Below are 115,343 nucleotides of genomic sequence, written 5' to 3' on the forward strand. Positions count from 1 at the left end.
AGGCGGCAACGATTTCGATCGAGCCGGAAATCACCCGTATGGTCGCCATGCTGGTCACGAATTTGTCGAGCATAGCCGGATAACAACCTCCTTCTTGTCCATGTCTCTCTTACCATATGCCCGTTCATCTCTTTTTATTTGCAAAAAATAGAAGAAGACCTCCAAAATATATGGAGGCCTTACGGATAAGAGATGCTATTTTTTTCGCTGGAGCATCAAGGGCTCAATCTGCCAAATGCCAGTAGCGTACTGCTTAATCGTATGATCGCTGGAAAACTTGCCCGAATGGGCGATATTAAGCGCAGATTTCTTCAGCCAGTCGCGTGCATTGCGGTAAGCCAGATCGATTCGCAGATGAGCCTCCACATAGCTGGCGAAATCCTTCAATACGAAAAATTCGTCCTGATGGTGCAGCACCGATTGGTAAATGGACTCGAAATCTTGGCCTTCTGGACAAAAACGGCCCGGTTGGATCAGCTGGTCCATTACTTCTTTTACACGCAAATCTACGTCGTAAATATGCCACGGCGAGTATTCGCCGCTCTGGTTGTATTCCATAACCTGCTCTGCCCGCAAGCCGAACAGAAACATATTGTCATCGCCTAGCATTTCATGCATCTCCACGTTGGCTCCATCCAATGTTCCGACCGTCAAGGCTCCGTTCATCATAAATTTCATGTTCCCGGTTCCCGAAGCCTCTTTGCCTGCGGTCGAAATTTGTTCGCTGACATCAGCTGCCGGAATCAGCTTCTCGGCCAAGGACACCGAGTAATTCTCCAGGAAAACGACCTTCATTTTATCGCGGACCGTGCGGTCCCGGTTCACCGTGTCAGCCACCGTATTGATCAATTTAATGATGTTTTTCGCCAAATAATATCCAGGCGCAGCCTTGGCGCTGAACAGAAACGTCCGCGGGGTAATGTCGGCTGAGGGATTATCCTTCAGCTGGTTATACAGATGCATCATATGCAGCACATTGAGCAGCTGCCGCTTATAGGCATGCAGTCGTTTCGCCTGAACGTCAAAAATTGAATCGGGGTCGATGCTGATGTGAAGCTTTTCCCGCACGTATTTCGCTAATCGCAGCTTGTTTCCCCGCTTGATCTCGTGCAGATTGTCCTGAAAACCGCGATCTTCAGCATATTTGATTAGCCCGATCATTTCCCTAGGCTGCCTATACCAGCGCGAGCCGATAGCTTCGGTAATGAGCTTCGCTAATTCCGGGTTGGCGTGCATAAGCCAGCGCCGATGAGAAATCCCGTTCGTCTTGTTGTTGAACCTCTCGGGATACAGCTCGTAGAATGCTTTCATTTCGCGTTTTTTCAATATTTCAGTATGAAGGGCAGCTACGCCGTTTACACTGTAGCTGCCAGCGATGGCTAAATTGGCCATCCGGATTTGATCCCCAAACACGATGGCCAGCTGTGAAATCCGGTTCTGATCCCCCGGATAACGCTCCAGGAGCTCCGCGCAAAAGCGTTTGTTCATTTCCTCAATGATCATATAAATGCGCGGCAGCAATTGTTTTACCATGACTGCGGGCCATTTCTCCAGCGCTTCGTTTAATGTAGTATGGTTGGTGTAGGAGACCGCCCGGCGCGTAATTTGCCACGCCTGTTCCCAGGAGCAGCCCCTTTCGTCCAGCAGAATCCGCATGAGCTCCGGTATCACCAGCGTAGGATGCGTATCGTTGATATGTATCGCCGCTTTGTCCGGCAGGCATTCGATTGAAAGCTCCAGCTTGTCGAACGTCCTTAGGATGCTCTGCAGGCCTGCAGAGCATAAAAAATACTGCTGCTTCAGCCTTAGCAGCTTGCCTTCAAATTCGGAATCATCGGGATAAAGAAATTCGGATACGGACTCGACCGAGCGATAGTAGTTCAAATAATTATAGTAGCTGCCGTTATTGGGTTTAATGGGTGTTTTTGCCGGCCGGGCGCTCCAGAGGCGAAGCGTATTGACATGGCTTGAGCCGCTGCCGATGACCGGGATGTCATACGGAATGGCCCAAATGCTCTCGTAGCCTGCCAGCTCAAAATGCAGACGGCCGTCTTTCTCCATCATTTGCACCTCGCCGCCGAAGCGCACCTCCACCTTTTTGTCTTCCCGGCACACCTCCCACACATTCCCTCGCTGCAGCCAGTAGTCCGGCAGTTCTACCTGATGTCCGTCCACGATTTTTTGCTCGAATAGGCCGTATCGATACCGAATCCCGCATCCATGCCCGGGCAGCTGCTGCGCTGCCAACGAGTCGAGGAAACAAGCCGCCAGCCGCCCAAGCCCCCCATTGCCCAGCCCCGGATCGCTCTCCTCCTCCTCGGCTGAGTCCAAATCGAAGCCCAGCTCTTGGAGCCCGTCACGCACAAGCTCCAGCACACCCAGGCTCAGCAAATTGTTCCCCAGCTGCCTTCCGATTAGGAACTCCATAGAAAAGTAATACACCTGCTTGGCTTTGGCCGCTTTCAGCTTCTGGTTCGTATTCGCCCAATCCTCGCCAATTCTTTCTCGGATCATCATGCCCAAAATACGATATACATCCGCGTCGGTCGCCTGAGAGACAGGCTTCCCCAACTGCATCACCAGCTCTTTCTTAAACGCTTCCTTGAAGTTCTCTTTAGTATCGAACACGCTTATGGTCCTCCCTATTCAGCTTTTCCTTGGTAGACATGAAAAAACTATACCTTAATACCTTATGTTTAAACTTGCGGGAGCGATAAAATAACAAAAATCAATAATTTAAACCCAAAAAAAACTAAAGACCGTCTTCTCTGCAATGAATTTACTGCAGAGAAACGGTCTTCTTATTTGGTAGCTCAATATGAATCAAACCGGGTTAGCGGCGTTCCTGCGGTCCACCGACGAACACTTGGCTTTCGGTATCCAAGCCATAAGCGGTGTGCAATGCTGTGACCACCTCGTTGAGTTTTGTTCCCTCGATAACGCAGGATACTTTGATTTCCGAGGTGCTCACCATCTTGATGTTAACGTCCTGCTTGGAAATGACATCGAACATTTTCGCCGCTACGCCTGGATGGCTAACCATGCCGGCCCCAACGATCGACACTTTGACCAATCCCTCTTCCGAAGTAACCTCATCGAATGGAAGGCTGCCGCGAATTCCGTTAATGACCTGCAGCGCCTTCTCCAAATCTGTCAAAGATACGGTGAAGGAGAAATCCGCCTTGCCGTTCTGCACGCCGCTTTGTACGATGATGTCTACATCGATTTTTGCTTCTGCCAAAGAACCGAACACCTGGGCTAAAACTCCAGGAATATGGGATACTCCCAAAATGCTGATTCTTGCTACATTTTTATCGTAAGCTATTCCGCTGACTACTACGCCTTGCTCCATTTTCACTTCCTCCTTAACAACCGTACCCTCATTATGATTAAAGCTTGAACGAACGACGAGACGAACATGATTATGCTTCGCATACTCTACTGCGCGCGGGTGAAGCACGGCGGCCCCCAGGTTGGCCAGCTCAAGCATTTCGTCATAGGATATTTCCTTCAGCTTGCGGGCGTTCTTGACGATCCGCGGATCCGTAGAGTAGATTCCGTCTACGTCTGTATAAATTTCACAGTAATCGGCGGAAATGGCCGCTGCCAAGGCGACCGCCGTCGTATCCGAACCGCCGCGCCCGAACGTCGTAATTTCCCCGTCCTCGCTAATCCCCTGGAATCCTGCAACGACGACGACATTTCCTTTATCCAGCGCCGCTTGCACTCGCTGCGGCTGAATATCGGTAATACGGGCTCTAGAATGCTCTTTATCCGTACGGAAACCAGCCTGCCAGCCGGTAAATGACACAGCCTTACGGCCCAGCGCATGAATCGCGATCGATAGCAGCGAAATCGAAATCTGCTCACCGGTCGTCATCAGCATATCCATTTCACGCAAAGGCGGCTCTTTGCTGAGCTGCTTCGCCTGATCAATTAAATCATCCGTCGTATCTCCCATGGCGGACACCACCACAACGACCTGATGTCCTTCATCCTGCTTCTCGGCGATGCGCCGGGCTACGCGCTGCATCCGTTCCGTATCGCCGACAGAACTTCCCCCAAACTTCATCACAAATAAAGCCAAATCAGACCCTCCCAAAAAAGTAAACTCTCCTATCCAAAAGCACAGTACGGCTATGAATACACGATAAATCCGAATAAAATCGCTATCGCCGCAAATTCAAGCAGTAACGCTTTAAACCAGTATAATACGAAAGAGCTGAATTAATCCATTGCTTTTCGCGGCAATATGCGAAGTTTTCGTCATATTCCCCGATCCAAATGAATCCATAAAAATTCCTCCACCCGAAAATGGAGTGGAGGACGACGCTGCCTTCTGCGAGGCATGCATGTAGCGTGAACTTACGCGCGGGAAATGTACTTGCCTTCACGAGTGTCAATCAGAAGGACATCATCCTGATTAATGAACAGGGGAACCTGTACGTTAAGTCCAGTTTCCAGCTTGGCGTTCTTCGTAGCGCCAGTGGCCGTGTTACCTTTAATGCCTGGCTCGGATTCCACTACGCGCAGCTCTACGCTGTTCGGCAAATTGATTCCGAGAATTTCGCCCTGGTAGCTAACGATTTTTACGTTCATATTTTCCTTCAGGAAATTCAGTTCCCATTCCAATTGTTCCGAGGACAATGTAAATTGGTCGTAGGTCTCATTATCCATGAAAGTATGGTCTTGTCCACTAGCGTACAAATATTGAACATCGCGATTCTCAATCATCGCTCTGCTCACGTTCTCACCGGCACGGAAAGTCTTTTCGACCGTATTCCCGTTACGGAGATTTTTCAGTTTAGAGCGGACGAATGCAGCCCCTTTACCCGGCTTTACGTGCTGGAACTCCAGTACCGTATAAATGTCACCTTCGAATTCGATGGTCAGGCCTGTTTTAAAATCGTTAACTGAAATCACAAATAGAACCTCCTATAGGATCAAATGAGTTGCATAACTACTATATGATAATATAAATTACCCCATATTAAAGCCGTTCATTAACAATCAATGACGGTAAATTCCTTGCTCGATTCAGTCAGTCTGCGGCAGCCGTCTTCCGTTATGACGACATCGTCTTCAATCCGGACCCCGCCGAAGCCCGGTATATAAATCCCCGGTTCGACAGTAACGACCATTCCCGGCTGAAGGATATCGTCGCTCAGCTTGGACAGGCGCGGGGCTTCATGCACTTCCATCCCCAGACCATGGCCGGTGCTATGGCCGAACTGCTCTCCGTAGCCGTAGCGTACAATAATGTCACGCGCCAAGGCATCCGCTTCACGCCCGGTCATGCCAGGACGAAGATGCGCCAGCGTATGCAGCTGCGCTTCCAGTACGATATCGTAAATCTCGCGATGCTTGGGAGCAGGCTTGCCGAGCATAACCGTCCTTGTAATGTCCGAGCAATAGCTGTTCAGCAGCGCTCCAAAATCCATTTTGACGAATTCATCACTGCGCAATACGCGGTCGCTGGCTACCCCATGCGGCAGAGCCGAACGCTCGCCCGAAGCCACAATCGTATCGAAGCAGCTTGAAGTCGCACCGTTCCTGCGCATGAAAATTTCGATCTCCAGCGCCATTTCCCGCTCTGTTACGCCCGGACGCAGCACCTTCAGCATATGCATATACGTCTGATCAGCCAATTCCGCAGCCTGTTTCATTAGCGCCAGCTCATGATCATCCTTGTAAATGCGCAGACCTTCAACCAGGCCAGCGGAAGGAATCAGCTTGACCGGCCGCAGTTCCTGCTCATATGCCCGGTATGTAGAAAAAACGACGTTCTCTTCTTCAAACCCGAGCTCGCTGATCTTCTGTTCGGCCAGCAGCTCCTTTAGCGTCTTTGCCACGGACGAGCCATGCTCCACAATTTCGAAGCCTGCGGCTTGATCGGCTGCCTGCGTCATGTAACGAAAATCCGTTAACAAATAAGACTTGTCCAGCGTAATCAGCACGAAGCCGGACGAGCCGGTAAATCCCGTCAAGTATTGCCGATTGACGTCTCCGGAAATCCATATCGCACCCAAGCCCTTCAGCCCCATGGCTTCCCGAAGGCGGCTTACTCTAGAATTCGCCATTATATGCTCTCCTTATTTCCGACTTTCCAGATACCGCACGAGCGCCATTAATCCCAGCTCATAGCTGTATGAGCCAAAGCCGGCGATTTGCCCAATCGCCAAGGCGGCGGTAACCGATGTATGACGGAATGATTCACGGGCATGAATATTCGACATATGCACTTCCACAAAAGGGATATTCACCGATGCAAACGCATCGCGCAGCGCATAGCTATAGTGCGTCCACGCCCCTGGATTGATCAAAATACCATCGATGCTGCCGAACGCCGCATGAATTTTATCAATCAGATATCCCTCGTGGTTGGTTTGATAACATTCAATCGCCAAACCCTGCTGCTCGCCCAGCTTCAAGAGCTTGTCCTCAATGTCGTGAAGCCCTTCGGAACCGTAAACGCCAGGCTCGCGTATGCCGAGCATGTTTAAATTCGGTCCGTTCAATACCAGGATACGGTACATCATGCCACACCCTTCCTGCAAAATAACCAAAAGTAATTTTAACATAGGTGTGAGGGAAAAGAGAAGCCTTTTATACTTATTGCAGCGCTTTTTGCGGTTCTCTGCGGCGTTCGTCTGTATATTCCATCGCGGCCGTATATCCGATGAACAGTCCCCATAGCAAATACAAGCAAAATTCGCTGATCAGCGTATCGACCGGGAGCGCAGTGACCTTCTTGGTCATGCCAAACATCGGCCCCAGAACAAGAAAGATCACCAGCCACCAGACAATACCGTAAATGATCCCGGGGTAAGGCCCCTTCAATCGTCGCATGAATATTGTATACAGCATTGCGGCAACGATCGAGAACAAAATGAAGAACAGCCACCCGACATAATAGCCTGTCTGCGTTTTTAGAAACGAGGTCTTGAAAAAGGGCTCCGCCAAATACCCAGGCACAACATCGGTAAGTCTGAAAAAATACATCAGCCCCCTCGCTCCCCCCCAGATTAGCCCGGCAAATAAACCAAGCTGCAAGCCGAACGTCCATATATTCGTTCTGTTGTTGCTTTGATTTCCTTGCTGCCGTTGATTCGACATTCGCGCATCCCTTCCTTTCCTGCTCTATCCAAGGCTTCCATTCGTCGTTTTAGTATGCGCATTTCCAAAAAGACTAAACAAACTAGAATTTGATTCCCATATTCGATACAATGGAATTATTCTTAGCGACAACGATATTAATTAGGGAAGGTGAAATATTTGCCGAAGGATTCCAAACCGAATATATATGGCGGCCAAGCCGTAATAGAAGGAGTCATGTTTGGCGGAAAGCATGTCAATGTCACTGCGGTCCGCCGCAAGAGCGGAGAAATTACTTTTTTGGAGGTCCCTAAAGAGGACAAGTCTTGGGTCAAGCGGCTGCGCAAAATCCCGCTGATCCGCGGCATAGTCAGTATTATTGATTCCAGCGCCAAAGGCTCAAAGCATTTGAACTATTCCGCCGAAGCCATGGCCGATGACGAGACGGAGCCAGAAGAACGGGCCAAGCAGAAGGAGAAGGAATCATCCGGCTTCTCTTTGACGATGATTGTAGGCGTGGCCATCGCCGGCGTTCTATCCTTCCTGTTCGGCAAAGTCGTGTTTACCCTGGTTCCGGCCGTCGTAGAGCAGTATTTGTTCGAAAACGCCTTCGACAACCGGGTGCTGCATACGCTGGTCGAAGGGGTCATTAAGATCATACTCCTCTTGGTTTATTTATGGGCTATCTCGCAAACCCCGGTAATCAAGAGACTGTTCCAATATCACGGCGCCGAGCATAAAGTAATAACAGCATACGAACACGGGGAAGAACTGACGGTTCAGAACGTGCAGAAATACAGCCGGCTCCATTATCGCTGCGGCAGCAGCTTCATTATTCTGACCGTCATCGTTGGCGTAATCATTTACTCTTTGTTCCACTGGGACAATGTCTGGGAGCGCATGTACATCAGATTGCTGCTTCTGCCGCTGGTTATCGGTGTATCCTTTGAGCTTCTGCGCCTGACCAATGCCGTTCGCGATATTCCCGTACTGCGGTTTCTGGGTTATCCGGGTCTGTGGCTTCAACTGCTGACGACAAAAGAACCAAAGGACGACCAAGTAGAAGTATCGATCGCCTCCTTTAACCGGATGCGAGAGCTTGACGCACAATATGAGCGGGAGGGCGTCCTTGAACAGCCTGCCCCTAATACTGCCTTTGATCCCGTGAAAGGATGATAAGCGATGAAGAAGCAGGCCATCTTATTTTGGAGCATGATTGGACTTGCTGCATTTGGCGTAATTAACGCAATATTCGGAAATGGTCGAATGAATTGGAGCAGCTTGCTGATTCCTGCCATCCTGGTGGGGGTCGTAGTCTGGCTCTACAAATTCCCGCCCCGCAAGTACAGGGCGAAGCATCCCAAAGTGAAACCTTCAGCCCGTACGATGGCCAAACTGGCTGCCGAGCAGCGCCAGTCCAGCGGGCAAAAGCGCAAGCATTATCCGTTCCAGGTCATCGAGGGGAACAAAGGGAAAAACGACGAGGATATACCGAGATACCACTAAGTCTTTAAATTTGCCTGCTGATACTTTATGAACTGTTCTTCGTAGTATTGGGTGTTCCATTCATCGAAGAAAAGGTTGCCGGATTGGAGACCAGATTCATAAAGCAGCAGGCTTTCTTCTTTACTGATATCGAATTGGGTTGTACCGATGCCAAGCGTCGGTATTTTTATTGTCCGGTAACGGTTTGACTGCTCAATGTATCTCTCGTCATGCGCGGAGAGCATCGTCTCTACGAGCGCTTGCAGCATCGTGAATGGGCCTCTGATCATATGAGGCTGGTTGGAGTTCTTCCCGACCATTTGGAAGCCTACCGTCGGGATCATCTTTTCGCGGGGTTTGCAGCTGTCATCATCGAACAGCCATAACGGAAAATTGCTCAGCAGCCCACCGTCAACGATATGCAGAAACTGATCGGCAAAAGGCTTGCCCGTGGACAGGCGCGGCGGCAGCCGCAGCAGCACCGGATCAAAAAAGTAAGGGATGCTGCAGCTCATCCGCACCGCCCGGGCAACTTCGAACTTGTGCGGTGTAATCCCCAGCTTCTGAAGATCATCGGGCAAAATTAAAATTCTGCCGCTTGTGATGTCGGAGGCGATGATCGTTAATTTACCCTTCGGCAAGTCTCCAAACGTTCGGATGCCTTTATCCTTCAAGAGCATCCGTATCCAATTCTCCAAAGATTCCCCCGAGTAAAGCCCTTTCTTCAACAAAACCCGCAGCGCCGGCCCTACGAGCCGCACATTAAAAATCCGCGACCTCTTCAGAAATTCCAGAAATGAAGTGCCCATGATGACATCCTTCATTTCCTCCGCAGAGTAGCCGGCGGAAATTAAAGCCGCTACGATAGAGCCGGATGAAGTACCCGCAACCCGGTGAAATACCGCTCCGTACCGTTCAGCCGCCCTGACGGCTCCCGCCAGGGATATCCCCTTGACGCCTCCGCCCTCGAATACGCCGTTTATCAGCATAAACAACAGCCCCCATTCCATACACGTCTACTGCTTATGTATGTCATGGGGGCTATTCCTATGTCATCCTAGGAGCCGAAATATGATTTCAATAATGGAACTAGTCCAAGGGGATTTTTCCTTAAATCTTTGGCGCTAAAAAAGATGCTGCCCTTCACTTCAGGAATTCGCTCATTGTACTCCAGCTGGTGGATAATTTCGTCCGCCGAATGCCAGCCGATTTCCGGCGTGCCAATCTTGTAAGGAGAATGGCCTATATACAGCTTCACCTGCGTTCCCCGAACCTCCTGTGCCCACCAGTCTGTCAAAATATCGTAACGCACCTCGGGGCGCGTCAGACTCCAATACAATTGCGGCGTAACGTAGTCAATCCATTCATTGCGAATCCAGGTCCTAACGTCGGCATAAGTGCTGTCATACGCGGTTATCCCTGCCTTCGTGTCTGAACCGGTAATATCCGAAGCCTTGTTGCGCCATACCCCAAACGGGCTGATTCCGTAAGAAACTGCCGGCTTGACGGCGCGGATGCTTTGACCAAGGTCGCGCACGAACTGGTTGATATTATCACGGCGCCAGTCCCCTTTGTTCAACTGATTCGCGTTGTACCGCTTCATCGTTGCATCGTCATTAAATTTGCTGGAAGCCGTCTCGCCAGACGGGTAGAAATAATCATCCAGATGCACCCCGTCGATATCGTAGCCATTTACGACTTCCATAATGGCATCAATAATATGCTGGCGCGCTTCAGGAATACCGGGATTAATATAGAGCTTGTCGGCAAATTTGACGATCCAGTCCGGATGCTGATGTACGACATGGCTGCTTGGCAGCTTGCTCGTATCGGCATTCATGCTAGCCCGGAACGGATTGAACCAAGCGTGAAACTGCATGCCCCGGCGATGCGTCTCCTCGATCAGGAATGCCAGCGGATCATATCCCGGATCCTTGCCCGCTGTTCCGGTCAGATAAACCGACCATGGCACAAGCTGGGATGGATAGAGCGCATCCGCGGTAGGCCTGACTTGAACGAATACCGCATTTAACCCCATGGCCTGAATCTCGTTCAGCAGCTTGGTGTATTCCTGCTTCTGCTGCTCGGCGTTTCCGTAAGATGCCTTCGTGGGCCAATCGAGATTGAGTACTGAGGATACCCAGACTCCCCGCAGCTCGGACGCTGCTCCGCCGCTTTCAGGCTGCTGAACCGCTGGTGGTGGCGTAGATGGCTGTTCGGTCGGAGGAATGACAGGCGTTGTTGGCCCGGTAATTGGCGGAATGCTCGTCCCCTGCGTAGATAGCGCAATCGTTCGCGTTGCGGAATTCCAGTCTACCTGTAAACCAAGCTGTTCCCCAACGAAACGAAGCGGAAGCATTGTTCGTCCGGACTGGATCTCAGCCGAGACATCGAGCTTCACCGCGGCATTATTCACTTGAGCCGATGTACTCCCCACCCGCAATACAATGATATTGCTGTCTTTCGCAATCGTGACGGACTTAGCGCTGGCCAGCCAGTCGACCTGAGCTCCCAGGCCTTCGCTGATCACCCGAAGCGGTACCATCGTGACATTGTTTTTCGGTTTGATATACGGAGGCGAATCGCTGGATAAGATCCGCCCATCCAGAACAATTTCGATCGGACGCGCCGCCGCAGCATCCGCGTGACCGGAGAAAGGCCAAATCAACAGCAGAATGATAAAAGAAAAGAACCAAGTGCGAAATTTCATGAGTAACCTCCAGATCATAGTAAATAATTGCCGGCGTCCAAAATAAGTCCCCTCTATCTCTAACGCCTTCCATGTCCCAAGAGTTGCGTTTAGCTTGCAATAAATGACTTGTGCCGGGCGATAAGACAAAAGAAAAAGCATCTGTCCGGGCAAGACAGATGCTCTAGCTAGGATTCGTTCATAATCTCCTTATCGACATCCCGAAGATCCTGAATTCTGGTTTCATCGCGCTTGAAATAATCCACCAGAGCAGCGATGCGGGTAATCGAATCCCAGCTCAGATGATGCTCGATTCCCTCCACATCTTTATAGATGTTCTCCTCATCGACGCCGATCATTTCCAAAAATTCCTCCAGCAGATGATGCCGGTCAACGAGACGCTTGCCGATCTTCTTGCCTTTGCTCGTAAGCACCAGGCCCCGATATTTCTCATAAATGACGTATTCGTCTTTATCCAGCTTCTGGATCATCTTCGTGACGGAAGAAGGATGTACCTCCAGTCCTTCGGCAATATCGGAAACACGCGCATAGCCCTTCTCATCAATGAGCTTGTATATGCGCTCCAAATAATCCTCCATACTAGGTGTTGGCATCTTACGAACCTCTTTTCCTCTATTGGCGTCGCGGAAACTGACCGCATTACCAAATGCTACTATATTAATGATACATGTTGTGCTCGTCCGTTGGCAAGTGCGCCCCAAATTTAGAATTTAAGCCATTCAGGCGTAATCTGCTGCAGCCAAATCGTAATTTTGGCCATTTGATTCGTAAACAGCAGCACCCCCATCAACAGCATCAGCGCACCGCCGATTTTCATGATCGCCGCAGAATAGCGGGTAATCCATTTCGTGCTGCCGATGAAAAAAGCCAGGATGAAAAACGGCAAAGCAAAGCCCAGCGTATATGCCGTAATCAGGTTTAGCCATGTTCCCGGCTCACTGACCGCAAGCGAAATAATTGCAGCCAAAATTGGCCCTACGCAGGGGGACCAGCCAGCGGAAAAACCGATACCAAAAATAAAAGAAGCCACATATCCGCTCTTCTTCATCTTAATATCCATTTTCCGTTCCTTCAGCAAAAATTGCGGCTGGAATATGCCGAGCAAAAACAAGCCCATAAGTATAATTAAAATAGCAGAAATCTGGCGGATCAAATCCCGATAATGGATGAAAAACTCGCCAAAAAGCCCGGCCCCGAAGCCAAGAGTATAGAAAACAACAGAGAATCCCAGAATAAAAGCGAGCGTGTGTGCCATCGTCTTCATACGGACTTCCCGCTTGTTTTGCTCCTTCTGCAGCGTTTGCACAGACATCCCCGTAATATAAGACAAATAGGACGGGTAGAGCGGCAAGGCGCAAGGCGAAATGAAGGAAGCAACACCTGCCCCGAAAGCTATCACTACATTAATATCAGCCATTACAGCCTCCGATCCTCAGATGAGATAGAAAGTATTGTAATGTTCTAAGCATTCAGCCCTTTTTTGCCTATAAGCGTAACGATCAGCATGCCGATGAGCAGCAGCACAATCGTAGCGCCCGGTGCCAGATTCCATATGCCGGCCATAATCAGCCCGATCACAACGGCAATTTCCGCGATAATGACCGAGAAGATCACCGAGGACTTGAAGCTGCGCGCAATAAGCAGACTGCATGCCGCTGGAATCGTAATTAAAGCGGATACGAGCAGGGCGCCAACGATCTTGATAGCGGTACTAATGACCAGCGCCGTCAGCACAGTAATCAGCAGGTTGAACAGCTTAACGGGCAGCCCGCTGACCGCAGCGGCATCCTCCTCAAACGTAAGGAGGAAAAATTCCTTGAAGAACAGGGCCACGACGGCGATAACGACGAGCGTAACCGCGCCGACGATGTATAAATCTTCCCTGCTCAAAGTGTAAATGCTGCCGAACAATACATCCGTATTGTACCCTATCCCGAGCGTAAAGAACAGCGAGGCCAGCGCCACGCCACCAGACATGATGATGGCTATCGACAGTTCCGCGTAGGCTTTATAAGCTTTGCGCAGCTTCTCGATCGCGAAGGAGGCCAATACTGCAAAGGCCAGTCCCACCCATATCGGATTGGCATGGATCAGGAAACCGAGGGCCACGCCCGCAATCGTTACATGGGCCAGCGTGTCCCCGATCATCGACAAGCGGCGCAGCACTAAAAAAATACCGATCAGGGGGGCTGTGATGCCAATGAGCAGCCCGCCTATCAGCGCTCTTTGAAAAAATTCTGCCGTAAGTATTTCCAAGTTTCACATCTCCTCAAAGTTTTGCCTAAGCAAAACTTACATCGAAAGCATAAGCCTAGTTTTGCGGAGCAAAACTTACTTCGTAAGCATAAGCTGGCCAATCTATTGGATTGAATGCTGAAGGTCGGGAATCGAACAATCCTGATCATGGGAATGCTTCACATAGAACTTGATCGCTCCGCAGCGATCCAGCGGCTCATTGCCCAAATTATCCTCAATCATTTCCACATCATGCGAGACCATCAGAAAGGTCATATGATGATGCGCATGCATATGGAAAATCAGCTCGAAGAAATCTTCCTGGGTCTGCGCATCGATTCCGACTGTAGGCTCGTCTAAAATTAGCAGATCCGGCTTATTGATCAAGGCTCTGGCCAAAAAGACGCGCTGCTGCTGCCCGCCGGACAGCTCCCCGATCCGTTTGTCGGCAATATCTCCGATGCGCATTACCTCAAGCGCATCGTCGCATTTCACCTGCTCCGCCTTGCCGATGCGGCGAAACAGCTTCTTATTGTTATACAATCCCGACATGACGACTTCTCTTACAGTCGCCGGAAACAAAGGGTTGAACGAATTTTTCTGCGGCACATATCCAATCCTGTCCCAATCACGAAAACGACGAATCGGCTGTCCAAACAGGCGAATTTCCCCATCGGTCGGCGACAGCAGCCCGACCATCATCCGCAGCAGGGTCGTCTTGCCGGCCCCGTTCGAGCCGATGACCCCGACGAAATCGCGTTCTTTTACCGTAAAACTGAAGTTCGAAATCACGTTCTTGTCCTTATAGGAAAAGGAGACATCGGCAAGCTCGATAATATTGTCATGGCAGGCCAACGCCGATGCCGCTAAATTGTCCGGTTTCATCTTGACCGTCCTTCCGCTGGTATGTCTCTCCTTATTGTAAGGCGAGAACAAGATTTTGCAAATTTTTCTCCATCAATGTAAAGTAATTCTCTCCAGCCTGCTCCTGCTGCTTCGTCAGCCCCTCAACCGGATTAAGCACCAGCGTCTTCACGCCCGCTTCCGAGGCCAGCGTGTTCACAAGCTTATCAGACACAAGCTCCTCAAAAAAGATATACTGAATACCTTCTTCCTTCACCAGCTTGGATAGATTAATCAAATCCTGGGCTTTCGGTTCCGCTTCCGGCGTCAGGCCCATAATCGAATGCTGGGTCAGCCCGTAATCCCGGCACAGATAGCCAAACGATTGGTGGGATACGACGATCTCTTTCCGGCTCGTCTTCGCCAGTTCCTCCGTAAACTTCGCATCAAGCTGCTGCAGGCGGGCATGCAGCTGTTCATAGCGGTCCTCGTATTGCTCCCGGTGAGCGGGATCAACCTCGATAAAGCTGTTTTTGATATTCTCAGCCATGATTATCGCCGATTTCGGACTTACCCAAGTGTGCGGGTCGATATGGCCGTGGTCATGATCATGATCATCCTCAGCATGGCCGTGTCCATCTTCATCATGATGATCCTCGTTGCCCGCGCCGTGCTGGTGTCCACCCTCTTCATCGCTTGCAATCAGAGGAATCCCCTCGCTTACTTCGACAGTCTTCACCTTGGAGTCGCTGCCCAGGCCTTTAAGGAAGCTGTCCAGCCAACCTTCAAGCCCCGCTCCGTTGTATAAGAAGAGCTGTGCTTTGGACGTGTTGAGGATTTCCTGGCTGCGCGGCGTCCAGTCATGCGGCTCGACGCCTACAGGCAGCAAATTGATAACATGCGCCTCCTCTCCTCCTATCTCTTTTGCAAATTCATAGAGAGGGTAAAAACTCGTAACGACGTTGACCTTGCCCGCAACAACCTTGTTTTCATTATTGTTGCTTCCGCAGCCGGCCAACAGCAGAGCTACCGCAAGAAGCAGCAGAACCGCTTTCCAACCTTTATATATGTTCATGTATGACGCCATTATGATCTTCCTTCCTAGCCATCCTTAATCGTAATTATTACTAGAAGGATTATAGGGTCTAAATAAAACGATTGTCAACCGCCTAAATCTGTCTTTGGTGTATTGTCACATTCTAGTGTTGGCGCATAGATAGCAAAATAAACGGAATCATGGCGTAACGCCGCTAGTTTAAAGAACCGTAATATGGTGCTAATAAAATTACATGTTCTTATCCGAATTTTTAGTTATTGACCTAGCAAAGAGCTTGCTTCGCCTAAGAAACATAACAATCTTGCAGGTTGTGCATTGAAAAGTGCATGTTCCCCTTCTGACGTGTGTGGTATAACAGCTTATGAGTTTGAAAAGCGCTTTTAAGAAAGCGCAATATCAGCGATGAAAGGAGGCGTACATTCATAGAGAAAATCGAAATGGATACGAGCGATCCGCCTGGAAGTCGAATACTGACTTCATGACGAGTATTCTGACAGCGGTTTCATATCCATGTCTCGCTGCTACCGGCGTCTGGAAGTTAATCAAAAGGAGGATGTATGAATGAGCAAAAAGCGCACCGCCAGAAACAGGTTATGCTCCATTGCTATGACCGCGATGCTGTTGTTTGGTTTGTATCCCCCATTCGGTCTTTCCGACGTATCCGCTAATAGCGTGTATACCGTCCACGCTGCCGCTTACATGGGTGCCAGGACAACCGCAGAAACTACTTTGCCTGACAGCATGGAAGTGGAAGGCCAGAGCGCGCCTGTCACTTGGCATATCGGCGAGGATACCTTCGCCGTACCTTACGATACGGTGACGGTTACCGGTACGGCGGGAGGCAGAGCGGTCTTGGCTAATGTGGAAGTTATTCCGCCCTCTAGCCATCCCTTGGTTTATTTCGTAGATAGCGGCCGAGGCGGCGATTCCCTTGGCAACGATCCTAGTACCTCGCCATTTTACGAGGCGGTTAAAGAACTGACCGGCGCATTATTGCTCAATCAGCTGCCCGATCAGAAGTTTGACGGAACGAGCGGCTGGGGGTTCGACGATTCGGTACACAAGGTAAAAAACTCCAAAGACGGAGGGCATACGGACCCCGCTGCAGATCCGTCGATATGGGTTGTCGGGCTGCGGGCTGCGGGCGATCATATCATATATCAGCTCAAAGCCCTTGAAGCAGGAACCTATACGCTCAGCAGCGGTTTTCACGACTGGTACGGTAGCCGCTCCCGCGTGATACGTCCCCATATCGAGTATCAGGATATCAGCGGCGATAGAAAGACGATCTATCTTGATCAGTTCAATACTAATGCAACTAGGCTCATTTCCAGCGAATTTACGATTCCCGGAGACATTGACACCAGCGTTCCCATGAAACTGACCTTCGCGTATGTGTCCGGCGAAAAACCAATCTTGAGCTGGTTCGCCATAGCCAAGGGCGGGATCAAAGGCATGATCGAAGACGCTCGGAAAAATGCAGCATCTGCGGTCAAAGTATTGCTGGACGGCAACGATATCAAAGCCGGCAATGTCAACGGCCTCACATTCAAGGGATTTGGCGTACTGAGCGCAAACAGCACTAGTGCGCTGCTAATGGATTATAAGGCCGAGCATCCTGAGTCTTATGCAGAATTGCTGCAGATTCTGTTTGGTGGAGACAACCCTATCATGACACATGTAAAAATTGAGATGGGCAACGACCGCAATAACTCCACCGGTCCGGACCCGGCCACGATGCGTACGGCCAATGAAGAAGCCAACGTTGCCCGTCACCCCGGTTTCCAGCTTGCGGCCGACGCGAAGGCTGTGAACCCTGATCTCAGAGTAAGCATCCTGCGTTGGAGTGCTCCCGCTTGGGCGGACAACAACGACAAAATTTATGCTTGGTATAAAAACACCATTCTGGCCGCTTATCGCGAGTACGGCTATATGGTCGATTACGTCAATCCCCATATTAACGAGCATGCTCCGGACCTGACTTGGACAAAACAATACGCCGAACGGGTTAAAACGGATCATGCCGGCTTTGCGAGCGAAGAAGAGAAAGCGCTTTATCAACGGATTAAGGTTGTCATTTCAGATGAAGTCGGAATTGGCTCCTTCGGAGGCAGCATGGTGAGCGACGTTTCTCTGCGGGACGCGGTATCAGTCGCCGCCTACCACTACAACACCGACGATGACAGTGCGGGCAATTTCAAACGGCTCGCGGAGCAATTCGACGTCGAAGTCTGGAACAGCGAGGCGCAGGCCACCTTCAGCAACTCGTCCTTCCGTCCCAACAACAATATGAAGGATCCTGCAGCTGCAGGCACCGGCATCGGCGGTACAGGCAGCGCGCTGGAGATGGGCAATACCATTATCAAGGGATTCGTCAATTCCCGGCGGACGCATTTTGTTTATCAGCCAGCCATCGGCTCCTTCTACGAAGGCGGTCAATATTCCTTCAAGGAATTGGTCAGCGCTCGCGACCCTTGGTCGGGCTGGATTCATTATGACGCGGGTCTTCACGTCCTTCAGCATTTTAGTTGGTTCGCGAAGGCCGGCTGGGAGAACGGCAATAATGACGAAGGAATTTGGAGAGCGGTCCCCCAGGCCAGCTACACCGGCGCGACAGGCACTAATCCGGTCAGCGGACGCAACGGCACGCCAAGCTATATGACGCTCGCAGCCCCCGACAAGAGCGATTTTTCAACCGTTATTGTCAATGACAGCGAGTATGAGAGAACCTACAAGCTCCAGACAGTCAATATGGCGTTTACGGGCACACCTTCCCTGGAAATATGGGAAACTCGCGCCGCCGGCAAAGGCGAAGCCTTCAACAGCAGCTACATGCAATATCGCGGGAAGGTATCTGCTGACGGAGGCGGAATTTACACCGTGCGCGTCAAACCTTATTCGGTCGTGACCGTTACGACATTGGAGAACAATGGGAACAATGCCTACCATACACCGTTCCCCGTTGAGGGCGAGCGCACCGTGCTCGACACCGATGCAACAGGATCGATACAAAATAGCGGGGACGGTATCCTTTACGCCGACGATTTTGACTATTCCGGCAAGACGGTTCCTGTCATCGGAGCAGGCGGTCAAATTACGGGAACCCAGAGCTATATCGAATCCCGCGGCGGTTCTAAAGGCGCAATCCCCCGCTACACCCATGATCGCAACGGCGCGTTCGAGGCATATCTGGACGAGCAAACCGGAAATTACGTTCTGCGCCAGCAATTGGACCGGGGGCTTATGGGGCTTGGCGGCACGTGGAACAACGGCGAGCCCGTCACAGCCATCGGCGACTACCGGTGGACCAACTATAAGGCCAGCGTCGACGTTTCGTTCGAAACGAACAATGCGCAAGGCGGCGCAAATTACGCTGCGATAGGCGCGCGATATCAGGGCGGCGGCAGCTCTCATACGATCAACGGCACGCCTTATGTACTGAAGTTTTGGTTTGACGGCGGCTGGCAGCTGCAGGTCGATGGCCGTTCCGTGGCCAACGGCAATGTCGTGAGCGGTTCCGGCGGCGTGAAGATCAATGACTTTGACGACGCTTATAACGCATGGCATAACATTGCGATTCAAGTTGCGGGCAGTCAGGTGACAACCTTCCTGGACGGCGTGGAGCTTGCCTCCTACACCGATCCGCACCCCAAACTGTCCGGCCGGGTAGATCTGGGCAGCGGATACTATCACGTTCGTTTTGACAATTTGCTGGTAGAAACAGTGGGGGGCTACGCACCGTATTATTCCGAAGCGCTTGACGATCTGGAGATGCACGACCTGGCTCCCGTTCCCCAGCCCAAACTCGTTTACAGCGGTTCGTGGGCCCATAACAACGGCCAGGGCATGTTCCATTATCAACGCTCCCTTTCCACCAGCCAGGGCGCTGATGCTGCGCTGGAATATACGTTTGTAGGCACCGGACTGGATATTCTGGGCCCCAACGATGGTTCGGCGAAGCTGGAGGTGGTGGTGGACGGGCAAATCGTAGCGCCTTCAGCCGCCGCGACAGCTTCCAAGGAATTGTACCAAACCTTTACGCTTCGCGGTCTTGCATTTGGCGAGCATACCGTCCGGATCAAGGTGTTAAGCGGCACCTTGGTTGTGGACGCCGTGGCGGTTGTTTCCGGCGAAGTGCAAGGTACGCCCGATATAGCTGCTCTCCAAGAGACGGCAGCAGAGGCGCAAGGCATCAACAAGCTGGACGAATTCCGCGACAGCGATTGGCAGCTCTTTGAAGCCGCGCGGAATGCAGCCGAGGAAGCTCTCAATAACCCTGCTTCCTACCGATTGGATCAAGAGGGGGCCGAACAGCTCACAGCGCGCCTTGTTTTTGCCCAGAAACAGTTATTTACGGGCGATATACGGGAGCTTAGTTCGCCTCATTATGCTGCCGCCTACGTCGGTGGAGCGCCAAATCTCCCCGAGAAAGTGGAGGCGACACATGAAGACGGATCGAAATCGTTCGTGACTGTGAATTGGAATTTGGACGGCGTCCGTTTCGATACTCCCTATGAAACGGTAACCATACACGGCACCTATGGAAGCCTTACTACCGTTTGTTACGTAGAAGTAGTCCCTGAGGACATTTTGTATTTCGCAGATCTTAACGCTACCGAGACCGGACTGACAGCAGGACATACATCTTCCAATACGCTTGGCTATGATTCGCCGGCATACAGTGCTGTCGCCGCCCTTGCGGACGCCGACGGCAAACCGCTTCTCAACGATGCCCCGGACCGGATTCACGACTCCGCCAAAGCCTGGGGGCACAGCGGCTACAATGCCAGCGGCTCGCCGTCCGTCTCTTACAAAGGGATCGTTAGCGGCCCGTACAGCAAGCAAAGCACAACCGGCATCTATACCGCCAATCAGGCCGGAGCGGCCCTTACCTATACGTTTGATCATCTGCCTGCTGGCGAACATACGATAACGCTTGGCACATACAGTTGGTGGCCCGAATACTCCCGCACCGAAGAAGTCTACCTTGAATATGGCGACAAAAACGAACTTGTGGATACTATAACGCTTGACAGCAATTCATTTGACATAGTACAAGGGTACAACTTCTCCATGGCGGAAGCCGGAGCATTGACTCTCAAACTGGTGGCGAAAAGCAACCAGTCGCCGATGCTGTCTTTTGTCGGCATTGCACCGGTCAAAACCCCGGAGGCTGATGTCACGAAGCCCGTCATTACCTTGTTGGGCGAACCGGTAGTTCGTCTGGACGTTGGGGATGATTACGCGGATGCAGGCGCGGCGGCGATCGATGATCGGGATGGCGACATTACAGATCGGATCGTGACCACAGTGACCAGCAGCGTATATGGACTGACGGCAATTGACACATCGATTCCAGACATTTACAAGGTTCATTACAATGTGAGCGATGACGCAGGCAATGCGGCTGACGAGGTGACAAGAACGGTCATCGTAACGGAAGACATCGAAGCCGATATAACCAAGCCGGTCATTACCTTGTTAGGCAAACCGGTGGTTCGTCTGCCCGTCGGCGCTGACTTCACAGATGCAGGCGCAACGGCGATCGATGATCGGGACGGCGACATTACGGATCGGATTATGACCACGGTAACCAGCAGTGTATATGGACTGAAGACCATCGATACATCAAAAGCCGGAACGTATACGATCCACTACAATGTAAGCGATGCGGCGGGCAATGCGGCTGACGAAGTAACAAGAACCGTGACTGTCTATAGAAAGGATCACGGCGGCACGACAACGACTCCGCCGTCGAACACTTCGGCTCCCCCTTCGGGGCCTAAGCGTCCAACGAAACCCGAAATCCCCTCGACTACTCTGGTTCTTGGTGCGGACGATTTACGTGACGCCATCAATGGCACAGTAATCGTCCGTATATCGGAGAACCAAGATACCGTCATTCTTCCGGGGAATATTGCAGAAATTTTAGGAGATAACCGTCTCCGTTTCGCCGGTCCGAATATGGCCGTCGAATTCCCTGCTGCATCTCTGAAGAGCATTCAAGCCGTTGTACCTGGAGATGAGGCCAATGAAGCGCGGATTCATTTCTCAATGCGGCTCGTTTCGAAGGATGAAGCCGCCCGGCTTGTTCGCAGCTCTGCGGCCAACCGAACTGTTCAGTTGACAGCAGCAAGCGATATGTACGATCTCAACATGCGGGTTGTTGGCGCGGACGGAACTTCCAAACCGGCACCAGCCTTTGCCGAGCCAATAACGATCACGCTGCAAGTCGATCCGAATGCCGATCCCGATTTATTGGGCATTTACTTTATTGCAGCAGACGGAACTCTTGAGTATATGGGCGGAACGTTAGCGGACGGCATGATCACCGCGAAAATTCATCATTTAGGGAAATATGCCGTTCTCGAATACAACAAAACGTTCGCCGATGTAGGTGAGAGCCATTGGGCGATTCAAGCTATTAAAAAAATGGCGGCAAAGCACATCATTGCAGGGATTGATGATACGCGTTTCGATCCGCAAGGCAACGTAACACGGGCCGAATTCGCAGCGATGCTGGCACGCGCATTAGGGCTAACGGCTGCTGATACCCTGACATTCACGGATGTGAGTCCAGATGCTTGGTATGCCGAAGCAATCGCCAAGGCAAGCAGCGCTGGAATCGTGCATGGGCGCGATTCGAACACATTTGCGCCAAATGCCGTCATCACCCGGGAAGAAATGGCCGTTATGATCGTGCGTGCGTATAAGTATTTGCATGTTGCAGAGACAACCACGTCATACCTGGAGTCGTTTAGCGATAACGGACAAATTGAAGCTTGGGCGAGGGAGGCCGTGGGAGCCGCACAAGCATGGGATCTCATCCGGGGACGAGGGAATAACCAGTTTGCTCCGAAAGCACCGATGACACGAGCGGAAAGTGTTCAAGTGGTTTCTAAATTTCTAAATTAAACAGAGTTCATGAAAAAAAATAGGCGAGTCCGCGCCATGCATGCGCGGACTCGCCTTTTAATCTTTTCGATGCTTGCCTTACCTATCTGCTTACTTGACGATCGCGCCGTTTGGCATCGAATCTGGAACGGTCGCCAGCGTCAGCTTATCTCCCTGCGAGGCGGCCAGAATCATGCCCTGCGACAGCTCGCCGCGAAGCTTGACCGGCTTGAGGTTGGTCACGCAGATCACTTTGCGGCCTACCAATTCCTCTGGCTTATAGAACTTCGCGATCCCGGAAACAACCTGGCGCTGCTCATAGCCGAGGTCGAGCTGAAGCTTAAGCAGCTTATCCGCTTTCGGCACCGGCTCGCAGGCTGTAACCTCGGCCACGCGCAGTTCTACCTTCGCAAAGTCGTCGATACCGATTTCCGGCTTCGACTCCTCCTTGACGACTTCCGTCTCCTGCGCTTTGGCAGGCTCTTCTGGAGCACGCTCCGCTCCCGCGGACATCGAATCGACGATGTACTGGATTTCCTGATCGGCATCAAGTCTTGGGAAGATCGGCTCCCCTTTGCCCAGCTTCGTTCCAGCCGGAATCAAGCCGAACGATTTCGCGCTCTCCCAGGAGGTGAGCTCTCCTGGTTCAATGCCCAGCTGTGCCCAGATTTTTGCCGGAGCCTGGGTCAGAAACGGCTGCAGCAAGATGGAAGCGATGCGCAAGGATTCCGCCAAATGCACCATGACCGAAGCAAGTTCCTCCCGCTTCGCTTCTTCCTTGGCCAGTACCCAAGGCTGCGTCTCATCGATATATTTATTCGTCCGCCCGATGAAAGCACTGATCGCTGTCAAGGCTACGGAGAACTCCAGATTCTCCATCACTTCCTCAACCTTGCGGATCGTTTGCTGCGCGAGCTCGGACAGCTCGGCATCGTACGGCGTTACATTTGGACGGTACGCCGGCAGCTCCCCGTCGAAATATTTGCCGATCATCGCCACCGTGCGGTTCAGCAGGTTGCCGAGATCATTGGCCAAATCTGAGTTGACACGCTGCACGAAGCTCTCCGGCGTAAAGGAGCCGTCAGAGCCGAACGGAACCTCGCGAAGCAAGTAATAGCGCGTTGCATCCAGGCCATAACGGTCGATCAGCATGTTCGGATCAACGACGTTTCCTTTGGACTTGGACATTTTACCGCCCTTGGTCAGCAGCCAGCCGTGTCCGAAAACCTTTTTCGGCAGCGGCAGATCCAGCGCCATGAGCATAATCGGCCAGTAGATCGTATGGAAACGGACAATCTCCTTTCCGACGAGGTGGACATCCGCCGGCCAATAGCGGTCATACAGCTCCGGATTGTCCGTGCCGTAGCCAAGCGCCGTAATATAATTGGACAAGGCGTCGATCCACACGTAGATGACGTGCTTCGGATCTCCCTTGACCCGGATCCCCCAATCGAATGTCGTACGGGATACCGCCAGATCCTCGAGACCTGGCTTGATAAAGTTGTTGATCATCTCATTCTTGCGGGATTCCGGCTGAATGAAGTCGGGATTCTCCTCATAGTACTGCAGCAGGCGATCCGCATAGTGGCTCATGCGGAAGAAATAGCTCTCCTCCTTGACCAGCTCGACCGGACGTCCGCAATCTGGACAATTGCCGTCTACGAGCTGACGCTCGGTAAAGAACGATTCGCATGGCGTGCAGTACCAGCCCTCGTATTCGCCTTTATAAATATCACCCTTCTTCACCAGACGGTCGAAGATTTCCTCAACGACAGCTTTATGGCGCGGCTCCGTCGTACGAATGAAGTCATCGTTGGAAATGTCCAGCTTCCGCCACAAGTCCTTAATGCCGACTACGATGTCGTCGACGAATTGCTGCGGAGTCTTGCCGCTCTCCTGGGCTTTACGTTCGATCTTCTGCCCATGCTCATCCGTACCTGTCAAATAGCGCACATCATAGCCCCGCAGGCGCTTGTAGCGCGCAATCGCGTCTCCGGCTACCGTCGTGTATGCGTGCCCGATATGCAGCTTGTCGCTCGGATAATAAATCGGCGTCGTAATGTAGAATGTTTTTTTCTCAGCCATCTTCCTCGTCCTCCTTCATCTTCAACAGCAGCAGCGGCAGCGCAACAAAAAAACTCCCGCCCCGTATGGGGCGAGAGATCACTCACGCGTTACCACCCAAATTCCCTGCGTCTTCGCAGACTGCAGGCTCTGTCGGTCTTAACGACCCTCCATTAACGCCGGATTTCGCGCCGCTCCCTCACCGCTGGCCGTGGAAAAATCCCGCCAAGGCGGCTCGAAAGCAGTTCCTCCCGGACCATCTTCCAAAGCCGATTCAGACCGGTTTGCAGCTCCCCCGGCTCTCTGTCACAGAATCCCTCTTCGTACTCATCCGTTCGTCGGAATGATATCATGCTTGATCAAGCAGCTCATGTGTTTACCTTCTATCTTAGAAAAAGACCATCCCTCTGTCAAGCGGTCCAGGGCCGCTGATACCAGCAATAGCCTCCGGGTGCCACTTCCACTAGCTAGGCCTCTGACGAGCTCCCGTCGCTAAGCTTGCCTCCCTGCTCCGGCCCCCGTGATTTCCTTGGAGGAACGGGATCGATCCCGCCAGGGTGAAACGGATGGCAGCGGGCAATTCGCTTGGCTGCAAGCCAGGATCCTTTCACCGGGCCGTGCACTTCAATTGCCTCCAGAGCGTAGGCGGAGCAGGTCGGGTAAAACCTGCAGGTCGGCGGCTTCAGCGGAGAAATAAACTTCCGGTAGAAAATGATCGGGCCTTTAACCGCTTTGCGAACGATGCCCATCTTCAGGACGTCCCGCTCTTCTGCGGCAGCCGCTCGCCGTTCAGCTCGCGGCGGCAGTCTTTGCAGTAGCCGAACACTTCGAACTTATGCTTCACGACCTGGAATTGCTCAGGCGCGTCCGTCAAAGGCATGGGGCAGAAATGGATCGGATACGTCCGCTCGCATTGCAGGCAGATCATATGGTGATGATGATGCCCCTCGCTGCAGCTGGCCCGGAACTTGAGGCCGTCCTCAAACATGATCTGCTCCAGTACCCCCAGTTCCTCCATCACCCGCAAATTGCGGTACACCGTATCAAAGCTGAGGCCGCTATATATTTTTTCCATATATTCATAAACGTCTTTCGGCGTTAAATATCCGTCACGCTCTGCAAACAGCTTGGCCAGCGTTCTGCGCTGATCCGTAATCCGCAGCCCTCGGGCGGACATGACCCCGATGATTTGTTCACTCGACAGCATGTGCATACCTCCCGTCTGAACTTGCGTTATGCATGCGTCTCTTCTAATAATGCCCGAAAAAAACAGCAGCGTCAATGAAGGCCCGCCCAGCTCTCCACTCCTCATCTCTCAGCCAGGCACAAAAAAGGCAGGCCCGACCTTTCTTGGTCTCGGCCTGCCCTGAGCGGTACAGAATGCAAAATGGCTAATGCTTGATTTCAGGCAACGGCTGGAACAACAAATTAACGGACAAGCTGCTGCCCGGCGCGGCAGTGAACAGCATTTCCACCGTCTCCTCGTGATCTCCAGTCCGGTACAGCACGGCCGCCTCGTGGGGTGCCTTCAAACCGCTCGTATCGGGAAGCTGGACGATCCGGCCATTCACCATAATCACACCATCGTATTGCCCGCCCCGTGGATTAAACGTAATCAGCGTCCGCGGAGCGACCCGGTAGAGCTTGATCCGGTACAGCACGCCGAAGTTGCCCGCGTTCATTTGATACGTCCCTGTCGCGCCGTCCCTGCCGACGAGATAAGGGTCCTGCGAGTTGTCACCGATCATCAGACGGGCAGGCGTAAGGCCCAGAAGATCGCCATACCGGATGTTTCTTGTCGCATCGAAGTATGTTCCCCGGTTGTGGTTATCCATAGGCAGCACGGATAAATTTTGCAGGGCATTAATAGGATCTCTAGTCGTCGAAAGCATGATGACGTGATACTGAATCGTCTGATCGCTGTATAAGTCCGCAAACAGGGATACAACGTCTCCCTGTCTCATTACGCTGGAGCTGAGTTCTGTAAAAATAACTTTGCTTTGTCCAGGGGACAGCCAGACGTCCTTAAACTTATTGCCGTACTGCATCGATTCAAAATAGCGCTGAACCGACATTTTGCCGGAAGCAGTCGCGTACTTCGTAGGTCCGCCCATCCCTAAGCTCGTCTGAGTTAAGCGCGCGGTTTCCGAGCCACGATTTGTGGCTACGACGTACATCTTGACGTTTTTCCTCGTTGCATTTACATGATGCAGCATGAATCTCGTATTTCCGATCGCCGATTCCCGGTAGAGGATACCTTCGGAATAGACCGTCTCCGGGCTGTTGCTACGAATCAGTGTTACGGGCTCTGTATCGTATTGGTAAGGAACCTTAGCCCAAGTGGGAATTTTGGTACCGTCAAACGAGTATTTGCTGCCGACTGGGGTATAAATCTTGTAGAATTCGTCCCTCGTATACAATATCTCGTCCGTAATCGTAATCGTCTTCTCGACCGTCGAGGACAGCCCGTATTTATTCCTTACAGTCAAGCGGATCGTCTTCGGCCCTGGTGTGAAGAATGCCATTTCATTGTTGAGCCATTCCCGCGATACGATCGCATTATCCTCGTCCGTACTATAATCCGTGTAGGAAATGAATTCCCCGATCTTATAGGTATCCTTATTCGTAGTAAAATCAGCGACTGGAGGCGTATGCGGCTTGTTCACCGTCACGGTTAGCCAAAACGTATCGCTCCATTGTCCGCTGGAGTCCTGGACACGGTAACTGACCACGTATCTGCCCGGATACATAAAGACTTCCTCGCGCCCCTCCCACTGCTCCTCCACAATCGGCAGGCCTTTCGGGGAATATGCGCTAGGGATATACTGTACCAAAGTCTCGCCTGCGAAAATTTCCGGGTTGCTGATGCTGAATGAGGCGACCGGCTTCGTTGACAGGTTGAGAATGACCTTCTTCTCCTGCTGGTTGACCGTGTAGGGGATGCCAAGAGCTTGCGTAATAGAGGTTAACGGAACCAAGAATACGCCGTTAGAAGAATATGAGGGCCCTTTCATTGGCTTGACGGCACCGTTCACTTTATAGGTCTTGCTGTTCAGCTTGAAGCGCAGCTCGTCGCCGCCCCGCCGGATAATCGTCTCTTTGGTTTTATTGTCGAAAGATAATTTCAAGCCCGTCCGCTCTACGATCGCCCGGATAGAGATGTAGGAAACTCCGTCCTTGACGGTCATCGGATGCGGGGCCAAGTATTGCTTGCCGTTCTGATACATCTTGTTGCTATTCATCAACAAAACCAGCTGGCTGACATCGGGATCTGCTGCCGCATTCGCCGTCCCCGCGGCGACAAGGCTGGTCTGCTGGCTATCCGCTGTAGACTTGGTTTCCGGCGGCTGCGCCGTACCATTTGCCGCAGGCAATTCTTCCTTGCTGCCTGAGCCGGTTCCCTCAGCTCCCGGGTTTTCCTGATCGGTTATGCTCGTCTGAGCATCCTGCCAGTCGGTTGTGATGCTGGTTTGTTCTGCCTTGATATCCTCCGTGCTTAGAATACTTCCACGTACGGTCTCTGCCGCACCAGCAGGTAGAACCATGGTCACAAATGAAGCTATGGATACGGTGGTGAGGACCATTTTTTTCAAATTCATTGCTTGACTCCTTCTACTCCCATTTGAATAATACTGTCACTTCTACACTTATTATTTAACGCGGTTTTATAGGAAAAGTTGCTGCTCCTATCGTACGACACGCAAAAACCGGTAAAATCCGTCATGTAATACGGACTTATACCGGTTCAGTAGGTAATTAGTGCCATATTAAAATGATGCCGCTCTCCAGGGTCACAGGCCGTGTCCTATCGGGAACTGAGGGTTGAGCCCTACCGGAAGCTTACCCTGCGGGCGAAGCTGCCCGAACAGCACTTTGGCAAGCGCGTCAAGCGAATATTGCCGGTTCTCGTATAGGCACAAATAGGTTCTAATTTCAGGAAAAAAATTGATATCATATGGATTCCGCGTAGATACAACTATAATACTAGAACCATGAATTTCATTCAATCCCTGAATTAAGGAAATCTGCCCTTCGGAGACCTCTCCTTCCGCGGTGTAAGTAAGCACGATAATCTGCTTGAAGTTCCTGCTCTGTTCTATCGCACCCCGAATTTCGCCGCTGTCGGGAAAAGTGCCTATGGTAACGAGTGTCACTTGCTCCGCATAAGGAGCGATCGCATCGGCCAGTGTGTAACGATGCACAGCTGGCTCATCCACCTCAGTCCGGCGGCGCAGCTCAGGCCAGATGACGAGTACAGGCTCCGCTCCGTCTAAAGGCAAATTGCGGCTTGCATCGCATACGAGCGTCACACTTCGCTCTGCGATCTGCCGAAGCAGCGGTTCGCTCTCCTCATTGGGCGTCAGCGGAGGGCTGCAGGGTTCCGGCGGCAAGCTCTCTTGTACAACGCCGATGCGCTTCTGCTTCAAGGACAGAATACGCCTCACGGATTCATCGATTTGTTCCTCGCTTAATCGTCCGCTTTGCACAGCGGCGAGCACCGTTTGCATAGCTCGCACCTGCTCCTCCAGCGTATGGCTGACCAGGACGATATCCGCTCCGGCCTCGATGGCCCTTACGGCGCCCTCGGCGATGCCGCAGCTTTTGGATATCGCATGCATCTCGAGGCAATCCGTGATGATGACGCCCTCGAATCCAAGCTCGGTGCGCAGCAAGCCGGTAAGTACGCGGCGGGACAGCGTTGCCGGGATCCCGTCCGGCTCGAACGCCGGAAATATGACATGCGCTGTCATAATCATGTCCACGCCGCTCTCTATCGCTTTGCGAAACGGCGGCAGCTCAATGCGGTATAACCGCTCCTTACTGTGCGGCACGCTGGCCAAACCATGATGCGAATCAACGGCTGTATCGCCATGCCCCGGAAAATGCTTGGCCGTAGCGCTGACCCCCTGATTTTGGTATCCCCGGATTGCTGCCGCGCCATGTTCGGCTACCTGCAGCGGATCCTCGCCGAATGAGCGGACGCCGATAACCGGATTAGCCGGATTGTTATTAACATCAACGCACGGCGCAAAGTTCAGGTTGATGCCAAGGGCAGTTAATTCCTTGGCTGCCAGCGTAGCGGCCTCTTCCGTCAGCGCCGGATCGTTTACAGCTCCAAGCGCCATATTGCCCTGAATTCGGCTTACGCCGTCATGATCCAGCCTCGCCACCATCCCGCCCTCCTGATCCATGGAGATAAACAGGGGGATTTCCGGTGTGCTGCGGGGCAGCTGCTGCAACTCCCGGGACAGCCTGGACAGCTGTTCCACGCTTTCGATGTTCCGGCGGAAATAAATGACACCGCCCAAGTGATGCTCCGCGATCAGCCCCTTGATTCCTTCATCTGCCGCAGTGCCGGGAAAACCGCAAATAAACATTTGCCCGATTTTTTGCTCTAACGTTAGATTTGACAATTTCAATCTTCTACACCTGCTTTCATATAATCGATTATTAAATAAAACCATGTTTGGGAATGACGCATTGAATCACCGTGCCTTGTCCGGGAGCTGAGCAAATGAACAATCCGAATCTGCGGCCATACTGCAAGCGCAGCCGGTCATGAACGCTGCGCAGTCCCAGGCCCTGTCTCTCCGGACTTGGATAAGGCTTCAACGCATCGTACTGGACTTGCCCTAGCTCTGCATACTGGATGGAGGATAGCTGCTCCCCTGTCATGCCGATTCCGTTGTCTTCGATCCGCAGAATCATCCGGTCTTCCTCCAGGAAACCTGTAATCATGATACGCCCCGGATATTCAATGCCGTCGAAGCCGTGCTGAATGCTGTTCTCCACGAGCGGCTGCAGCGTTAATTTGAGCAGCCGGTACGACATCATTTCCTCCGGGATATCGATGGTATAATCGAACAAGTCGTCGAACCTGATCTTTTGGATTTCCAAATAGCTGTACAGATGCTCGATTTCAAGACTAAGCTTGATCTCTTCCTTCTCCTGAATGCTGATCCGCAATATGCTGGCCAGGCGCAGTACCATTTCGCTTACCTTCCGCCCTTCGTTCTGAATTGCCAGAACGTTGATTGATTCCAGTGTGTTAAAGAGAAAATGAGGCTTGATTTGCGCTTGCAGCACCCGCAGCTCTGCGTTGGCCTTCTGCTCCTGCTCCGTCTTGACCTGTTCGAATAGCTCGTTGATCTTGTTCATTTGATTGTTAAAGCCCTTTTGCAGCAAAAAGAGCTCGTCATCGCCCTTCTCTTCTACTCTGGCCTGTAAATCCCCCGCCTCGACCTTGCGCATAAACCGGACGATTTTGCCGATATGGCCGGTAATCCGGTTCATGAACAGCACGTTGAACAGCGTTGCTGTGATCAAGCATGTCAGCAGGATGGCGATAAACCATTTGGCAAAGGTCGTCACCTCCTGCGACAAATAGCTCCAGGAAGTTACAGATACCAGGCTCCAGGGATAACCTCCTTGCAAATTGTAAATAGAAATGATACTTTCCTGCCCGTTGAACTTTCCCTTGAAGCTCTGATAGGTATCATTCGGAAGAAACGCCTTGTTAATATGCTCCTGGATGTACTCGCCGTCAAACTCGGACTGGTGATCATATAAGACAAGACCGCCGTCATTAACGAGCATAAAACGGGTATCCTTCATTTCGCTGCCCAGCTTCAAATTCTGAAAAATCCGCTCAAACTCCCAGTTCTTGATCTGCACCGCCAGAATGCCGAGCGGCTTCATCGTATTTTTATCCTTGATCAGCCGGATTTGCGTGAATACGTTTTCAGAACCCGTCAGCTCGGGATACTCATAAGGTGCAATCCACTTCGACTGGCCCTTGAGCGCCTTCACTTCTTCATATAGGGGATGCAGCTTAAACTTCTCATACGGCAGAGTCTGGAAGCTCTCCTTGTTGAACAAAGTCACCACGTTAGAGGTTTCGCCGTATCCCCGCTCACTGTACAAAAAAGCGTAATCGATGGCAGGGTGGTTATATAGCAGGGAGCGAAAGTTTTTCTGGTTCTCGTTCAATTGAATTTGGCTCACCAGGTTTTGGGATTCGGGATCCTCAGCCATGAGCGCCATTTTGAATATTTCGTTGGAGATCCCGCTATCCGTCACATTGTCCATTTCTTGAAACACTTTTTTGATGCTGTAGCTGATCGCCTTGAGCGAATATTCAGCCTGCTGGCTGTGCTTTGTCTCGATCGATTGAAAGGTGACGAAAAACGTGACGACGCCAAGAATGAATAACGGTACGATCACGAGGCCGAGAAAAGCCGTCAACAATTTGATCCTCAAGTTCATAGGTTGTCTCCTAGTAGAAAATAGTCCTTACGGAAGCTCCGTGTTCGCTGCCTGCTGCGTCCGCTGCAGCGCTTCGAGCATCACTCCCGGCTCCGCCGCCCCGCTGAGCATTTGCTGGATTCCAAGCCCCAATGCCTCATTGACCGGCGTCTGGACAAGCGCGTCATAGGCAGGATATGAAATATCAATTTGCTCTACGCCGTTAAAAATGTCCTGCAGCAAGGGATCGCTCACCGTATCCGCAAGACGTTGGGCATCGATGACTAGAGCAGGAAGCACGCCGTCCTCCTTCAGCCCCCGCAGCTGCATTTCCTCCGTCCAAAAATTCACGATGAACCGCTTAACCGTCTGCAATTTACGGGGATCGTCCGCCATCGAGCTTGAAAAACCATATCCGTTGTTAAAGTCGTTCATGACGATGTAAGGGTCACCCTCCGCTTCCGGCGGCATGTTGAAGTAACCGATTTTGCCGATTAAATCACCCGCCTGATCAGGATCTCTGAATACAGAGTTCGCCCAAGATCCGTCCATCATCATGATCGCTTCGCCGCTAATGATTTGATTTCTCATATCGGTATATTCCGCGGCCAGCTCGCCAGGCACGTAATATCCTTTGTCGACCCATTCCTTATGTTTCTTGAAGGCCCGTACGACATCCGGGTCGGTCCACTTGGCAGTGCCTGACCTGAAGCCGTATGTTATCTCGGATCCGGCGAAATAAGACCATAAATTGTTCGTTGTCATTAGCGGAACCCAGGCTTCCTTGGAGGATTGAGCAAATGGAATTTTGCCGTCTGCCTTAATGAATTCCGCCAGCTGTTCCAGCTCGTCAAGCGTCCTTGGCACATGAAGCCCCTTCTCTTCGAAATAAGCCTTATTATAAAAAAAACCTTCGATTGACGCTCCGGCCGGCAAACCGTATACTTTTCCGTCATGCGTATACGGCTCAAGACCCCTGATTTTATGTTTGAGCCCCAGCTCATCCAAAATCGGGGTCAAATCGAGCATCAGCCCTTCCCGCGCATAGATCCCGGAATCCGGGCTGCCAAATACGTCGAAGATGTCCGGCGGCTTGCCGGCAGCCATCTCGCCGCGCAGCTTCTCCTTGCGGTTCACCTCGGAATCGACCGCGTCCAGCCGGATTTTCAAACCGGGAATATCCGCTTCGGTCTGCCGAACGACGTCTTTCAGAATCGCCAGCCGAAATTTCTTGGATTCTCCCACCTGCGTATGTCGAATCGTCACTTCAAAAGGCTCGTCATTAACTTCTTCCTGCCCTCGTAGGGAGGATCCATTCACCCCTGCCGGGCTGGTGTCCTCGTTCCCCTTCTCGCATCCGGATACAAGCATAGCCGCTGCGATGAAAAGCAGAAGAAGACATAACATGGAACGATTTCTCATTGAATGCAAAGCCCCCTATTTTATATGAAGCTATCTCTATTATAGTCCGGGCAGCTGCCTTTCGTAAGGGAATAATTCTCTGCATAAGGGGGAGGATTAAACGAAAAAAGAGCCGTACCGATTAGCAATCTGCCAATCGGTACGACTCGTTTCTAGCTATTATGATGTTATGAAATCGCGGATAGCGTCTGCTTTTTTCCTTCTTCAATCAACTCGTATGCCCGCTGAACCTCTGCCTCCGTCGGTGAAGGCACGCCTTCCAATGGATAACTCCAGCCTAGCTCCTGCCACTTGTATATGCCCATCTGATGATACGGAAGTATTTCAAATTTCTCTACGGCGTTCAGTTCACCGATAAATCGTCCGAGATCCAGCAAATCCTGTTCATCATCGGTCAGGCCTGGAACAAGCACGTATCTGATCCACATGCTGCGGCCTTCCTTAGACAGCCATTTCGCCATGTTCAGCATGCGTTCGTTCGGCTTGCCGGTCAGCTTGATATGCTTCTCGTTGTCGATATGCTTCAAGTCAAGCATGACCAGATCGGTGACATCCAATAGATCGATGATTTTCGGGCCTTCATTATAACCGTTCGTATCGAGCGTCGTATGCAGATCCCAGCGCTTCTTCACTTCACGGAATAGTTCCGTCACGAATGGCGCTTGCAGCGTAGCTTCTCCACCGGAGACCGTCAACCCGCCGCCTGACGTCCGATAGTAGTTGAGGTACGGCTCAATTTCAGCAAGCACCTCTTCCAGGGTCATTTCTTTACCGTCCGTCAGGCTCCATGTATCAGGATTGTGGCAATATTGACATTTCAGCAAGCAGCCCTGCATGAAGAGGACGAAGCGAATGCCCGGGCCATCGACCGTTCCAAATGTCTCCAATGAATGTATGCGACCTTTAAGCATGTTTCGTCACCCTTTCTGTAATTGGCTGCATGTATTGCATTCATACCCTATCCTTATTACATCGAACCATGGAAGGTGCGGTTGATGACATCAAGCTGTTGTTCGCGAGTCAGCTTGATGAAATTAACGGCATAACCGGATACGCGAATCGTCAGCTGCGGATAATTCTCAGGGTGCTCCATCGCATCCATCAATTGTTCGCGGTCAAAGACGTTGACGTTCAGGTGATGGGCTTTGCTGCCGAAGTAGCCGTCCATCATGGCTACCAGGTTGTTCTTGCGGATTTCCGGTTCTTTGCCGAGCGCTTTTGGCACAATCGAGAATGTGTTGGAAATACCGTCAAGGCTGTGCTCGTAAGGCAGCTTGGCGACAGAGCTCAGGGATGCCAGCGCACCTTTCTTGTCGCGGCCGTGCATCGGGTTAGCCCCTGGCGCGAACGGTTCGCCTGCTTTACGTCCATCTGGCGTTGTACCCGTCTTCTTACCATATACCACGTTGGAGGTAATCGTCAAAACGGATTGTGTCGGCATTGCATTACGATATGTTTTGTGCTTGCGAATCATCTCCATAAAGCTCTCTACGAGTTCAACGGCAATTTGGTCAACCTTGTCGTCGTTGTTGCCGTAGCAAGGGAAGTCTCCTTCAATTTCAAAATCTACGGCGATGCCGTTTTCGTTGCGGATCGGTTTGACTTTCGCGTATTTAATAGCACTAAGCGAATCGGCCGCTACGGACAGGCCGGCGATGCCGCAAGCCATTGTGCGTAGAATGTCGCGGTCATGCAGGGCCATTTCAATCCGCTCGTAGCAGTATTTATCGTGCATATAGTGAATGACATTCAATGTATTTACATACAATTTAGCAAGCCATTCCATCATCGGCTTGAAGCGTTTCATCACTTCATCGTAATCGAGATACTCGGACGTGATGGCCGGGAATTCAGGAGCAACCTGAGCACCGGATTTCTCGTCCTTACCGCCGTTGATCGCATACAGCAGCGCTTTGGCCAGATTCGCGCGAGCGCCGAAGAATTGCATTTGTTTCCCGATTTCCATTGCGGATACACAGCAAGCGATACCGTAGTCGTCGCCATAGATCGGACGCATCAAATCGTCGTTTTCATATTGAATCGAGCTCGTCTCGATAGATACTTTGGCGCAGTATTTCTTAAACGCCTCCGGCAATTGCTCAGACCAGAGCACTGTCAGGTTAGGCTCAGGCGCAGGTCCCAGGTTATACAGCGTGTGCAGAAAACGGAAGCTGTTCTTGGTTACGCGGGTAGCACCTTGTACCGTCATCCCGCCGATCGATTCGGTTACCCAAGTAGGGTCTCCGCTGAACAGGTCGTTGTATTCCGGCGTACGGAGGAATTTCACAATACGCAGCTTCATGACGAAATGGTCTACCAGCTCTTGCGCTTCAACTTCTGTAATCGTGCCTTCGGCCAGGTCACGCTCGATGTAGGCATCGAGGAAGGATGATACGCGTCCAAGGGACATCGCCGCGCCGTCCTGCTCCTTAACAGCAGCCAGATATGCGAAATAGAGCCATTGGAATGCTTCTTTTGCGGTCGTCGCAGGTCTGGAAATATCGAAGCCGTGCATTTCACCCAGCTGTTTCAATTCGCCAAGTGCGCGGATTTGCTCGGACAGCTCTTCACGCAGGCGGATCACGTCCTCGTCGATCACATCGACTTCAAGACTTTTCAGTTCATTTTGTTTTTGTTTGATCAGGAAGTCTACCCCATAAAGGGCCACCCGGCGATAGTCGCCAATGATCCGGCCGCGTCCGTAAGCATCTGGCAGGCCTGTAATAATACCAGCTTTGCGGGCCGCTCTCATCTCCGTAGTATATGCATCGAAAACGCCTTGGTTATGCGTCTTGCGAATCGTCGTAAACATTTCAATAATGCTTTCCGGCAAATCAAATCCATAGGCTTTGCAGGAATTGAAAACCATGTTAATGCCGCCGAATGGATGGATCGTACGTTGGAACGGAGCGCTGCCCTGCACGCCGACGATTTGTTCCTTCTCCTTATCCAAGTAGCCTGGAGCATGAGATACAATCGTAGATGGCGTGTTCACGTCAACATCGAGTACCCCTCCAGCTTCCCGCTCTTTCTTGGTTAGATCGGAAACGATGTCCCACAGGGCAACCGTGTTGTCCGTAGGTCCCGCCAAGAAAGCTTCGTCACCGTGATAGGGGGCAATGTTATGGTCGATAAAATCGCGAACATTGACTTCCTTCATCCATTTCCCTTTTTTAAAACCTCTCCATGCGGACTGTACTTCTTGTACTTCTCTTTCAATCACCGACATCTGTATTCCCTCCATTTATATAGTGTATGCGGGGTTGAAGGCTGCATCCCGCACCCTTGGATCCCTAAAATTTGTGATAATTTTCACAATTCAGACACTGATAAGCCCATTTTTACCATTTATACGAATCCATTCAACTCATCAACGTATGAGGGATCTTTATACTGCTATGATATACCAGATCGGACAAAAGGATTGTGACAAATATCACATTTCGAGTGATATTTGTCACTATTTATTGAACAGCTTATATTCTAATTATTTAAATTTTAGGCAGCCCGGATTTTACTCCTCAAAGCGTCCGTAGAATGCGTCGCGGTATACTTCCGCAAGCTCGCTCACTAGCGGCAGCTTCGGATTCGCCGTCGTACACTGATCCTCGAAAGCACGGTCAGCCAAGTAATCCACACGCGCTTCGAAATCCTTCGCATCGAAGCCGAGTTCCTGGAAGCTCGCCGGAATGCCAAGCTTCTTGTTCAGCTCGCGGATCGCGTTGATGAGGCTCTTGACGCCTTCTTCCGTCGTACGGGCAGGCAGTCCTAGGATGCGGGCGATTTCCGCATAGCGCTCGTCAGCCACGAAGTGTTTGTATTTAGGCCATGCTGCGAATTTCGTAGGCTTTTTCGCGTTGTAGCGAATCACGTGCGGCATCAGAATCGCGTTGGTACGGCCATGTGCGGTATGGTATTGACCGCCCCATTTATGCGCCAGGCTGTGGTTGATTCCCAGGAACGCATTGGCAAAGGCCATACCTGCCAGCGTCGAAGCATTATGCATTTTCTCGCGGGCCAGCTTGTCGCCAGTTAGCGCCGATTGCTCCAGGTACTGGAATACGAGCTGGATGGCTTTGATAGCAAGACCGTCCGTATAATCATTCGCCATGACCGATACGTAAGCTTCAATCGCATGCGTCAGAACGTCCATGCCCGTGTCGGCTACAGCCACTTTCGGCAAGCTGTATACGAATTCAGGGTCGATAATTGCCACGTCTGGGGTCAGTTCGTAATCGGCAAGCGGATATTTCGTATTGCCGTTGATTTTATCCGTAATAACTGCGAACGAAGTCACTTCCGAACCTGTACCCGAAGTTGTAGGAATCGCTACGAATTTAGCTTTTTGGCCGAGACGCGGGTATTTGTAGATCCGTTTGCGGATATCCATGAATTTTTGCTTCAGGTTATGGAAGTCGGTATCCGGATATTCATAGAACAACCACATTCCTTTTGCAGCGTCCATCGGCGAACCGCCGCCTAGTGCGATGATGCAGTCCGGCTGGAATTTAGCCATCAGCTCGGTTCCCCGTTCCACCGTCGTTGTCGAAGGATCCGGCTCAACATCCGAGAACACTTCGATGGCAACTGGAGTTTGGCGCTGGCGCAAATAATGCTCGACTCTTTCTACATATCCGAGTTTGACCATCATCGGGTCGGTTACGATCAGCACACGGCTGATGTCCGGCATTTTGGCCAGATATTGCGTCGAATTTTTCTCGAAATAGATTTTGCTTGGAACCTTGAACCACTGCATATTCACGGTACGACGATTCACCCTTTTCACATTGATCAAATTGACAGCCGTAACGTTCGACGAAGTCGAGTTGCGTCCGTAAGATCCGCAGCCCAGTGTAAGCGACGGCAGGTTCGTATTATAGATGTCCCCGATCCCGCCCTGCGAAGACGGCTGGTTGACCAGAATCCGGCAGGTTGGCATGCGGTCCGAAAATTTTTGTATGATGTCTTCATTGTTCGAATGGATAACCGACGAGTGCCCCATTCCTCCAAATTGCACAACTTCCAGCGCACGATCGATGCCTTGCTCCGCTGTTTTGACTTTGTAGCAGGCGAGCACAGGGCTCAATTTCTCGGCAGACAACGGGAATTTAGGGCCTACGCCTTCGATTTCAGCGACCAGGATTTTTGTTCCCGCAGGCACTTCAATGCCGCACAGTTCGGCGATCTTCGTAGCAGGCTGACCCACAATCGTCGGGTTCACTGCGCATTTATCTGCAATGATCGCGCCGGCCGTTAATTTGGCAGCTTCCTCTTTGTTAACGAAATAGCAGCCGTTCGCAATCATTTTTTTCTTCACTTGGTCAAAGATCGGTTCTTCGATAATGACCGCTTGCTCGGAAGCACAGATCATGCCGTTGTCAAAGGTCTTGGATAAAATAAGGTCGTTGACCGCTTGATCCAGATCAGCGCTTTTCTCAATGAAGCAAGGTACGTTGCCAGGACCGACGCCCAGCGCCGGTTTGCCGCAGCTGTACGCCGCTTTAACCATCGCGGATCCGCCGGTAGCCAGAATGCAAGCTACGTCAGGGTGATTCATCAACGCATTCGTACGGTCCATGGACGGATCTTCGATCCATTGGATACAGTCCGCTGGCGCGCCATGTTTGACCGCAGCTTCCAGTAAAATTTTCGCGGCTTCTGCGCTGCAGCGCTGTGCGGATGGATGGAATCCGAAAATGATCGGGTTGCGGGTCTTGATCGCGATCATGGCTTTGAAAATCGTCGTGGATGTCGGGTTGGTCACAGGGGTAATCCCCATAATAATGCCAACGGGCTCGGCGATTTTCTGGAAGCTGTCATAAGGGTTATCTTCGATGACGCCAACTGTCTTGTCGTACTTGATGCTGTTGTGGATGTACTCTGTCGCGAACATATTCTTGATGATCTTGTCTTCATATACCCCGCGGCCAGTTTCCTCCACAGCCATCTTCGCTAAATACATGTGCTTGTCGAGGCCGGCAAGCGCCATCGCCTGAACGATCTTGTCAATTTGCTCTTGATCCAATTCCATAAACGCTTCGGTCGCCTTTTTCGCTTTGTCGATCAGGGATTGGATGTAATCCTCTGCGGTAGGCTGCTGCTTCGTGGTCACATTGTTCTTTACGGCCATTTCTCTCATCCTCCTAATTTCATATGGACCAACCAGGGAAGTCTCTCTAGGGTGCGCTGCATATTGTGAATATTTTCACTTTCTGGCTTATCCATCGGAAGCTTTAGCTTCTCTTTTGTTACCTTGATCATAACACAGGATTTTTAGTTTGTATAGTGAATATTTTCACAAACTTTAAAGAAATGAAAACTTTCATCTTTATAGCTTGTTTTTCATGCCGTACTTTCAACGATGGATTATGAATTTAATTTCATAGACCGCCCTGTTCTGCAATGAGTTTTTAGACGCTTAGATAGTGAAAATAGTCACAATGTTAGAATTTAGACACTTTTGAGGCCTTGCAAGCCGCCCCAAAGCTTGAAGTTCGGTATATAATTAATTTAAATTAATTTAAAATTTTCAGAAAAATTTGGAGCATGAGGGGGATTTAAAAATGACTCAATTCGCAACGGCAACCCCGCCCCGTGGGAATACGAGCTGCTTTACGGAGCAAAACTTCAACCGGCTTCTCGTAACCATGAAAGACAAGACGTATCCAGAAGGAACGCATCTGTTCTGGGAAGGAGACTTCTCCGACAAGCTGTTCTTCGTTAAGCGAGGGCGCATTAAATTGACCAAATCCACGGACGAAGGCAAGGAGCTTATTCTATATATGTACGGGCGCGGAGACATGGTTGGCCAGGCCGATCCCTTCTTCAGCTCGAAGCACAGCTTTACCGCCGAAGTCATCGAGGACAGTGAAATCGGCATTATTGAACAAAAAGATCTCGAAATTATGATCTGCCAGCATTGCGACTTTGCCATTGACTTCATGAAATGGATGGGCATCCATCACCGTCTGACGCAGACCAAGTTCCGTGATTTGATGATGTACGGCAAGCCGGGAGCGCTTTGCTCGACCCTGATCCGTCTCAGCAATACCTATGGCGAGAAGCAAGGCGACAATATTCTAATTAACAAGAAAATTACGCATACAGATCTGTCCAACATGATCGGTGCGACCCGCGAAAGCGTCAACCGGATGCTCAGCGACTTGCGCAAGAAGGATGCGCTGGAATATGTGAACGGCATGATTCTTATTAAAGACCTTGTCATGCTGCAGGACATTTGCCACTGTGAGCTATGCCCCAACGAAATATGCCGGATTTAATGATGCTAAGACGCAAGGAAGCAACCTCATCTCGGGCCGGGAGGAGGTTGCTTTTCATTTTGCCGCAAGCTGTTCCTGCGAAACTTATATTTGCTGCTTGTTGGAATCCGCACCCGCCTTCTCCGGCTCAATGCCGCTTCCTCGCTCCTCTTCCTGTTCCCGGTACTCCGTCGGAGTTACGCCGGTATAGCGCTGGAATACCTTGGAGAAATAACGCCTGTCGCTATAGCCGACAAGGACGCCGATTTCGGTTACGCTGCGGGAAGTCAACCTTAGCATCGTCTTGGCAAGCTCCATGCGCTGTTTTCGCAAATGTTCAACGAACGTCTCCCCGTAATGGTTCTTAAACAGATGACTGAAATAGCTAGAACTGATATTCAGGTGACTCGCAATATCGTCGACCCCAATGTCCGTACTCAAATTGCGCTGAATATATTCTCCGGCCGAAATCATCAGCAGCTCGCTGGATTTCTTATTGATCTCAAGCTCCCTGATGTGGTTCTCCAGCTCCGAGATCACGTTCAGTAAATCCTTCACGTTCTGACTGTGCTGCAAATGCTGCCACATCTTCCCCTCTTCCCGGGAGTTCATAAAATCAAGCTCGCGCATTTCCCGGAGCAGATGAATAATGCTATATTGCAAAAATTTCTCGATTCCCAGCGCCGAACGCTCGGAAATATGCGGCAAATTGGCCTTCAACTGCCCAAGCCCCTGCTCGACCTTCGATTTGTCGTACATTTTCAGACCTGAAGTGATTTCCTCAACAATCTGCCACTCTGACACCGCAGCCGCATCGCGCGCCAGCGCGTCCTCCGTCATAGGGAGCAGCTGTTCATGGCCCGCTTGCAGCATCAAGCCGCGCTGCAGCTTCATATACGTCTGGGATAGTCCCCCGATCTCCAGGGGCCCCTGCTCCCAAGCCAGACTGACCGTTAGCTTGATATGGTCCTTGACCGCCCGCTGGATTTCCCGGGCCCACTCCTGCATCTGCGGTGAGCTAGCGGCATTACCCGAACGCTCGAACTCCAGCAGAACGCACCACTCCCCCTGGCGCATTTGGACCACTATATAATGAGGCTTCTGGCCCGGAATCGCCTCCTGCAGCACATTGCGCACCGCAAAGTTCCACAGCTTACGCTCCTGCTCCGTCCATGACACGGTACGCTGCGCATAATCGTCCAAGTCTACCAGGAACAGAGCGTATTGAAGCTCCCTGCCCTGCTCCTCCTCCAAACCCCATCGGGGCACGTCAGCCGCAAAGCCCATCAGCACGTCGAACATCATTTTCTCGTTCGCGAGTCCGATCATCCTTTGCAGCTGCCGTTCCGCACAGCGCTTCTCCGACCGGCGCGAGCGGACTTCATCCGCAAGCTTGCCAATCGCCGCTTCCAGCTCCGTATAATTGATCGGCTTCAAAATATAGTCCTTTACTCCGTGCTGCAGCGCAAGCCGGGCATATTCGAACTCCTGATACCCGGTCAGCATAATAACCTCAGTCTCATAGCCGAGTCTGCGGATCTCCCGGAGAAATTCCAGGCCGTCCATCAGCGGCATCCGGATATCGCACAGAATGATGTCCGGCTCGAATTCCATGACCAGCTCCAGCCCCTTGACGCCGTTGCGGGCCGTCCCGACAAGCTCGATCTGCATTTCCTTCCAAGGAATCGCATTCTTTAAATGATTGAGTATAAGAGGCTCGTCATCAATGAGCAGCGCCTTGATATCCACAGAGCATTACCCCATTTCGTCGTTACCGTTCTACTGTTAATCTATCCTTTTACCCCTCCAGCCGTCAAACCTTCAATGATCTTCTCTTGCAGAATGGCATAGATCACCATGACGGGTACGACGCTGTAGACAATTCCGGCCGACATTTGCGCATAGTTAATGCTGAATGCGTCACGGAAGCCTACCATCCCCACTGGGAGCGTCTTAAGCGAGTCCTCGGAAAGAAAGTAATTGGCAAGCAAAAATTCATTCCAGTTGCCGAGAAAATTAACGATAAAGACCGTCACAAGCGCCGGAACCGTTAGCGGCATCACCACTCGGGCAAAAATGCCGGGAGATCTAAGCCCGTCCACGACGGCAGCTTCCTCGATCTCACTGGGCAGCGATTTCATAAAAGCCGTTAAAATGACGACCGAAAACGGGATAGAATTCGCCGCATAGGGGATGAGCAGCGCCCAGTGCGTATCCAGCAGGTTCGTCGAGCGCATCAAATTATATATTGGCAGCAGCAAAGCATTGCCCGGTATGAGTATGCCTAGAATAATGATCTGATACAGCATCGGGCTAAGCTTCGTGAACCGCATCCGGGTAAGCGCGAAGGAGGCCATGGAAGCCATAATGATCGTAGCTACCGCGGCAATGACAGCAATGTACAAGCTATTCAGAAAATAAGTGCTGATTTTCGCATTCACCCAGGCTTCCACGTAGTTCGACCACTGGAACTCTTTCGGAAAGCCGAACGGATTTTGGGCGATCGCCAGATTGTCGGTCTTCACCGATGAGAACAGCACAAACAAGAATGGATACAATATGACCAGCAAATAAATCATCAACAGGATATGAGCCAGGCTGCCCTTGAGTTTTTTTGTCATCAATATTCGATCCTTTCCGTTCTTCTCACTACAAGGACTTGATAAAGCGCAGTAATGATAAGCGTAAAAATAAAAATCAAAACCGCGATACTGTTCCCGTATCCGTATTTAAAGCTGGTGATGGAGTGCTTCAGCATATAAGTGGCCATCACCTCGGTAGAGCCGGCCGGTCCGCCCTTGGTCATAACGATAATGATATCCGCCGCTTTCATGGCTCCGGCGATCGAGAGCATGATGACGACCGACACGATCGGCATGATAAGCGGCATCGTGATCCTCATAGCCCGCTGGAAGCCTGTCGCTCCGTCAATCATCGCCGCTTCGTCCAGCTCCTTCGGAATGGATATGATTGCAGCCAGCACCATGACGATATAGAACCCTGTCCACTGCCAGGCGTTCGTGATCAGAATGGAGATCATGGCCCAGTTCCGGTCCGACAGCCAATAAACTTTGTCGATGCCGAATAGTCCCAGCACATTGTTGAACAGCCCGATATCCGGTTCATAAATAAATCCCCACAAAATACCGATCACTGCCGTCGACATGACGGAAGGCATAAACACGGCCGTTTTATACAGCCCCTTCAGCTTCTTGACGTTTGCGATCAAAAGCGAGAATAAGATAATCAGCGGAACTTGAATAAAAACAGAAAACAAAATAAAGAAACCGTTATTTCTAACCGACACCCAAAAAGCGTTTTGGCTCATGGACTTCGTATAATTTGCTAACCCGGTGAAGTTATACGTCTTGGCAATCCCGTTCCAATCAGTGAAGCTGTAAAATGCGGCATTAATTACGGGATAAACAAAAAATAATACGATACCGACAAAGGTCGGGATCAGGAACAACGCATACATCAGCGGACTTCTCATCGCCTTATTCATAGAAAACCCTCCAGCTTCTTACTTGGTTGTAACATGGCTGTGCTGTGAAAAGGAGCACCACCTGGATTAGCTGGGGTGCTCCACATGTCAATATAGGCTGTTATTGTCCGGCTGCATTCGCTTCGTCTTGTACTTTTTGCAGGGCGTCAAGCATAGCTTGTGGATCTTGAACGCCTTCAATGACGCGATGGATACCGCTGCTAAGCTCGGTGTTGACCTCAGCCTGCACCAAGGCATCGAACGCTGGCCATTTGTACTCTAGTTCATTCATGCGCAGAATGATTTCCTTAACCAGATCATTAGCCGCATTGGCCTCCAGATCTTCCTCATTCAAAATCATGGAAGGAAGCAAGCCGTCCTCCTTCAGACTTTGCAATTGAACTTCATCACTGTAAAAGACCTTAATGAATGTTTTGACCGCTTCCAGCTTCTGCGGATCTTCCGCTACCTTTGCGGAGAAGCCATAGCCGTTGTTCGAGTCAACCATCGAGCTGAAGCCGTCTCCTTCATTCAGCGGTGGCATGACGAAGAAGCCAAACTTGCTCTTGCCGTCAGCGCCCACCTCATCGTTGAACACGGAGGAAGCCCAGGAACCGTCGTACATCATTACGGCTTCATCCGTCAGCAGCTGGTTGCGCTGGCTATTGTAGTCGATGCCAAGCTCACCTTTCTTGAAATAACCCTTCTTCACCCATTCCTGATGCTTGCTCACGGCCTCGACCATTTTCGGATCATTCCACTTCGATTCACCGGTCTTGAATCCGGCCGTGAAATCTGCTCCGGCATAGTACGCCCACAGGTTATTCGTCGTCATGAGCGGTACCCAAGCATCCTTGGAGCCTTGGGCGAAAGGAACCTTGCCGTCAGCCTTCACCTTCTCGGCAAGCGCTTCCAATTCGGCTAGCGTTTTCGGGACTTCCAGCCCTTTTGCAGCAAAGTACTCTTTATTATAGAAATACCCTTCGATCGATCCGCCTTTTGGCAGGCCGTATATTTTGCCATCGTATGTCCAAGGATCCAAGTTGATGAAACGCTCTCTCAAGTTCAACTCATCCAGAATTGGACCGATGTCAAGGACTAAGCCTTCTTTCGCGTATACGCCGATATCCGGGCTGCCGAAGGCATCGAAAATATCCGGAGGATTGCCTGCAGCCATTTCGCTTCTCAGCTTGTCTTTCCGGTTAACCTCGCTGTCCACACCGTCAAGCTTGATCGTCAAACCAGGAACCTGCTCTTCGATCCTCTGCTTCACGGCCTCCAAGCGAGCCAAGCGGTTTTTGTTCGGTTCCCCGATTTCGATATGGCGCATTTTCAGCTCAAACGGCTCCGCTTTGCTGTTTTGCTGCGCATTTCCGCCATTGGCGCCCGTATTTACCGGCTCCACGGAATTGCTGCTTTTTCCGCAGCCCGCCACCAGAGCGCCGGCTACAAAAATCAGACTTAACATCATGATCAGACTTTTTCTCACTGTTTGACCTCCCTAAATAATTGAGTAGTATTGCTATGCACCCTCATTATAAAATAAGGCTTCCGGCCTGTAAGGATGACAAATCCACTATTAGAGGAGATATTTCTATGGACTTCATGAACCAGCGGCTTCGTCCGTCTTCATGCAAGCAAAAAGACGCCCTCCCAGCCAGTATCGGCTGACAGGACGCCTTATTCTGCTAACTGCTTTCTCATCTCGAAACATCGTTTTTCTTGCGCACTGGGGAGATAAACCAATAAGCCATGCCTACAAATACAATGCCGCCTACCATATTCCCTAGCGTCACTGGAATCATATTGTGCAGCCAGCCGGCGAGCGAAATCGTATCCGGATGGTTCGGGAGCAGCAGCGAGAGGCTGAGCAGCGTCATATTAGCAACGCTGTGCTCATAGCCGCTGGCAATGAAGGCAAAGAGGCACCACCAGATCAGCACCAGCTTGGAGATGTCATCCTTGGCGCGGTTCGCCATCCACAGGGCCAGACAGACAAGCCAGTTGCACAATATCCCGCGAAAAAACAGCTCTGATATCGGGGCAGCCATCTTCTTCGCTGAAGCAGCGAAAATCAAATGTTCCGGTCCGGCAGTCTTGAATAAGCCCGAACCGACGATGAGCAGGCATAGCGCCACTGCGCCCGCCAAGTTGCCGAGGAACACAATCGCCCAATTCTTCAGCGTGTCGCCTGGCGAAGTCCGCTTAGCAAGCGTACTGATCGTAAAAAACATGTTGTTTCCCGTAAACAGCTCCGAGCCGGCAAAGACGACCAAGGTGAGGGCTATCCCGAAGGATGCCCCCATGACGAGCGATTGAATGGGAGATTCCGCTTTGGCCAGCGGAGCGCCGAGACTAAAGATAAGTATGATCCCGAGCCCCACATAGGCACCGGCGAGCAAAGCGGATACAATGTATCGCGGCAGGCTCTCCCGCATCGCGTCCCTTTTCTTGACTGCCGCTTCAATAATGGCCTCAATATTTTGCGTATACATATCAGTTCTCTCCCTTTGCTCCCGTCATTCATTCAAGCTTGAAAACCCGGCTAATTTCCTATGCGCCAATCCAGACGCCGCCGTCCTCTACCTTCACCTCATATACCTTCACCTGTCCGGTATCCGGAGCTTGTACCAGCCCCGTCGTTAAATCGATCTTCCAATCGTACAGCGGATCATATAAATAGTGGCCCGACACGATACCCTCGGCCAGCGGCCCGCCCTTTGGGTGGGGATTCTTGTTCTCAACGGCATAGATCCGGTCGGAGGAATCGCGGAATACGGCAATTTGCTCGCCGTTTAATTCCACGATCCGCCCGATCTGCTTCATAAACATATCCAGCGTGCCTACATGGTGCATGGTCTCCTGCGTTGCTCCCATCTCCATTCTCCTCTCTGATCGTTATCCCTTCATTTCTACGCTATGGAACATTTTGCTGCGGCTGTCATGGTCATTCAGCATTTTTCTCCAAGGCTCTTCCGCCTGTTTTAAGGCGAACTCGACGCGCTCTACCAGCTCCCGGCGATGATTCAGATCGTCGACGGCAGCAGCCTTGATTTGCTCCAGGCCAACGCGCTCAACCCATTCCGAGGTGCGTTCCAGATAATTTCCGGTCTCCCGGTAATATTGGATGACGGCGCCGCATACCTCGATGAGTTCCTCATCCGTCTTCACCTTGCAAAGCGAATCCGCCAGACGGGCTTTAATGCCGCCGTTGCCGCCGATGAAGATCTCCCAGCCCCCGTCGTTGCCGACGATGCCGATGTCCTTCGTGCAGGCTTCCGCGCAATTCCGCGGGCAGCCGTTGACAGCCATTTTGAATTTGGCCGGATAGTCTATCCGCTCAAACTTGCGTTCCAGCAGCGCTCCCATGCTCATCGAATCCTGGGTGCCGAAACGGCAGAACTGCGAGCCTACGCAGGTCTTGACGGTACGCAGCGATTTTGCGTAAGCATACCCCGACGGCATGCCGAGCTCTTCCCATACCTTCGGCAGGTCCTCTTTTTTCACGCCAATCAAATCGAGGCGCTGGCCGCCGGTCACTTTCACTACCTTAACATCGTATTTCAGCGAGACATCGGCGATCTTCTTCAGATCCTCCGGTGTCGTTACGCCCCCGTACATCCGCGGAACGACCGTATACGTTCCATCCTTCTGAATGTTGGCGTTCAACCGTTCATTGACGAAGCGCGATTCTTTCTCGTCCTCATGGGTGTCCGGATAAATCATACCTAGGTAATAATTGAGCGCAGGGCGGCACTTCGAACATCCTTCCGGCTCATTCCAGCCGAGAACATGCATGACCTCTTTGGTCGTCTGCAGCCCCTTGGCTTTAATCTCGGCGACGATTTCGTCGCGGCTGAGCGTGGTGCAGCCGCAGATGCCCTGCTTCGCTGCGGTTTTGAACCCGTCTCCCAGCACATACTGCAGAATTTGCTCAACGACCGGCTTGCAGCCTCCGCACGAACGGGTTGCCCCGGTGCAGGCCTTGATTTCGTCCACCGTCGTCAGGCCCTGGTTCGTAACTGCGTCGATGATACTTCCTTTGGTCACCCCGTTGCAGCCGCAGACGATTTCATCGTCGGACATCGTCTCGACCGTAGCCGTTTTCTTCGCCCCGCTGCCGCAGCAGCCTGTGCCCATCAGCGTATTGTACAGCTCGTCGGTCATGGCCGTTTTTTGTTTGATCAGCTTTTGCAGCTCCGCCGAATCCGTGATGTCCCCATACAGGACGGCGCCAACCATAATGCCATCCTTAAGCAATATTTTCTTATACGTGCGCTTCCAATCATCCTTGCTCGCGATGACCGTATGCTCGGGTCCGTCAATAAATTCGCCGGTCGAGAATACGTCCACGCCGGAAATTTTCAATTTCGTAGATACGACCGATCCCTCATAAGCAGCGGTTTCTACTCCGCAAATATGCTTCGCCAGCACCATTCCCTGCTCGAAGAGCGGAGCCACGAGGCCGTAGCATACGCCGCGATGTTCATTGCACTCGCCTACCGAATATACGTCCTTCATCGACGTCTGCATGTAATCGTTGACGACAATGCCCCGGTTTACTTCGATGCCGCTGTTCTTGGCTACCTCAACGTTTGGTTTGATGCCTACGGCCATTACGACGAACTCCGCGTCCAGCACAGTATCGTCGGCAAAGCGAAGGCCGCTCACTCTCTCTCCGCCAAGCAGCTCGACCGTCTGTGCCTGCATTTTGAACTTAATGCCCTGGCGCTCCAGCTCCGCGCGCAGCATAAGCGCGGCCTGATGATCCAGCTGCCGCTCCATTAGATCCTCCATCAAATGGACAACCGTAACGTCCATGCCCAGTTGCACAAGACCTTTGGCAGCCTCGAGCCCCAGCAGTCCCCCGCCGATGACAGCCGCTTTCTTATACGTTTTGGCAGCCTCCAGCATCTGATTGCAGTCTGCAATATCGCGGAAGCCGATCACGCCTTGCTTGTCGCTGCCCGGAATAGGCAGAATAAATGAGTTTGATCCTGTGGCGATAATCACCTTGTCGTAAGGAACCCTCATTCCCTCTTCGGTCACTACTTCTTTATGCGTTTCGTCAATTTTTACGACCTTGGTTCCTGTGTGCAGCGTAATACCGTTGTCAGCGTACCATTGCCAGTCATTAAGAACGATATCGTCGATCGTCTTGCTTCCCTCAAGCACATAGGAGAGCATAATGCGATTATAGTTCGGATGCGGCTCGCTGCCGAATACCGTAATTTCAAATTGTGTTGTCAACTTCAGAATTTGTTCGACTGTACTGATTCCGGCCATTCCGTTCCCGATCACGACCAGTTTAGGCTTATGAGTATTCATATCGAGGAATGCCTCCTTCTTAACTTTGATCCTTTGTTTCCATTTCATGGTGTTATTATATAATTAAAATTTAAATGAGATTGTGATTACATTCACATTAATTGTGAATATTATCACAAGAACTGTCACATTTTTCTTTTCTTCCCGCTTGCATCCTGCATTTCGCGAAGTTCGGCCTTGCGCAATATTTTAGTCCAATCTTCGCGAAATGCAATCCCTTAGAGCAGAGGATCACCAAATTACATTCTGATCAGCTCCAGCTGCACGTTATCATGTGGTTTAAGGCGCATTTCCAGCCCGTTCTCCTTAAGCTCTTTATGATTTACCTTTAAAATCCACATTTCATGCATGCCTGGCTGTTGTCCATTAACAGCAATAATTTGCTTGTTGTTCAAATTGAATGTGACGATTCCGCTCATTCTCAGCAGATCCCTTACCGTAATGTTATCTTCATACCGCTTCACAAACTGCAGCCGTTCCCCGCCGCTAGCGACGCCATGATTTACGGTTAATATGATCGCTTCCTGCCCCGTCAAATCCCCTTCGCTGTTCACCGTCTTGACATAGACGAGGATAACGTCGCCCTTCTTCAGCTTTGTGCTCCAGTCCTCCGGCTTCAAGTCCTGCTTATTTAATTTCACGCCCCATTCCAGGGTCGTATCCAGCGATACATCCCCAACGGACAAGATGCCTTTGCCATCACTCGTAAGCTGGATCAGCTGGCTCTCCAGCGCCTGCCGCACGGTAAGTCCCTCCATATAATCAAAATGAATACTGCTGGTTACATCAGGAATCAAGGTGCTTCCATCGATTTTCAAAGTAATGTCATGTTCCTCTTGCTTATGTTCGACCGGAGCCGGAGGCTCTTTTACAGTCTGCGACGTACAGCCTGTCCCGAGCAGAGCGAGCATTGCGGTCAACATCGATATAAAAGCCATTTTATAGTTCATATCTGCACCTGCTTTCCATATAGGCCTCACCCGAGTTCTCTCTTTCTAGCATAACGGACTCGAATCCAGTTCTCAAACATGGATGCTAAGCAAAGTGTTTTAAATTGCATATACTATAGTACACCACCGACCATTTCTGCCAACAAAAAAAGGCCCCCTCTTCAGGGCAGCCCGCATAGAACAATAAAATGATAACTTAAACTTCGTTATTCGCTTTTAAGTATATCGTGGTCAACGTAGCGTTCGCCATTAAGCTCGCTGATTAATTCGATGGCTACCTTTGCTCCATCGCCTGCGGTAATGATCGTATGGACGCTGACGCCGGCAGCCGTGCCCGCTGCCCAGATCCGCGGCTTGCTCGTTCTTCCGGCTCCGTCCGTCTGGATCACCGTCTTGATCCGCGGCTCCGTGCCTTCCTTCAGTTCGAGCCCGATGGAGCTGGCCAAGTCGGTCAGGACACCCGTAGCCAGAATAATATGGGATGCTTCAAAGCTGCGGCCTGAATCCGTCTTCACGGTCACTTTCGAACCGCCATTCGTATCAATGGCCGTTACCTTCTCTTCGATGAATTTGGCCCCGAACTTCTCTGCCTGTTCACGTCCAATTTGCAGTAACTCCGGACCGGATATTCCCTTTGCTCCATAATGGTTCTCGATCCATGCCCGTTTCGTCATGCTCGTATTGCTATCAAGCACAAGGGTCTCCTTCCCTGCCTTTGCCAGGAACAAAGCTGCGCTAGCCCCCGCTGGCCCTGCTCCGATCACAATGACCTCAGCCACAAGTACACCCACTTTCGTTATTATTCGTGCCGCTCCGTCTCAGGTAACGGCACGAAGCTTAGTCGATCCATTTCTCGGCCCAGCATTGAACCTCGCCCATGACCGGCCCCAATGCCAGCCCTTTTTCCGTCAGTTCATATTCGATCCTCACCGGCGTCTCTGGATATACGTGACGGACGAGAATGCCTTCATTCTCCAGATCCTTCATCCGTTCAGACAGCATTTTATCGCTCATCGACGGAATCAAGTTGGAGATGTCCTTAAATCGCTTAGGCCCGGTCATCAACGAATGAATGATCAGTCCGTTCCAGCGCTTGCCCAAGATCGAGAATGCCGACTCGAACCGCGGACACAGCGTATGATGCGCATCTTCCATTGCTCTTCACCTCTCTACCCGAGTGAACTCGGAAAACCTAAAACTTACGTTTAGTTAGTATATATCAACCTTAACATATTTTTTACACCGTGAACACTGGGATAATATTTGATTATACCGCAAAAAGAGCGCAGAGTGAATCCGCTTTAAGTTCCATTTCTTCCTTGCCTTTCGTCTTGTTAGATACCATCTAACAAAAAACGGCTACCAAGGCGGTAGCCGCTATTTCTAGTATACTGCTTCCTTAACCAATTATACCCACCACATATCAGCGGCGGAATCCTCGATCATGATTCCCTGTAAATTGCGTACCGCCTTCGTGAAGCCTTCCTCAATCGACATCAATCCGTCTTCATGCTCGATGCTGATCACATAGTCGTAGCCGACCAGGCGGAGAGCGCTGATGATATCGCTCCAAGTCTTAAGATCATGGCCGTAGCCGACCGTACGGAACTGCCAAGCCCGGTCCATCATCGCTGTATACGGCTGCATGTCCGTGATGCCGTGCATATTGACGTTAACAGGATCTACGGAAGTATCCTTTGCATGGAAATGGTGAATTGCTCCGGCACGGCCCAGAATGGAAATCGCCTGTACCGGATCGATGCCCTGCCACCACATATGGCTTGGGTCCAGGTTAGCTCCGATGACTTCGCCCGCAGCCTCGCGCAGCCGCAGCAACGTGCCCGGCGTATGAACGGAAAATCCGCCATGAAGCTCCAAACCGATTTTCACATTCCGGTCAGCGGCATATTTTCCCCATTCCGTCCAATAAGGGATCACCTTGTTCTCCCACTGCCAGGCCAGTATTTCCTGATAGTCGTTCGGCCAAGGAGCTACCGGCCAGTTCGGATACTTGGCATCCTCATGATCGCCCGGACAGCCCGAGAACGTATTAACGACCGGAACCTCCAGCCGCTCCGCTAGCTGTACCGTCTTGACGAACGCATCGTGGAATTCCTTGGCAATCGCCTTCTGTGGATGCAGCGGATTGCCGTGGCAGCTTAGTGCGCTGATGATCATGCCCCGTGATTCCACCGCTTTCTTGAAGCGTTCCAGCGCCGCCTTGTCCTCAAGCAGCACGTCCGGGTTGCAGTGAGCATTGCCGGGATAACCCCCGGTGCCGATTTCCACGGCCTTTAGGCCCTGCCCTGCCGCCATATCCAGCGCCTTTTCCAATGAACGTCCGCCAAACAAAACGAGAAATACCCCTAGTTTCATGGTTGAACCTCCTTAGATCTATGGATTAGTCAAAATATACGGTCTTGCCAGTTCTCGCGGAAGTATAGATCGCCTCCAGAATTTCGGTGACTACAAGCGCTTGCTCCGGTTTAACGAGCGGCTCTTTATCCTCCAGAATCGCCTCAACCCAAGCTCTCGCCTCGCGAACGGCATCGGTCTCCTGCTCGCCGTCAAAGAAAGCTACGCCACCGGCGCCAAAGTCGACCTTCGTCTCGTACAGCCGGCTCAGCTTCTCGCCGTTGATCCGCAGGCCGTCCTTCATGTCCGCTCCGCCTTCCGTACCGCAGAGCAGCGTCTTCGCTTCGCCCGTCTCCACCACGTTCAAGGCCCAGCTGGATTCCAGCATAATGGTGGCGCCGTTCTTCATCGTAATGAAGCCAAACGCTGAATCTTCGACCTTGAACTCCTCCGGATTCCAAGGACCGAACGCGTTGGCGGCATTTTCGCGGCTGCCGAGCTTATGGAATACCGAGCCCGTAACGCTTTTCGGCTCATAGTTGTCCATCAGCCACAATGTCAGGTCAAGCGCATGCGTGCCGATGTCGATCAATGGTCCTCCGCCCTGCTTCTCCTCGTCCAGGAACACGCCCCATGTCGGTACGGCACGACGGCGAATAGCAAGCGCTTTCCCAAAATAGATGTCGCCCAGCTCCCCATCCTCACATAGCTGCTTCAAATACAAGCTGTCGCTGCGGAAGCGGTTCTGGTAAGCAATGCTGAGCTTCTTCCCGGTGCGCTTGGCTGCATCGAGCATTTGACGCGCCTGCTCTGCGGTTTTGGCCATCGGCTTCTCGCACATCACATGCTTGCCGGATTCCAGAGATGAAATCGTGATCTCGGCATGCGAATCGTTCGGCGTGCAGACGTGAACGACATCCACATCTTCCTTCAACAGCTCGCGGTAGTCCGTGAACACTTTAGCGCCTTCCACACCATATTCCGCAGCGGCCTTTTGAGCCCGCTCTTCTATAATATCGCAAAATGCGACCATTTGAACCTCAGACAGCTTAGCCAAGCTCGGCAGATGTTTGCCGTTCGCGATTCCACCGCACCCAACGATGGCTACTTTTAACGTTTTAGACATTGATTTTTCCTCCCTCTTGAACATAACCTTTAATCCATTCCATGCTTACTGCAATGCTATCCAGCGAATCTCCAGCGCAGTAATCCTGCTCTACGATGATCCACTTCACTCCGTCTGCAACAGCGGCATCCGCAATTGCCTTGATGTCGACGATTCCCCGGCCTAGCTCAACCGTTTCAGCAGATCCGTCCTCTTTCTTGACAATATCCTTCAAGTGCAATAATGGAATTCTTCCGCTGTATTTCGCTATGTACGCCAGCGGATCGAAGCCTGCATAGGTTACCCAGCAGGAGTCCAGTTCAACCTGAAGCAATTCCGGAGCGACGCGCTCATAGATTGCGTCAAGCACTGGCTGGCCGTCCAGCGTCTCGGTCAGCTCGAACTCATGATTGTGATATAGAAGCCCCAGACCGGCAGCAGCGCAGCGTTTGCCAATCGCCTTCAAATCCTCAATGACTTCAGGCCAGCGGTCGCGTTCGTCCTCCGCCAAGAAAGGGAAAATAAGATATTGGTTGCCGATCGCTTTGTTGAACGCAATCTCTTCTTCCAGCGCATTGCGCAGGCGGTCGTACGAAGTATGAGCCCCGATGACGGATAATCCCGTCTCCTTCAAGATTTCGGATACCTGTCCAGGGGTACGCCCGTAATAACCGGCAAATTCAACACCCTTATAGCCAAGTTCGGCTACTTTGCGCAGCGTGCCTTCAAAGTCCTTCTCCAAATGATCTCTAACCGTATACAGCTGCAATCCTAAATTCGCCATGTTCTCACCTCATATAATTAATTGGATGGAATAACCATTGTCTAAGAAGCTTCAAACTAGCCAGGCCTATACAAGCACTGCCTTGTCAGCTGGACGATAACCCCCGATCGACGGCAATGATGAGGCGCTTTCCAGATGAATATGTCTTTCTTCCTTAGATGAAGACAGGAAAGCATGCATCGCTTCGAGCACATGGTAGGCGAGCTTGCCGCTGGCCCGGTGCTCCCGGTTCTCGAGAATCGCTCTAGCCATGTCTTCGATCCCCTTGCCTCTCTCGTTGGCGCCTCCGGTGAAAGCAGGCTCAACGACGCTCCATTCTTCGGAGCCGTATTTGCGAATCTTCACTTCACCGTCAAAGCAGTTCGGGTCGGGAACAAGCAGCGAGCCTTCCGTTCCATATATTTCAATGCGGGGAAGCGTGCTGCCACCAGGAATGTCGAAGCTCGTAATCAGGGTACCGATCGCTCCGCCTGCAAAATCAAGCGTTCCGCTGTAATGCGTCGGCGTATGCACGGGAATGCGCGTGCCTGCCCGCGGACCGGACTTCACGATACGCTCTGGGAGCAAGCTTTGCGCTGAACTGCTAATGCGAGTGATCGGCCCGAGCAAATTGACCAGTGCCGTCAAATAGTACGGCCCCATGTCGAACATCGGTCCGCCGCCCTCCTGGTAGAAGAAATCCGGGTTCGGGTGCCATCCTTCCGGCCCTGCTCCCATCATAAACGCCGAAGCCGCAACCGGCCGACCGATCCGTCCTTCCTGAATCGCCATGCGGCTAGTCTCCAGCCCCGCTCCGAGGAACGTGTCAGGCGCACAGCCCACGCGCAGCTGCCTTGCCTCTGCGAGCTCTAGCGTCCGTTTAGCGTCTTCAAGCGATATCGACAACGGCTTCTCCGCGTACACGTGCTTGCCATGCTCCAGAGCCGCAATGTTGATCGCCGCATGAGAAGCCGGAATCGTGAGGTTGAGAATGATGTCGATGTCCGGGGACTGCAGCATCTCTTCCACGGAGTATACTTGCTCAATACCGTATTCCTTGGCCCGTTCCGCCGCCTTCTCCGGCAGCAGATCGGCCAATGCCGTTACTTTGGCAACGGTGCTGTCCTTCAAATAATTCAAATAGGCTGGGCTGATGTTTCCACATCCGATGATTCCAATTCTCATGGCTGTCATTAGAGTTACCCCCAGAAGCGTTATTGTTGTTTTGCCGTCACTCTATTAACATAGTAATTAAATCGGTTGCAATTTAAAATGAATAATATGATTGAGACATGAACAATCTGCTTATTATTTTTTACGAAGCAATGGAGGACAACGTATGCGACTTCATGATGACTTGCAAATACTGACAGCAGGCTACTCCGTTCACCGCAAGCCGTTCCATATGTCCAATGATGACGGATTGGGCCACTTTCTGATTCGTCTCCAGACGGCAGGCCGGTGCCGAAGCCGCATCAACGGCCAGCTTGAGCTGCTGGAGCCGGGCGATCTTCTGCTGTTTGCCCCCGAGGAGCCTTACGAGCTGAAAATCGAAGCCGAGCAAAATCAATCCGGCGAATTTACGGTGGACAGTGCGGATTATCATATCTTCCTGTCCGGCGCCTGGGTCGAGCGATGGTGGCAGGAGACCAAGCGGCCGCAAAAGTTTAAGGTTACCTTGTCCGAGGGCCTCGTCGGCGCCTTCCGGCAGATTATGATGGAGCAGCGCAGAATTTCCAATCCATCACCGGAGATCGCCGGATATTACCTGAAAATTTTATGCCTGGATATCGACCGCAACCTGCAAGAGCATCAGGTTCTGTCGCCCCAGTCATATCTTGCCCACCGCATCAAGAACTATATCGAGGAGAACGCTTCCTCCCCGTTTAAGCTGGAGGATGTTGCTTCCCATGTCGGCATCAGCGTCTCCCGGGCGGTATTCCTGTTTAAACAGGCATTCGGCACGAGCATCATTCAGTACACGCTGGAAGTCCGGATTAACATGGCGCGCGAGCGCATCATCTACAGCCCTTTATCCCTGGAGCATGTCGCGGAAAGCTCAGGTTTTCCCAACTACAACTATTTTCACCGCCTCTTTCGCAAGCGGTACGGCATGTCGCCCAAGGAGTTTCGCCAACGCGCCCGCAGCAGCGGCTGAACGAAATCATTATAGCGAAACGCCGCCCTGTCCTATGACAAAGCGGCGTTTCCATGTTTTTTATATCGGAGAATTTCCTTGATTCAAGGCTTGTTCGATTTGGCGCTTCTTCTCCTGGTTTTTCTTCACATAAGATCCAAGCGCTACGATAATGATGATACAAATGATTTCAAATCCGTATTTGACCCAGCCTGCTGCGAACCAGCCTTCAATGAGCGGCTCTTGGACAAGCATTTTGGCTGCGGTCCATGCCAGCACGGCCGCGCCGATCGTAATCACGAACGGGAAGCGATCCGTAAGCTTCAGTATCAGCGTACTTCCCCAGACCATAATTGGAATGGAAATCGCCAGCCCGATAACAACCAGGACGAAATCCCCATGAGCTGCACCTGCCACGGCCAACACATTGTCCAGACCCATCATCGTATCGGCGATGATGATCGTCCGGATCGCTGCCCACATTTGGCTGCCTGCATCGATTTCATGATCCTTCTCATCCACCAGCAATTTGTATGCAATATACAGCAGCATCAGGCCGCCGGCGAGCCGAAGCCCTGGAATAGTCAACAGCTGCAGCACAAGCAGGGTCATGATGACGCGAACGAGAATCGCTCCGACCGTTCCCCAGAGGATTACTTTCTTCTGGTCCTCTTTCTGTACGTTGCGTGCCGCAAGCCCGATCACAATGGCGTTGTCGCCTGCAAGAACAAGATCAATCAGCACGATCGACATCAGCGCGGTCCAAAAGTCCAACGAAGTAAAGTCCATTTTCTCTCTCCCTTTCTTTATTCCTGCGATGAACTTGTCCCAACAAAAAACGCCGTGCCGGTATTGGGCACGACGCTTAAGCATCCAAAGAGACCTTCACCCAATACACGTGCGGGCAAAGGTCTCGCCAACAACATCCAATGTTGTCAATAAAGCCGGGGACAATCCATCCCGTAATGACGACTTTACTGTTACAGCTACTCCCCTTTGGGAACCATACATCCATATAATGTGATTATTATAACACGGTCTTAGCCCAAGCGCCAGATATCTTGAAAAAAATATGAAACTCGCACAACCTTTCTAGCAAGCCCGCTTCTTTGGTATGATACAGAAAGAAAGAGAGGGCCTTGTCCGATGAAAAAATGGTCTGTGGCAATACTGTATGCTGCGTTATTCCTGCTAACCTACATCTATCGTCATGAGCTTGCGGGATGGATTCAAGGATCGCCTCCAGTCTGGCTGCTGCTGGCGCTCTCCACTCTGCTGGCTCTGTTCCCCGTCATGCCTTATAAGGTCGTGGTCGCCGCTGCGGGTTATGTGATGGGCACATGGAGCGGCGGAACCATTATCTTGATCGGCTCTACGCTGGCCGGTGCCATCGTATATGGGGCGGCAGCGCTGTTCCGGGAGTCCGCGGCTAGCTGGCTGGCCCGTTACGACAAATTGGAGCGGCTGACGCAGTTCTCGTCCAGCAGGCCTTTTCGCACCATCGCGATTTGCCGCTTGATCCCGATCCTGCCCCAGACGGCAGTTAACATTTATGCAGGCGCCACAGGGATGTCCTTCCTCCACTTCATCCTTGGTTCTCTTGTCGGCAAATTGCCTGCCGTTTACGTTTATGCTTACGTGGGCTCAACCCTGACAGAGCGTCCGCTTGCCGCGGGGGTTATAGCCGTGTCCTATTTCGTGGTCCTGCTGCTTCTGCTGTGGGTTTGGGGATTTCGTCAAAAAAAGATATAATAAAATTTAAAATGAAACGGAGGAGTGCATGATGAGTACAACGCCAACGTCGAATAGGGAGCTGGCTACGTTTGCCGGCGGCTGCTTCTGGTGCATGGTTTCGCCCTTTGAGGAGCTGCCTGGCATCTACGGCATCGTCTCCGGCTATACAGGCGGCCATACGGCAAACCCTACCTATGAAGAGGTCTGCTCTAATCGCACCGGACATTATGAAGCGGTGCAAATTGCTTTTGACCCCTCTGTGTTCCCGTACCGGAAGCTGCTGGAGCTGTTCTGGCAGCAGATTGACCCGACCGATGAGGGCGGTCAATTCCATGACCGTGGGGATTCGTATCGAACGGCGATTTTCTATCATACGGAGGAGCAGCGCCAGGAGGCCGAGGCGTCCAAACTGGCCCTGGAGCAAAGCGGAAGGTTTGCAAAACCGATCGTAACAGCCATTCTCCCGGCTGCGCCATTCTACCCTGCAGAAGAATACCATCAGCAATACCATAAGAAAAATCCTGCCCATTACCGGAGATACCGCAAGGGCTCGGGGCGGGAGGATTTTATCGAGCGGCACTGGTCGGGCCCGGCCGACAAAGTGGAGCTGCAGCAGCGCCTGACCCCGATTCAATATGAAGTGACCCAGAACAACGGAACGGAAAGACCGTTCACCGGCGAATATTGGGATAACGAGGCTGATGGCATCTATGTCGACATCGTGTCCGGCGAGCCGCTGTTCAGCTCCAGGGATAAATATGACGCCGGCTGCGGCTGGCCGAGCTTCACGCGACCTTTGCGATCATACAGTATCAAGGAAAAACTGGATACAAGCCACTTCATGATCCGTACCGAAGTCCGCAGCCGTGAGGGCGATTCCCATTTGGGTCATGTATTCGATGACGGCCCGGAACCAACCGGTCTGCGCTACTGCATCAATTCGGCGGCACTCCGTTTCATCCCTAAGGAGGAGCTTGTACAAGAGGGATACGGGGAGTATCTCTACCTGTTCGAAGAGTCCGGGCAGTCCGGCAGCGATGAATAATAAACCGTGTTAGCGCGTTTCTGAATCAGGGTAATGAGTATAGGAATACTACCCTCACAAGGAGGAGATAATCCATGCCCTGGAACCAACAGGATTACCCGGTATCCATGAAAAACCTGGATGCGCGCGTCCGCAACAAAGCGATCGAAATCGCGAATGCCCTGCTTGAGGAAGGCTATGAGGAAGGCAGAGCCATCGCGATCGGCACGGCAAAGGCACATGAATGGGACGACAACCACCCCAAGCATCATGACGACAAAAAATAATGCCGCCGCAACGGCAAAAAAACAGCTCAGGCTATCAGGCCCGGGCTGTTTTTTCTTTGATTGCATATGGCACACGGAGAACCGGGGTATCTTGCTTCCCGCAGTTTACGGTCCAGGTGATCGTCTTGCCAGCGATCAGCACGGCCAGGATCGTGAATACCGTTTCCGTAAATGGTAAATATATTAAAGATATGCCTAGAACCAAGGCATCCATCAGGATGAAAACCGTACCGATCTTCAGGCCGGATCGTTCACTGATGATGAGGGACAGCATATCGTCCCCGCCTGTAGCCCCGCCTACCCGCAGCACAACGCCTGCGCCGATTCCCGTGAACACACCCGACAGCAGCGCAGCAATCGGCAAATTATCCTGCAGATTTAAGATAAACGGCGAGAACCGCTCGCATAGCTCATAAAATGCCGAGAATGCCAGTGATGCAAATAACGTATTTGCAATAAACTTGCGTCCTTTTAAGAACACAGCGGCGATCAGTACCGGAATATCCAGCATGATCATGCTCAGAGCCGGCGGCAAATCGAACAAATACTTGCCCAGCAGCGCCAGGCCCACGAATCCGCCTTCGGCTAAACCGTTCTGAAAATTAATATGATAATACGTGAAAGCCAATAAAAACGTACCCAGCAACAGCATTGTTACCTGCAAGCTCAAGGCTTGCCAGTCTACTTTTTTCCCCATTTCCAATCCCTCTTATCGTAGTTTGGTCAACCTTGCGGCCGCACCCTACAAAGAAGGTTGGTGAGGAGTTCATCCTTCGCATCATTCCACGCTTCCTTCGTAGGGTGGTTAGTCTAAATTACCGACGACACTACGAAAAGAAGCTAAGTGTAAGAGAGATCACAACGTTTCCAAATCGTCCTTAGGGATTTCGTCCTTCGGGAACCCATGGTATCCTGATCCTTTCTTTTTTGGTTTGTATCTATCTTTATTATAACACAGCGGCAATGATGACTAAACAGCTTGCCTCAGAAATAATTATTTCGTTCCTCCTTGATGTGATTAAATTCATTGCAATCTCTGAGTTGTTCACATTTTAGGAATTTTTCCTGTGACGAAAATCACCTTTTCGGCCTGAAGGCGGTTCTATACTGGTGAAGAAATGCGAAACCACAATTTAAATTAGAAAGAGGGTACTGTTATGCTTGATTCACGAACAATCGAAATCATTAAATCCACAGTTCCTGTGCTGGAAGTGCACGGAGAAACAATAACCCGCACATTTTATGAAACGATGTTCAGAAACCACCCCGAGCTGCTGAATGTATTCAACCACGCCAACCAGCGCCAGGGCAAGCAGCCGACAGCGCTGGCCAATGCGGTCTACGCCGCCGCCGCGAACATTGACGCCCTGGAGCGTATCCTTCCTGTCGTCCACGGCATCGCCCAGAAGCATCGTGCGCTGGGAATTCTTCCCGAGCATTATCCGATCGTAGGTGAGAACCTGCTAGCTGCGATCAAAACCGTGCTGGGCGAAGCGGCTACCGATGAAATTATCGAGGCATGGAGCAAAGCTTACGGGGTCATTGCGGATGTCTTTATCAGCGTGGAGGCGGGCATGTACGAGCAAACCGAGCAGCAGCCCGGAGGATGGAGAGGCTTCCGCCGCTTTATCGTCGACCGCAAGGTACAGGAAACGGCGGAGGTAACCTCTTTCTATCTCTTGCCAGAGGATGGCAACGCAACTGCTTCATACGAGCCGGGACAGTACATTACGGTAAGAGTTAAGCCGGAAGGCCAGGAGTTCACGCACCTTCGCCATTACAGCTTGTCCACTGCCCCAGGAGCCGGCTACTACCGGATTACCGTCAAGCGGGAGGACGCTGGCGACGATCGGCCGGCTGGCATCGTGTCTACCTATCTTCATGAGCAAATTCAGGAGGGCGGCATTCTCGAGCTTAGCGCGCCTGCGGGCGATTTCACGCTGAATCAGAACCTAGGTACGCCCGTCACACTAATCGGCGGGGGCGTAGGTCTGACGCCACTGGTCAGTATGCTGGAGACGCTGCTGCAGCATTCCGATCGCGATATCGTCTATATTCACGCCGCCCGGAGCAAGGGGCACCATATCCTAAAGGAACATGTGGCCAAGCTGGCCGCCAATAATTCTACCCGCTTGAAATGCTACACGGTCTATGAATCGGCTGCGGACAGTGAAAGATGCGACAAAAGCGGCTATATCGACGCTTCGTGGCTCTCGCAGGTTGCGCCCCTGGAATCCGACTTCTATTTCTGCGGACCGGTGCCGTTCATGCGGGCGATCAATCAAGCCCTGCACAGCCTGAACGTGCCTGAAGCGAATATCCATTACGAATTTTTCGGACCGGCCGGCAGCCTGGGCAGCCCAAGCGGCTCCAGCCCAAGCTCTAATTCTGAGGAATAGGCTGCAGCCGTCCGGCCGCCTATGCGTGCTGCCCGCGCAGCAGACGGTTGACCGTTTCCCTCCGGATCCCGATCAATTGGCCGATCTCTTCCTGAGTCAAATAGTCCGTAAGAGGAACGCCGTTGGCGTGGTGGCTGAGCCACTTTTGCAGCAACTCCAACCGTTCGCCGGGGGTGCCTACCGTAAGATGATCGAGGCGCTCCTGCATAAAGCGGACCTTCTCCTGAAGCAGTCGGGCGACTTCCAGCGGCTTCTGCGGGTTCTCTTCGAGCTCACGGTACCATTCCTGGGCCGAAATGACCTCTACTTCGCTGCGAATGAGAGCTATTGCCGTGCCATGCGTCTCCTTCGGGGAGATTAGGGAGTGGTGCGGCACCGTCTCGCCGGGATACAAGATGTTGAACAGGACCATATTGCCGTTCTCATGCAGCCGCGTTACCTTGAACAGGCCGCTTTTAATATGGTAGAGATATTTTCCTTCATCGCCCTGGCGAAATAAAATCTCTCCTTTATGCAGAATCATCGATATCGCTCCATTCGTTGGTTTAAACTCTCGTAGCAATTATTATAGCAAAAAAACACATCCAAGCGTTTATTCCTGATCCATGCAGCAAGCCCAGCGCCTATACAGGCGCTGGGCTTGTTGTACTTCCTTGATGATTATGGGGAGGCATCGTCTGCGGACGTACCGTCCGTTTTTTGCGCCACCTTTGTCTCCTGCTTGTCCCGCCAGGATTCATAGCTATGCACGGCAACGCCTTTAAACGAGGAATGCTTGCCGACCAGGGACACCAATTTGTCCAGCTCCTGCGTCACGGATTCCAATGGCTGTTCGTAGAATGACACGCCTGGTCCCTCCTGGCTTTTGGTAAGCTCGACGCCTACCCAGACCTGCTTATTCCGCTCGTCGGCTTCCTCCAGCGTCGCCCGCGACACCTCATAGATGGCTTCCGCTGCATCCCGGTAGGCCATAATTGCCACATAATCGAACTTATCGACCATCCACTGCCGCAGATCGCGGCCTTTTCCGAGCTCCTCATGCTCGATGCCATTGAGCCAGAAGGGAACCGCTGCTCCAATTTTGAGCTGATCGCGCTGTGCACGCTCCACCCATATTCGGGCGCTCTCCATCCATTGCTCGACCATGGCATCCTGCTTCGTTCCCCAACTCTTCAGCAGGTAAGGCTCTACGTCGAATTGCACGCCTGCAAAGCGCTCTTCAGGCCTGGATTGGTCATTGTATTGCTTGACCCAATCGAGAAAGCGGACCGCTTCCTTGCGCTGCTCCCGCAAAGCCCATTCCGGATGCCCGTTCAGGGCATGAACCTCCAGCTCGGCTTTGGTTGCAGCAGCCACAAACCGCCGGTACGAGGCATCGCTTACCTCATTTCCGATTTGCAAAAACACGGTCGTTACGCCGTTCTCTTTAGCGAATTCAATAATATCCTGCGTATGGCTCTCCACAAGCCGGGCGTCCCAAAGCCAGGTCGCCTTCGCTTCCGGGACGGAAGGACGGAGTAGAACAACAAACAATCCAGCAAGTAGGACGATTGATCCTGATGCCAATACCATGATGAGCCCTCTATACCGTTTAAATAACGATTTGATATTCATCTCCGCCTCCACTCCTGTTTTATCCGGGCCAAGCCCGTTTTTCTGTTCTGTTTAAGCCAATCTCTTCTCTTAACCTACGATCAGCGCTTCGGCCTGCTCGTCCACATGCTGAACGGAATGGCCGAGCTTGTACACGTGAGGCAGCTTGAACTCCTTGAATGCATTGCGCGTATCCAGAATCGGAACGCCTAGCGAGGCGATGGCGCTGTAGTCGAGATCCGAGTGATTTGTCACCAGGACCATGCAATCATAGGATTTGAACTTTTCAAGGTCATACTTCACGCTATGAACGGTGACACCGGCTTTGTCCTTGAAGCTTGTAGCAAACGGATCATAATACTCCACGGCTGCACCGCTGTCTTTATACAACTCATATACTTCAAGACCCGGCGACTCCCGGAGATCGCTGATATCCGGTTTATAAGCCATGCCGAGAATAAGGATGTTCGACTTTTTAATAGATTTCGCATACTCATTCAAAATTTTCGAGGTTTTGTTTACTACGTAATAAGGCATATTGTCATTTGTCGATTGAGCAAGCTCAATGAACTGACTGTAGAAACGGAATCCTTTTGCCTTCCACGACAGGTACATCGGATCAAGCGGAATGCAATGTCCGCCGATTCCCGGCCCCGGGTAGAATGGCATGAAGCCGAATGGCTTCGTCTTCGCAGCATCGATGACCTCCCAGACATCGATGCCCATCCGGTCGCACATCATTGCCATTTCGTTAACGAAGGCAATGTTCACACTGCGGAATGTATTTTCAAGGAGCTTAGACATTTCTGCCACCTTTGGCGACGATACGGGAACGACCGTCTCGACATACCGGCTGTATACGGCTACGCCAAGCGCCAGGCATGCCTCCGTCGTTCCGCCAATGACTTTCGGCGTATTGAATGTATTGAATTTCGTATTGGACGGGTCTACCCGCTCCGGTGAGAAGCAGAGGAAGAAATCCTCTCCGACTACATACCCGAGGCTTTCCAGCTCGCGCTGGATCAGCTCCTCCGTCGTACCCGGGTACGTCGTGCTTTCCAGCGTAATCAGGACGCCTTTTTTCATATAACGTTTAATGTTCTCCACTACGGTCACGATGTAGGATGTGTCTGGATCTTGATTTTCGCTAAGCGGAGTCGGCACGCAAATGCTGATCGCATCGACGTCCCGCAGGGCTGCATAATCGGAAGTTGGCTGGAACCGTCCCGTTTGCACGACTTCGCTGAGTGTCGTGGAGGAGATATCGTGAATATAAGATTCCCCGCGGTAAATCTGGTCGATCTTTCTGGAATCCAGATCAATACCTACGACCTTGAATCCTTGCTTGACCATTTCTACGGCCAGCGGAAGGCCGACATATCCGAGGCCCACGACGCACAGCACGGCATCTTTTGACTCAATAGCTTCCAATAAATCACGGTATTGTTTATTCACAGGTTTCAACCTCCATATTGTCTAGTAGTTGTTTTTTTCTATATTTAATATTTAGTGAATGCAGCGCCGAATCCGCGCATCCAGTTCAACTGGCGAGAAGGGCTTGGTGATGTAATCATCTACACCGCTTTGGAAGCATAGACTGATCGTTTGCTCTACGCGCTGCTCGGTCAGAACAACAATTTTCGGCGTGTTTTTAACGTTGAGCTGCTGGATATGGTGAATATAAGGCAGGCCGTCGATGCCATACAGATTCAACTCCGTCAGCACCAGATCCGGATTCCAGCTCTCGATAAGCTCCAGCGCGGAAATTCCATTATCCGTTACGGTTGTGTCATAGCCCTGCATCTGCAGCCTGATTTGCAGAAACTCGCGAACCGCAGGATCGCCTTCGACGATCAGGATACGGCTTTGCGATGAGTGAAACTCTTGTCTCGTAAAAATATGGATATCCCCGGAAGGGCTCAGCTTCGCGGACTCCTCCATTTGCTTCAAAACCTGCTCGCTCAGCTCGCCTTGCTCGGGAAAGCTCGACAAGGTCATGTGCAGATCCAAGTCTCCGACGATTTCCTGAATCCGCTGCTTCAACAGCAAGCCCTGAAAATGAACGGAATCAAGCGGCTGCCCGGGCAGCAGAACGGCATAGCTGCCAGGTTCGTTACCGCTCCAGAGCTCAAAGGTTACGCCGGGCTGAGATTCTAAAATTCCGCGAATTTGCGTCTCCAAATAGGATGGAGCACTTGCGGAATAGATGAACAGAACCCCATTGGCCTCCTGGACAGATTCCCTCACATGCCGCTCGATCGTTGAATATAAACTGGATTGCTTGATTTCGGTTTGCAATGCTGCCGTATTCGGCATCTGAATTCCCGCCTTTCTTTGAATTAGGATGGTTTAGCCCTTTGCGGGCTGTTACTGCCTTGGCTATCAACTCCCTTCCCGGACTCCTCGTCCAAACAAGCCCTTAAGCCTTAAGCGGTCTTGGCCGCTTTGCTTTCTTCTTTCCAGCTTGTCCGGGTCATCGTTCCCCAGGAATTGTTATTGCGCATAAATTGAATATGGCCTTGAATCCGCCAAAGTCCGCCAAGCTGGGCATAACCGAAGAACTTCAAAGCAGAGAACAGCAGCAGGCGGGCCAGGTCGGACAGCTTCGTAAATCGCTTGAAAGCAAGCTCCTCCAGGAACAAGGCGCCGATGCTAAGCAAATAACCGCTCAAAATATTGATGAGCCCGAACACGACGAGAATTTTCCAATTCGTCATATCCATGATCGTATAACCGACCAGCGCAAGCAGCCCTGTAATTTTGAAATATGGATTAAGTGCTTCGAAAATAATATTGTAGGGCATTGTCAGCAGCCCCATGACCTTATATTTCGGGTTAAAGGCCATATCGTAATTCTCGATCATGTTCTTCAGATTACCGCGTCCCCAACGCTTCCGCTGATTGGACAAAATGCGGTAAGTATCCGGCGCCTGCGTCCAGCATACCGCTTCCGGACAAAAGGCGACGCGGTATTTCAGCTTGTTCTCCAGCATATAGCGATGCAGCTTGATAATGATGTTCATGTCCTCGCCGGGATATCCTCCACGGTATCCCCCTACGGCGATGACATAGTCCTTGCGGAACATCCCGAACGCCCCGGACACGATAATCAGCCCGTTAATGGAGCTCCAGCCGATGCGTCCGCCGAGGAACGCCTTCAAATATTCGACAGCCTGGAACATCGGCCACATTTTGCGCGGCAGCGATACATGCTTGACCGCCCCGTTCTCGATCACACAGCCGTTGGCGATCCGGACGTCCCCGCCAATCGCTACGGTCTCTTCCGGATTCTCCATGTACATCCGGGCCATGCGGATCAAGGCGTCCTTCTCCAGCAGAGAGTCGGCATCGATGGAGGAAATAAGCGGATAGTGGGACAGATTGATGCCCGCATTCAGAGAATCCGCCTTCCCGCCGTTCGGCTTATCTATTACATAGAGATGCGGATACTGAGGATTGTAATAGACAGCTGTAATCGGCTGGCAATCGATCGAGTTCCGCATTTCCGGATTTGGCAGCGGCTCGAGGCCAAATTCCTCCCGTAATACTCCCAGCGTGTTATCGCTGGAGCCGTCGTTGATGACGATTACCTCATAGGTCGGATAATTCAAGGTCAGCAAGCATTTCACATTCTCGATGACCGTGAGCTCCTCGTTAAAGGCCGGTACAAGCAAAGAAACGGACGGCACCAGCTCCGAGCCCGAGAGCGTGTTGTATTTCGAATAAGCCGACCTGCGGAAAATCGTCATGATGTTCCGGAATGAAAAAGCCATAATCGTAAAATAAATCGTATTTACCGTCATTACATAGTAAATAGCAAACAAACCGTAAATCAGCAAAATGTCTCTAAGCAGTGTAATCGCCTCCGACCGCCGCGACCTGACGAACCGGTCTTCGCTCGGCAACGCCGAAATACCGCTCGTACAGCAGCTTTTTTTTGTTATAGGCGACCATTTGGTCGAGTTTTTGATGCTCATTATCCTGCAGCATCGCTCTTTCGATGTGATACATCGCTGTCTCCCGCTCCACTCCGGAGCCGTTCATCGCGATTTGGCAGAGCACCTCGAAGCCTGTTTCTCCCAGCTTCGCCAGACTTTCAGCGCTGTTGTTCCGTACCCACCAATTCGCATCCTTGAGCGCATTGCGGAGAAGCGGAATGCTGCCGGCAGCGTGCAGAGAGCCGAGGGATTTCGCCACGGCCGCCCGCACCTCCCAATCCTTGTCGGCCATCAGCTTCTTAATGGTGTCGTCCTTAAGCACCGGGTTGGAGCTTAAATAGAGCTTGACGGCCTCGGCACGGACATCCGTCTGTTCGGCGCCAACCAAGCGATCCAGGGAAGGAACGACCTCTGGAATCGCCTGCCCCCACATCGCGACGAGAGCGACCTTCACGAGGTCCGGATTCTCATCGTCCAGCAGCTTCAGCAGCAGACGGCTGGCATCAAGCTGGGTCTCCATTACGATATCGGCAGCCATATTGTGGATCGGCTTGCCGTGGCGAAGCAGGTGCTGCAGCATTTCCTTCAGCTGCTCCTCATTCTCCGCGCTTTTGGCTACCGCCCGGGCCACGACGATCGTAAGCGGGGTATAGCGCTCGTTCTTCATCATCGTCAGCAGCCGGGGGACGGCCTCGGCTGCGCGCATTCCGCCAAGCCGGTAAGCGGAGGCAATCCGCCGGCCGTAGAACAAGCTGTCCAGCAGCTTGATATCTTTCTGAACGAATCCGGCGTCGTGGCAGAGCTTGACGAGTTTCTCCCGATACTCGCCCTTGAACTGCTCGATCCAGCCGATCAATTTCTCCTGGATAACCCGGCCTTCGAGCTCCTTAAGCTTGCCCGGCGGAAGCGGAAGCTCCGATGGGCCGTTCAGATGGGTTTGAATGAATTTGAAATAATCCTGATGTTTCTGCAAGTACTGCTGATTTTTTTTCACTTTATGCAAATGATTGAACTTCAATACGAATAGAGATACGATTCCAATCCCGATCAGTCCCAGGCAGAAATAAATGAAATAGATAGCCAAGGTTAGATGCGTATACATAAAGAACATTCCTCCTTCTATATACCAAGCACCGGACTATTCAGGCTGATGTTCCGGCAAGCTTTCGTAAAACTTCTTCAGCGCATAGTAGCCGGACTTTAAATTCTCGGTGTAATTCACGGTTTCCCAAGGCGACCAAGTATATTTCGGCTGCTCCGCAAGATCGGCGGGTCCGCCTTTGCCCGGGCCAAATATTTCCTGGTTCTTGCGGTCTTTAATCCAGGGCACAAAAGTGATTCCGTCCGTCTGGGCCGTCGTAAACGAGCGGTCCTTCTTGAGCGGCCCATAATCAATGACCTGAAGGGAGCTGGGGTCTGCGAAGCCAAGCAGCATCCAGGGAATGCGGAGCTCTACTTCGCGGCCGCTATATTGCCACGAAGTCAGCGAATTGAAGTTCTCATCCTTCCGATCCGAGGTTCCCCGCACCAGACTGCCGACTGTCATATCCTGAAACGGCTGGCTGAGCCTCGTATCCGGCGGAGACATCGTCAAGCTGACGGCAAGCTTCCAGGGTTGGAACTGCACCTTCTCTTCCTCGGTCGGATCCTCGAGCATCCAGTGGCCGTACCGTCCATAGAGACGGCGGTGGAAATCATAGCTCGGCGCAGTCTTCACCTCTGTCTCGTCATCCTGGCCGATGACGACCAAATTTTCCAGCCCGTCGCTCAGCTTGATGCCGGGCAGCTCGGTAACCGGCTCGTTTCCGCCTGGCTGCGTACTCGTTCCCAGATAGATTTGCCGGGCTTTCGGATCAAAATTCTCGCTTAATGTGAGCCCTACGTATACGTAAGCCTCGTCATGCGTCACGCGGAACCGTTCAATGCCGGGAGCAGGCTTGTCCCACGACTTCACCTCTCCTTCCGGCAGCGCGTCCCAGTCGCTCAGCTTGCCGTCGATGATAATGTCCTCCTCTTTCCCCGGACCCATGGCGACGATGCCAAACAGCTTCTCGTTCGTCAGGACATTCAGCCAATAGGAGCGCCGATCCTCAGGAATTTCAAAGCGCATCGTATTCCACGTCTTCTTAAACCACTCATCCTGCCACATGAACAATATGGCGCCAGAGTAGCCTTCGTCATAAATGTCTTTCGTCAGGGATACGTCGATTTCGGCCTTTTCGTCATCGCTGTGCCCGCCTTGATTCCGTCCGCCGGGACCGATATGCGATACGCCCAAAGACGCAGGTACGCCGTACTCCGTAACCATGATCGGAATATCTTTGTAATGTGCCTTTAACTGTCGCAGGTAAGCCTTATACGTATTGAATCCGCCGTTACCGTCCGGAATCGTCTCCAGCGTCTTGTCGAGATGGAAAAAATCCGGATAGTACGGATAAACGTGATAGGCCGCGAAGTATCCGGCCTCCCAATCGACCGGCTCTATATGCGTCGCATCCACGCTGGCCAAGTCCTCCTCGAACAAAGGCTCTCCGGGATGCTCAAGCACGTCCGTTGTGACCCAGTTCGTAAAGGTCATCGGATGCTGCCAGCCGTAACCGGCTTCCAGTTCAGCCGTCTGGTCGATCAGCTCGGCGAGCCAGCTCTCGAACGGGCTGGCCTCTTCCAGCGCCGAGAACCGTTTGCCCCGGTAAGGCTCTATAGAGGCATACTGCGTGTTTGTGTTGTCGACCATTTCGGGATCCCACTCCGTACCGATATGCCAGGCCATCAAATAACGCCCCGCATTCGCTCTGTACTTTCCTCCCGAAGCTCCCGGCTGTACCGGTATTTTTAAATCTCCATATACCGCTTTAACCGCTTTTTCGATTTCTTTATGGAATGCTTCCTTGATTCCAGGGTTATACGCATCCTTAAGCTCAATCAATTGTTCTTCAGGCGACCAAATGCCTTGAATGAAGTACAGCGGATCGTCTCCTTTTTCTTTGTTGTATTTGACTAAGGACGTATAGAACACCGGATTATGCACGGTATAGATACGAATCACGTTGGCGCCCATATCATCGATTTGCTTGAACCAACGCAGATAATCCTCTTCAGTGATCGGGAATTCCCCAGGAAAATGACCAGGAACCGTAGCTCCCAAGTTGACGCCTTTCACGAAAATCTCCTGCCACTTTCCCTCGCCCTTGTACTCCATGAACCGGTCTCCCGAAGTTTGGAATTTGATTTTTGCACCGTCCGCGGTTTGGAACGTCGCAAGAGATGGAGGCAGATTTTGAATGATAAGGTAGATCCCACCGGCGATCAGAATACCGCCGAGTACGAGTAAAATAAATAACCTTTTTCGCGCTAACGTTGTCATCGGGTTTGCTCTTGTCACCTCGCTATTTTTTTGTATGCAGGCGATTTTACCAGTACGGTCCCCTCACACCTCCACTCCTCTCGTATTACCTCTATCATTAACCAAGTACTCTAATAAAGTAACTAGGCTAATAGAAGTGTTTTCCATTTGGGCCCTATCCTGCATAATAGAAGCCTTTTAGCTCTTGCTTCCCGGTTTTCTTGCATGATCGCCTTTTAACAACTGCACCTCTCGTCCTTATGAAAAAGACTTGAAAAACGAAGCATTCCTATGCTGCATTTCCAAGTCGCTGTTTTCAGAGAAGTACAGTGCTCCTGCTGTTCGCTCATATTAGACGCGCAACTTTTTTCGAAGTTTCGATCTATTTTTACACCCGTTTCCATAAAGGTTACAAAATTGATACCAAAGTCTCGTGCAAAAATCGCTTAATAACGCGGTTTTATAGCATTTTGTTAAATTCTGTTATCCCCTAAAAAAACGTGCGCTGGTCCTATACTAGTTTCTATCCCTTTTCGATAATTTTGTTCCGGATTTTTCCATAGGACTAGGTGATCCCGCCGATGACTTCTTGCCCATTTCTCTCCCTGCAATAGGAACCATAAAATTACATTTATTATAATATAAAGGGACTATATCGAAGTATCCATTTTCCATAAAATTCACTTGCATAACGAACTTACGTTCGGTGTATAATATATAAAACGAATATACGTTCGCATTATGGTGGTGAAATATCATGATTAACTCAACAATCGAGACAGAAGAAGATATTCAAATCATCAAAGAGTACACCTTGCTGCCTATTTTGCTGGATATGCTGGCAAGGGATATCGAGGAGCTTAGCCTACAGCAGAATAAATTGATCTACAATCTCGTGATCTTTTATCTTAAGGGAATTGAAAGCAGCATCCATCTCGAGCTGAAAACCCTCAGAAGCAAAATGCGGCAGCAGCGCATTCAAGTGCTGAACACGACGATGAACGCGCTGGGCGTCGAAGTAGAGTACAAGGTTCGGGGCTATATCCACCGCTTCAAAATGCTCAGAAGCCTGGTGAAGGCCGAACTGATGATTCTTCTTATGAGACTGTGGGAGGCGCCCAAATGATAAGCGCGCGCGAAAGGACGATTTTTTTGGCGGATTGCCAAAGCTTCTACGCCAGCATCGAGAAAGCGGATCATCCGGGATGCCAGAACAAACCGGTAGCCGTAGCGGGAGACCCCGCCCGCCGTTCAGGAATTATTCTGGCGGCCTGCCCCATCGCCAAAAGCTTCGGGGTAACTACGGCGGAGCGTCTGGGAGAAGCGATCCGCAAATGCCCGGGTCTCGTCGTCATGCGCCCGCGGATGCAGCATTACATCGATGTATCTCTGATGATTACGGACATTTACCGGGAATACACCGATTTGGTCGAAGTTTTTTCGATCGACGAGCAATTTCTCGACGTATCGGGAAGCCTGCACCTGTTCCAGGACGATCCGCTCGCCATGGCGAGGTCGATTCAGCAGAAGGTGCTTAAGCAGACCGGCGTATGGGTACGCATCGGCATCAGCTCCAACAAAATGCTTGCCAAGCTGGCTACCGACATCTGGGCGAAAAAAAATGAGAGCGGACTATATGTCCTGCCCAAAGCTAATGTGCCTGAGGCGCTTTGGCCGCAGCCGATTCCCAAAATGTTCGGGGTTGGCTCCCGTATGGCTGCTCACTTCACCCGGCTTGGAATGTACCAGATCGGCGATATTGCCCAGACACCGCTGCCGATGCTGAAGGACAAATTCCGCGCCCGCTTCGGCAAGCAAAGCGATATTCAGGCGGAGGTCATGTGGAGAACGGCGAACGGGCTTGACGATTCCCCGGTGACGCCGCGCACCTTCGACGCCGCGCCGAAATCGGTCAGCCATATGATGACGCTGCCGCGGGACTATGCCGAGCCGGATGAGATCGACACCGTATTGCTTGAGCTTGTGGAGGAGGTCTGCCGGGATTGCCGGCGCAAAGGTTATATGGGGCAGGTCGTTACCGTCAGCTGCCTGTGCAGTCCCTATGATGCGCGCCTCGGCTTCTCCCGGCAGATGAAGATGGCCGATCCGACCCATCATACAAATACCGTCTACGAAGCGGCCAAGAGACTGTTCTACCGCCACTGGAACACTCTGCCGGTACGCCGCTTAGGCGTTGCGCTTAGCGGTCTTGCCTCCGACCAGGGCTACCAGCTGACCCTTTTTGAGGATCAAGTAAAGCTTCGGGCCTTGGACAAAGCAACCGATCAGATTAAAGACCGCTACGGCAGCGCGGCGATTATGAGAGCCTCCTCATTGACGACATCAGGGCAGGCCAGAGAACGGGCAAGAAAGATTGGAGGGCACTATAAATGAGCAAGAAGCTATCAGGCAACGGCCTTTGGGAATCAAGCCGGATGATGCTCCCCCAGCATAAGGAGCAGTCCGTATCAGCCAGCCGGCAGGCGGCGGGTGAAGCAGCAGGCGGAGCCGCGCACCGGACCATTTCTCCTCCAACGGCCAAGGATATCGAAGTCATCAGGAGTTACATCATTTTGCCTGTAGCTCTCGAAATCGTCGAGAAGAAGAACAGGGAAGTCGAAATGTCGTCCCAGACCTTCAAAGCCCTCTATGCCGCAGCGACGAAAGTGTTGGCTCAGCATATCCGCGGAGATATCCAGCGATACCGCAAATCCCTTCTGGAGCAGGGCATTCGCATTTTCGAGCCGTCGATGGACGGTCTGGACATCCGCTATCGCTTCGTATGCCGCGGCATGGAAGACGAGTTTACAATGACCAGGGATTATTTGAAATCCCAAGTCAGCCTGGCCATCGGCCATTACACGAACCATTTGACTGCGATTTTGCGCGGAACGGGCAAGCGCTAAATCCGGGCGTTGTACGGGCAGCCGACAAAGTTACCTGTCCAATTAATCCCTCTCTTCCCTGCATATTTATAGTGTATACCCGCCATTAGCAGGCAAGCAGAAGTGGAGGTGAGCATAATGCTGGTACAGAAGTATACGCTGTTGCCGGGCACATCCTACGCTACTCCTTACTATGTGGCGCAAAGCGCGCGGCCCGGACCAACCGCTATGATCGTTGCAGGGATACACGGCAATGAGACCGGCAGCATCCAAGCGGCTCGCAGGCTCGTCCGCATGCTGGGCACAGACGAGCTTAGGCTTCATACAGGACGTCTTGTCATCGTCCCCACGGTCCATAGGCGTGCATATCGCCAGCGTATTCGCGGCGTGCCGGATTTGAACCGCACCTTTCCCCGCAAAGCAGGCCAAACAGCGAAACATCCGCTATCCGCGGCGCTGTTTGATACAGCAAGACGCTATCGCCCCTCCTGGTATCTGGATCTTCATGAAGCGAACGGTTTATCGCAGCAAAACTCCAAGGTACTGGGCCAAACGCTGATCACTGATCCGGGCAGCCGGTCCGTATCTGCCGCACGCAAAATCATCAAAGGAGTCAACCGCACCATCCGGGCCAAATCCCAATCCTTCAATCTGCGGCTGCATGAGCTGCCTGGCTCCTCCCGCACCGCCGCAGCCCGTATTCTTGGAGCACGGACAGTCACCGTAGAGACAGGCTGGAGCCTGCCCTTTTCCACCAGGGTACAATACCAAATCGATGTCGTACGCCGCTTTCTTGGCGAAGCGGGATTAACGAAGAGCTAATAAAGGCTCTGCATGCGGACTATCATATAGAAAGAAAAACATTTATCGACGTACCTGACGAACCTCGAATATATTAAAAGAAACCGTTCGCCCCTGCAGGGACGAACGGTTTCTACGCTCACCAACCTATACAGCTTTACATTACCTAAACATGCTCCATAACTTAAGGAGATGGAACGTATTCCGAGGGTCGACTTTTTGAGCGATGACAAACTGGACGATCTGTTCCTCCTGCACGCTTGTCAAGCGTTCATTCAAAATCGAGGTTGCCGACTTCACCAGCCGTCTGACCTTGGCTCTATCCTGCAGGTCCGATTTAGTCAGACCATCGGCGAGGGACTTGATGCGCTCTTTTACGGCTGGGTTTTTCATTTTCAGCTTAATGCGCTCCACCAGCTGCGGACTGATGCCATATTGCTGATAACTCAAAACTGGGTTACACCTCCCGTCACACGCTAATCCTCATTAATATATGACGGATAGGATGTACATGTTGCCACAGAAAAAATGCCCTTGGCAAGCTAGGATTAAGGTAAGCTTGCCGAGGGCATTTCTCTCTCGCTCGTAACAGACATAAGATCCGCTATTTGTCCTAAAATCGCCAAAATGGATAGGGAACGGACACAGGAGCCTTTATTTGCTGCAAATCACAACAGAAACTCATTCATTTGCTCAAATAGCGGAACCTGTGTCCAACAAACCAATGAAATAGGACGATTTTCATAATATAACGGAACCACGGTCCGTCAGAACCCCACCGGTGTTTACTCGTGCATCGATCATGCCCCTCTAATGCGATTGCGATTGCGATTGCGATTTCAAAGCCGATCGCGGTTCACATCAATCGATCAGTTCGCCTTGGAACACCTGCTCCCGCTGCAGATACCCGCGCAGCGGCTCATACTGCGGCGACGTCCAAAAAGACTCGTCGCCGACCAAACGGGCGGCATCGTCCCGCGCCGCCTCCAGCACCGCGAAATCGCTGACCATGTCTGCGATTCGGAATTCCGGCACCCCGCTCTGCTTGGTGCCGAAGAAATCCCCGGGACCGCGCAGCTCCAGGTCCCGGCGAGCCACTTCGAAGCCGTCGTCCGTCTCGGTCATGACCTTCATCCGTTCCTGACCGACCTCCGACTTCGGCTCGGCGATGAGCACGCAATACGAAGCGTGCTCCCCCCGGCCAACCCGGCCGCGCAGCTGATGCAGCTGCGACAGGCCAAAGCGGTCCGCGTCCATCACGATCATCAGCGTCGCGTTCGGCACATCCACGCCGACCTCCACGACGGTCGTCGAAACGAGCAGCTGCACTTCATTGTCATAGAACGAACGCATGACCTCGTCCTTCTCGGCCGCGGTCATCCGCCCGTGCAGCAGCCCGACCTTGAAGTGCGGGAACGCCTGCTGCATCGAGACGTGCAGATCAATGGCATTCTGCACATCCAGCTTATCAGACTCCTCGATCAGCGGGCAGATCAGATAGGCCTGCCTTCCGGCGGACACCTCGCGCTGGATAAACCCAAGCACGCGATCCATCATGTGATGCTTCACCCAATAGGTCGAAATCGGCTTGCGTCCCTTCGGCCGCTCGGACAGTGTGGACACGTCCATGTCGCCAAAGGCCGTAATCGCCAGCGTGCGGGGAATCGGCGTCGCCGTCATCGTCAGCACGTCCGGATTGAAGCCTTTGCGCCGCAGGATGCTGCGCTGATTGACGCCAAACCGGTGCTGCTCGTCAGTCACGACCAAGCTGAGCGAACGGAAGAACACGTCCTCTTGAATAAGCGCATGGGTCCCGACGACGATATCCGTTAGCCCCATTTGCAGCGAGGCAGTCAAATCCTTGCGCTTGCGCCCGGTCACACTGCCCGTAAGCAGGCCTACGGTAATGCCGAACGGCTCGAACAACCGGGACAATGAGCGCATATGCTGCTCCGCCAATATTTCCGTTGGCACCATAAATGCTCCCTGATGTCCCGATTTGACCGCCGCATACAGCGCAATGGCTGCCACAACCGTCTTGCCCGAGCCTACATCCCCCTGCAGCAGACGATTCATGCAGTACGGAGAACGCATATCCTGCAGGATCTCCAGCTCCACCTTCTTCTGGGCATCTGTCAGCTCAAAGGGAAGACTGCGAACGAACTCACGGATCGTCGCATTATCCACCTCATGCTTCACTCCGTCCATCCGCTCGTGATTCATCGCCCGGTAGGCCTGCAGCTTCAACTGAAACAGGAACAGCTCCTCATAGACCATCCGGCGGCGCGCCTGCTGCCCTTCCTCGCTGTCCTGCGGCTGATGAATGCGCCAAATCGCCTGCCGTCTCGGCATCAGCTCATACTTACGCAGGAGCTCCGGCGGCAAAATTTCCGGAATCATCTCCCCATATTGCTGCAGTGCCTGTCCGATCGTTTTGCGCATCCAGGTCTGCGTAATTTTCCCGCCTACCGAATATACCGGCTGCAGGCTCCCGCTGCGCAGCGTGCCGCGGTCGGGAAACTCCGACTCCGAGACCGTCAATTGGCTGCGCCGCTGGTCCCATTTGCCCGTGAGCACGATCTCCCGTCCCGCCGTCAGCTGATCCTTCAAGAAGTGGCGGTTAAACCAGGTCGCCGTGAACATCCAGTCCTCGGCCACCATTTTGCACGTCAGCCTCGATTTCCGGCCGTAGCGCTGCAGTACAGGCACTCCCATGATCTTGGCTTGGACAGTAATCCGGTCGCCGTCCTTCACCTCCGTCAAAGAGCGCAGCCGGTAATCTTCATACCGAAACGGATAATATTCCATTAAATCATTTACCGTAAAGATGCCAAAGGCGTGAAGCTCTCCTTCTTTGAGAGCACTCACGCCGTTAACCTGCTTTACCGGAATTTCGTTTAAATCCAAACTCATTCCAATCCCTCGCTTCAAGCCGGCCACACGAATATAGCTACCACTCCCGGGCCGGTATGTGAACCTACGACTGCGCCGATGTCCGTGCGAACCACCTCATGCAGCGTGAAGTGCTGGGACAGCAAATCCACAAACTCCTGGGCGAGCTCTGGATTCACACCGTCGCAAACCGCAACATTCAAATCTTTATGATTGCCAAAATCATTCACGAACAGCTCGATAACCCGCGATACCGCCTTCTTGCGGCCTCTCGCTTTATCCACTGCGTAGATAATGCCCTCCTGATCCACCGACAGAATCGGCTTGATGTTCAGCAGCGTGCCAAGAATAGCCGCCGCTTTGCCGATCCGTCCGCCCTTCTGCAAATACTCCAGCGTATCAACCAGGAAGTACAGCCTGCGGCTGCGCCCAAGGCGTTCGACCTCGGCTTTGATCTGGTCCACGGTGGCTCCCTTAGAGGCCATTCTTGCCGCTTCAACCACTTGAAGACCAAAGCCGTAGGAAGCACTTAAGGAATCAATGACTGTAATATCGAGCTCCTTGCCCGTCTCTTCCTCCAGCATCGTCTTCGCCAAGAGGGCCGATTGATAGGTTCCGCTCATGCCGGAAGAGATATGGATGGATACGATCGGCGAGCCCGGATTCGCTTCCAGCAAATTGCGGTAGACCTCGGCATACTGGGACGGGGACGTCTGGGAGCTCTTCGGCAGCTCACGCGACTTTGTCAGTTTGTCGTAGAACTCTGCCGCTGTAATGTCGACGCCCTCCAGAAAAGATTCCTCGCCGAACGCAAGACGCATCGGCACGATATGAATGCCATATTCCTCCGCCGTAGTCTTCGGTACGTCAGCCGTACTGTCTGCAACGATGACAACCTTGGTCATGAGATCCTCATCCTTTCAACTCTCCCGTCACCTCTAGGCGCAGCCTAGGATTCCACAGAGAATAAATAATAATATATCGGCTGGCCGCCGTTGTGGGCCTCCACTTCGACATCCGGATAAGTCTCATTCATCCAAGCTATCAGTTCGCCAGTCATCTCGGGCGAGGCTTCCTCGCCGACGAGAATCGTTACGATCTCATCCCCGCCCTCCAGCATTTTGGAGAGCAGATCCCGGCACGTCTCCAGGAGACCTGCTTCCGTTGCCACGATTTTGGAGTCTGCAATGCCGATATAGTGACCGGCTGTAATTTCCAGTTCATCGAATACCGTATCGCGAACCGCATAGGTCACCTGTCCCGTCTTGACATGGTTTACGGCGTTCATCATGCTGTCGGCGTTCGACTCTACGCTCTCTTCCTCCTGGAACGCGAATGCAGCGGCGATTCCCTGCGGAATGCTCTTGCTTGGAATAACGGTAACCTCGCGCTCGCCTTCCAGAAGATCGCGCGCTTGCTGTGCGGCTAGTACAATATTCGAGTTGTTCGGCAGAATGAACACATGCTGGGCGGAAATCGAATGAATCGCCTTCACGAAATCCTCGGTACTCGGATTCATCGTCTGTCCTCCGGCGAGCACGACATCAACGCCAAGGCTGGTGAAAATATCAGAGATACCTTGCCCTGAAGCAACCGCGATGAAGCCATAAGGCGCCAGTTCGTCGGCCGGCATCTCCGCACGCTCTGTCTGGCGCAGGCCCTCTGCCGGGATATCGGCGAACAATTCCGGCATGGGAGCCGCGTCCATTCCCGCCGACAGCAGGTCGCGATGCTGCTCGCGCATGTTCAAAATATGAATTTGCGTAATCTCGCCATAACGCAGGGCCAAATTCAGCACCTCGCCCGGCGCTTTAGAATGCACGTGTACTTTGATTACTTCATCATCAGCGATGACAATGATGGAATCTCCATTCTTTGACAGCGCTTCCCGGAACTGATCTTCGTTAAATGGCGTATTTCTAGCTTCACCGAGCGTACGATTGATGAAAAATTCCATGTCGTACAAAAACTCGATATCCTCCGTCTCCAATTTGGCTTGGGCGGAAATCGGGGCGTCCGGTGTAATTCGCGGAGCCGCAGAGACCGGTTTTACGGCGGATACAGCTTGTCCCGTTACGGGCTCTTCCATCGGTATCGTTCCGTTCGTTAAAACTTGCAAGAATCCTTCATAAATATATACGAGTCCTTGTCCACCGGAATCTACGACACCGACCTGCTTCAAGACGGGCAACAGCTCAGGCGTATGGGCAAGCGCCTCCTTGGCCTTGGCCAGCACCTCCGTCATCAGCTCCGTCACATCCGTCGTCCGTCTGGCATAGAATACGGCATGCTTGGCCGCTTCTTTGGCCACGGTAAGAATCGTGCCTTCCACCGGCTTAACAACGGCCTTGTATGCGGTATCCACACCGCTCTGCAGCGCAGCGGCGAAATGAATCGTGTTGAGTTCTTCGTAAGCCGCCGCATAGCGGGCAAAGCCACGGAATAACTGGGACAAAATAACGCCAGAGTTGCCTCGCGCGCCCATCAGGAGACCTTTGGACAATACGCCCGCCCGGCTGCCTAAGCCTCCGGTACCGTTGTTCTTCAGCTCAGACACGCCTGCCGTCATCGTCAAATTCATGTTCGTCCCCGTGTCTCCATCCGGAACCGGAAACACGTTTAAGGAGTTGACATGCTCGGCATGCTGATGAAGCCTCTCCGCCCCGGCTAACACCATAGCGGTAAAATCTGTTCCATTCAGAGAACGCTTACTCAATGAAAATTCCCCTTCCTAGCTTGATACACGTACGCCTTGAACCGAGATGTTGACATACGCTACTTCGAGTCCAACGACTTCGGTGAGTACATATTTTACTTTTTGTTGTATGTTGTGTGCGACCTCGGAAATTTTCGTGCCATAACTAACTATAATATAAAGATGAATCGACAATTGATTATTCTCCAGGTTCACTTCCACACCACGGGCCAGATTCTCTCTCCCAATCAATTCGGCAAAACCGTCCTTGAACTGCTTGCGGCTTGCCATTCCTACCAATCCATAACATTCCATGGCGGCCGATCCGGCGATCACCGCTATGGCTTCATCGGAAATATGGACTGTCCCATGCTCCGTATGTAGTTCAATAGCCACGCCCGCATCAACTCCTCCCCAAAATTATTATGGACTAATCAACATTGTACTATAAGAAGAAAGAGAAATAAATAAAAGAAGAGCAATGGAGCCAGAAATAAAGTTGCGCCACTGGTTGACGGCTCTTTTTTTACTGTGATATTATAGATAAGTGTTGTTTTAAGAGGTTGGAATTAGGAGGTGTAATGAATGTCTCGCAAATGTTATGTGACAGGCAAGAGCCCAAGCACAGGGAACAATGTATCCCACGCAAACAATCACACGAAGCGTACTTGGGGCGTGAACGTACAAAAAGTCCGTATTCTTGTAGACGGTAAACCGAAACGCGTATACGTTAGCACTCGGGCTTTGAAATCCGGTAAAGTAACCCGCGCGTAGGGTTGTAATAAGCATATAGACAAAAAGCACCTTGTCATTCGAGGTGCTTTTTTAATGCCCGCCGCCTGCTCCGCCCGGCCTGGAACGCTGCGTGATCGGCGGGAGCGGGCTCGCGTCTTCCTGCTGATGCTTAGACGCAAGGTCCCCTCCCTAATTTTTCTGAAATGTGTTCAATACCGCTTTGACGAATCCGCCCAAAAACTTAGGCAGCTTGAATGTGTAAAATTTCATCCTTCACCCTCCCCATCATTCTCATGCCTTCACCTATAGTCTATGTTCCAAGTCTGCTTCCCGTGTATTGAGGACACAAAAAAAAGGCTACATGAGAACCCTGCTCATGTAACCCATTGTATGCGGCACTGCCCATCCCTATACCAACGGACAATACGGTTTCGCTAGAAACGCTCCACGCTGCCGCGGATTTCAGAAATCGCTGCCGCCCGGTCCTCGCGCCCGAACACCGCACTGCCCGCAACTAGCACATCTGCCCCGGCCTCTACTACGGTTGGCGCCGTAGCAGCGGTAATCCCGCCGTCAACTTCGATATGCAGGCCCGTTAATCCCAGCTGCTCTCTCCACTCGGCAATTTGCGAAATCTTGCGGACCGTTCCCGGGATGAAGGCTTGCCCGCCGAAGCCCGGATTCACCGTCATGACAAGTATGAGATCAAGATCTTCGATCACTTCGCGAACCGCCAGCGCCGGCGTAGCCGGATTGATGGCGACCCCTGCCTTTACGCCCAGGCTCTTGATTTGCTGGATGACGCTGTGCAGGTGCACACAAGCCTCGGCATGAACCGTAATCAGGCTTGCTCCTGCCTTAGCGAACGCTTCGATATAACGCTCCGGATGCTCGATCATGAGGTGCACGTCCAGGAACAGCTTCGTATGAGGCGCCACGGCTTCCAGCACCAGCGGCCCGAACGTCATGTTGGGCACGAAATGGCCGTCCATGACATCGACATGAAGCCAGTCGGCGCCGCTGCGCTCAACCTCGGCGACTTCTTGAGCCAATTTCCCAAAATCCGCGGACAAAATAGACGGTGCTATGTTGATTTTTCGCATGAAGTTAGTACCTCCGTTTTTTATCTTTCATTTCCTCATAGAACTGTACATAATGCTTGTAGCGGCTGGAGACAATTTCGCCTTCCTCCACCGCCGCTCTAACCCGGCACCCCGGCTCATGCAGATGGCTGCAGCCCCGGAATTTGCATTGCTCCGCATATTCGCTGAATTCGATAAAACAGGATGACAGCTCCTCTACGCCCAGCTCCAGGAAGTCCAGCTGGCTGAACCCGGGAGTATCCGCAACATAACCGCCATTATCCAGCTCGATCAGCTCCACATGGCGCGTCGTATGTCGGCCGCGGCCCAGCTTCAGGCTGATTTCACTTGTTTCTAGCGATAATCCCGGCAGCATGGCGTTCAGCAGAGATGATTTTCCCACGCCCGATTGCCCGGCAAACACGCTGATGTGGCCAGCCAGCCGCGCCTTTACTTCATCCGTCCCGCTTCCCGTCAAGGAGCTAGTAATGATAACCTCATAGCCTACCTTTTCGTATAACTCGCCAACCTGCCTCGTTAAGTTGCGATCCTGTTCATCGCCCTGCTCATCCAGCAAATCTTCCTTCGTCAGGCAAATCAGGGGGCGGAGTCCCGCATGCTCGATATGTACGAGGAACTTGTCCAGCAGCTGCAGGTTCAAATCCGGCTCCTTCACGGAGAACAGCAGAACCGCATGACTGGCATTAGCGATGGGCGGACGGATCAGCTCCGTATCGCGCGGCAGTATTTCGTCTACCGTGCCTTCCCCGTTCTCGGTAGGGGTATATAGAACTTGGTCCCCTACGAGCGGAGTAATCCCCTTTTTCTTGAAAATGCCGCGGCCCCGGCACTGGAGAACAATCTCCTCTGCCGAGGCTAACGGCTTCACATAGTAATATCCGCTTAATGCCTTAACAATTAAACCTTCAGGCATGCTGCCGGCCTCACTTTCATTTTCTTCCTGTCTAGTTGTTGCCGTGTTCTTTTTTACCCTTGCCTTTTCCTTTGCCGTTATTGCCCTTATTGTTCTTATCCGCTTTAACGGCTTGGGCTACAGCTCCCTGGTCGATGCGTCCCGTTTCCGGGTTTTCAATCTCGCCTTCGTCCCATTCATTGTACGAATTCTCGTCATATTGACTGCCCGGCAGTTGAGGCACAGGTACCGTTCCCTGCTTGGCATCAATGTACGAGACCAGATAAGTGTCAAACAGCTCCCCATCCCGGATGACCGAGACCGCACCGTTCTTGTTCGGGGCTAATACAAGTTCAACGGAGAACGTTTGGGTCGCATTGATCGTTTTGGTTCCCCATTCTCTATTATCCCCCCGTGCGTCCCCGTAGACGATCCGGATTTTGCTGTTCTTGCCTTCCTCCACAGGAGCTGCCGGCACTTCAAAGGTGTATTTGATGGCTTCCGGCGGATAACCTGAGCTTACGGTCAGCACCATTTCGGTTCCCGGCGTAGCCAGGCTGTTCGGGGCAAACGGCCATTGGTCAATGACCTCGCCCGCTTCTCTCTCAAAGCTAGGCTCCGTCTTAATGCCATCCTTGGCCAGCTTCAGCCCCAATTCCTTAATGAGGGCTTCAGCTTCTTCCTGTTTCATTCCTATCAGGTTCTTCATACTAAATTCCTTAGCGCCCTTGCTCACTTTAAGTGTAATGCTTACTGACGCCGGATCATACTCCGTGCCTTCATCGGGGCTTTGACCAATAATTTTGCCAGCCTCTTCCTCGTCGCTGAACTCTTCCACCTGACTGATCCGGTCCTTATCCACTCCGGCCTGGACGAGCTGGGCTTCCGCTTCCTGATAAGTCATGCCGCTGAATGACGGCATTTTCTTCAGCGGTTTGGCTATACTCACGGTTAAATCAATAATTGCGCCTTCTTTGACTATCGTACCTTCCGGCCTGCTTTGGTCATAGACGATCCCTTCATCGAAGCCTTCCTTGTACTCCCGCTTCACGTCGCCGACCGCCAGTCCCTTGTCCTGCAGCGCCTTCGCTGCGTCCGCTTCGTTCATATTAAGAACGCTTGGAACCGTGACGTCAGGTACGGTGAAGGTTTTGTTCACGTACCATACGACGCCGGCCATCGCCACAAGCAGCAATACCGTTAGGCTTACCCAGAGCACTGGCTTCGACCAGAAGCTCGTGCCCTTTTTCGCCTCGTCGCGGTCCTCGTCGGCCTGCGCCTCCCTGGACAGCTTGGAACCGCCCCGGGCAGCCGAGCCGCCCATTTGCGGCCTGATCGCCGGAACGATCCGGGTGCTATCCTCATCGTCGCCGTCATCAAATAAAAGCTTCGACTCCATCCGCCGCTCCGGCAGCAGGCAGGTCTCCAAGTCAACCAGCATTTCTTTGGCCGACTGATAGCGTTCGCCCGGATTTTTGCGCATCGACTTCAGAATGATGTTCTCAACGCTTTGCGGAATCATCGGGTTAACCGAACGCGGCTCCTCGAAATGCTCCTGCAAATGCTTCAAGGCAACGCTAATCGGGCTCTCTCCCAGGAACGGAAGGCGCCCCGTCAGCATTTGATACAGCACAATGCCCAGCGAATATAAATCCGATTTCTCCCCGGTAGCGACTCCCTTCGCATGCTCCGGCGAGAAATAATGCACCGACCCTACGACCGAGCCGGTTTGCGTAATCGTCGTAGACGTGACCGCGCGGGCGATCCCAAAATCGGTCACTTTCACCCGGCCATTGCGGCCGATTAATATGTTATGAGGTTTAATATCGCGATGAATGATTTGGTTATGATGAGCATGATCCAGGGCATCGGCGATTTGCGATGCAATGCGGATGGCCTCGTCCACCTGCAGCGGCGCGCGCTCCTTAATGATTTCGTTCAGGTTCTGGCCTTCCACGTACTCCATGACAATATAATGAATATCGTCCTCCTGTCCTACATCATAGACGCTGACCACATTGGGATGCGACAAAGATGCAGCGGACTGCGCTTCCCGCCGAAAACGGCGTATAAATTCCTCGTCGTTCACAAATTGCTGGCGCAGCACTTTGATCGCTACGTTGCGATTGAGGAGAACGTCGTGCGCTTTGTAGACGAGCGCCATTCCCCCGCCGCCAATTCGTTCGATAATTTGATAACGACCGCCCAATTCGTGTCCGATCATGAGTTCCACTCCTTTATGCTTGACCCGGCTTCTTCCTGATGCTCAAGCAGGGCAACGGTAATATTATCGTCGCCACCTGCATTCAAGGCAAGCTGAAGCAGGCGATCAGCCCGATCCTGCAAGGAGAGATCGTCCAATCCCAGCGTAAGGGTCATTTGTTCCTTTGATACATAGTTGCTGAGCCCGTCGCTGCAAAGCAGCAGGATATCCCCGGTTTCCAATATGATATGGTCCAGATCGACCTCCACATCGGAATCGGTGCCCAGCGCCCTCGTCAGCACGTTGCGCCGCGGATGCACGCTGGCTTCCTCTTCACTGATTTGCTTGCTCTTGACAAGCTCATTCACGAGCGAATGATCCTCCGTCAGCAGAATCAGATCGTCCTGCCGAAACTGGTAGGCCCGGCTGTCGCCAATATGGCCGACAACCCCTTCCCGTCCGCTGAGAAGCACGGCGACGACGGTCGTTCCCATGTTGTGGTACTCATCATGTTCTGAGGCTTTGCGGAAAACAACTTCATTGGCATGCAGAATCGCTGCTTTAAGCGCCTCAGCGCATGCCTGCACCGACAGTCCCGGAGCCAGCGAGACGATATCCTGAGTGATCGTCTCTACCGCCAGTTTGCTGGCGGTATCTCCGGCCTGATGGCCGCCCATGCCATCGGCGACAATGCCTAAGGTGTAGCCCTGCTCCAAGCGGGATACCCAGGCGCTGTCCTCATTTACGGGGCGGACGCGTCCCACATCACTTAAATACACCATTTTCATTGAATCAGATCACCTCGCACCAGACTCCATATGCTTCGCCCGCAGCTGACCGCAGGCCGCCGCGATATCGTGTCCTTGCTCACGGCGGATCGTCACATTGATGCCCTTATCCGCCAAAATGCGCTGAAACTGAAAAATATCATTTCTTGAAGTTCTCACATATTTGCGCTCCGGCACATGGTTAACCGGGATCAAATTCACATGACAAAGCATGTCCTTGATGACGCTGGCCAGTTCCTCAGCATGCTCAGGCTGATCATTGACACCGCCGATCAGCGCGTATTCGAATGTAATTCTGCGTCCCGTCTTTGCGATGTAATAACGCAGCGCCTCCATAACGTCGTCGAAAGGAAAGCGGCGGTTCACCGGCATTAACTTGGAACGAAGCGCATCGTTAGGCGCGTGAATGGATATCGCCAAATTAATTTGCGTATCCTCGTCGGCGAATCGGTAAATGTTAGGAACAATACCGCTCGTCGAGACCGTAATATGCCTTTGCCCGATATTCAAGCCTTTGTCATGGATCATGATTCTAAGGAAGTTCATCGTGGCGTCGTAATTCTCGAATGGCTCCCCGGTGCCCATAATGACGATACTGCTTACACGCTCGCCGCGGTCATCGAGGATTTTCTGAGCCTGTACAACCTGGGCAACGATCTCCCCAGCCGATAAGTTCCGCTTCAGTCCGCCCAGCGTCGAGGCGCAGAACGTACAGCCGACCTTACAGCCGACCTGGGTCGTTACGCAAATGCTGTTCCCGTAGTTATGCTTCATGATGACCGTCTCGATCGCATGATCATCATGGAGCCCAAACAAGAACTTGACCGTTCCATCCTTCGATTCAAACTTGGTGATTTCATTCAAAGTGACGAAGGCGAATTGCTCATCCAGCTTTTGGCGGAGCGGCTTGGACAGGTTCGTCATTTCCTCAAAAGAGTTTACACGTTTTACATAGAGCCAATCAAAGATTTGCCCTCCGCGAAACGCAGGCTCTCCTTGGGCGACAGCCCATTCCCGTAATTCATCATAAGTATAATCGTATATAAAAGGTTTCATCTTCACACACCTGTCCTATAGTATATCGTATGCAGTTGCCCACTCATTCTTCCTATTTTAGCACAAATCATTTTTACACTAAAGTCCGGCAAGTTTCAAGCCTTGCCGTCTTTTTCCATATGGAGGAAAAAAGAAAGCCGAGCTTTCCCCGGCGAGCCGGGTCAGGGATCGGCTAAGACTATTGAACTATGAATTAATGCGTGACCATCGAGCGGAAATCATCGCGGCTGGAAAGGCCGGCATGGTACAGCACAACGTCCCCGTCCTGCAGACGGTAGGTCACGCCAAACGGATCCTGCACGCTCCGGGCAAAGCCCTCCATCTGATGCCACTGGTTAACCAATGGACCGTGAATATACTGCAGATGCGGGTCGGTGGCTTGCCCTTCGCGCACCGTCTCCATATTGAAATTAACCACGATATAACCATTTTTCAAAAAGATCGGCGACTTGTCCGTAAGCCCTCTGTGCGTTCGCCCGTATTCTGCGACGTTCGTCCCAGCCTTCACGGCATACAGGTCGGCTGGCAGGCTGTACTCGCCGTACCATCTCTGCACGGCAGCATTTGCCCGGCTGGGATCGACCCCTGCGGGGATATTCGTTTTCGGCCCGATAAAAGTACGCACGCCTTCGGGGAGACGCAGCAGGGTCAGGCTCCCTATCGCCGTCCTGCGTTTCGTGGCAAAGTTGATATAGTGACTTACAAACTGCGGGCGCCCGATGTTCGCAATTTGGCCAAAAGAGTATTGATAGTCATATTTATAAAGCGCCGTATCCGTCAGTTCCTCTTCGGGAACATTGCGCAGGCGCTCGTTCAGGACAACGTACCGGTTCACCTCGTCGCCGGGCGAACCTACTTTGACATAGCTTTTTCCGCTTTTGTGATAATACAGCTCCACGGGCGTGCGCGCCCCGTCTTCCGCACTGATAAAGTAGAAACTAGGCGTAATTTTGATTTCATCCTTAATTCCGAACATATTTCCTTTAGTCTTCAGATCGAATTTGAAATGATATCCGGTTTTGATAGCGACGTTCTTATATACGGGATGACTTCCGGGACGAATCGGCAGAGTATACATGGACGAGATTCCTCTTGGCGCCCCGTCTATGCCCCCTAACCCAGCCCAGTAGGCGGTTCCCGTTGGCAGGCTGCTTCCCTTCGCCGTCCGGAACACCGTCTCCCAGTGGTAGTCGGCAATATCGGTAACCCGGAAATCATACACGCGTCCAATGACATCTACCGCCACAGTGTCATAGGCAATATGATGAGTTAAATCCAGGTTGGCATTTCTTTGATGGGTTGCTCCGGCAGGCGCGTTATGCGCTATCGTCCGGACCTCGACGTCATAGAATCCTTCATCTACCCATACCGGGAGAAAAAAGGAAAAGCTCTCCTGCGGCTTCTCCACCTCGATCCATGTATTTTTCGGGTGAAATTGCGTCTTGGAGCCGTCGTAGACATCAAACGGAAACCTGACCTGCTTGCTGCCGATGTATTTTAAATAATTGCGGCTGCCGTATCCGAGATAACTCGCATGCTGCCCCGAATTTGGCAGTTCAATTACAAAAGGCCGGTCCAGAATAACTGCAGAACGCCCTGCTGCCGGCTTGGTTTTCTGATTATGCTCCCGGTCATCCGATACGGCAGGATAAATGACGACCGGAGTATGTACGGTGACCGGGTTGATGCCATAGATAGGATAACTTCTTTCAGCAGCACCATTGACCTGGACATAATATACCGTTCCTGTGCTCGGCCGCTTTTCCTGGTTTGTCTTGAACATCGGAATGACGTTTCCCGGACTGTACAAAATATTGTCGCCCGTCATAGCTGCTGTCGGGATTGGGGAAGGAGCCGGCCCGCTGCCCGTCGTTTCCGCTCCGCTCATGAGGGTCTGTCCATTGAACGTGAACGTATCATTCCTCACCCGCACGCTAACCGCCGACCTGGCAGCTGCCTCAGGATCGCTGTCAGCACCCACAGTAATGTCGAGAACAGCGGATGGTTCATAACGATGCGTCTGTGCTATCGCAAAATACGGGGTGTTATATCCGCTAGGTGAAATTCTGATGCCGTTTGCCTCGAACGCATAATTGTGCAGGGCAGCCTCTTTCAGGCCATAGACCTCAACTTGCGATACCGTCCAGAAGGAATAGTTCTTATCCACCTGGACTTGTACGGTTGAAGGCTCACCCGGTTGTCCATCTGGGGGCGGGGGCGGCGGCATAACAGTCACATTGACGGTAAACGTACACTTCCCCGTCATTTCCTGGTAACCGTATTGATACAGATAGTTCTTTGCCCATACATTACCGTACAAACTTTCCGTTGTTGGTATGCCATCCAGCACATTAAACCGTTCACTGCCCCGGGCGTCCGCCCGGATAACCGCGCTGACATTCGGGCTGAAGTCTTCTCCCGACATTGTCCTGCCGGGCGAAGGGGTCGTGCAGGTCACCCCAGGCTCAAGCGGATCGGGATCCGGGCCCGGAGGCGGCCCATTGCCTACTCTGATCGTCGCTATCCCTCTCAGCCAATAGGGTCCTTTTTTCCAGTCAGCGGAAATTGTTGTTGTTCCCTCCGAAATCGCGGTAACTTTGCCGTTGCTGTCAACAGTGGCCACTGCTTCGTTACTGGAGGACCACGCCGTCTCCGGCGCTGTGGAGACATCAAACCACTTCTCGTTCCAATCCGCCATCGTGTAATCCAGGGTTCGAACCTCAGCCCTCATATTTTTGGTTTCATTGGCTTGTAAAACGGCATTTTCCACTACGCGAATTTGCTTTTTTTCTACTACGTATCCGGTGTAGAACACATCCATAGGGATGTAGTATTCTACAATAAATTTAGGTGCGCCATCAGCCCGGGTAGAATACTGGTATTTAAGGCTTTCAACTAATGGGTAGCCTGTATTAACCCTAACATTAGCTATAATCTCCCCGCTATTAAAAAGAGGTTTACTTCCTACGGGTTCATAGGAGTTAACATTGTTCCATTGTATATCTCCAATAGCTAGTTCTCTAATATTAGTTTTAAGAAAAGAGTTACCTACTATATCTTTCATTGATTGAGGTGCATACTGATTCATATCTAGTCTTTCTTCAGTTTGTTTTTTTAAAGGAAGAGCATTATCCCTGCTACTATACGTACCAGTCTCTACTTTTGTATTTCCATAAGTTGCACTCCATAATTCCGTATCAGACTGCACCCATACAACCTTAGGTCTAGCTAATGCTTCCCCTTTTACTTGAACTTTAATCGTTTGGAGATATACCGGTCCATTTGGCGTTACCTCTATATCGGTTGTAGGGTAGCCATTTTCGAACCCATCACTGGATACTGGAATCGATAATAAAACTGAGATTAGGAACGGGGTTAAAAAAACAACCAAACATTTCTTCATTGTTCCATCTCCATAGTATTATTTTTTCATAGTAGCTACATAAGAATTATCGTCAATGGTGAAACTGCTTCGTTCTTTTACATAGCTCTCAATCCATAAAGTTATCCCTTCACCTATATTTTTCATTTTAAAAAATTCCTTAGCATCTCTATTAGGAAGCGTTAGATAACCATATTTCTCAGTTATATTTGAATTTCCTACCCTCGTGCTACCTAAAAGATTTGACCTTGTTCCATTCATATAATGTCCTAAATCAAACTCACTCGCCTTCGGATAAATAGTAACTTGCATATACACCCGATAATTTCCCGGTTTATCAATCCGCTCCACATAATCAGTCTCATCCACAAACAACGGCGCATATATGCTGCTGATATCCTTGAAGTCCTCCGTATCCACGACAATATAATGGTGGAGCTTCAAGGTGCCGGCGTTATTCTTGAAAGTATAGGTTTTATCAACCACATTATTAAATGACGTATTCCCTGTCGTAAAAGGGCTGATCGTCTCAAGGTTGGTTCGTTCCGTACCTACCTGACGCAGCTCTCGAAGTCCCAGAAATTGATCCGCCTGCTTCAGGCTTGCATTCTCATAATTTAGCAAAATGGCAGCTGTCTCTGCACGGGTTGCCTTCAGATCCATACCAAAAGAGCCGTCCGGATAACCGCTTAACAGCTTCGTACCTAAGGCAACAGCGATATAAGAGGACTTAGATTCAGGTATACCTGGATTAAAATATTCCTTCACCGGAATAACTGTTGTCTTGGTATCCTCCAGAGCCTGCCTGTAGTCCGGGTCAGCCTCAGCCAAACCGGATGCCATCCATTTCGCAATTTCATAGCGTGTAATCGGCGTGTTGGGCTTGAAGCCATCGGGATAATCGCTAGGCTGCACAAAACCAAGGGCAATCGCCCGCTTGACCTCTGCCTCGCTCCAGTGCCCGGCTAGATCCGCGAAGCTTGCCGCAGGATTCACCTTCGCCTCGCCCTCCGCCACGCGGGCCAGCAAGGCCGCAAACTCTGCTCGCGTAACAGTAGCGTTCGGCTGAAATGTCCCGTCTGCGTAGCCTTTGAAATACCCTTTGCCTACCGCCGCTTCAATCGCTTTGCCCGCCCAATGGTCTGGTTTTACATCCTTAAAACCCGTGCCTGCAGCCTTAACACCCACAATAAAATGCGCGTTCATTACAAATATCCACCCAGCCAGCAATAAAGCAACCCGTCTTCTCATCGTTACCCACTTCCTTATCGATTATCATTTATCCCTTGTCCCTATGTACATTGCACCCCTCCCTCCTATTTCGTGATGACAGGACCAAAGACCTCCTTTTAATTGGATAACCTGATAAATTAAGGAATTTGTCCCCCGCAAAAAAAGCACAGCTCTTCTACTCGCTGCACGCGAGTCAAGAGATGTGCTTCATCTTCGTTTATTATATAAGAAATTTCCTGGTTCGTAAATCACATATTTTCCAGATTTTATTCAAATTTTGCACGTTTCGTTAACCGTGCGATATAGAAACCGTCCGAATGATAATGCTGCGGCAGGATTTGCAAGCCTATTGCTTCCGGGGTCATCCCATTTTCCCGGTTATCCGAACCAGACTCCGGGACGAGCCGCTGCCACTCCGCCATCTCTGGAGCAGGTTCGAAGTCGGGATGGCGATCAAGAAACTGTCTTACCATCTCTTCATTCTCCCTTGGTTCAATCGTGCATGTACTGTATACCAGCACCCCGCCCGGTTTGAGAAGAGGACTCACCCGATCAAGTAAGTCACGCTGAATGCTGGTGATCTCGGCGATATCCTCCGGCGTCTTGGCCCATTTCAAATCAGGCTTGCGCCGAATAACGCCTAGTCCAGAGCATGGGGCATCCAGCAAAATACGGTCAAAGCTTTCTGGCGCATAACGCTTGTCAAGCTCCATCGCATCCCCCGCCAAGGCTTGGACATTGCCAAGGTGTAAACGGGAAGCCTGATCGGCGATCAGCTTCACCTTATGCGGGTGAATGTCGTTCGCGAACACTTCGCCCGAGCCGTTCATGCGCTCCGCCATATGGCAGGTCTTGCCCCCCGGAGCTGCGCAGCAGTCCAGCACCTTCATCCCGGCCTCAGGTTTCACGGCCTCGGCCACCAGCATTGAGCTCTCATCCTGGATCGATAATAAACCGTCCTCATACCACGACGTTAACGCCATATTCCCCCCGCTCAGCACGATAATTCCGTCGGGAGAAACCTTGGAGGCGGCTACCTTCAGCCCCTGCTCTTCCAACTGCTGCATGAGCTGATCCCTGCTGATCCGCGTTTGGTTGACCCTCACACTGACTGGAGGGGACTCATTGTTCGCGCGGCAAATAGCCTCGGCGGTCTCTTCGCCGTATTGGTCGACCCATCTTGCCACCAGCCACTCGGGATGCGAATGCTCCAGGGCAATCCGGCGTGCCGATGGCAGATCCTCGGGCAGCTTCAGCTCCTCCTTGTGTCGCAGCACATTGCGAAGCACCCCGTTGACCATTCCCGATATCCCCTGATGCCCTCTGCGTTTGGCGATGTTCACCGCTTCATTGACAGCGGCATGCGGAGGAATCCGGTCTAAATAATAAATTTGGTAGAAGCTCAGCCGCAGCAAGTTGCGTACCCAAGGCTGCAGCTTAGCCACTCCCTTAGCCACGAATTGATCAAGATAATAATCGATCGTATTCTTGCGGGAAATCGTGCCGTATACGAGCTCGGTGGCAAGTCCTGCTTCCGGTCCCGCCAGGCCGGACTTCTGCAGCGCGGAGTTCAGCAGCAGATTGCTGTACGCGCCCTCCTGCTCCACTTCAGTCAGCACATGCAGGGCCGTATCGCGGGCTGAAGCCTTGTGCTGCCGGCGCGGTCCGCCCTTCGCGCCCTGCTGTCCGGCTTTGGACGCGGCGCCCGCATTTCCCCCATGCTTTACCCGTGCTCCGCCGCTCGGGCGGCTTTCCTTGTCCCTGCTCATTCAAGTACCATCCCCGGCTGCATGACGCCGCCGCGAATAAACTCGGAGGCTTCCATCGCTTTTTTGCCTGCGGGCTGAACCCGTGTTAACAGGACGGAGCCATCGCCCGTCTTCACTTCGATTCCCCGCTCCGATAAATGCAGCACCGTGCCTGGAGCTTGTCCGCCCGCTTGTTCCCCTGTACCCATACCCGCACTAGCAGGAGCAGGCTTAGCTACGGCCCACACTTTAAATACATCACCATTCCAGAGCGTATATCCGCCAGAGTACGGCACTAGGCCTCTAACCTGGTCATAGATCGCCCGCGACGTCGATGTCCAGTCGATTTTCTCGTCCTCCCGGGACAAATTAGGGGCATACGTGGACTCCTCGTCGTTCTGTGGAATCCGCTCGGCCCGCCCTTCCAGAATCAGCGGAAGCTGCTTCAGCAGCAGCTCGGCTCCGGCCAGACTCAGCTTCTCGAACATCGTCCCGGCGGTGTCCTCATCTTCGATCGGAACGACAGATTTGGCGATCATGTCCCCGGTATCCAGCCCTTCCGCCATGTACATCAGCGTGATTCCCGTCTCCTTCTCCCCGTTCATGATCGAACGCTGAATCGGCGCGCCGCCCCGATATTTCGGGAGCAGCGAGCCGTGGACATTCAGGCAGCCATGTTGCGGCAAATCAAGCACAGCCTTCGGCAAAATCTGGCCGTAGGCGGCAGTAACGATAAGATCCGGCTGCAGCGCCGCCAACTCCTCGATCGCCTCAGGCGCCCTCATGCGCTGCGGCTGGAGCACGGGAAGGCCGTGCTTCAAGGCAGCCTCCTTTACCGGCGTAGGCATCAATACCTTCTTGCGTCCCTGCGGCCGGTCCGGCTGCGTCACGACGCCTACCACGTTATACCCCTCGCGCAGCAGCCCTTCCAGGGAAGGTACAGCGAACTGGGGAGTTCCCATAAACACGATATTCAACTGCGAAGTCACTCCTTCTCTTCACCCTCAGGCGTAATTTCATATACTCTTTCCGCAATGTCCGTATACAACACACCGTTCAAGTGATCGATTTCGTGCTGAAATGCCCGAGCCAGCAGCTCCGTCCCCGTATAAGTCACTTCCTTGCCGTTGCGATCCAGCCCTTTGACCGTAACCTGCATCGCTCGTCTTACATCGCCGCGGTAACCGGGTATGCTCAAGCAGCCCTCGGGTCCGAATTGCTCCCCTTCCGAAGAGACGATTTCCGGGTTGATCAGCTCAATCAGCCCATGCTCATCCCCAACATCGACGACAATCACCCGTTTCAGAATCCCTATTTGCGGGGCAGCCAGCCCGACTCCTTCCGCATCGTACATCGTATCCGCCATGTCCGTTAGGAGCTTCTGCACGTTAGGGGTAATTTTCTTCACTTCTTTGGCTACCTGATGCAGCACTTCATCCGGTTCGTTGACAATAATCCGAATCGCCATACTGGGAACATCCTCCTCTTGCCTCTTCTTAGATTTACCTGTTCTTAACAAAATATATATGCAGCCTTCCGCCCCGATGCTCCGGCCGGAACGCGCCTTTTAAGCGGTCAGGCCCGGCCTTACATCAGCATCTGCGGGTCAACATCGATGCTGATTTGCAATGACGCATCCCGCAGTTGGCCCATCATAGCCGCTGAAATCTCGCGTACGAGAGACACCGCATCCAGATCTCCCCGATATTTTACCATACATTGGAACCGGTATCGGTTCTTGATGCGGGGGAGCGGCGAGGCTACAGGCCCGAGAACGTCTAACGCCTCTGCCGTCCGCCGGTCCAAATCGCCGAACCAGCCGAGACGCTGCGCCTTGCCCCGCAATTCGCTGGCGAAGTTCTCTGCCATCCGCAGCAGTACAGGAAGCTGCTCATGGGAGAGGGTCACGAGGATCAGGTGGCTATAAGGCGGGTAATGCAGCAATTTACGGTGCTGCAGCTCTTCCCTCACAAAGGAATGATAATCATGCCTGCTGGAATGAATGATCGAATAATGCTCTGGCATGTACGTCTGAATATATACTTCGCCCGGCAGCTGATGGCGTCCGGCCCGCCCGGCCACCTGGGTCAGCAGCTGGAACGTTTTTTCCGCCGAACGAAAATCGGGCAAATTCAGCGCCGTATCTGCAGCGATTACGCCAACGAGCGTCACTTCCGGGAAGTCCAGGCCTTTAGCGACCATTTGCGTGCCGAGCAGCACATCGCCTTTCTTCTCCCGAAACGCCTGCAGCAATTTCTCATGCGAGCCCTTCTCGCTCGTCGTATCCACATCCATGCGAATGACCCGGATACCCGGGAACAGCTTGGACAGCTCGCCCTCTACCCTTTGCGTCCCCGTTCCAAAATAGCGGATATGCTCGCTTTGGCATTCTGGGCACTCCGTAGGGGTAGGGGTCGCATAACCGCAATAATGGCATCTTAAGTTGTTGGACTTCTGATGATACGTCAGCGATATGTCGCACTCCGGACATTCCGCCACATAACCGCAGGTCCGGCACATGACGAACGTCGAGTATCCACGGCGGTTAAGGAACAGCACGGTCTGTTCCCCCCGCTCGATCCGCTGGGCGATTCCCTGATGCAGAGCCCGGCTGAACATAGAGCGGTTGCCCTCTCGCAGCTCCTCGCGCATGTCGATGATTTGAACGCCGGGCAGACGGCTGCCCGAGGCGCGCTGCTTCATCTCAAGAATCATTGGAGCGAAATCATCGCTGCTCAGTGATCGCGCAGCATGATAGCTCTCCAGTGAAGGGGTCGCCGAGCCTAGAATGACCGCAGCACCATGCTGGCGAGCCCGTTCTACCGCCACATCCCGCGCATGATATTTCGGCGTTTCCTCCTGCTTGTAGGATGTTTCATGTTCTTCGTCCATGACGATCAATCCCAGATCGGCAAAAGGGGCGAACACGGCGGAACGTGCTCCGATCGCTACCTGGACGCGGCCCTCGCGGATTTTCCGCCATTCATCATAGCGCTCTCCGGTCGACAGGCGGCTATGCATCACGGCGACCTTGCTGCCGAACCTTCCCTTGAAACGCTCCACCATTTGCGGGGTCAGCGATATTTCCGGAACGAGGACGATCGCCTGCCGGCCCTGCGAAATGCAGCGCTCGATCGTTTGTAAATAGACCTCCGTCTTCCCGCTGCCGGTCACTCCGTGCAGCAGAAACACGCGCTGCCGGCGGGAATCGATCGCCTCGGCAAGATAACGGTAGACGTTCTCTTGCTCGGGCGTGCGTTCCAGCGGCTTCGTGGCCTTGAAACGGCGATCCTGGTATGGATCGCGGAACACCTCTACGTCTGTAATCGTTGCATAGCCTTTATCCGCAAGGCTCTTGACCGTCCCTGCCGTAACACGCAGCGTGGACAGTACTTCCTGCATCGATAAGGGAACGCCCACTTCCAGCAGGAACTGCAGTACTTCCTGCTGGCGGCGCGCCTTTCCTCCAAACGAAGCAAGCGCCTCTTTGGCTGCTTCCCCGCTGACGGCTGCAGCAACGGTTTTTACGGTTTTTTTCCTGATCCGGTCTTTAATCGCCTGGCTCTCGAATAATATCCCTTGTCCAAGCAAGTTTTTAATCACTTCAACTTTATCCGGATAACGGCCGCTTAAATGAGCCATCGTCACCGGGCCAGCCTGGTGGATATAACCGACGATCTCACGTTCAGCCGGACCCAGAAGGGCTTGTGAGCCGAACAGAACCCCCGGTTCTGCTGTCTGCTCCCCTTCATTCTCATGCTCATCGGCGACGTGAATATATCTTTCCGCCTTGCCCTTTAATGCCGAAGGAATCATGGCCTGCAACGCCGAAATCATGCTGCAGGCATATTTGCGGCTCATCCATGCCGCCAGCTCCACCAAATCCGGAGGCAGCGGGGGCAGCAGATCAAGCAGTTCATCAATCGGCTTCATTTTCGAAGAATCCATCTCCAGCTCTTCATGCAGGGAAACGACGAACCCTTGTACGGTCCGGCGGCCAAAAGGCACCCCGACCCGGCTCCCCACTTCAATCCAGCTGCTCATGGACTCAGGAATCAAATAATCAAAAGGCCGGTCGGTTTCCCGGCTCGGCACATCGACAATTACTTTAGCCATTCTGTACATTACTTCGACTCTCCCGTCAAACGCGCCGCGGCCAGCTCCATAATCCTGAGCCCGATTTCCTCCTTGGACGCCTGCGGAATCGTCTCTACCTGTCCATTGGCATCGTATACATGCACAATATTTGTATCGGTGCCAAAGCCCGCACCCTCGGCAGTTACATCGTTAGCTATAATAAGATCACAGTTTTTACGCCGCAGCTTGTCCATCGCATGCTCCTCAAGACGATCCGTCTCGGCGGCAAATCCGATCAAAAATTGCGACCGTTTACTCCGCCCCAGTGTCTCCAGAATGTCGATGTTCTTGACAAGCTCCAATGTCATGGAATCCCCAGACTTCTTGATCTTGCGGTCGGCAGCCTGTTTAGGACGGTAATCCGCAACGGCAGCCGCTTTGACGAGAATATCAGTATCCGCCCATAGCGTGTTGACCGCTTCATACATATCCTGGGCAGACTCGACGCGAACGAGAGACAATCCCTCCCGGTGAAGCGGCGGGGATACGTCCGTCCGGCCCGCGACAATCGTTACTTCCGCCCCCAGATCCAAGGCGGCCTTGGCGATTGCAAATCCCATCTTGCCAGACGAATCGTTCGTAATATAACGTACGGGGTCCAGCCGCTCCACCGTCCCCCCCGCGGTAACAATGACCTTTTTACCCGCCAGCGGCCGCTGCGCCGCCCGCCCCTGACGAGCAAAATAAGCCTCGACCGCAGCAATGATATTTTCCGGCTCCTCCATCCGGCCCTTTCCTGTATAACCGCAGGCAAGCAGACCACTTCCCGGCTCCACCATCATTACTCCGCGAGCGGTAAGCTCCGCTAAATTACGGGTCACTGCCGGATGGGTATACATATGGACGTTCATCGCCGGAGCCAGCATGATGGGAGCCTCTGTCGCAAGCAATGTAGTGGATAGCATATCATCCGCCAGCCCTACAGTCATTTTGGCGATGATATTTGCGGTAGCCGGCGCGATCAGCACCAGATCAGCCCAATCCGCAAGGTCGATGTGCGCGATGACCTGCGGGTTCTTCTCCTCAAACGTATCCGTGTAGACAGGGTGCTTGGACAGCGCCTGCAGCGTCAGCTCCGAAATGAACTTCGTCGCCGACTCCGTCATAATGACGCGGACCTCTGCGCCTTGCTGCACGAGCTTGCTGCAGAGCGATGCCGCCTTGAAGGCAGCGATGCCGCCGGTAACCCCCAGCAGTATTTTTTTGCCGGTTAACATCGGTGATCCCCTCTCTTTCCGCCCCTATTCCTTACAGAAAAAAACAACAACCTCGCGGTTGTCGTGAAAAAAACACTAAAAGTGTCTAATAGCAGCCCGGAGGCCATGCTTCTTATTCGTCAGCGTTCTGGTTCTCGCCTTCATCCCGCTTGATCTTGATGAAATCTCCGTAAATTTCCTCCAGCGCAACGCCGACCTGCTTATGGGATTTCGGCTGCTGCAATTCGCTCTTATCCCCTTCTCTGAGCTGTCTTGCTCTGCGGGATGCAGCTACAACCAGGGAGTATTTACTGTCGACTTTATCCAGCATTTTATCAATAGATGGATACAACATATTCAACAACACCTCTTCAAGTATTCATCGAATCACAGCACAGCTGCGCTCGGTTATTTCCTGACTTTGCAATGCTCGGCTGTAATGATGGCTTCAATTCTCTTGCAGGCCAGATCAATTTCGTCGTTAACGACGGCGTAATCATAGTGTTTGAGCAGGGCGATTTCATCCGCAGCCACGGACATCCGATGATCAATCGTCGCCTGATTCTCCGTACCTCGCCCTTGAATCCGCCCTTTTAGCTCGTCCAGGGATGGCGGGAGCAGGAACACGAATATGCCCTCCGGGAACTTCTCCTTCACTTTCAGCGCGCCCTGAACCTCGATTTCCAAAATGATATCCTTGCCGCTCTCGATCGTCTGCTCCACGAAATCACGCGGAGTCCCATAATAGTTGCCGACATACTCCGCATATTCAAGCAGCTGGTCGTTCTGGATCATTTCAACAAACTGTTCGCGGGTCTTAAAAAAATAATTCACACCGTGCTCCTCGCCCAGCCGCGGCTGCCTTGTCGTCGCAGACACGGAATACACAAGCTCCGGCAAACGATGCCTCAATTCATTGCAGACCGTTCCTTTCCCCACTCCGGACGGTCCAGATAATACGATAAGTAGCCCTTTTGCCATTGTTCTCTCCATTATTCGTCGTTGTCGTCGTCTTTGATGGATAGACGATGCGCGACCGTCTCCGGCTGTACCGCCGATAAAATGACATGGTCGCTATCCGTGATGATAACCGCCCGGGTACGGCGCCCATAAGTGGCGTCGATGAGCATATGACGGTCTCTCGCCTCTTGAATAATCCGCTTGATCGGAGCGGACTCCGGGCTGACAATGGAAATGATGCGATTTGCCGATACGATATTTCCAAAACCGATGTTAATAAGTTTAATTGCCATGGTTAGGTAGTTCCCCCTAATTTTCTCGATTCGTTTGCAAACCGTGGAGCCTCACTCCATATTTGCCGCCTGCTCGCGAATCTTCTCCAATTCTGCTTTCATTTCCAAAACACGGTTGACTAAAGCCAAGTGGTTGGCCTTTGATCCGATCGTATTGGTTTCGCGATTCATTTCCTGTATTAAAAAATCCAGCTTGCGCCCGATCGGCTCGCGGGCATTCAGCAACCCGCGGCACTGCTCGAAATGGCTCTTCAATCGGATCAGTTCCTCGTCGATGTTGGACCGGTCCGCAAACAGCGCAATCTCCATCGCAAATCTCTGCTCATCCAGCGCGCCGTCAAACAGTTCATTGAGCCGGCCTTGCAAGCGGGCGCGGTAATCGCTCACCACTTCCGGAGCGAGCCTTACGATTTCGGCATGAAGCTCATCCAGTTTAAGCAGCCGGTTCTCCAAATCGCGAACGAGATGAAGCCCCTCCTTCTCGCGCATGCGCAGCAGCCCGGATACCGCCTCATCCAGCCCGTCCTGCAGCACGCTCTCCCATTCACCATCTTGCGAGATGGCTTCCTCCCCAGACAGATCGGGAGCCGTTAACACATCAGGCAGGGTCAAAATATCCCTGGCCGTGAGATCTGCCTTTATACCGAAACTCCGGTTAAGCTCCTCAGCTGCCTGCAAGTAAGACTGCACCATGGAAGAATTCAATACAAATGGCAAAGAGCTGCTGTCGTCGCGCTCTTTGCTGATGTATACGTCAATCCGGCCACGCTTGACATGCCGCTGCACAAGACGCCGCAGCCCATCCTCATAACATGTCCATTCCCGGGGCATGCGAAGAACGATTTCGGCATACCGGTGATTGACGGATTTAATTTCAAATTGAATAACATAACCGCCGTAATGCCTGGCGGACTGTCCGTATCCTGTCATACTGTGAGACAAAGGTATCACATCCGTTACCCTATTGTAATTGATAATTATGAACGAGACAAGTAGCGTGATCGATGTGCGGATTTCTCCCAGACATAATTACTCAAAATGACGCTCATTTCATAAAACATAAATGGAGTTATCAAATAAATGCCGTTAAAATGCTCCAAAGCCGTGTCCAGCAATTCCTTGGCGATTTCCACGCCGACTTTGCGGCCTTCCTCTCCCTGCAGCCCATCCATCCGCTTTCTGACGCTGTCTGATAGCTGGATGCCGGGAACCTCGTTGTGCAGATACTCGGCATTTTTACCGCTGGCCAGCGGCATAATGCCGATGAAGATCGGGATATCCAGGTGAGCGGTCGCCTCTTTGACCGCAACGATCAGCTCAGGGTCGTAGACTGGCTGGGTCATGATATAGTCCGCGCCAGAGGCGATCTTTTTCTCCAGACGCTCGACGGCTTTATGCAAATGCTTCACGTTCGGGTTGAAGGCGGCGCCGACGACGAACTTCGCCTTTTGCTTCAGCGGTTTGCCCGAGAAGGCGATCCCTTCATTAAGCTGCTTGATCATACGGATGATTTCAAAGGAAGTCAAATCATATACCGAGCTCGAACCGGGCAAATCGCCGAAGCGGGCCGGATCGCCGGTTACGGCCAGCACATGGTCGATTCCAAGGGCATCAAAGCCCATCATGTGCGACTGGGTGCCGATGAGGTTGCGGTCGCGGCAGGCAATATGAATGAGCGGACGCAGCCCCGTCTCGGACTGGACGAGATGTCCCAGCGCCATATTGCTCATCCGCGTGACAGCCAGCGAGTTATCAGCCAGAGTCAAGGCATCGACTCCCGCCTCCTTCAGAGCGGCTGCTCCATCCATAAATCTGCGGATATCCAGATCGCGCGGCGGATCGAGCTCGACGATGACCGTATGGCGCTCTTTCACGAGATCCACGATGCTCGGCTCTGCAGCTTGCCCCCCGAAGCTCTCCCCAGCCTGATTCTCCCGCTCAGCAGCAACGATGGAAGGCCTTACCTCCGGCAAAGCCGCCCCTTCCTGGAGCGGCTGGGCCGTGTAATCGGCGAGCGCCCCGGCAATTGCGGAAATATGCTCCGGCGTCGTGCCGCAGCAGCCGCCAACCAGCCGGGCGCCCAGGTCCGCGAAGGAAAGCGCGCATTCACCGAAATACTCCGGAGTTGCTCCATATACATATTCTCCATCTATATAGTCCGCTAAACCCGCATTCGGGAAGACGGACAGCGGAATATCAAGCGGCCCCCCGAGACGCTCCATTACGCTCATGATCCCCTTAGGGCCTGAATGGCAATTGAAGCCGAGCACGTCGGCGCCCTCCTGGCGCAAAACTCCGAAGGCTTCCTTTATACTGTAGCCGTCCAAGGTCCGGCCTAGCTGATCGACAGCGAACTGGCAGATGACAGGAATAGAAGTATGCTGCCGCGCTTTGCCTAGCGCAATCCGCATTTCCTCCAGGTCATAGAAGGTTTCGAACAGAAGCGCATCAACATCTTCCGTCAGCAAAGCGGCAATTTGCTGCTCATAATATTTATTCAGCTCCGGAACGGAGACGTTGACCCTTTTCCCGCCGCGAATCGACCCTACCGCCCCGGCAACATAAGCGTCTGTGCCCGCTACGTTTCTGGCAATGCGTACGGCCGCTTTGTTGATTTCCTCCACCTTGGATTCCAATCCGAACTTAGCGAGCTTATAATAATTCGCCGAGAACGTGTTCGTCTCCAGCAGCTGCGCCCCAGCCTCTATATAACGGCGATGGACGTCGCCAATGACTTCAGGTCTTAGTAAATTAAATTCTTCATAAGAAATGCCTACGGGAAAACCGAGCTGATATAAATAAGTGCCCAGCGCCCCGTCCCCGATCAGTACCTCATGCTTCATTTTCTCGCGTAAATCCGGCCTCATATTCCTTACCTCCACAGCCCACATTCTATTTCAAGATCTATCGCAAACTCGTTTTCATTCTAATGTACCACAAAATCAGGCTGAATGGTTAGAAAAAGCATCGTACCCTCTAGCCGCGAGCGCTGCCATTCCCTACCATCGAACCGGCTTTGAGAGAGCAAAAAAGAAGAGGCCTCCTGGCCTCTTCTTAGCGCAATTGCCCGATCCTCCCTTCGTACACCGTCTCCGCAGGACCGCTCATGTATACATGGTTATCCGTTTCGCTCCACTCCACATATAAATCACCGCCCGCGAGGCCGATCCAGGCTGCGCGGTCTGTATATCCGTGCAGAACGGAGGCGACCAGCGTAGCGCAGGCGCCGGTTCCACAGGCCAGGGTCGAGCCGGCGCCCCGTTCCCATACCCGCATTTCCACGCGGTCCCGGGCCGTAACTGTAGCGAATTCGACATTTGTTTTTTGCGGGAAAATAGGATGCTCCTCGAGCATGGGCCCCCACTTATACAGATCAAACACAGCTGCATCTTCGACAAAAATAACGCAGTGGGGGTTGCCCATGGAGACCGCCGTAAACCTGAATCGCTGTCCGTTTACTTCCAGCGGCCAATCCAGTACCGGGCTTGCTTCCAGCGTGGTCGGAACGGCGCGCCCGCGAAGAATAGGCTCCCCCATGTCGATGCGCACGGACGAGACTGCGCCTGAATCCGTCTTCAGCTCCGCCAGTTGCACGCCGGCGCCCAACGTTTCAATGCTGACCTTCCTGCGGTCGATATACCCCTTCTCATACACGTACTTGCAGACGCAGCGAATGGCGTTTCCGCATTGCTCCGCCTCTGTTCCGTCGGAATTAAAGATTCTCATTTGGAAGTCCGCCCGCTCCGACGGCAAAATAAACACCAATCCGTCGGCCCCCGCGCCGAAATAGCGGTTGCACCATTTCACAGCGAGAGAAGAAGCATACTCCGGCAGTTCCTTCTCTCCGTCAATCACAAGGAAATCATTTCCGAGCCCGTGCATTTTCGTAAATTTCATCAAAACCACCCCTTCAAGCTTTGGCCAGCAAAGCTAAACTATGGGGTTAGTCTATAATTTGAGGGCTCGAAAAGGTATTGATTTTATGCACGAATATTTGTACTCTTCGCCGGTGCGAACGGGCCCGAACTGTTGTACTTGCGGCGGTTCCTCCGCCCTGACCAGACGCTGCCCGCGCCGAGCAGGAACGTTGGAATGCCCGCGGCCACGAGAGTAATGGACCATTCCCGCGGCGAAAGCGGAACGGTCTTGAAAATCGGCTGCAGCGGCTCAATGTAGATAACGCCAAGCAGCAGTAGAATGGAAGATAACACCGCGATGACGAGCAGGCGGTTCTGCAAAATGTTGCGGTGGAAAATAGACCGCGAGCTGCGGCAGTCGAAGACATGGATGAGCTGGGCCATGACCAGCGTGGCAAACGCCACCGATTGCGCCTTAACGAGCTGGCCTTCCGCTCCCGGATTGCTCTGCAGTGTAATCCAGAAGGCGCCGAGCGTACACAGGCCGATCAGCAGGCCCCGGCTCAGAATCTTCCAGCCGAGGCGGCGGGCAAAGATGTTCTCGGTTGCGCCGCGCGGCTTATGCTCCATCAGATCCTTCTCCGGCTGATCCACCCCGAGCGCCATAGCAGGCAGGCCGTCCGTCACTAAATTTACCCAGAGAATTTGGATCGGCATGAGCGGCAGCGGCAGACCGGCCAGCATGGCGAACAGCATCGTCAATATTTCGCCCACATTGGAGGCCAGCAAATACCTGATGAATTTGCGTATATTCTCGTAAATGTTCCGTCCTTCCTCGATCGCGGCGACAATCGACGAGAAATTATCGTCGGTCAAAATGAGCGAGGACGCTTCTTTGGAAACGTCGGTTCCCGTGATCCCCATGGCGATGCCAATGTCGGCCGCTTTGATAGCGGGGGCATCATTGACACCGTCTCCTGTCATGGCAACCACATGCCCCCTCCGCTGCAGAGCCTTCACGATGCGCAGCTTATGCTCCGGCGATACCCGGGAATAGACGCTAATGCCGTCCGCCTTCGCTTCCAGCTCCTCGTCGCTGAGCATGTTCAGCTCCGAGCCGGAGACCGATTCGCCGCCACGCTGCAAAATCCCTAAATCCTGGGCGATCGCTTCGGCGGTGAGCCCATGATCCCCTGTAATCATCACCGTCTTAATGCCCGCTTTGCGGCAGACCGCGATTGCATCGCGAACCTCCCGCCGCGGCGGGTCGATCATGCCGGTCAGGCCGACGAATACCAGCTGTGATTCTACCGCATCCTCGCTGTTCGTATTTTCATGGGAGCGGAGCTCGCGATAAGCCATGCCCAGAACGCGGAGCGCCCGGCGCGCCATGTCTTCGTTCGCGGCCTGCACCCTTTGGCGCAGCGTGCCCGTGAAAGGCACGACCTTACCCTCCCATAATATGTACGAGCAGCGCTCCAGCAGCATATCCGGAGCCCCTTTCACAAAAGCCAGGGCTCCGCCCTGATGGGATACAACGACGGACATTCTTTTGCGTTTGGAATCGAAAGGATGCTCCTTCTCACGCTTGTATACTCCGCTTAGCGTGCTTGCGGTCAGCCCCATTTTGGCCGCTAAGGTGACGAGCGCCCCTTCCGTCGGGTCTCCCTTCAACTGCCAGCGGGATCCCCCAGGCTCCTCTTTGCCTTTACGCCGGCTGCCTGCGCTCTCTTCCTCTTCTTCCTCGTAAATGACGGCATTGCCGCACAATGCGCTAATTTGCAGCAAACGGCGCAGGCTCTGGTCCTTCTTCACGTCGAGCGGCTGCCCCTGCTCCATAACATGGCCGACCGGCTCATACCCGTCGCCAGTTACTTCAAGCGGCCGCCCTTCCAGCCAAACATGCGTAACCGTCATTTTATTTTGTGTCAAAGTGCCAGTCTTGTCGGAGCAGATGACCGAAGCGCAGCCAAGCGTCTCGACGGACGGAAGCTTGCGCACGATTGCTTTGCGCTTAATCATCCGCTGTACCCCTAACGCAAGGGCAATCGTCACAATTGCCGGCAAGCCCTCTGGAATAGCCGCAACAGCCAGGCTTACCCCAGCCAAGAACATGCTTCCGGCGGGCTGCCCGTGAATGATTCCGACCACGACGACAAGAACCGTCAAGGCGAGAGCCAAATAAATCAAAATTTTGCCGAGCTGCTCGAGCCTCCGCTGCAGCGGTGTCTCCTGCGCCTCCGTATTCTGGATCAGGTCGGCGATTTTGCCCATTTCCGTTTCCATCCCTGTGCGAATGACGATGCCCTTTCCACTCCCGCGGGTCACCATCGTTCCCATGAAGCCGATATTTTTCTGATCGCCAAGCGGAACTTCGCTTTCCCGGATCGTCTCCGAATGCTTATTTACCGGATGAGATTCGCCGGTTAACGCAGATTCCTCGGCATCGAGACTGCTCGTCTCCAGCCAGCGGATATCGGCCGGAATACGGTCTCCGCTCTCCACCATGACGATATCACCTGGTACGAGCTCTCGCGCCGTAATATCGCGGAAGCGTCCTTCCCGCAAAACTTTGGCATGGGGAGCAGACAACTGCTTGAGCGCCCTAAGCGACCGTTCGGCGCGAAATTCCTGGATAAAGCCCAGGACTCCGTTCAGGATGATGATGGCTATTATAGTAACGGCGTCCAAATATTCACCGAGAAGTCCAGATATCAAGGTAGCTGCCATCAGTACGAGCATCATGAAATCCTTGAATTGGTTCAAGAAGAGGAGCAGCGGCGACACTTTCTGCATTTCCTGCAGCTCATTCCAGCCGCTTTGCTCCTGCCTGCGCCGCGCCTCTTCTTCGGTCAGCCCCTGCTCCCGCGAGACGCCGAACCGTTCGAGAAGCTCCTCCCCACTCCGCTGGTGCCAGTTTTTTTGTTCCATCCTCCCTATTCCCCTCCCGTATTTTATGCCGTTTTACAGAGCGAAGGCTTTTCCACCTAGGGTAAATGTATTCGGGCCAGTCCTAAATTATCACAGGGGAGGACTTAAGTTTTTGCATGAAGTATGGCATCATAGAGAGAGCGCGATATGCGCCAAGGCACTTATAAGAGGGAGACTGTACAATTATGGCACTTGACGGAATCGTAACGCGTTCCATTGTCCACGAGCTGCAAATTTGCGTGGGCGGACGCATTAATAAAATACATCAGCCATCCGAGAGCGATATCATTATCAATCTGCGCTCACAGGGTGAAAATAGAAGGTTAATCTTATCGGCTAATCCGACTTATCCGCGCGTTCATCTTACAGAACAGTCCTTTCCCAACCCGCAGGAAGCTCCCATGTTCTGCATGCTGCTGCGCAAGCATTGCGAAGGCGGCGTTATCGAGGCGATTACCCAGTACGGGATGGAGCGGATTATCGCGCTCGATATCAGGCAGCGTGACGAGCTTGGGGATATTTCCGCCAAACGGATCATTATCGAGCTGATGGGACGGCACAGCAATATCATTCTCGTCGATCCCAACACAGGCGTGCAGCTGGACGGCATTCACCACGTCACCCCTTCCATCAGCAGCTACCGCGTCGTCATGCCGGGATTTGCCTATACGAAGCCGCCGGAGCAGCATAAGCTGAATCCGCTGGAAACCAGCAAGGAGCAATTCCTGTCAGCCTGGGGCGAAGCCGGGGAAGCAGCAGCAGAATCCAGTCACTGGCTGGTGCAGGCTTATAGCGGCCTCAGCCCGCTGATCGCGGATGAAATTTATTATCGCGCCCGGCACAGCGAAGCTGACGCCAAAGCTCCCCTTGTACAAGAGCCCCTGCAGCCTGATGCATTATGGTCAACTTTCTCGGCCATGATGCTCGATATTGCCCGCCATCAATACCAGCCGATGACCGGTAACAACATCAAAGGAAAACATGTATTTTCGGCCGTGTTGTTAAGTATGGTTCAGGGAGATATCCGGACGTTCGATTCGATCAGCGCTTGCATGGAGGATTATTACGGGGAAAAGGCGCTGCGTGATACCGTGAAGCAAAAAACGAGCGATCTGCTGCGTTTTCTGCAAAATGAGCGCAGCAAAAATGTAAAGAAGCTGACGAAGCTGCAGGAGGATCTGGCGGAAGCCGAGGATGCCGAGAAATACCGGATCTCCGGGGAACTGCTCCTTGCTTCCCTTCACCAAATTGAAAAGGGCGACAAAGAAGCTGAGCTCATCAATTATTACGATGAAGAGCAAAAGCCTATGCGGATCTCCCTTGATCCGCTGCTGACTCCGTCCGAAAATGCGCAGCGTTATTTCAAGAAATACAACAAATTCAAAAACAGCCTGACGGTTATCGATGAACAAATGGACATCGCTCGCAGGGAAATCACGTATCTGGAGGGTTTGCTTCAGCAGCTGGATTATGCGACGCTGAACGATATCGATGAAATCCGCGAGGAATTGATCCAGCAGGGATACTTGAGACAAAGAAGCGGCAAAAGCAAGAAAAAAAAGAAGAGCGACCGTCCGACGCTCCATGTCTACACTTCTTCCGAAGGCATAGACATATACGTAGGCAAGAACAATCTGCAGAACGAGTACGTAACCAACCGCCTGGCCAGCCACAATGATACCTGGCTGCATACGAAGGACATTCCGGGCTCCCACGTCGTCATTCGAAGCGCCTCCTACGGGGAAGCCACATTAAACGAGGCAGCCCAGCTGGCAGCTTATTTCAGCCAGGCCAAGGAATCCAGCAGCGTACCCGTCGATTACACGCTGATCAGGCATGTTCGCAAGCCAAGCGGCGCGAAGCCCGGCTTCGTCATTTACGAGCAGCAGCGCACTTTGTTCGTCACGCCTGACGAGGCGCTTGTCAAGAGCCTGCCAAACACCATCAAATAAGCTGCGATATATAACTTAAACAACAAATCCTTCGGCCATTTGCTAATGCTTACATAGCAAGGACGAAGGATTTGTTCATCTTGGGCAGTGCACGCTGCTTTACTGCAGGTACGAGGTCAGTTCTGACCTGCGTGCCCTGAGCGATGACGAAGCAGTTCCAATGTACTTAACGGTACTGTACGCGAGCCAATATCCCCGTGAAAGATCACGCCCTGCCGGACGCCATGGTAATCGGAACCGGCAGTCGGAATCAGATCGAACTCTTCTGCCATTTCCAGGTAACGCTGCTCGTCTGCTGCCCCATGGTCAGAGTGATACACTTCGATGCCTGCAGGCTGGCCCTGGGCAATAATCCGTTTGACCAGTTCGTCATCCCCATATAACCCGGGGTGCGCCAGCACAGGGACGCCGCCGGCCTCACGAATCCATTGCATCGCCTCCCCTGGCGCGATCCTGGGGACGCTTGCATAAGCCGGCTTCCCTTCGCCCAGATAACGGTCAAAGGCATCCCGCATATTCTCGGCATAGCCCTTTCGGACCAATGCATCGGCGATATGCGGCCGGCCGATGCTCTCATCGGGGCGAAGCGGGCGGCCAAGCCCATCCTTGATCTCCTGGAGCGTCAGCGGCATTCCGAGGGCATGCAGCTTCTCCAAAATGAGCTCATTCCGCGCTTCTCGCGTAGCCCGAAGCCTCTGCAGTCTGCCCAGCAGCCTTTCATCCATGGTATCGATATAATAACCCAGCACGTGAATGTCGCGGCCCGCCGCGACCGTGCTGATTTCAACGCCCGGAACGACCGTGATGCCGTATTGCTTCCCGGCGGCAAGCGCCTCTTCAATTCCGGCTACCGTATCATGATCCGTGATCGCGATGGCTGCCAGACCCTTCTCCCGGGCCAGACGGACATTTTCTGCAGGGGCGTTCATTCCATCGGAGGCCCGGGTATGAGTGTGCAAATCACATAAATTATCGAATACCGAATCGTTGATCATGGAGTTCCTCCTTAACTGTCTACAAAGGTAGCTGCTGTTCCCGCAAAAAGGTCAGAAACGTAACTGCGGATACCGGAAGCAGCGTGGATTTCAAATGGATCGAATAAAACTGGCGCTTGAACTTCGCATCCTCGATTTCCAGAATCTCCAGCAATCCTAGGGCTAGCTCATGCTTGACCGATGACGGCGACAGAAATGTAAGACCGAAGCCGGCCTCGACTGCGGACTTCACGGCCCCTGTGCTTCCTAGCTCCATGACGATATCCAGCTCTGCGAGATCGATCCCGCTGCGTTCCAACTGCTCCTCCATGACTTGGCGGGTGCCCGAGCCCTTCTCCCGAAGGACGAACGGGTAGGATAATATGTCCGCTAGCTTCAGGGAGCCTTTGCTGGTGAGCGGATGCCCTGCAGGCACGACCAGCTTCAACTCGTCCTCCATGACTGGCTCTGATATCATATCGGGATGATGCACAGGCGCTTCGACCAGGCCAAAATTAAGCTGATGGCTTACAATTTCGTCAATGATCTGCGTCGTATTCATCACCTTTAGCACGATAGAAATGTGCGGATACTGGCGTCCGAACGGGCCGAGCAGGCGCGGCAGCACATATTCGCCGATCGTGAGGCTGGAGCCGAGCAGCAGGCGCCCTTCCAGCATGGACGTGAACTGCGACATCGCCTTTTCGGTCTCGCGCATAAGCTCGATGCTTTTGCGCGCATACGGATATAAAGCTTTTCCCGCTTCGGTCAAATCAATACGCTTCGTCGATCGGACTAGCAGCTTCGTGCCGAAATAGTCCTCAAGCGATTGAATTTGCATCGTTACTGCAGGTTGGGTCATATGTAACGCCTGCGCGGCCGCCGAAAAGCTGCCCCGCTGGGCAACGGTATAAAAAATATGTAATTGGTGATAATTCAAAGCCATTGTCGCTTCACTCCTTCTTCTCCATTACAATAGCATGTTCATGCAAACAAAAACCAGTTAATTTCAACAGGTCGGGGAAAGCCATGGAGAGACGTTCTCCATATCCATTTCATAAAGCAGCTTAAACCTGGCCGAATCGTAAGTGGAAGCGATAAAAAGCCCTGGCTCCCCATAGACCTTAAATAAAACAAAAAAAAGCAAACACATCTTCGTGTCTGCTTCATGACCTTCTCTAAATTAGAAACGCGCTACCCGCTCTCAAATTATTTCCGCTTGCGGCTGTTCTTCATCAGCGTCATACGCCGGGAATGCCTCAGCCAGGAATAATAGGAACGCAGGTCACGCAGCTCGATCGTCTCGGACATGCGTCCGAGAAACGTCACGATGATCATCCTATGCATAGGTCTTCCGACCAGATCGTATTCCCCAGGAATTTCGGAAAATTCAGCAACCATCACCAAATCATCGTCCACCAAATAAACGTCCTCTTCATTGCGGTAATAATGCTTGATCCGCCCCTGCTTGAGACATTCCCAAGCCCAGCCGGCAATTTTCTCAAAGCCTTTGCTAGTCCGATCTATCCTGTCGCGATACCGCATCATGGCATGGTTAGTGATCACGATATCGGAGACTCTCTTATCGCCTAATGTTATGTGAAAAGCCTCATAAGTTCCCCACCGCTCCGTAACCTTGTCTCTCATGACGCACCCCTCATGTCTTGTAGTTGATAGGTCTTTATAACTAAGTATATTTACCTATAATCATACATCACTTTCCATTATTCTACAAGGGAGGCCTTGATCTTAGAACTAAAATTTATGAGAAATTTTACTCCGCTTTAACTTTTTTCACTGATTCGTTGCTTCCTAAAGCGAGCATTAGCGCCTCCATGTCATAACCGCCTTTAAGCTGTATCGTCAAAGCGAGGGTCATCGATTGTCCCCCGCGTTCCACTTCAAAAGACAGAACGGCAATATGAAGCTCCCTAAGCTGTTTTAAAATCCGCTCCAAAGCCTCCGCTTCGTTCTCGAGTACAAGGGTGATATTTTCGACTTTTGGAGAGGTCAACCGGCCTAAGCGGCCATGCAGCACGATTTGGCCTACGAAAATAATCAGCATCACACCGATGCCGACGAAATACATGCCGGCCCCAACCGCCATGCCAATTCCCGCCGTCGCCCATATGCCTGCTGCTGTAGTCAGCCCCTTCACCGTTTGCTTCTGCATGAATATCATGCCCGCCCCCAAAAAGCCGACCCCGCTCACAACACCGGCCGCGACTCTTGACGGATCGAGCGACAGGTTGCTCCAGCCGATCTGGTCCTGAAAGCCGTACTTGGAAATGATAATCATGAGGGCAGAGCCAGCAGCCACGATAAAATGCGTCCGCACCCCCGCTTCCTTCATGCGGCTTTTTCGCTCAAAGCCGATGATATAGCCGCAAATCCCCGCGATCAGCACGCGCAGCAGCAGTTCATACTCCATGATTTCCGCCTCCTGACGATGTTCTGCTCCATTCTGGATAAAACCGCTAAAAATAAAGAGCGCCCCGAAGGGTCGCTCTTTATTGTATCCCGCCGGCATTTTAATAAGTCCTACGCCAATCGGGTCATGAGTATTCGTACGTGCATTTGGATTCTACAATCCATAATATTGCGTCTTGTCTGGAACTTCCTTTGAATATTCCGTCTTGATTTCATTGCGATACGATCGTTCAATCTTGCGGACATACGACAGCTTGCGGATATTCCGCATGATATCCTCTGCGCGCTCCGCATTTACATACATGACGACGTAATGCATCCGCCGGGATAAATAGTGCACGCTCCCGTATTTCTCCAGATTTCTTGCCGCCTTCAAATCGTTTACCCATATGATATAGCCTGTACGTTCCGGAAACATGTAATCCCCCCAATATCGTCGCCTGTAAAAGATGGTGCTGCCGCCATATATCGGCGGTGCCCCGTTATCCGCAGCTGCAACTGCCGCCGCTTCCGCAGCCGCCGCCCTTTGGATTCGGGTCGTTGCTCGGTACCTTAATAGTATCGGATACGGAATAAGCAATCGTCTCCGACATCTGATGCAGTATGTCGTCCAGCTCTTTCTCTGCCGCTTTGAATTTGCGTACGGCTTCGAACTGCTCTAGCTCCTTCTCCACCTGAGCTACTTTGTCTTTCGCCTCATGGTAATTGGGATGGTAGTGGCCGAATCGCTCCGTCTCCTCAAAGAGCTCCTTCTGCGCGTCAAGCTTTCTGACGAATGCCTGGATCTCCGGGTCTTCCTCCACGCGTCTCTTCCAGTATAAATAATCGGATACCGCGGTGGAATTGTTTATCATATCGCCTAATTCATAGGCGTATGTCAAAAGCTGGGCCATATCGACCGTCTTCAGCTCGGTTACGCTCATGAATCTCAACTCGATTCTATATAGAATGGTCTACTAAAAAATCCATGCAACAATACAATTTTCAGTAGACTACACTATAATAACATATTCGGTTTCCCAGCAGAAGGGTTTCCCGCGATTGCTCCGTTCCGGTCTTCCGCAACGATCTCTGGAAGGAGCAGACGCATAATCTCCCAATTTTCCGGAGTCAGCACGGCATCGCGGCCTTCGGAAGAATTGGGCGAGAACAGTTTGCCTGTAACCTGCCAATCCGCCCCCCCTTGCAGGCCTGCGGGCAAATATTCATACATTTCCCCTTTGATTCCCAAGGCGAGCATGACATGCCACTTCATAGCCTGGCTCACCATTTCCCGGGCGGTTGAGGAATGATAGCTTCTTGCCGTCTTTAGCCATATGGCCGGAACCTGATCCAGCCCCGGAAACAGCTCTTCCCGCTCCAAGCCAGTATCAAATAGGCGATATGAAGAGCGGTCCTCCCCGCAAAATATCCAGCCGCTGCCGTTGCCTCCTGACTGCGGAATACCGTTCGGCCCTCCTAGCTCGGGCAACTTGGACAAAGAACCATCCAGCCTGGGGAAAACCCGCAACTCCCCCGGTTCCCCAAGCTCCCTCCCCCATTCTTCAAGGGCAAGGGCTACATTGTCCGGGACGCCCGAAGAGGAACGCTGCAATTGGCGGAGCGCTTCCCGCCAGGAGCGGCCAAGCCGGATCCCTTCGGCGATGCTCTCTCGCGTCAGGCGATACACCGACATGCGGTCCGCATAAATGCATTCACTAATGGCTTCCAGCTCCCATCGGCAGGCAAAAGACACTTCTGGGGGCACGATGATTTCAAAATCTGGCTGAACGCAAAAGCCGGATTCCGCCGTTTCACCGTCTTCATCCCGATGCAAAGCGTCCTGCGCCAGCCCAAGCCTTCTTGGCTGCTCTATCCAGCGAAAGGCTCGTCCCCCCGCATTATGGCATCCCAGCTCCAGCCAGCCAAAGCCGCACATAGCCTCGATCCAGCCCCATAGCCAGCGCCGCCATTCCTCAGGCGGGTCAAGGCGAAGCAGCCTTTCCTCCTGCAGCCATTGGATAAGCATCTCTATGGAATACCACTCGCCGGGAACAAAAAACGGAGATGATAATGCATAAACAAGGTGCTGCAATCCTGCCTCCGCGGGAACATATTTCGTTTGAACTCGGCGATACAGCTCTGCATTCATTCCGTCCACATTCTGTTCTAGCCAGAAAGTTATTGCCTGCATATTCAACTGCCACGCTTTTGGAGCCTGAATGATAAGCTCCATATCCAGCAGCAAATCCAGCACGACCGCCGTTGAAGCCGGAATCGTCTCTTGGTGGGGATAACTAAGCTCCAACCCCGTTACGTCTTCAGGCTGCAGCGCTGTTTGCCCGCTTAATTTCACGAGTGCCCGTTGGTAAATGCCTCCTTTTGCCGTAACGGGAATACCGTACTTTGCAATCCAAACGAGGCTGCGGAACAAATCCAACGCGAGCCCCCGCTTCGCCTCGCGGATAAGCTTGATTTCGCTGCCGCTGATCGGCTCAAGCTTCGGTTGCATCCATTCACCCTGGATCATGTCTGCAATTTCCTGTGGAATGTAGAATAGACGCTCGCCCCATGAATTACGGACCGAAACCAGATAGCGATGACGCAGCAGTGCCGGAACGGCTGCACGCAAATCGGCCGCCGTGGTCCGGCCCTCGGCGGCCTTCGGCAGATGCTCCAGCTTGAAGGAGAGCCCGGCGAATCGGCGAAAGATTAAGAATAAGGCCATTTTAGCGGCTGGCGGGAATCCTTCCGCTCCGCGTTCGCGGCCCTGCATCTCTTTCGATGTCATGCATTCCCTGTTCATGCCTAAAGCACCTCCGACTGGGCAGCATCATCTTGAAAGATAGCTTCATCACGGCGAATCTTGTACTCATAGCCCTGCTCGACAAGAAAGAGCTGACGGCGCAGGGCAAAATGCTGCTCCCTGCTGTCCGCGGAGACCAAGCTATAGAAATATGCCTTTTCTCCCGTTGCCTTCGGCCGGAGTATCCGGCCGAGCCGCTGCGCTTCCTCCTGTCTTGAGCCGAAGCTGCCTGAGATCTGCACGGCCACTGACGCATCCGGCAGATCTACGGCAAAATTGGCTACTTTGGAAACGACAAGGACTTGAATCTGCCGTTCGCGAAACGCCTGAAACAGCCGGACTCGCTCCTCCTGCGGAGTACTGCCTGTAATAAGCGGTGCCTGAAGTACGTATGCTGCCTCGGCAAGCTGCTGCAAATATTGGCCGATGACGAGGATTTGCCGGCCTTCATGCAAGCGCAGCAACCGCTCCAGCCAGGCGGTCTTCCGGGAATTTTCGGATGCGATTCTAAACTTCTCCCGCCCTTGCGCGGCTTCATACTTTTCCTTTAAGGACGGGGCCATCGCAACCTGAATCTCCTGGCATTCGACCTTGGCGATATGCCCGGTTCGCTCCAATTCGCGCCAAGGCACCTCATAAAGCTTAGGTCCGATCAGAGAGAAGACA

Annotated in this window: 96 protein-coding genes (2 of these 96 cut by a window edge); 15 read left to right on the forward strand and 81 right to left on the reverse strand. The window is 52.4% G+C overall.

Annotation, left to right across the window (positions count from 1 at the left end):
- The 7 genes from GNP95_RS07315 to GNP95_RS07345 form a co-directional block, all read right to left on the reverse strand.
- Nucleotides 1-73 carry the start of a YqhV family protein gene (locus GNP95_RS07315; protein WP_155610210.1) on the reverse strand. The gene continues 194 nt to the left of window position 1, outside the view, so only the first 73 of its 267 coding nucleotides appear in the window; it begins with the start codon at nt 71-73; its stop codon lies beyond the left edge, outside the window.
- Nucleotides 74-195: 122 nt separating this feature from the next.
- Complete coding sequence (locus tag GNP95_RS07320; RefSeq protein WP_330163303.1) at nt 196-2,628, reverse strand: glycogen/starch/alpha-glucan phosphorylase; 2,433 nt, start codon at nt 2,626-2,628, stop codon at nt 196-198.
- Nucleotides 2,629-2,833: 205 nt separating this feature from the next.
- A complete protein-coding gene (locus GNP95_RS07325) occupies nt 2,834-4,087 on the reverse strand; it encodes an aspartate kinase (RefSeq protein WP_155610211.1) in 1,254 nt (417 codons plus the stop codon).
- Nucleotides 4,088-4,365: 278 nt separating this feature from the next.
- The gene (gene efp, locus GNP95_RS07330; protein WP_213590513.1) at nt 4,366-4,923 is read right to left on the reverse strand and encodes an elongation factor P; all 558 of its coding nucleotides are present in this window, start codon (nt 4,921-4,923) and stop codon (nt 4,366-4,368) included.
- Between the two features lie 80 nt (nt 4,924-5,003).
- A complete protein-coding gene (locus tag GNP95_RS07335) occupies nt 5,004-6,080 on the reverse strand; it encodes a M24 family metallopeptidase (protein WP_155610212.1) in 1,077 nt (358 codons plus the stop codon).
- Nucleotides 6,081-6,092: 12 nt separating this feature from the next.
- Nucleotides 6,093-6,536, reverse strand: coding sequence for a type II 3-dehydroquinate dehydratase (aroQ, locus tag GNP95_RS07340; protein ID WP_155610822.1), 444 nt, complete (start codon nt 6,534-6,536; stop codon nt 6,093-6,095).
- A gap of 76 nt (nt 6,537-6,612) precedes the next feature.
- Nucleotides 6,613-7,116, reverse strand: coding sequence for a YqhR family membrane protein (locus GNP95_RS07345; RefSeq protein ID WP_155610213.1), 504 nt, complete (start codon nt 7,114-7,116; stop codon nt 6,613-6,615).
- A gap of 159 nt (nt 7,117-7,275) precedes the next feature.
- On the opposite strand from GNP95_RS07345, the gene GNP95_RS07350 reads away from it, so the two are divergent.
- Nucleotides 7,276-8,271: a DUF1385 domain-containing protein gene (locus tag GNP95_RS07350; protein ID WP_155610214.1), complete on the forward strand. Its 996-nt coding sequence runs from the start codon at nt 7,276-7,278 to the stop codon at nt 8,269-8,271.
- A gap of 6 nt (nt 8,272-8,277) precedes the next feature.
- The gene (locus GNP95_RS07355) at nt 8,278-8,601 is read left to right on the forward strand and encodes a hypothetical protein (RefSeq protein WP_155610215.1); all 324 of its coding nucleotides are present in this window, start codon (nt 8,278-8,280) and stop codon (nt 8,599-8,601) included.
- Here GNP95_RS07355 and GNP95_RS07360 read toward each other — a convergent pair.
- From GNP95_RS07360 to GNP95_RS07390, 7 genes are all read right to left on the reverse strand, one after another.
- Nucleotides 8,598-9,569 (reverse strand): patatin-like phospholipase family protein, encoded by a 972-nt coding sequence (locus GNP95_RS07360; protein ID WP_155610216.1) that lies wholly within the window; start codon nt 9,567-9,569, stop codon nt 8,598-8,600. The genes GNP95_RS07355 and GNP95_RS07360 overlap by 4 nt on opposite strands.
- Nucleotides 9,570-9,637: 68 nt before the next feature.
- Entirely contained in the window at nt 9,638-11,290 is a 1,653-nt protein-coding gene (locus GNP95_RS07365) for a family 10 glycosylhydrolase (protein WP_155610217.1), read from the reverse strand.
- A 167-nt stretch (nt 11,291-11,457) separates the two neighbouring features.
- Nucleotides 11,458-11,883 (reverse strand): transcriptional regulator MntR, encoded by a 426-nt coding sequence (mntR, locus tag GNP95_RS07370; protein WP_155610218.1) that lies wholly within the window; start codon nt 11,881-11,883, stop codon nt 11,458-11,460.
- A 110-nt stretch (nt 11,884-11,993) separates the two neighbouring features.
- Nucleotides 11,994-12,707, reverse strand: coding sequence for a cytochrome c biogenesis CcdA family protein (locus GNP95_RS07375; RefSeq protein WP_155610219.1), 714 nt, complete (start codon nt 12,705-12,707; stop codon nt 11,994-11,996).
- Nucleotides 12,708-12,751: 44 nt separating this feature from the next.
- The gene (locus tag GNP95_RS07380) at nt 12,752-13,546 is read right to left on the reverse strand and encodes a metal ABC transporter permease (RefSeq protein ID WP_155610220.1); all 795 of its coding nucleotides are present in this window, start codon (nt 13,544-13,546) and stop codon (nt 12,752-12,754) included.
- A gap of 102 nt (nt 13,547-13,648) precedes the next feature.
- Nucleotides 13,649-14,410: a metal ABC transporter ATP-binding protein gene (locus tag GNP95_RS07385; protein ID WP_155610221.1), complete on the reverse strand. Its 762-nt coding sequence runs from the start codon at nt 14,408-14,410 to the stop codon at nt 13,649-13,651.
- 31 nt (nt 14,411-14,441) lie between these two features.
- Nucleotides 14,442-15,443, reverse strand: a complete 1,002-nt coding sequence (locus GNP95_RS07390; protein WP_230873724.1) for a metal ABC transporter solute-binding protein, Zn/Mn family — start codon at nt 15,441-15,443, stop codon at nt 14,442-14,444.
- A 543-nt stretch (nt 15,444-15,986) separates the two neighbouring features.
- Here GNP95_RS07390 and GNP95_RS07395 point away from each other — a divergent pair.
- The gene (locus tag GNP95_RS07395; RefSeq protein WP_155610223.1) at nt 15,987-22,340 is read left to right on the forward strand and encodes an S-layer homology domain-containing protein; all 6,354 of its coding nucleotides are present in this window, start codon (nt 15,987-15,989) and stop codon (nt 22,338-22,340) included.
- 90 nt (nt 22,341-22,430) lie between these two features.
- Here GNP95_RS07395 and metG read toward each other — a convergent pair whose 3' ends face one another.
- The 11 genes from metG to adhE form a co-directional block, all read right to left on the reverse strand.
- The gene (gene metG / locus GNP95_RS07400) at nt 22,431-24,404 is read right to left on the reverse strand and encodes a methionine--tRNA ligase (RefSeq protein WP_155610224.1); all 1,974 of its coding nucleotides are present in this window, start codon (nt 24,402-24,404) and stop codon (nt 22,431-22,433) included.
- Between the two features lie 152 nt (nt 24,405-24,556).
- A complete protein-coding gene (locus GNP95_RS07405) occupies nt 24,557-24,736 on the reverse strand; it encodes a hypothetical protein (protein WP_155610225.1) in 180 nt (59 codons plus the stop codon).
- A gap of 114 nt (nt 24,737-24,850) precedes the next feature.
- Complete coding sequence (gene yidD, locus GNP95_RS07410; RefSeq protein ID WP_155610226.1) at nt 24,851-25,132, reverse strand: membrane protein insertion efficiency factor YidD; 282 nt, start codon at nt 25,130-25,132, stop codon at nt 24,851-24,853.
- Nucleotides 25,133-25,134: 2 nt separating this feature from the next.
- Entirely contained in the window at nt 25,135-25,590 is a 456-nt protein-coding gene (locus tag GNP95_RS07415) for a Fur family transcriptional regulator (RefSeq protein WP_155610227.1), read from the reverse strand.
- Nucleotides 25,591-25,774: 184 nt separating this feature from the next.
- Nucleotides 25,775-27,982, reverse strand: a complete 2,208-nt coding sequence (locus GNP95_RS07420; protein ID WP_155610228.1) for a copper amine oxidase N-terminal domain-containing protein — start codon at nt 27,980-27,982, stop codon at nt 25,775-25,777.
- Nucleotides 27,983-28,174: 192 nt separating this feature from the next.
- Nucleotides 28,175-29,803 (reverse strand): beta-N-acetylhexosaminidase, encoded by a 1,629-nt coding sequence (gene nagZ / locus GNP95_RS07425; protein ID WP_413773732.1) that lies wholly within the window; start codon nt 29,801-29,803, stop codon nt 28,175-28,177.
- Between the two features lie 31 nt (nt 29,804-29,834).
- Nucleotides 29,835-31,649, reverse strand: coding sequence for a cache domain-containing sensor histidine kinase (locus GNP95_RS07430; protein WP_155610230.1), 1,815 nt, complete (start codon nt 31,647-31,649; stop codon nt 29,835-29,837).
- Nucleotides 31,650-31,676: 27 nt separating this feature from the next.
- Entirely contained in the window at nt 31,677-33,050 is a 1,374-nt protein-coding gene (locus GNP95_RS07435) for an extracellular solute-binding protein (protein ID WP_155610231.1), read from the reverse strand.
- A gap of 167 nt (nt 33,051-33,217) precedes the next feature.
- Entirely contained in the window at nt 33,218-33,961 is a 744-nt protein-coding gene (pflA, locus tag GNP95_RS07440) for a pyruvate formate-lyase-activating protein (RefSeq protein WP_155610232.1), read from the reverse strand.
- A gap of 56 nt (nt 33,962-34,017) precedes the next feature.
- Entirely contained in the window at nt 34,018-36,279 is a 2,262-nt protein-coding gene (pflB, locus tag GNP95_RS07445; RefSeq protein ID WP_155610233.1) for a formate C-acetyltransferase, read from the reverse strand.
- A 285-nt stretch (nt 36,280-36,564) separates the two neighbouring features.
- Nucleotides 36,565-39,180 carry a bifunctional acetaldehyde-CoA/alcohol dehydrogenase gene (gene adhE / locus GNP95_RS07450; protein WP_155610234.1) on the reverse strand — a complete coding sequence of 872 codons (2,616 nt, stop codon included), beginning with the start codon at nt 39,178-39,180 and terminating at the stop codon, nt 36,565-36,567.
- Nucleotides 39,181-39,613: 433 nt separating this feature from the next.
- Here adhE and GNP95_RS07455 point away from each other — a divergent pair, with 433 nt between their 5' ends.
- The gene (locus GNP95_RS07455) at nt 39,614-40,330 is read left to right on the forward strand and encodes a Crp/Fnr family transcriptional regulator (RefSeq protein ID WP_155610235.1); all 717 of its coding nucleotides are present in this window, start codon (nt 39,614-39,616) and stop codon (nt 40,328-40,330) included.
- An 84-nt stretch (nt 40,331-40,414) separates the two neighbouring features.
- On the opposite strand, the gene GNP95_RS07460 is transcribed toward GNP95_RS07455, so the two are convergent.
- The 14 genes from GNP95_RS07460 to GNP95_RS07525 form a co-directional block, all read right to left on the reverse strand.
- Nucleotides 40,415-42,058, reverse strand: coding sequence for a response regulator (locus GNP95_RS07460; RefSeq protein WP_330163304.1), 1,644 nt, complete (start codon nt 42,056-42,058; stop codon nt 40,415-40,417).
- A 41-nt stretch (nt 42,059-42,099) separates the two neighbouring features.
- Entirely contained in the window at nt 42,100-42,930 is an 831-nt protein-coding gene (locus tag GNP95_RS07465; protein WP_155610236.1) for a carbohydrate ABC transporter permease, read from the reverse strand.
- Nucleotides 42,930-43,814 carry a carbohydrate ABC transporter permease gene (locus tag GNP95_RS07470; protein WP_155610237.1) on the reverse strand — a complete coding sequence of 295 codons (885 nt, stop codon included), beginning with the start codon at nt 43,812-43,814 and terminating at the stop codon, nt 42,930-42,932. The genes GNP95_RS07465 and GNP95_RS07470 overlap by 1 nt, the downstream gene beginning before the upstream one ends.
- A gap of 100 nt (nt 43,815-43,914) precedes the next feature.
- Nucleotides 43,915-45,282 (reverse strand): ABC transporter substrate-binding protein, encoded by a 1,368-nt coding sequence (locus tag GNP95_RS07475; RefSeq protein ID WP_330163305.1) that lies wholly within the window; start codon nt 45,280-45,282, stop codon nt 43,915-43,917.
- 211 nt (nt 45,283-45,493) lie between these two features.
- Nucleotides 45,494-46,288 carry a formate/nitrite transporter family protein gene (locus GNP95_RS07480; RefSeq protein ID WP_155610238.1) on the reverse strand — a complete coding sequence of 265 codons (795 nt, stop codon included), beginning with the start codon at nt 46,286-46,288 and terminating at the stop codon, nt 45,494-45,496.
- 58 nt (nt 46,289-46,346) lie between these two features.
- Nucleotides 46,347-46,670, reverse strand: a complete 324-nt coding sequence (gene nirD / locus GNP95_RS07485) for a nitrite reductase small subunit NirD (protein WP_155610239.1) — start codon at nt 46,668-46,670, stop codon at nt 46,347-46,349.
- A gap of 21 nt (nt 46,671-46,691) precedes the next feature.
- A complete protein-coding gene (gene nirB, locus GNP95_RS07490) occupies nt 46,692-49,121 on the reverse strand; it encodes a nitrite reductase large subunit NirB (protein WP_155610240.1) in 2,430 nt (809 codons plus the stop codon).
- 239 nt (nt 49,122-49,360) lie between these two features.
- On the reverse strand, nt 49,361-50,071 hold the full coding sequence (locus GNP95_RS07495) for a hypothetical protein (protein WP_155610241.1): 711 nt from the start codon (nt 50,069-50,071) through the stop codon (nt 49,361-49,363).
- Nucleotides 50,072-50,277: 206 nt separating this feature from the next.
- Nucleotides 50,278-50,850, reverse strand: a complete 573-nt coding sequence (locus GNP95_RS07500; protein ID WP_330163306.1) for an FAD-dependent oxidoreductase — start codon at nt 50,848-50,850, stop codon at nt 50,278-50,280.
- 58 nt (nt 50,851-50,908) lie between these two features.
- A complete protein-coding gene (locus GNP95_RS07505; RefSeq protein WP_155610242.1) occupies nt 50,909-51,226 on the reverse strand; it encodes a winged helix-turn-helix transcriptional regulator in 318 nt (105 codons plus the stop codon).
- Between the two features lie 252 nt (nt 51,227-51,478).
- On the reverse strand, nt 51,479-52,447 hold the full coding sequence (locus tag GNP95_RS07510) for a sugar phosphate isomerase/epimerase family protein (RefSeq protein WP_155610243.1): 969 nt from the start codon (nt 52,445-52,447) through the stop codon (nt 51,479-51,481).
- Between the two features lie 25 nt (nt 52,448-52,472).
- The gene (locus tag GNP95_RS07515; RefSeq protein WP_155610244.1) at nt 52,473-53,552 is read right to left on the reverse strand and encodes a Gfo/Idh/MocA family protein; all 1,080 of its coding nucleotides are present in this window, start codon (nt 53,550-53,552) and stop codon (nt 52,473-52,475) included.
- Complete coding sequence (locus tag GNP95_RS07520) at nt 53,545-54,315, reverse strand: sugar phosphate isomerase/epimerase family protein (RefSeq protein WP_155610245.1); 771 nt, start codon at nt 54,313-54,315, stop codon at nt 53,545-53,547. Before GNP95_RS07520 ends, GNP95_RS07515 begins: the two co-directional genes overlap by 8 nt.
- Before the next feature lie 66 nt (nt 54,316-54,381).
- Nucleotides 54,382-55,488 carry a Gfo/Idh/MocA family protein gene (locus GNP95_RS07525; RefSeq protein ID WP_155610246.1) on the reverse strand — a complete coding sequence of 369 codons (1,107 nt, stop codon included), beginning with the start codon at nt 55,486-55,488 and terminating at the stop codon, nt 54,382-54,384.
- A 145-nt stretch (nt 55,489-55,633) separates the two neighbouring features.
- Here GNP95_RS07525 and GNP95_RS07530 point away from each other — a divergent pair, with 145 nt between their 5' ends.
- Entirely contained in the window at nt 55,634-56,452 is an 819-nt protein-coding gene (locus GNP95_RS07530) for an AraC family transcriptional regulator (RefSeq protein ID WP_155610247.1), read from the forward strand.
- 60 nt (nt 56,453-56,512) lie between these two features.
- Here GNP95_RS07530 and GNP95_RS07535 read toward each other — a convergent pair whose 3' ends face one another.
- Nucleotides 56,513-57,220, reverse strand: coding sequence for a TerC family protein (locus GNP95_RS07535; RefSeq protein WP_155610248.1), 708 nt, complete (start codon nt 57,218-57,220; stop codon nt 56,513-56,515).
- Between the two features lie 357 nt (nt 57,221-57,577).
- On the opposite strand from GNP95_RS07535, the gene GNP95_RS07540 reads away from it, so the two are divergent.
- The 3 genes from GNP95_RS07540 (at nt 57,578) to GNP95_RS07550 (ending at nt 59,476) form a co-directional block, all read left to right on the forward strand.
- The gene (locus GNP95_RS07540; protein WP_155610249.1) at nt 57,578-58,183 is read left to right on the forward strand and encodes a TVP38/TMEM64 family protein; all 606 of its coding nucleotides are present in this window, start codon (nt 57,578-57,580) and stop codon (nt 58,181-58,183) included.
- 31 nt (nt 58,184-58,214) lie between these two features.
- The gene (gene msrA / locus GNP95_RS07545; protein ID WP_155610250.1) at nt 58,215-59,210 is read left to right on the forward strand and encodes a peptide-methionine (S)-S-oxide reductase MsrA; all 996 of its coding nucleotides are present in this window, start codon (nt 58,215-58,217) and stop codon (nt 59,208-59,210) included.
- Between the two features lie 74 nt (nt 59,211-59,284).
- Nucleotides 59,285-59,476 (forward strand): DUF2188 domain-containing protein, encoded by a 192-nt coding sequence (locus tag GNP95_RS07550; RefSeq protein WP_155610251.1) that lies wholly within the window; start codon nt 59,285-59,287, stop codon nt 59,474-59,476.
- Nucleotides 59,477-59,510: 34 nt separating this feature from the next.
- Here GNP95_RS07550 and GNP95_RS07555 read toward each other — a convergent pair whose 3' ends face one another.
- Complete coding sequence (locus GNP95_RS07555; protein ID WP_155610252.1) at nt 59,511-60,173, reverse strand: YitT family protein; 663 nt, start codon at nt 60,171-60,173, stop codon at nt 59,511-59,513.
- 460 nt (nt 60,174-60,633) lie between these two features.
- Here GNP95_RS07555 and hmpA point away from each other — a divergent pair, with 460 nt between their 5' ends.
- Nucleotides 60,634-61,875: an NO-inducible flavohemoprotein gene (gene hmpA / locus GNP95_RS07560; RefSeq protein ID WP_155610253.1), complete on the forward strand. Its 1,242-nt coding sequence runs from the start codon at nt 60,634-60,636 to the stop codon at nt 61,873-61,875.
- Nucleotides 61,876-61,894: 19 nt separating this feature from the next.
- Here hmpA and GNP95_RS07565 read toward each other — a convergent pair whose 3' ends face one another.
- From GNP95_RS07565 to GNP95_RS07595, 7 genes are all read right to left on the reverse strand, one after another.
- Complete coding sequence (locus tag GNP95_RS07565) at nt 61,895-62,398, reverse strand: Crp/Fnr family transcriptional regulator (protein ID WP_155610254.1); 504 nt, start codon at nt 62,396-62,398, stop codon at nt 61,895-61,897.
- A gap of 137 nt (nt 62,399-62,535) precedes the next feature.
- Nucleotides 62,536-63,489 carry a glycoside hydrolase family 10 protein gene (locus tag GNP95_RS07570; RefSeq protein WP_155610255.1) on the reverse strand — a complete coding sequence of 318 codons (954 nt, stop codon included), beginning with the start codon at nt 63,487-63,489 and terminating at the stop codon, nt 62,536-62,538.
- 69 nt (nt 63,490-63,558) lie between these two features.
- Nucleotides 63,559-64,923: a nucleotide sugar dehydrogenase gene (locus GNP95_RS07575; RefSeq protein WP_330163307.1), complete on the reverse strand. Its 1,365-nt coding sequence runs from the start codon at nt 64,921-64,923 to the stop codon at nt 63,559-63,561.
- 51 nt (nt 64,924-64,974) lie between these two features.
- A complete protein-coding gene (locus GNP95_RS07580; protein ID WP_155610257.1) occupies nt 64,975-65,784 on the reverse strand; it encodes a response regulator transcription factor in 810 nt (269 codons plus the stop codon).
- A 110-nt stretch (nt 65,785-65,894) separates the two neighbouring features.
- The gene (locus GNP95_RS07585; protein WP_155610826.1) at nt 65,895-67,271 is read right to left on the reverse strand and encodes a glycosyltransferase family 2 protein; all 1,377 of its coding nucleotides are present in this window, start codon (nt 67,269-67,271) and stop codon (nt 65,895-65,897) included.
- A 43-nt stretch (nt 67,272-67,314) separates the two neighbouring features.
- The gene (locus GNP95_RS07590) at nt 67,315-68,508 is read right to left on the reverse strand and encodes a HEAT repeat domain-containing protein (RefSeq protein ID WP_155610258.1); all 1,194 of its coding nucleotides are present in this window, start codon (nt 68,506-68,508) and stop codon (nt 67,315-67,317) included.
- A gap of 36 nt (nt 68,509-68,544) precedes the next feature.
- Nucleotides 68,545-70,770: a hypothetical protein gene (locus GNP95_RS07595; protein ID WP_155610259.1), complete on the reverse strand. Its 2,226-nt coding sequence runs from the start codon at nt 70,768-70,770 to the stop codon at nt 68,545-68,547.
- 736 nt (nt 70,771-71,506) lie between these two features.
- On the opposite strand from GNP95_RS07595, the gene GNP95_RS07600 reads away from it, so the two are divergent.
- The 4 genes from GNP95_RS07600 to GNP95_RS07615 all read left to right on the forward strand — a co-directional run bounded on the left by GNP95_RS07600 (nt 71,507) and on the right by GNP95_RS07615 (nt 74,456).
- Nucleotides 71,507-71,875: a hypothetical protein gene (locus GNP95_RS07600; protein WP_155610260.1), complete on the forward strand. Its 369-nt coding sequence runs from the start codon at nt 71,507-71,509 to the stop codon at nt 71,873-71,875.
- Nucleotides 71,872-73,143, forward strand: a complete 1,272-nt coding sequence (locus tag GNP95_RS07605) for a DNA polymerase IV (protein ID WP_155610261.1) — start codon at nt 71,872-71,874, stop codon at nt 73,141-73,143. Before GNP95_RS07600 ends, GNP95_RS07605 begins: the two co-directional genes overlap by 4 nt.
- A complete protein-coding gene (locus GNP95_RS07610) occupies nt 73,140-73,655 on the forward strand; it encodes a hypothetical protein (RefSeq protein ID WP_155610262.1) in 516 nt (171 codons plus the stop codon). Before GNP95_RS07605 ends, GNP95_RS07610 begins: the two co-directional genes overlap by 4 nt.
- Nucleotides 73,656-73,772: 117 nt before the next feature.
- Nucleotides 73,773-74,456: a succinylglutamate desuccinylase/aspartoacylase family protein gene (locus tag GNP95_RS07615; protein WP_155610263.1), complete on the forward strand. Its 684-nt coding sequence runs from the start codon at nt 73,773-73,775 to the stop codon at nt 74,454-74,456.
- Between the two features lie 141 nt (nt 74,457-74,597).
- Here GNP95_RS07615 and GNP95_RS07620 read toward each other — a convergent pair whose 3' ends face one another.
- The 5 genes from GNP95_RS07620 to GNP95_RS07640 form a co-directional block, all read right to left on the reverse strand.
- Entirely contained in the window at nt 74,598-74,885 is a 288-nt protein-coding gene (locus tag GNP95_RS07620; RefSeq protein WP_155610264.1) for a stage VI sporulation protein F, read from the reverse strand.
- A 411-nt stretch (nt 74,886-75,296) separates the two neighbouring features.
- Entirely contained in the window at nt 75,297-77,348 is a 2,052-nt protein-coding gene (gene recG, locus GNP95_RS07625) for an ATP-dependent DNA helicase RecG (protein ID WP_155610265.1), read from the reverse strand.
- A 14-nt stretch (nt 77,349-77,362) separates the two neighbouring features.
- On the reverse strand, nt 77,363-78,232 hold the full coding sequence (locus GNP95_RS07630; protein WP_155610266.1) for a DegV family protein: 870 nt from the start codon (nt 78,230-78,232) through the stop codon (nt 77,363-77,365).
- Nucleotides 78,233-78,276: 44 nt separating this feature from the next.
- A complete protein-coding gene (locus GNP95_RS07635; protein WP_155610267.1) occupies nt 78,277-80,043 on the reverse strand; it encodes a DAK2 domain-containing protein in 1,767 nt (588 codons plus the stop codon).
- A gap of 15 nt (nt 80,044-80,058) precedes the next feature.
- Entirely contained in the window at nt 80,059-80,418 is a 360-nt protein-coding gene (locus tag GNP95_RS07640; protein ID WP_213590464.1) for an Asp23/Gls24 family envelope stress response protein, read from the reverse strand.
- A gap of 189 nt (nt 80,419-80,607) precedes the next feature.
- On the opposite strand from GNP95_RS07640, the gene rpmB reads away from it, so the two are divergent.
- Nucleotides 80,608-80,796: a 50S ribosomal protein L28 gene (gene rpmB / locus GNP95_RS07645; protein WP_019639081.1), complete on the forward strand. Its 189-nt coding sequence runs from the start codon at nt 80,608-80,610 to the stop codon at nt 80,794-80,796.
- Nucleotides 80,797-80,946: 150 nt separating this feature from the next.
- On the opposite strand, the gene spoVM is transcribed toward rpmB, so the two are convergent.
- From spoVM to GNP95_RS07745, 20 genes are all read right to left on the reverse strand, one after another.
- A complete protein-coding gene (gene spoVM, locus GNP95_RS07650) occupies nt 80,947-81,027 on the reverse strand; it encodes a stage V sporulation protein SpoVM (RefSeq protein ID WP_055107596.1) in 81 nt (26 codons plus the stop codon).
- Nucleotides 81,028-81,191: 164 nt separating this feature from the next.
- On the reverse strand, nt 81,192-81,860 hold the full coding sequence (gene rpe, locus GNP95_RS07655) for a ribulose-phosphate 3-epimerase (protein WP_155610268.1): 669 nt from the start codon (nt 81,858-81,860) through the stop codon (nt 81,192-81,194).
- A 4-nt stretch (nt 81,861-81,864) separates the two neighbouring features.
- Nucleotides 81,865-82,773: a ribosome small subunit-dependent GTPase A gene (gene rsgA / locus GNP95_RS07660; RefSeq protein WP_155610269.1), complete on the reverse strand. Its 909-nt coding sequence runs from the start codon at nt 82,771-82,773 to the stop codon at nt 81,865-81,867.
- Between the two features lie 31 nt (nt 82,774-82,804).
- Complete coding sequence (gene pknB, locus GNP95_RS07665; protein ID WP_155610270.1) at nt 82,805-84,976, reverse strand: Stk1 family PASTA domain-containing Ser/Thr kinase; 2,172 nt, start codon at nt 84,974-84,976, stop codon at nt 82,805-82,807.
- A complete protein-coding gene (locus GNP95_RS07670) occupies nt 84,973-85,743 on the reverse strand; it encodes a Stp1/IreP family PP2C-type Ser/Thr phosphatase (protein WP_155610271.1) in 771 nt (256 codons plus the stop codon). Before GNP95_RS07670 ends, pknB begins: the two co-directional genes overlap by 4 nt.
- A gap of 9 nt (nt 85,744-85,752) precedes the next feature.
- A complete protein-coding gene (rlmN, locus tag GNP95_RS07675; RefSeq protein WP_155610272.1) occupies nt 85,753-86,799 on the reverse strand; it encodes a dual-specificity RNA methyltransferase RlmN in 1,047 nt (348 codons plus the stop codon).
- Nucleotides 86,800-86,992: 193 nt separating this feature from the next.
- A complete protein-coding gene (locus tag GNP95_RS07680; protein ID WP_155610273.1) occupies nt 86,993-89,620 on the reverse strand; it encodes a DUF5704 domain-containing protein in 2,628 nt (875 codons plus the stop codon).
- A gap of 600 nt (nt 89,621-90,220) precedes the next feature.
- On the reverse strand, nt 90,221-91,432 hold the full coding sequence (locus GNP95_RS07685) for an S-layer homology domain-containing protein (RefSeq protein ID WP_155610274.1): 1,212 nt from the start codon (nt 91,430-91,432) through the stop codon (nt 90,221-90,223).
- A 248-nt stretch (nt 91,433-91,680) separates the two neighbouring features.
- Entirely contained in the window at nt 91,681-93,183 is a 1,503-nt protein-coding gene (gene rsmB / locus GNP95_RS07690; RefSeq protein ID WP_155610275.1) for a 16S rRNA (cytosine(967)-C(5))-methyltransferase RsmB, read from the reverse strand.
- On the reverse strand, nt 93,180-94,139 hold the full coding sequence (gene fmt, locus GNP95_RS07695) for a methionyl-tRNA formyltransferase (RefSeq protein ID WP_155610276.1): 960 nt from the start codon (nt 94,137-94,139) through the stop codon (nt 93,180-93,182). Before fmt ends, rsmB begins: the two co-directional genes overlap by 4 nt.
- A gap of 8 nt (nt 94,140-94,147) precedes the next feature.
- On the reverse strand, nt 94,148-94,630 hold the full coding sequence (gene def / locus GNP95_RS07700; protein ID WP_155610277.1) for a peptide deformylase: 483 nt from the start codon (nt 94,628-94,630) through the stop codon (nt 94,148-94,150).
- A 119-nt stretch (nt 94,631-94,749) separates the two neighbouring features.
- Complete coding sequence (priA, locus tag GNP95_RS07705; RefSeq protein WP_155610278.1) at nt 94,750-97,287, reverse strand: primosomal protein N'; 2,538 nt, start codon at nt 97,285-97,287, stop codon at nt 94,750-94,752.
- Nucleotides 97,287-98,516: a bifunctional phosphopantothenoylcysteine decarboxylase/phosphopantothenate--cysteine ligase CoaBC gene (gene coaBC / locus GNP95_RS07710; protein ID WP_155610279.1), complete on the reverse strand. Its 1,230-nt coding sequence runs from the start codon at nt 98,514-98,516 to the stop codon at nt 97,287-97,289. Before coaBC ends, priA begins: the two co-directional genes overlap by 1 nt.
- Before the next feature lie 112 nt (nt 98,517-98,628).
- Nucleotides 98,629-98,850: a DNA-directed RNA polymerase subunit omega gene (gene rpoZ, locus GNP95_RS07715; RefSeq protein WP_155610280.1), complete on the reverse strand. Its 222-nt coding sequence runs from the start codon at nt 98,848-98,850 to the stop codon at nt 98,629-98,631.
- A gap of 53 nt (nt 98,851-98,903) precedes the next feature.
- A complete protein-coding gene (gene gmk / locus GNP95_RS07720) occupies nt 98,904-99,476 on the reverse strand; it encodes a guanylate kinase (protein ID WP_155610281.1) in 573 nt (190 codons plus the stop codon).
- An 11-nt stretch (nt 99,477-99,487) separates the two neighbouring features.
- Nucleotides 99,488-99,748, reverse strand: coding sequence for an extracellular matrix/biofilm regulator RemA (gene remA / locus GNP95_RS07725; RefSeq protein WP_019639066.1), 261 nt, complete (start codon nt 99,746-99,748; stop codon nt 99,488-99,490).
- A 51-nt stretch (nt 99,749-99,799) separates the two neighbouring features.
- Entirely contained in the window at nt 99,800-100,690 is an 891-nt protein-coding gene (locus GNP95_RS07730; protein WP_155610282.1) for a YicC/YloC family endoribonuclease, read from the reverse strand.
- Nucleotides 100,691-100,725: 35 nt separating this feature from the next.
- Nucleotides 100,726-102,615 (reverse strand): bifunctional homocysteine S-methyltransferase/methylenetetrahydrofolate reductase, encoded by a 1,890-nt coding sequence (locus GNP95_RS07735; RefSeq protein ID WP_155610283.1) that lies wholly within the window; start codon nt 102,613-102,615, stop codon nt 100,726-100,728.
- Between the two features lie 187 nt (nt 102,616-102,802).
- Complete coding sequence (gene dapF, locus GNP95_RS07740) at nt 102,803-103,645, reverse strand: diaminopimelate epimerase (RefSeq protein WP_155610284.1); 843 nt, start codon at nt 103,643-103,645, stop codon at nt 102,803-102,805.
- Nucleotides 103,646-103,728: 83 nt separating this feature from the next.
- Nucleotides 103,729-106,536 carry a calcium-translocating P-type ATPase, SERCA-type gene (locus GNP95_RS07745; protein ID WP_155610285.1) on the reverse strand — a complete coding sequence of 936 codons (2,808 nt, stop codon included), beginning with the start codon at nt 106,534-106,536 and terminating at the stop codon, nt 103,729-103,731.
- Nucleotides 106,537-106,721: 185 nt separating this feature from the next.
- On the opposite strand from GNP95_RS07745, the gene GNP95_RS07750 reads away from it, so the two are divergent.
- Nucleotides 106,722-108,488, forward strand: a complete 1,767-nt coding sequence (locus GNP95_RS07750; RefSeq protein ID WP_155610286.1) for an Rqc2 family fibronectin-binding protein — start codon at nt 106,722-106,724, stop codon at nt 108,486-108,488.
- Between the two features lie 116 nt (nt 108,489-108,604).
- Here GNP95_RS07750 and GNP95_RS07755 read toward each other — a convergent pair whose 3' ends face one another.
- The 8 genes from GNP95_RS07755 to GNP95_RS07790 all read right to left on the reverse strand — a co-directional run.
- A complete protein-coding gene (locus tag GNP95_RS07755; protein ID WP_155610287.1) occupies nt 108,605-109,483 on the reverse strand; it encodes a PHP domain-containing protein in 879 nt (292 codons plus the stop codon).
- A 19-nt stretch (nt 109,484-109,502) separates the two neighbouring features.
- Nucleotides 109,503-110,408: a selenium metabolism-associated LysR family transcriptional regulator gene (locus tag GNP95_RS07760; protein WP_155610288.1), complete on the reverse strand. Its 906-nt coding sequence runs from the start codon at nt 110,406-110,408 to the stop codon at nt 109,503-109,505.
- A 263-nt stretch (nt 110,409-110,671) separates the two neighbouring features.
- On the reverse strand, nt 110,672-111,109 hold the full coding sequence (locus GNP95_RS07765; RefSeq protein ID WP_155610289.1) for a hypothetical protein: 438 nt from the start codon (nt 111,107-111,109) through the stop codon (nt 110,672-110,674).
- 127 nt (nt 111,110-111,236) lie between these two features.
- On the reverse strand, nt 111,237-111,893 hold the full coding sequence (locus GNP95_RS07770) for an MgtC/SapB family protein (RefSeq protein ID WP_155610290.1): 657 nt from the start codon (nt 111,891-111,893) through the stop codon (nt 111,237-111,239).
- 153 nt (nt 111,894-112,046) lie between these two features.
- A complete protein-coding gene (locus GNP95_RS07775; RefSeq protein ID WP_155610291.1) occupies nt 112,047-112,310 on the reverse strand; it encodes a YlbG family protein in 264 nt (87 codons plus the stop codon).
- A gap of 64 nt (nt 112,311-112,374) precedes the next feature.
- Nucleotides 112,375-112,815, reverse strand: a complete 441-nt coding sequence (locus GNP95_RS07780; RefSeq protein WP_155610827.1) for a YlbF/YmcA family competence regulator — start codon at nt 112,813-112,815, stop codon at nt 112,375-112,377.
- A gap of 74 nt (nt 112,816-112,889) precedes the next feature.
- Nucleotides 112,890-114,677 (reverse strand): helicase-associated domain-containing protein, encoded by a 1,788-nt coding sequence (locus GNP95_RS07785; RefSeq protein WP_155610292.1) that lies wholly within the window; start codon nt 114,675-114,677, stop codon nt 112,890-112,892.
- Nucleotides 114,678-114,679: 2 nt separating this feature from the next.
- A protein-coding gene (locus GNP95_RS07790; RefSeq protein WP_155610293.1) for a DNA repair helicase XPB crosses the window boundary here: on the reverse strand, nt 114,680-115,343 show its 3' end. 1,070 nt of this gene lie beyond the right edge of the window; the window shows 664 of its 1,734 coding nt (coding positions 1,071-1,734); its start codon lies off the right edge, out of view; it ends in the stop codon at nt 114,680-114,682.

This window comes from Paenibacillus woosongensis (assembly GCF_009725165.1).
GTDB lineage: Bacteria > Bacillota > Bacilli > Paenibacillales > Paenibacillaceae > Fontibacillus > Fontibacillus woosongensis.

Bases quoted from the DNA above. Each gene is read 5' to 3' on its own strand.
- GNP95_RS07530 (WP_155610247.1), top strand. From the start codon at position 55,634: ATGCGACTTCATGATGACTTGCAAATACTGACAGCAGGCTACTCCGTT.
- GNP95_RS07390 (WP_230873724.1), bottom strand. From the start codon at position 15,443: ATGAACATATATAAAGGTTGGAAAGCGGTTCTGCTGCTTCTTGCGGTA.
- GNP95_RS07520 (WP_155610245.1), bottom strand. From the start codon at position 54,315: ATGGCGAATTTAGGATTGCAGCTGTATACGGTTAGAGATCATTTGGAG.
- GNP95_RS07435 (WP_155610231.1), bottom strand. From the start codon at position 33,050: ATGAGAAATCGTTCCATGTTATGTCTTCTTCTGCTTTTCATCGCAGCG.
- GNP95_RS07375 (WP_155610219.1), bottom strand. From the start codon at position 12,707: ATGGCTGATATTAATGTAGTGATAGCTTTCGGGGCAGGTGTTGCTTCC.
- rpmB (WP_019639081.1), top strand. From the start codon at position 80,608: ATGTCTCGCAAATGTTATGTGACAGGCAAGAGCCCAAGCACAGGGAAC.
- GNP95_RS07760 (WP_155610288.1), bottom strand. From the start codon at position 110,408: ATGGCTTTGAATTATCACCAATTACATATTTTTTATACCGTTGCCCAG.
- GNP95_RS07605 (WP_155610261.1), top strand. From the start codon at position 71,872: ATGATAAGCGCGCGCGAAAGGACGATTTTTTTGGCGGATTGCCAAAGC.
- GNP95_RS07750 (WP_155610286.1), top strand. From the start codon at position 106,722: ATGGCACTTGACGGAATCGTAACGCGTTCCATTGTCCACGAGCTGCAA.
- GNP95_RS07615 (WP_155610263.1), top strand. From the start codon at position 73,773: ATGCTGGTACAGAAGTATACGCTGTTGCCGGGCACATCCTACGCTACT.
- GNP95_RS07495 (WP_155610241.1), bottom strand. From the start codon at position 50,071: ATGAACTATAAAATGGCTTTTATATCGATGTTGACCGCAATGCTCGCT.
- GNP95_RS07525 (WP_155610246.1), bottom strand. From the start codon at position 55,488: ATGACAGCCATGAGAATTGGAATCATCGGATGTGGAAACATCAGCCCA.
- GNP95_RS07550 (WP_155610251.1), top strand. From the start codon at position 59,285: ATGCCCTGGAACCAACAGGATTACCCGGTATCCATGAAAAACCTGGAT.
- GNP95_RS07555 (WP_155610252.1), bottom strand. From the start codon at position 60,173: ATGGGGAAAAAAGTAGACTGGCAAGCCTTGAGCTTGCAGGTAACAATG.
- pknB (WP_155610270.1), bottom strand. From the start codon at position 84,976: ATGATCGGACACGAATTGGGCGGTCGTTATCAAATTATCGAACGAATT.
- GNP95_RS07395 (WP_155610223.1), top strand. From the start codon at position 15,987: ATGAGCAAAAAGCGCACCGCCAGAAACAGGTTATGCTCCATTGCTATG.
- GNP95_RS07335 (WP_155610212.1), bottom strand. From the start codon at position 6,080: ATGGCGAATTCTAGAGTAAGCCGCCTTCGGGAAGCCATGGGGCTGAAG.
- GNP95_RS07505 (WP_155610242.1), bottom strand. From the start codon at position 51,226: ATGGAAGATGCGCATCATACGCTGTGTCCGCGGTTCGAGTCGGCATTC.
- pflB (WP_155610233.1), bottom strand. From the start codon at position 36,279: ATGTCGGTGATTGAAAGAGAAGTACAAGAAGTACAGTCCGCATGGAGA.
- GNP95_RS07385 (WP_155610221.1), bottom strand. From the start codon at position 14,410: ATGAAACCGGACAATTTAGCGGCATCGGCGTTGGCCTGCCATGACAAT.
- GNP95_RS07455 (WP_155610235.1), top strand. From the start codon at position 39,614: ATGACTCAATTCGCAACGGCAACCCCGCCCCGTGGGAATACGAGCTGC.
- GNP95_RS07580 (WP_155610257.1), bottom strand. From the start codon at position 65,784: ATGCCGAATACGGCAGCATTGCAAACCGAAATCAAGCAATCCAGTTTA.
- spoVM (WP_055107596.1), bottom strand. From the start codon at position 81,027: ATGAAATTTTACACATTCAAGCTGCCTAAGTTTTTGGGCGGATTCGTC.
- gmk (WP_155610281.1), bottom strand. From the start codon at position 99,476: ATGGCAAAAGGGCTACTTATCGTATTATCTGGACCGTCCGGAGTGGGG.
- GNP95_RS07765 (WP_155610289.1), bottom strand. From the start codon at position 111,109: ATGAGAGACAAGGTTACGGAGCGGTGGGGAACTTATGAGGCTTTTCAC.
- GNP95_RS07420 (WP_155610228.1), bottom strand. From the start codon at position 27,982: ATGAATTTGAAAAAAATGGTCCTCACCACCGTATCCATAGCTTCATTT.
- GNP95_RS07680 (WP_155610273.1), bottom strand. From the start codon at position 89,620: ATGGATGTGTTCTACACCGGATACGTAGTAGAAAAAAAGCAAATTCGC.
- GNP95_RS07465 (WP_155610236.1), bottom strand. From the start codon at position 42,930: ATGACAAAAAAACTCAAGGGCAGCCTGGCTCATATCCTGTTGATGATT.
- GNP95_RS07610 (WP_155610262.1), top strand. From the start codon at position 73,140: ATGAGCAAGAAGCTATCAGGCAACGGCCTTTGGGAATCAAGCCGGATG.
- GNP95_RS07585 (WP_155610826.1), bottom strand. From the start codon at position 67,271: ATGACGGTAAATACGATTTATTTTACGATTATGGCTTTTTCATTCCGG.
- GNP95_RS07470 (WP_155610237.1), bottom strand. From the start codon at position 43,814: ATGAATAAGGCGATGAGAAGTCCGCTGATGTATGCGTTGTTCCTGATC.
- GNP95_RS07670 (WP_155610271.1), bottom strand. From the start codon at position 85,743: ATGAAAATGGTGTATTTAAGTGATGTGGGACGCGTCCGCCCCGTAAAT.
- GNP95_RS07770 (WP_155610290.1), bottom strand. From the start codon at position 111,893: ATGGAGTATGAACTGCTGCTGCGCGTGCTGATCGCGGGGATTTGCGGC.
- GNP95_RS07540 (WP_155610249.1), top strand. From the start codon at position 57,578: ATGAAAAAATGGTCTGTGGCAATACTGTATGCTGCGTTATTCCTGCTA.
- GNP95_RS07735 (WP_155610283.1), bottom strand. From the start codon at position 102,615: ATGAGGCCGGATTTACGCGAGAAAATGAAGCATGAGGTACTGATCGGG.
- GNP95_RS07745 (WP_155610285.1), bottom strand. From the start codon at position 106,536: ATGGAACAAAAAAACTGGCACCAGCGGAGTGGGGAGGAGCTTCTCGAA.
- remA (WP_019639066.1), bottom strand. From the start codon at position 99,748: ATGGCAATTAAACTTATTAACATCGGTTTTGGAAATATCGTATCGGCA.
- yidD (WP_155610226.1), bottom strand. From the start codon at position 25,132: ATGGGCATCGTTCGCAAAGCGGTTAAAGGCCCGATCATTTTCTACCGG.
- GNP95_RS07430 (WP_155610230.1), bottom strand. From the start codon at position 31,649: ATGAACTTGAGGATCAAATTGTTGACGGCTTTTCTCGGCCTCGTGATC.
- mntR (WP_155610218.1), bottom strand. From the start codon at position 11,883: ATGCCAACACCTAGTATGGAGGATTATTTGGAGCGCATATACAAGCTC.
- GNP95_RS07515 (WP_155610244.1), bottom strand. From the start codon at position 53,552: ATGTCTAAAACGTTAAAAGTAGCCATCGTTGGGTGCGGTGGAATCGCG.
- GNP95_RS07755 (WP_155610287.1), bottom strand. From the start codon at position 109,483: ATGATCAACGATTCGGTATTCGATAATTTATGTGATTTGCACACTCAT.
- metG (WP_155610224.1), bottom strand. From the start codon at position 24,404: ATGGCTGAGAAAAAAACATTCTACATTACGACGCCGATTTATTATCCG.
- GNP95_RS07570 (WP_155610255.1), bottom strand. From the start codon at position 63,489: ATGAATATCAAATCGTTATTTAAACGGTATAGAGGGCTCATCATGGTA.
- GNP95_RS07780 (WP_155610827.1), bottom strand. From the start codon at position 112,815: ATGAGCGTAACCGAGCTGAAGACGGTCGATATGGCCCAGCTTTTGACA.
- GNP95_RS07480 (WP_155610238.1), bottom strand. From the start codon at position 46,288: ATGTATACGCAAAATATTGAGGCCATTATTGAAGCGGCAGTCAAGAAA.
- GNP95_RS07355 (WP_155610215.1), top strand. From the start codon at position 8,278: ATGAAGAAGCAGGCCATCTTATTTTGGAGCATGATTGGACTTGCTGCA.
- GNP95_RS07415 (WP_155610227.1), bottom strand. From the start codon at position 25,590: ATGCTGTCGAGTGAACAAATCATCGGGGTCATGTCCGCCCGAGGGCTG.
- GNP95_RS07535 (WP_155610248.1), bottom strand. From the start codon at position 57,220: ATGGACTTTACTTCGTTGGACTTTTGGACCGCGCTGATGTCGATCGTG.
- GNP95_RS07510 (WP_155610243.1), bottom strand. From the start codon at position 52,447: ATGAAACTAGGGGTATTTCTCGTTTTGTTTGGCGGACGTTCATTGGAA.
- GNP95_RS07405 (WP_155610225.1), bottom strand. From the start codon at position 24,736: ATGATATCATTCCGACGAACGGATGAGTACGAAGAGGGATTCTGTGAC.
- GNP95_RS07365 (WP_155610217.1), bottom strand. From the start codon at position 11,290: ATGAAATTTCGCACTTGGTTCTTTTCTTTTATCATTCTGCTGTTGATT.
- GNP95_RS07775 (WP_155610291.1), bottom strand. From the start codon at position 112,310: ATGTTTCCGGAACGTACAGGCTATATCATATGGGTAAACGATTTGAAG.
- msrA (WP_155610250.1), top strand. From the start codon at position 58,215: ATGAGTACAACGCCAACGTCGAATAGGGAGCTGGCTACGTTTGCCGGC.
- nirB (WP_155610240.1), bottom strand. From the start codon at position 49,121: ATGAATACTCATAAGCCTAAACTGGTCGTGATCGGGAACGGAATGGCC.
- hmpA (WP_155610253.1), top strand. From the start codon at position 60,634: ATGCTTGATTCACGAACAATCGAAATCATTAAATCCACAGTTCCTGTG.
- GNP95_RS07600 (WP_155610260.1), top strand. From the start codon at position 71,507: ATGATTAACTCAACAATCGAGACAGAAGAAGATATTCAAATCATCAAA.
- GNP95_RS07360 (WP_155610216.1), bottom strand. From the start codon at position 9,569: ATGCTGATAAACGGCGTATTCGAGGGCGGAGGCGTCAAGGGGATATCC.
- priA (WP_155610278.1), bottom strand. From the start codon at position 97,287: ATGTACAGAATGGCTAAAGTAATTGTCGATGTGCCGAGCCGGGAAACC.
- pflA (WP_155610232.1), bottom strand. From the start codon at position 33,961: ATGCTTAAAGGTCGCATACATTCATTGGAGACATTTGGAACGGTCGAT.
- GNP95_RS07785 (WP_155610292.1), bottom strand. From the start codon at position 114,677: ATGAACAGGGAATGCATGACATCGAAAGAGATGCAGGGCCGCGAACGC.
- rsmB (WP_155610275.1), bottom strand. From the start codon at position 93,183: ATGAGCAGGGACAAGGAAAGCCGCCCGAGCGGCGGAGCACGGGTAAAG.
- GNP95_RS07630 (WP_155610266.1), bottom strand. From the start codon at position 78,232: ATGACCAAGGTTGTCATCGTTGCAGACAGTACGGCTGACGTACCGAAG.
- nirD (WP_155610239.1), bottom strand. From the start codon at position 46,670: ATGGGAGCAACGCAGGAGACCATGCACCATGTAGGCACGCTGGATATG.
- adhE (WP_155610234.1), bottom strand. From the start codon at position 39,180: ATGGCCGTAAAGAACAATGTGACCACGAAGCAGCAGCCTACCGCAGAG.
- aroQ (WP_155610822.1), bottom strand. From the start codon at position 6,536: ATGTACCGTATCCTGGTATTGAACGGACCGAATTTAAACATGCTCGGC.
- GNP95_RS07590 (WP_155610258.1), bottom strand. From the start codon at position 68,508: ATGTATACGCATCTAACCTTGGCTATCTATTTCATTTATTTCTGCCTG.
- dapF (WP_155610284.1), bottom strand. From the start codon at position 103,645: ATGAAATTTACGAAAATGCACGGGCTCGGAAATGATTTCCTTGTGATT.
- GNP95_RS07565 (WP_155610254.1), bottom strand. From the start codon at position 62,398: ATGATTCTGCATAAAGGAGAGATTTTATTTCGCCAGGGCGATGAAGGA.
- def (WP_155610277.1), bottom strand. From the start codon at position 94,630: ATGGCGATTCGGATTATTGTCAACGAACCGGATGAAGTGCTGCATCAG.
- GNP95_RS07595 (WP_155610259.1), bottom strand. From the start codon at position 70,770: ATGACAACGTTAGCGCGAAAAAGGTTATTTATTTTACTCGTACTCGGC.
- rlmN (WP_155610272.1), bottom strand. From the start codon at position 86,799: ATGAAACCTTTTATATACGATTATACTTATGATGAATTACGGGAATGG.
- recG (WP_155610265.1), bottom strand. From the start codon at position 77,348: ATGAGTTTGGATTTAAACGAAATTCCGGTAAAGCAGGTTAACGGCGTG.
- GNP95_RS07685 (WP_155610274.1), bottom strand. From the start codon at position 91,432: ATGAGAAGACGGGTTGCTTTATTGCTGGCTGGGTGGATATTTGTAATG.
- rpoZ (WP_155610280.1), bottom strand. From the start codon at position 98,850: ATGTTGTATCCATCTATTGATAAAATGCTGGATAAAGTCGACAGTAAA.
- GNP95_RS07345 (WP_155610213.1), bottom strand. From the start codon at position 7,116: ATGTCGAATCAACGGCAGCAAGGAAATCAAAGCAACAACAGAACGAAT.
- coaBC (WP_155610279.1), bottom strand. From the start codon at position 98,516: ATGTTAACCGGCAAAAAAATACTGCTGGGGGTTACCGGCGGCATCGCT.
- rsgA (WP_155610269.1), bottom strand. From the start codon at position 82,773: ATGCCTGAAGGTTTAATTGTTAAGGCATTAAGCGGATATTACTATGTG.
- rpe (WP_155610268.1), bottom strand. From the start codon at position 81,860: ATGCGAAAAATCAACATAGCACCGTCTATTTTGTCCGCGGATTTTGGG.